The sequence below is a fragment of the Tahibacter sp. genome (genome assembly GCF_032229445.1).
GTDB lineage: Bacteria > Pseudomonadota > Gammaproteobacteria > Xanthomonadales > Rhodanobacteraceae > Tahibacter.
In genome coordinates, this window is record NZ_JAVTWC010000122.1 from 1 (window position 1) to 115,343 (window position 115,343).

Genomic DNA, 115,343 nt, shown 5'->3' on the forward strand with positions numbered 1-115,343 from the left:
ATCGCCGAACGCGTCGGGTACGGATCCACGAGCGCGTTCAGCGTGGCGTTCAGCAGGCACGTGCGGAAATCGCCATCGCAGTACAGGGTGGCCTGAACGCACATGACCGTTGAAACCAAGGACCCCGTTTCAAGCGTGAAACGCGTCGGCAAAGTCGGAGCGTCCAGACGCAGCCTGGGACGACCATCGAAGCGGCCGGATCGCCGGGAGCGCGGCTCAGTTCTCGCTCAGCGCGGACCCAACTCGCGCCAGCGCTGCCGCAATCCAATCGCATGGACGATGCCGATCGCGAGACAAATGCCCGAGCTGACCAGCCAGAACGTCAGGCTGTTGCCGGGAAACAGCGGCTGTATCGCCACGAACGCGACGCCGCGGAGCAGATAGACGGCTGTGATCGCGCACAGGACCGTGCGCAGCAGCGGCAGGCGCCGCACCACGCCGGCACCCGACAGCGCATACAGGGCCCAGATCAGCAGCACGGCGCCGATACCTGCGGCCATCAGCGTCGGATGGCTTTCGCCCCGCTCGGCCATGAGCGCCATGCCCTCGCCCGCACCGAGAAACCGATACCACGGCGCGCCGAAGACGATGCAGCCGAAGTGGACGAGCGCCGCGGCGGCACTCGCGGCAGCGCCGGCGAGCAGGAAGCGATTGCGTGTGGTATTCATGGACGCTCCTGGTGTCGGCAATCAGAAAGTGTGAACTGCCCGCATCGATCCATCCATGCATGGAATCTCTGCAGAAAGTTCGTGTACGTCGGTGCTGCACGTCTTGGTGGCTTGAAGGTACAGCGCACGTATCGGCCAGGACTTCTCGCCTGTTCAAGAGCGCGTTCGAGTTCCAGCTGACTTCGTTCCCGAAATTCAGCCAGTAGAGGCCCCGCAGCGGTCTTGGGCTCAATAAGGCGGCAGAACCCGGCGGAGTCCGTGCACTGCAACCGCCGCGATGAACGCCGGACTCCGCAACAACAAGGCGGGTGAGAAGTGCGTGCTGCACGGCGACCGCGGATCATCCAGCGCATTGGCAAGGTCCTGCAGGTACCGCCTGCCATGCGGCCAGTCCTTGTATCCGTTTATCAGGACGGGAGGAATACAGGCCTCACCGCAGACCATCGCCGCCAGCGCGCCGGCCATGGCGCCATGCGTGTCCGCATCGCCCCCGGCATCGACGCACAGTCTCAGCGTGCGCGCATAGTCGCCATGCCCTTCGTACCAGGCCAAGAGCGCGAACGGCACGGAACACATGACGAAGCCCGGCACCGCCTGTTGTACTCGCAAGCGTTCGCGCAACAGCAGTGTCGGGTTTTCACTTCCACATGCTTCGGCGAGCAGCGGCTGCAGCGCGCGCCATCGCTCGTCATCGCTGACCTCGGTCACCGCTTGCGCAAACGCCAAGGGTTTCGGCCGTTCTCGCCATTCACCGCGGGCGATGCGCGCGGCGGTCTCCGCGATGGCCAACGCGCCTGCCAACGCGCGCGGATCGGAATGGGTCAACGCAGTCGAGGCAGCCACGTGCGCCCGGCGTGCCGATGTGTCGTCTGCGAAATAGCAGCCTAGCAGCGAACTGCGCATGGCCGGTGCATTGCCGGCCGAGACCACACCGCTGGGCTTCAGCCCGAGCCAGAGCTTCAGAATTCCCCGCAATGTTCCGAAGCCTATTCCCGCCGGCAGGGACAGCAGCCAGCAGCGAAGGCGCCAAGCAAGGACTGCGCGAAACCTGTCGACATTCCCACCGCTGCGCAGCAAAGCCTGGGCGATAAATATCGTGTGGTCCGTATCATCGCTGACCATTCCGTGACCAAAAAAGAAGCGGTGACGCAATGGCCCTTGCGACCATCGCTGCGCGCGTCGTGCCGACAAGGCTTCGTAAGGCAAGCCAAGGCTGTCGCCTATCGCGCCGCCGAGCAGGCAAGCATGCAAATCCGCCGCACGATCCATGACCACTCTCTTCGTCAACGCACGAGCGCTTCAGACCGCACCTTGTGTTCTTGGTTCGTGCTCGCTACGGAAGTTCTGAACGACCCCCGACGCTGTCGCTGCAATACCTGCGCACCTTCATCCTGCCGCGTTCGGACTGCGCCGGACTTGCCTGCCGGAGAAACGCTTCATTGCAGCGACTAAAGATGCCAAACCCACACCTAGGATCACCAAAGCATACGCGCCGGTGGCAGGCATTTCCGTCGGTCGCGCGACACCGCGAACGACCAGCGGAACCGTAGCCAGCGGCTCCACTACGGTTCCGAAAAGCGTCGGGTAGCTACGATCGATCTGTAGCGTGTAATCACCCGCCAGAAAGGAAGTGGTCACATACCTTCCGGTACCTGTTCCATAGTTGCAGAACGTAATGCTCGTCTCATGCCGACTTTGCAGCACGACGCGAACACTCGTGCCGTTTTGCGTAACGGGAACGGGAATGTCAGAGCCGAGGAATAGATCGCAACTTCCTGACGTTACGTCGATGGCAAGGACTTGTCCCTCCAGCGGCGAGGAAGGAACCAGAACCGGGGGCGAAACATGCGCAGCCACTGGATACGCTGCCGATAGTGCAGCCGCGATGACCAGTACCCGGAAATGGTGCGAAAGCATTCGAACCTCCCCCTGACGACGACAGGCGTGCAAGCCGTTGTGCGCGGTGGCGCACCCGGCGGTGCTAGCCCGACACCGCCGCGCGAAACTCCGCCAGCGCCCGCGCATGCAGCGCGGCGGGACCGGCCAACACGCTGGTCGTGGCGAGGCCCGGTTCAGCGCCGTCGAGATCGGTGAACACCGCCCCGGCTTCGCGCAGGATGATGACCAAAGGCGCGATGTCGAGAATGTTCACGTCGGACTCGATGACGAGATCGATGCAGCCGCGCGCGAGCAGGTGGTAATGCAGGAAATCGCCGTAGCCGCGCGTGCGGCCGCAGCGCTGCACGATCTGCGCGAGCGTCTGCCAGCGCGCATCGCGCGACAGCGTCTTGACGTTGCCGAAGGAAATCGCGGTCTGCGGCGTGAAATCGGCCGCATCGGACACCTGCAGCCGGGCGCGGTTGAGCCACGCGCCGCCACCGCGCCGCGCCCAGGCGAGTTCGCCGTATTCGGACGCGCTGGATACGCCGAGTACAATCTCGTCGCGGTACATGAGCGCGATCTGGGTGGAGAAAAACGGATAGCCGCGCACGAAGCTCTTGGTGCCGTCGATGGGATCGATTAGCCAGAGAAACTCGCTGTCGCCCTCACGGCCTTCCTCTTCGCCGTAGTAGGCGTGATCCGGGAATGCCTCGCGCAGCACCTGCTTGATCGCCGCCTCGGCGGCGCGATCGGCGATCGTGACCGGCGTCTGGTCGGGCTTGGTCTCGACCTCGACACCGTCGCGGTAGTAGCGCCGGATCACCTGCGTCGCGGCATCGGCCGCAGCGAGCGCGACGTCGAGCGCGCGGTCGAGGAATTCCGGCGTAAGGCTCGTGCTCATGCGGTCGGGTCCGTAATCGACAACGTGATCAGAACAGCTTGAACAGCTGGCCGCTGATCTTGAGCAGGCTGCTGCCGTCGGGCTGCGGCTCGCCGACATAGCGCAATGCCTCGGCGACCTGCATGTCGCCGTTGCGCGCGACCAGCCGCGCGGTCGCGCTGAACTGGCCCGAGCTGATCACGAACTGGCCGGCGACTTCGAGGTTGCTGCTGCCGTCGTCCTTTACCGTGCCGGCGATGCTGCCGTCGGGCTGAGAGGCGAAGTCGGCGAGCAGTTCGCCCAGGCTTGCCTCGGCTTGTCCGCTGACCGCGGCCTCGCGCCAGCGTGCGCTGCCGCGGGCGCCGCTGACCCAGCCGTTGGCCAGCCGCGCCTCGTCGATGCGGCCTTCGATGCGGCCGTGCAGCTTCAGCGCGGGGATATCCAGCGCCGGCGCCGCGATTTCGGCGGGCAGCGCAAACGTCGTGTTCTGCACCAGAACGCTGCCGTCGGCATCGCGCGTCACGTCGCCGTCGAGCACGAGCGCACCGCCGCCGAGACCGACGCGCGCCACGACGCGGCGTAGCAGCAGCGGCGACTTCTGCACCGACCAGTCCAGCGCGCCGAGCGGCGTGCCGAAGGCGACCGCGGACGAGGCACGACCCTGCCACACAGTGCCGGAAACGCCGGACAGCTGCAGCGGACCGAGGTTGGGCTTGAGCCAGCGCAGGGCGAGGTCGGCCGGCAGGGTCCAGGCGACGACGACGCCGATCAGGACCAGCACGAGCAGCAGCAGGAACAGGCTACGCAGCAGTTTCATGCGGTTATGGATTCAATGTGGACAAGGATAGAAAGGAACGATCCGGCAACCGGACCGGAACTGCGTACCGCGAGACAGGATCGCGCAAGCATCAAGGCTCTTCCAGCGTGACGCGCGCGTTGACGCGGCCGGTGCCTTCGGCGCGATCGGCGGAGAAATCGGTGGCCACGACGCCGAAGTCGCGCGCCAGGCCCTCCAGCCAGTCGGCGATCGCATCGAAGGACGCGCCTTCGAAGCTGACCCGAACGCTCTTGGGTCCGACCGGTTCGACGCGGCGAAGTTCGTTGGCGAGCTGAGCGCCGCGCGCGGTCGCGTCGGCCAGCGCGAGCAGCGACTTGCCCTGGCGCTCGACCTTGGCGCGCGCGCCGAGGCCGTGCAGTTGGGCGACTCGCGCGGAATCGCTGCGCATCTGCTGCAGCGCGACCTGCTGCGCCTGCACGCGCACGCGCAGATCGTTGCGCGAACGCTGCAGCGGATACCAGATCAGCGCCCAGGCCAGCAGCACCGCGGTCACGATGCCGCCGACCAGCAGCACCTGTCGCTCGCGCGGCTCGCGCGCCTTCCACCAGGCCTGCATCATGGCGCGGCAACCGTCAGGCGCATGCGTCCGTCGACGCCGTTCTGGCCCGGGTTCGCCGCGGTCAGTTCGACCTTGAGGCCGGGCAGCGTCGCCAGACGTTCGCGCAGCGAGTCGAGCGTCGGCACATCAGGTGCAGTCACGGCGAGCTCCAGCGTGCCGTTGCGGAATTCGATGCCGCGCGTGGTCAGGCGCGTCGTCGAGCCCAGGATCGGGGCAATCTGGCGCAGCGTGCGCAGCAGGCCGCCGCTGGACTCGCCACCACCCAGGCGCGTGAGCGCGCTCTTCATCAGCGCCGGCGGATCGCCGGCAACTTTTTCCATTTCGGGAAAACTCTGCACCAATACGTTGCGCATCGCCGTGTCGAGACGGTCGGACTCGCGCGCCAGCGCGTGGCGTTCGAGCACGAGCTGGGCGAAGGCCAGGACCAGCAGCAGCGCTGCCGCCGCCGCCGCGCGGCGCCACCAGCGCGCCGCCGGAGCGCTGCGATGGCGCAGCGCATGCGCGCCTTGCAGCAGATTGAGCACCGGCTCGGCGCCAATGCCGCGCGCGAGCAGGGCCAGCGCGTCGCCCTGGCGCTCGTGATACGCGCGTACGGCCAACGGCAGGTTCTGGCGCGCCTGGAAGCGTGTGTCGAAGACCTCGATGTCGGGCAGGCTGCCGTCGTCGGCGAACTCCAGCCATTCGGCCAACAGTTCCGGCTCCATCGTCGCGGCGCGCCACGGCCCCAGGCGCAGCTGCGCACCACCGCTTTCGATCAGCAGGTGGCCGACCGGCAGCGCCAGCGAATCGGGCAGCAGCGCATCGGGACGTATGCCGGCGGCGGACAGCTCGTCCAGCCACTGCCGCAGCCGCGCATGCGATACGGCGGCCACGCCGACGGTGGCGCCGTCGATCTTGCCGGCCAGCGCGAAATGCAGTTCCTCCACCGGCTGGGCGAGCTGGTCTTCGAGGGCGTACGGCACGGCCTTGGCCAGCTGGCTGCGGTTCCTGCTGACGGCGGGCGCTTCCAGCAGCAGCACTTCGGTGCCCGGTACGAGCACGATGATGTCCTGGGCACGCGCCACGACGTCGGCCGGCGGCAGGCCCGCGGTCGACTCGGCCGCGGCACCGGGCACGAGCCAGGCGTGACGGCCAGAGGATTGCAGACGGATCAGCAGACGTGGCGACATGACAGCCGGGCAGGACGGGACCGCGGGATTGTAGCAGCAGGCTCACCGGCTCCCGCCGCGCGCATCGTGTTGCGGCGTGACTTGCGTCGCAACGCCGTCAGTCGCTGCCGCGCGAACGCTGTAGCACGCGCACGCCGCGTTCGCGGTCGAGCAGGCTCGTCGGATGGAACAGCAGCCCGTCGAGTTCGATGTCGCCGCGCGCGAGGAAATAGCGGCTCGTCGTACTGAGGCCGCGTTCCTGGCTCGCGTCGAACGGAATCGCGAGGCCCAGCAGTTCCTGGCGGAAACCGCTGACACCGTCCCAATCGGCCTTGCCGTCGCGCCAGAGCCGCCGCGCAACCTCCTCGGTGATGCGTGTGTTGAGCGACTGCAGTACCGGGATGCTGGCGGTGTTGAGATTCAGCAGGCTGCCGCGCGGCAGCGCGCAGACGTGCGGCGCGAGCGTCGCATAGACGTTGCCGCCGAAGCCCTGCAGCAGACGCAATTCGGACGCATGCACGAAGGCGCGATTGGCCGCGCGGTACGGCGGCTGCACCGAACCGTAGACGCTGTCCTCGGCGCCGCTGCCTTGACCGCCGCCGCCAGGCTCGCCGTCGGCGTCCAACCAGTCGATCACGGTTTCGGTCAGGGTCGGATCCAGCCGCAACGCGGTCAGCAGGCGACGGAAGCGTTCGCGCCATTCCGACTCGTTGCCGTCGCCTGACAGCAGATTGTTGAGATTGAAGCAGCCGTTCATGTCGCGCATCTGTGCCGCGATGCGCCCGCCGGGCACATCGGTCGGCGGCAGCGGCATCGCCCACAGGTCGCCACCGGAGTCCACGCTGTTCTGTTCGAGGTCTTTTTCCAGCACGCGTGCGGCATAGAGTTCCAGCCCACGCGCGTAGGCATCGGCCTGTTCGGTGCGTAGCAGGTTGCGCGTGCGCGCAGCGGCCAGCTCGCCGCGGTCGAGCAGGCCCGCGATCAGCACCGTGGCCAGCGCGACCACGAGCAGCGCGATGATCAGCGCGACGCCGGTCTGCGCCTGGCGCATCAGCGCGGGCCTCCCGGGTTCGACGACGGCAGCTCGATCAGCCGGCTGATCTCGCCGACGCCGTCGATATCGAGGCGGAACTCGATCGCCTGCGGCAAGGCCTCGGGCTTGTCGTTGCGGCGCGGCCAGGCATCGAGCCAGCGCCCCTGGGCATCCAGATAGCGCAACTGCAGCCGGCGCACGCGATCGCGGACGGTCGTGAATTCCGGCAGGCTGCCGGCGGCGCGGTCGAGCACGGCGAAGCGGCCGCGCCTGAGCGTGTTGCCGTCCTGTTCGTAGACGACGCGCTCGAGATTGGAGCGCGCATCGACCAGCGAGCTGGCAAAGCCGAGCCGGGTCAGTTCGAGATGATCGCCATCACCGCGCAATGCCGGTAGCGGCTCGCCGTAGTTGCCCCGCACGGGACGCGCGACGACGGCGAGGAGATCGCGTTCCAGCGCGGCAACCGCACGCAGCGTGCGGGTGAAGTCCTGTTGCTCGGCGACCAGTGCCTCGCGCGTGCGGATCACCGCGTTGAGCCCGCCCCACGCCATCGCGGACATGATCGCGAACACGGCGGTGGCGACCAGCACTTCGACCAGGGTGAAGCCTGCGGACGCACGCGGCAGGCGGAGTCCGTTCACGGCTGCACGCTGTCGCCGGCAAAGCCGGTCAGCTGCGCGACCGGATCGGTGCGTGCCATGTCGGCGAAGACCTGCACGTCGAGACGGCGGATGCGGGTGTCCTGTGTGCCGGCGATGTCGAGACGCCAATACCACTCGCGTCCGGCAAGGCGCTGCTGGCCGTCGCGACGCCCCGGGGCCGGCAGCCGCTCCTTCAGGCGCGCCTCGGTCACGACGTTCGCCGCGACCCAGCCCGCGTAGCTGCGTTCGCGCAGTCCGCCGAAATCGCGCACGCTGACCCCGGCCGCATGCACGAGCGCGGTCAGCGCGAGTCCCAGCACGACCAGCGCGATGAGCACTTCGAGCAAAGTGAAGCCGCGCGCCGCGGGGCGCCGGAAATCGAACCCGCGCGCCGCAGGGCGGCGCACGTCGAAGTTGCCTGCCGCGGAGCGGCGCTCAGCGCGACACATCGCGACGCTCGCGCTGCACGTTGCCGTCGATGGTGCCGTCCAGGCGCCAGCGCAAGGCCAGGTCGGGCATGGACAGTTCCAGCCGGAACGGCGTGAGTTCACCCGAGGCGAAACAGACGACCGGAGGAATTTCCGGCGGCTGCAGCGGAATCTCGATACGCGTACCGTCGCGGCTGAGCTCCGCACGCAGGTTGCCGGGCCACTCGCGCATGCGCAGTTCGCCCTGATCGAACGTCTTCCAGGTTTCGCCGTTGCGCTGGCTGAACAGGAATCCGCCTGGGACGAAGCTGAGCCCCACCGGACGGCCGCCGATCTCGGCGTGTTCGCAGGCATAGCCGATCAGCGCCTGCAGCCGCTCGGCCTCACGCTCCGCCTGGCGCTCGCCGCCTGCACCTGACAGCGCGATGCTGACCGCTGCGGCCAGCACGGCAAGGATCACGACGACGACGAGGATTTCGATCAGGGTGAAGCCGTGTGAGCTGTCGACGTGTGCGCGCGAATGACGGGCGCCGCGTTTCTGAGATGGTTCGAAAGCCGGGACAGCCATCGCGTCGCTGCTATCAGCTGGCTGCATGCGCAAGGACGACACCATCCCCTCCCAACCCTCCCCTTGAAGGGGAGGGCTAGAACGCGTAGCGGCATCGTCCCCCTCCCCTTCAAGGGGAGGGTTGGGGTGGGGATGGTGGGCGACGCTACCGTCAAAACGGCGGCAATCGGTAGCGCACTGCACTGCAGCGCGCCTCGAATTCACGCCCTCTGCAAACACCGCTGCGTCCACGTGATCGATCAATTCTTCCAGTTGCCAATATCGGCCGTCTCGCCCTCGCCGCCGGTCTTGCCGTCGGCGCCGAGCGTATAGACGTCCATATCGCCGTGCGCGCCCGGGTGCAGATAAAGATAGTTGCGGCCCCAGGGATCCTTGGGCACGCCATCGAGATAACCGCCCTTGCGCCAGTTCGGCGCCTCCGGCGCGCCGCTGGGCTTGCTCACCAGCGCTTCGAGGCCCTGCTCGGTCGCGGGATAGGCGAAGTTGTCGAGCTTGTAGGTATTCAGCGACGTCACGATGGCCTGGATGTCGGCCTTGGCGCGCGCGACACGCGCTTCGCCGGGGTGCTCCATGACGCGCGGAACGACGACGGCGGCGAGGATCGCGAGGATCACCACGACGACGAGCACTTCGATCAGGGTGAAACCGCGCGGCAGGGAACGGGCGGAACGGAAAGCGGAAACGCCGGTCATGCGAGGCCTTCTTGCGGGCGGGGGAAAACGTCGCCGATCATAGCAAAGCCATGCTCCCCTCCCTGCCCCGTTCCAACGCCGCGCTCGCCGCGCGCGACCTCGCCGTGCTCTGGCATCCCTGTACCCAGATGCACGACCACGAAACCCTGCCCCTGCTGCCCATCGTGCGGGCCGAAGGCGTCTGGCTCCACGACGCCGACGGCGGACGCTATCTCGACGCGGTCAGTTCCTGGTGGACCAATGTCTTTGGCCACCGGCATCCGCGCCTGGTCGCCGCACTGAAGGACCAGCTCGACGTGCTCGATCACGTCATGCTCGCCGGCTTCACGCACGAGCCGGCGCTGGAACTGGCCGAGGAGCTCGTGCGCGTGACGCCGACAGGCCTGTCGCGCGTGTTCTACGCGGACAACGGCTCCAGCGCGATCGAGGTCGCGCTGAAGATGAGCTTTCACTACTGGCGCAACCTCGGCCGCGGCACCAAGCAGCGCTTCATCGCGCTGAGCGGCAGCTACCACGGCGAAACCCTCGGCGCGCTGTCGGTCACGGATGTCGCGCTGTACCGCGACACCTACGCGCCGCTGCTGCTGCAGCCGCTGTTCACGCCGTCGCCCGATACCTACCTCGCCGAACCCGGCGAAACTGCGCGCGATGTCGCCGCGCGGCGCCTCGCCGAATTGCGCGTGCTGCTCGAGCAGCATGCGGCACAGACCTGCGCCGTCCTGATCGAGCCGCTGGTGCAGTGCGCCGGCGGCATGCGCATGCATGACGCGAGCTATCTGACTGGCCTGCGCGCGCTCTGCGACGAGTTCGAGGTGCACCTGATCGCCGACGAGATCGCGGTCGGCTTCGGCCGCACCGGCACCTTGTTCGCTTGTGAACAAGGCCATATCGCGCCCGATTTCCTGTGCCTGTCGAAAGGACTCACCGGCGGCATGCTGCCGCTGTCAGCCGTGCTGACGACGGAGGCGGTCTACGCCGCGTTCTACGCCGAATACGCCAGCGGCAAGGCCTTCCTGCATTCGCACAGCTATACCGGCAACGCGCTGGCCTGCCGTGCAGCGCTGGCGACGCTGCAACTGTTCCGCGACGAACCCGTGCTCGCGCGCAACCGCGAACTCGCCGCGCGGCTGGCGCGCGAGCTGGACCCGCTGCGCGACCATCCGAATGTCGCCGACGTGCGCCAGACGGGCCTGATCGCCGCCGTCGAACTCGTGCGCGACCGGGCCACGCGCGAGCCGTTCCCGGCGCAGGAGCGCCGCGGCCTGCGCGTCTATCGACATGGCCTCGCGCACGGCATGCTGCTGCGGCCGCTCGGCAACGTGGTGTATTTCATGCCGCCGTACGTGATCGAGCCCGAGCAGATCGACATGATGGTGCGGGTCGCACGCGACGGCATTGCCGAAGCGGTGCGCTGAACGCGCACCTAGCGGGGACAGCACGCGCGCAGACACCGCGGGATCGCTGTCCGTAAACCTGCGCGCCGTTGAAGCGTGACGACGGATTTCAGCCGGCACCCGATGTCCGCTTTCGTTGGCGTCCACCGGCGGCGGCAGCGCAATGCATCACGGCGATGATCCGCGCAGCGGGTTGCCTGCGTATGTACCCCCGACATCAACCTGGGGAGTACGCCATCATGTTTGCCCGCCGCACCGCTTGGACGACCGCCGTCGCCACCGTGTTTTCGCTCGCCAGCCACGCGGCGTTCGCCGCCGACGGCGACCCGTACAGTGGCTGGGGCTTCCTCGGCAGCGGCCGCACCATCGTGCAGCACGACGACGGCCCGAGCCTCACCGACATCGCCGCCGACGCCGTCGTAGGCCCCGATGGTTCGCTGTATACCGCAGCGACCGTGCAGGACGCCCAGGGAAAGCAGCGCATTGGCGTCAGCAAGCTCACGCCGCAAGGCGCACTCGACACCAACTTCAGCGGCGACGGCAAGAACCTGTCGATCGAAACCGACGTGGTCGCAACCGCCATCGCGTTGACCAGCGACAACAGCGTGCTCGTCGCCGGTTACAAGACCGGCAATGGCACGGACACCGACATGATTGTCTGTCGCTTCTTCGCGAGCAACGGCGCGAACCGCAACTTTCCGTCGCCGATCAGCGATCCGTGCGTGAAACTCACGTCGTTCCCGGGTACGCAGGACTATGCACGCGACATCGTCGTGCAGCCCGACGGCAAGTTCGTGATCGCCGGCACCATCGCCGTGAACACGACCTCCGACCGCTACGCCGCGTTCGCGCGCTTCCAGGCCAACGGCCAGCCCGACACCGGGTTCGGCACGCTGCAGGGCTCCAACATCGCGCTGATCCGCAATAGCGCGATCTTCACAGCGCACGATATCCGCTCGGTGGCGCTGGCCAGCAACGGCAAGATAGTCGGCGCCGGCACCACCAAGGTCGTCAATTCGCCCGACAGCTCGGGCCTGCTCGTCCGGCTCAACACCGATGGCACGCAGGATCCGCTCGCCCCGACGCAGGAATACACCTTCGCCGCCGACGGATCGGAAAATCTCGACACGATCGTGCGCGACGTCGTGCTCGTCGACACAGCCGATGCGGAAGACGATGCCTATGTCGCCGGCTACATCGACATCAGCGGCGGCCGCAAGGCCGGCATCGTCGCGAAGCTGCGCCGCAGCAATAATCTCAACAACGATTTCGGCCCGGGCAACGAGGGCTTCGCGATCAGTTCGGTCGCCAACGCCAACATCGAATACGTCAAGCTCATGCGGCGTGCGGGCGACGGCTTCTTCGTCCTCGGCCTGCGCAACGACACCGACATCGGCGATTTCGATGTGCGTTCGCTGAGCGCCGACGGCCGCGCCAGCCTGAGCTTCGGCAGCGGCGGTTTCGCCCGCGTCGATTTCGGCCTCGCCGGCCAGATCGACATACCAGTCGCCATCGGCTTCGGCGCCGGCGGCCTCATCGTCAGCGGCTACTCCTACCTCAGCGGCACGAACTACGACGTGGTCGCGGCCAAGCTGCAGTACGACCGCATCTTCGCGCACGACTTCGGCGATTTCTGATCATCCGCCGGGCCTGATCCGCAACGGCCGCGCTCGGCGCGGCCGTTCTGCGTTCGGAAACGGCAAAGGCGCTGTTTTTTCTCGTCGTGATTGCTCCGCGTTGCCGATGATTCCGGCTTGACAGCTTATTAAGAATGATTATCATTAGCGTGGACTAACCTCTTTCACGTATCGCCAGCCGTGTTCGCCGTCGAACGCCGCCAGCCGCGTCCACCGCACGTACAGGCTGACCCCGTTCCATGTCACTGACCCGTCTCTCCCTGGCGATCGCCTGCGCGATCGCCGCGCCGGCCCTGCGCGCCGAAACCGCGGCCGAAGCCGCTCCCGATACCTACGATCAGCTGGAACGCATCATCGTTTCAGCCACCTTCACCGCCCAGGCGGTCAAGGACGTCGCCGCCGAAACGACGGTACTGCTGCGTGAGGACATGGACCGTCGCCTCAACCAGGACCTGCGCGACCTCGTGCGCTACGAGCCCGGCGTCAGCGTGACTGGCGGCGGCCGCTTCGGCCTCACCGGCTTTTCGATCCGCGGCCTCGACGGCAATCGCGTACGCATCGAGGTCGACGGCGTCAGCGCGCCGGACGCGTTCGCAATCGGCAGCTTCTCCAGCGCCGGCCGCGACTTCGTCGATCTCGACTCGCTCAAGCGCGTGGAAATCGTACGCGGCGCGGCATCGGCACTGCAGGGCTCCGATGCACTCGGCGGCGTCGTCAGCTTCGTGACCAAGGATCCGGTCGACTACATCGTCGGCGGCACGGCCGGCCATTTCCTGAGTCTCAAGGGCCTCTACGACAGCGCTGACCGCCAGTCGACCGAAAGCGTCACCGGCGCGGTGCAGAACGGTCGCCACGGCTTCGTCGCGGTCGTCACGCATCGCGACGGCCACCAGCTCAACAACCGCGGCGAGCGTGACGCTTTTGGCAGCACGCGCACGCGCCCGAACCCACAGGAAACCGACAGCGATTCGCTGCTGGCAAAATATGTGTTCGGTGATACGCGGAACTTCTCGCGCGTGACCCTCGACGCCGCGCGCAACAACTCCGACACCAACGCGCTCGACCAGCTCGGCCTGCGCAGTGTCGGCGGCGCGCAGACGCTGTATACGCGCCTGGACGCCGACGACCGCAGAGAGCGCGCGCGCCTGTCGTTTGACCAGACCTACACCCTTGGCGCCGGCTTCGCCGACCGCTTCGAATGGCGCGCCTATACGCAGACCAGCGACACGCGCCAGGACACGTTCGAGGACCGCTCGGGCTTCGTCAACGGCGCGCCAGTCAATCCGATCTCGCGCTACCGCCGTTTCGAATACGAGCAGCGCGAGCACGGCGTCGAGGCAATCGCGCACAAAGGCGTGAGTAGCGGCGCGGTAACGCACGATTTTGCATACGGCCTCGAATATGCGGTCGGCCGCATCCGCGAACAGCGCGACGGCTTCCAGCGCAACCTCACGACCGGAGCGGTCAGCAACGTGGTCTCGCCCGACGTGTTCCCGGTACGCGACTTCCCGCTGACCGATACCTCGCGCATGGCCGTGTTCGCGCAGGACGACATCGGTCTGCTCGACGGCCGCCTGCACCTCGTGCCGGCGATCCGCTACGACCGCTTCGAGGTCGACCCACGCCGTGACGCGGTCTTCGAGGCCGACAATCCCGGCGTGGAACCTGTGCAGCTCGACAGCGACCGCTTCTCGCCGAAGTTCGCCGCGATCTATACCTTCGCCGACGCCTGGCGCCTCTACGGCCAGCTGACCACGGGCTTCCGCGCGCCACCCTACAGCGACGTCAATGTCGGCTTCACCAACCTGCAGTTCGGCTACACCGCGCTGCCGAATCCGGACCTCAAGCCCGAGACCAGCCGCGGCGCCGAAGTCGGCCTGCGCGTCGGCGGCGATGCGGGCTACGCCAGCGTCACGGTCTATCGCAACCGCTACAAGGACTTCATCGAGTCGCTGATCAATATCGGCACGGATCCGGAAACCGGCCTGCTGCTGTTCCAGTCGCAGAACATCGGCCGCGTCGACATCCGCGGCGCCGAGGCCAGCGCCGCGCTGCGCCTGGGCCACTTCAGCGAGGCGCTGCAGGGCTTCGAGATCCGCACCGCCATCGCGAGCGCCAAGGGTGACGACCGCGTGCGCAACGTGCCGCTGACCAGCGTGGAGCCGGCCAAGGCCGTTCTCGGCCTCGCCTACGAGGGCACGGTCTGGGGCGCCGAACTCGTCGGCACCTTCGTGCGCGAAAAGAGCCGTCTGGCGCCAGCCGCGAGCGGCACCGCATTTGCCGCGCCGGGCTACGGCATCGTCGACGCCTACGTGCACTACGAGCCGCTGCCGCAGCTGACGCTGTACGCCGGCCTCAACAACATCGGCGACAAGCGCTATTGGGAATGGAACAGCGTGCGCGGCATGGCGCTGGGCCCGGCCATCGATCGCTATAGCGCGCCGGGACGCGCCGTCAGCGCCGGCTTCAAGCTCAGCTTCGACTGAGCAGCACCTTTGGAGAATGACCTTATGCGTCTATTTATACTTCTTTCTGCCCTTGCCCTGACCAGCGCCTGTGCCAGCAGCGGCGGCGCCAGACGTGCGCCGGCGCTGTCGGGCCTCGCCCCGGCGACGGCCGCGCCGGCCGACTACCAGCGCCCGTGCAGTGGACCGCCAGCCACGCCCGAGCTCGCATTCGAGTGCGACCGGCGCAGCATCCTCGGCATGACCGGCGAGTTCCGCGTGAAATTCGCCTTCGACGAAACGCTCGCACTCAAGCCCGGCTACAAGCCCAGGGCGGCGCAGCGCTCGGGCGGCGACGAATTCGTGTTCGTGGTCGAGGACCGCGGCGAATTCATCGCCCTGCAGCACATCCTCGTCGCCGGCAGCGGCGACGACCGCATGGTCATCAAGCACTGGCGCCAGGACTGGCAGTACCAGCCCAGGCAAGTGCTCGCGTTCCGCGGCAACAACCATTTCGAACTGCAGCCCGTCGCCGCCGAGCACGCGCGCGGCGCGTGGTCGCAGTCGGTCTACGAAGTGGACGATGCGCCGCGCTACGCCGGCGTCGGCCGCTGGAGTCACGCCAACGGCATCGATGCCTGGACCTCGGAATTCACCTGGCGCCCGCTGCCACGGCGCGAATACACCAAGCGCAACGACTATCAGGTGCTCGGCGCGGTCAACCGCCATACCCTGACGCCCGGCGGCTGGATGCACGAGCAGGACAACGAGAAGCTGGAACTCGACGCGGGAGGCAAGACCACCGCGCTCGTGCGCGAAGTCGGCATCAACAGCTACGAGCGCACGACGGAGATCGACTTCTCCGCCGGCCGCGACTACTGGAAAAGGACCGAGGCCTTCTGGCGCGACGTGCGCGCGGCCTGGGCGGACGCGGCGCAGAAGCGCCGGGCCTACGACCTCGCCCACATGCTCGACGAGCGCCCACGCTTCGAAGCGCTGTTCGCGCTGGCCGACCAGGCCGGCAAGGGCGAGGCGGTCACGCGCGCGGCGATCGACGCGGTGCTGGGGCGTGCGCTGGCGGGAAATGCGACGCAGAACTAGAAACGCGTGAAGAGGAGTGAGAAACGAGTGGCCGCGCGCTACGGCCCTACTCGTTTCTCACTCCTCCCGCCTCATTCCTGCTTCGACGATTGCCACCACCCCGCACCTTACCGACAATGCGGCGCCTTCCTCCGCGAGCCGCCATGCGCATCCCCCGCATCCATGTCGCCACGCCGCTACCGCCCGGCGAACTGCTGCAACTGCCCGAACAGGCCGGCGAACATCTTGTCCGCGTGCTGCGCCTGGAAACGGGCCATCCACTGATCCTGTTCAACGGCGATGGCCATGAAGTCGACGCCCGCCTCGCCACCGTCGCGAGGCGCGCAGTCACGGCGGAACTCCTCGCACGGCGTGAGTGCTCGCGGGAATCGCCATTGAGCCTGACCCTCGCGCAAAGCATCGCCCGCGGCGAGAAGATGGACTGGATACTGCAGAAGGCGACCGAACTCGGTGTCGCGCGTATCGTGCCGGTCGTGACCGAACGCACCGAGGTACGCCTCGACGAGGACCGCGCCGGCAAGCGGCTCGCGCACTGGCAGCAGGTCGTCGCGTCAGCCTGCGAACAATGCGGCCGCACCGAGCTGCCCGAGATCGCCACGCCGCAGAAGCTCATGCACTGGTGCGCCAGCCTCGGCGCGGCGGACACCGCGGCACGCTTCGCGCTGCTGCCGGACGCTGATGTCGGACTGCGCGAGATTGGCCCCCTGAATCAGGGCGCACTGCTGCTGATCGGACCCGAGGGTGGCCTGTCGGAGCAGGACATCGCGATCGCGCGCAACGCGGGTTTCCGCGGCCTGCGCCTGGGGCCGCGCATCCTGCGTACCGAAACCGCGGGGCTGGCGGCGCTCGCGGCATTGCAGGCGGTGGCCGGCGACTTCACCTAGGGTGCGGGTGATCTGCAGCCGGACATCGCATCACGATCACCCCGCCGCAGGTTGCGGGTGAAACGCGGGCGTATACGATGATCCAGGTATCGCCGCAGCGAAAACCCGCAACTTGAAGAAGAAAGCAGCAGGCTGCCAATTGCCGGCCACAACGGCGGCAGGCGCGTCAGCGTGGGTCGTTTGTCGGCGGATACCGCATGTTGGAGTTGGGATCGGCTGGGGCTGACCCGCGACCAGCCTTCGACCGCCATCCGAGCGGGAGACATCCGCGACTTGTCGCGGATGCGATGCCGCAGCTTCTACGCCGCCAGCGCCTCGGCCATCAGCGTCTCGATCTGGTGCAGATCGGGAATCACAGCCTGGTCGTCACGCACGAGCACCTGCGCGCGCACGCCGTGCGGGTGATGATGCTCGTCGCCGGTCGGGATCAGCAGGTCCTGGCTGACCGTGGTCAGGCGCGGGAAGCCCTGCGTCAGCATGGCGATGAAAGGCATCTTGGCGTGGCCGCCGATCGCCTTCAGCACCGCGACGCGCGCGCCGGTGGAGCCTTCCTCATGGGTCAGGCCCGAAAGGATCGCGAACGAGAACAGCGGAAGGCGCCAGCCGCGCCAGGACAGCCGCCCAAGAATCCACTCGGGTGCATTCGGGATTTTTTCGACATTGGCGAACGTGATGACCTCGGCCACGGTCGCGTTGGGCAGCAGCACGCGACCGTTGGTGATCGGGATCAGTACGCCGCGGATTTCTCGGGGAGTGTCCATTTGCGCTCTCAGGCCTTGCCGATGGCGGCGACGGTTTGTTTGGCGAGTTCGGCCGGCGAACCGGTATAGGTCACGACGCCCGCATCGCGCGCGCCGTCGACCATGGAACTGATCACGCAGGTATCCGGATCCTGCACCCAGACCTGGCCGCCCTTGGCGGCGAGGTGCTTGGCGCCCTCGACCGCATCATGCGCCATGCCGGAGAAGATGATCAGGGTCGCGTCCTTGCCGAAGCGGTCAGCGACGTCGCGTACGATCAGATCGATCGATGGCGAATACGGCGACGCCCCAGGCAGGTGGGCCAGTTGCACCACGCCATCGGCGTCGAAGAGCAGACGGTGCGTGGTCGGCACGACGATGACCTCGCCGTGACTGATGCGTTCGCCGTGACCCGGCGCGCGCACCGTCAGCGGCGTGGCCTTGGCCAGCTGCGCGGCCATGAGTTCGAGGAATTCCGCACCCATATGCTGGGCCAGCACAAACAGCGCGGGGAAGCGCGCCGGCAGTGCAGCGAGGTATTCGCGCACGGCTTCGGGGCCGCCGATAGAGGCACCGAGCACGACGACGCGGCGGATCGGCTTGACCGCGACGGAACCGTCCAGGCGATGCTCGACGACGAAGTCCGGGCGCGGCCCGTCCGGCGAAATCGCTTCTTCCATCGGCATCAGGTCGAGCTTGAGCGACGTGTCGAAATCGAACTTGCTCGGATCGCCGCCCTGGGGCGCCAGATAGTCCTGCGCATCGACCTTCTCGACGCTGACCGGCGGCGTTGCCGGCTTCGCGGCCGCGTCGTCGCTGTCGGATTCGACGACTTCCTCCAGCGACCAGTTGCCGCCGGACAGGAAACTCTCCGTCGACATCTTCTGCACACCGAAGTCTTCGGCTTTGGGTGCCGCAGCCGGTGGCGACGGCGCTGCAGCGTCATCCTCTTCGCCTAGCGGCTCCAGCGACCATTTCGACAAGTCGGCCGGCAGACCGACCGTGCGGGCGGCCGGCGCGGCCGGGCGCGCGCTGGGCACGCTGGCGACGAGATCGGCATCCGCGGCCGGCGCGGCTGCGCCACCGCTGAAGGCCGCGTCGAAGTCCACGAGTTCGGCTCTAAGCGTCGAGACTGCCGGTGCCGCCGGCGTATCGAACAGCGCATCGAGTTCCGCACCGAAACTGAAGTCCGGCTCCGCGTCGACACTCGCGGCGCCCGTGCCGGACGGCGTTTCGCCGAATGGGTCGGCGCCGAAATCGCCATCGGAAAAGCCGAAGTCCGAAGCCATGTCCCGCGCCTCGCCAGCTGCGCGCGGCGGTGGCACGGACGGCTCGGGCAGGTCGAGTGCGCCAAGGTCGAAATCCAGATCGAAATCCTGTCGGCTCGCCGCGGCCGGCGGGGCCGGCGCCGCATCGAGATCGAAGTCGAGATCGAAGCGACCGTCGACGGCGGGCGGTGGCGAAGTCGCAGCCGCGGGCAGATCGAAATCGAAGTCCAGCGCAGGTTTGGCCGACGGCACTCGCGGGGCCGCCGGAAGGTCGAACTGGAAATCGGTGGAAGCCTGGGCCGCGGCCGCGAGGGAAGGCGGCTGCGGCAGTTCCAGCGTGATTGCCGCCGGACTGGCCGGCGATGGCGCGGCGTTACCGCTGCCGAGCAGTTCGTCGAAATCGAAACCGAAATCGGCGGCCGGCGGCGGGGCGACCGCAGCAGGCGCAGCAGGCGCAGCGGCAATCCGCGCAGCCGCCGCAGGCGGCGCGGCTGCAGCCGGAGCCGGTGACTGGCTGAACAATGCATCGAGCGCGTCAGACAGACCGCTGTCATTGGAGAACATGGCCGTGGCCGCCGCGTCGGGCGCAAAGGTATGGCCGGGCGGCGACTGCTGCGGCGCATCGGGTATGCCGCGCGCGATCTTCTGCGCCGGCGATGGCGGCGCCTGGGAACCGGGCGGACGCGGCGGATCGGAGACTTCCGGCCGGCCCATGATTTTGGCCGCGAGATGGCGCGACCAGCGCGCCTGTTCCCAGCCGGACAGTTCCGAGGACACCTGCGCATCGTTGAACACGACGTTGTAGCGCGCGTCGTCCAGGAGGTCATAGACCTCGTCCAGATGCGATTCGATTTCCGGATCGAGGTTGACGATCACGACATGCGCGCCGGACCCCTCCAGCGCATCGCGATCCATCTGCGCGGTCAACGCCTCGTAGACGACCGCCGCACCCAGTTCCTTCAGCGCGTCCTTCAGATGCCCTTCGAGCTGGCTGGTCTGATAGAGCAGCGCAACACTCACCGTCTCATCGCGATCGAATGAATTAGGCACGGCTCAACCTCAAGATTTCAAGCACATTGCGGAGCAGATCGACTTCCTGGTACGGCTTGCCGAGATAACGCTCGACGCCGATTTCCAGTGCGCGCTGCCGATGCTTCTCGCCTGTACGCGAGGTGATCATGATGATGGGCACGAGTTTGAGACGCGAGTCGTTCTTCATGTACGTCGCAAGCTCGTAGCCGTCCATGCGCGGCATCTCGATATCGAGCAGCATGAGGTCGGGTACCTTGTCCTGCAGCTTCTCGACCGCGTCCAGGCCGTCCTTCGCAGTGATCACGTCCATGTCGTTGCGTTCGAGCACGCGCGTCGTGACTTTGCGCATGGTGATGGAGTCGTCCACCACCATGACCAGCGGCTGACGGCGCTCGTCCACCGGCGGTGCGACCGGTACCGGCGCCAGCGTGGCAATGTCGACACCGGCTTCGACGCTCGCCGCACGCAACGCGACGTAGCGACGCACCAGCGGCGCGAAATCGAGAATCATGACGACCGAACCGTCGCCCATGATGGTCGCACCGAAGATGCCGGCGACCGAGCTGATCTGCGGACCGACCGACTTGACGACGACTTCGCGCGAACCTACCACGCCATCGATGCGCACCGCGGCACGCTGGTCGCCGGTACGTGTCATCAGCAGCGGCACCTGCGTCTCGTCGGCCAGACGCGGCACGGCCACATTCAGCAGCTGCGCCAGTTCGTAGATGTGGAATTCTTCACCGGCATAGGCGTAGACCGGGTTCGGTGTGGCCAGGCGCCGCTCGAGATCTTCGCGGCCGATGCGCACGACGCCCTGCACCGAGGACATCGGGATCGCGTAGGTCGCTTCGCCGAGCCGCACCAGGATGGCCTGGGTGACCGCGAGTGTGAACGGCAGGCGGATCGTGAAAACCGACCCCTTGGTGCGCTCCGAGTCGATGGTCAGGCTGCCGCCGAGCTGCTTGATCTCGTTGTGCACCACGTCCATGCCGACGCCGCGGCCGGCGAGCTGGGTGACCTGTTCGGCAGTGGAGAAGCCGGTTTCGAGGATGAACGCGTAGAGGTCACGATCGGACAGCTGTGCCTCAGGATTGAGCAGGCCGCGTTCGATGGCCTTGCGCCGGATCGCGTCGCGGTCCATGCCGCGACCGTCGTCGGAGACGCGCAGCACGACTTCCGTCGCCTCACGGCTGACCTGGATCGTGACCGTGCCTTCGGGATTCTTGCCGACCTTGCTGCGGTCTTCCGGCGATTCGATGCCATGCGCGAGCGCGTTGCGCAGCATGTGCTCGAACGGCGCCTTCATGCGCTCGAGCAGGTTGCGATCCATTTCGCCCTGCGCGCCTTCCACCTTGAGCTGGGCGCGCTTGCCGATTTCCTGCGCCGCCTGGCGCACGGTACGGCGCAGCGACGGCACCAGCGAGTCGAACGGCACCATGCGCGTGCGCATGAGGCCTTCCTGCAGGTCCGAACTGACGCGCGACTGCTGCAGCAGCAGGGTTTCCGACTGGCGCGTCAGGTCGTCGAGCAGGTTCTGAATGGACACCAGATCCGAGACCGACTCGCCGAGCGCACGCGACAGCTGCTGCAGCTGCGAGAAACGGTCGAGTTCGAGCGGATCGAACGTCGTTTCGCCGGGCTCGTGATGTTCGCGCTGGTAGCGCGCGATGATCTGCGCTTCGGTTTCCATTTCCAGCTTGCGTAGCTGCTCGCGCAGACGGGCGACGGTCTGCTCGAATTCGACGAGGTTGAAGCGGAACGTGGTGACCTGCTGTTCCAGGCGCGAGCGGTAGATCGACACTTCGCCGGCGTAGTTCACGAGCGAGTCGAGCAGATCCGAACGCACGCGGATCATTTCCTGCGCCGGACGCGGCTCGTCGTCCTCGATCGGCGGCAACGCGCCGGGACGCGCAACCGGACGGATCGGCACCAGTTTGGGCACGTCAGGTGCGGCCGGTGCGGCTACAAGCGCGCGCTCTTTAGGCGCGAAGTCCGCAGCGGCGGCGTCGGCCGTCGTGGCGAACTGGCTGGAAAGATCGCCCGACACCAGCGCGTCGAAGCGCGCGATCGCGTTCTCCGGCATCGCGATCGCCTGGCGCTTGGCGATGCGCTGTACCAGCGCGTGCAGGCGGTCATAGGCGCGCTCGAAGGATTCGACCGTCGCGCGGTCCATGCTGCGGCGGCCTTCACTGATCGCCTCGAGCAGCGATTCCATCGCATGCGAAAGATCGCCGATCGGTGCGAGGCCGGCCATGCGCGCGCCGCCCTTGAGCGTATGCAGGTCGCGCTGCATGCCAGTGACGATGTCGCGATCCTGCGGCGCCTCGCGCAGGCGCGCGATCAGACCGTCGGAGTGATCGAGGATGTCGCTGCCTTCCTGCACGAAGATCTCGAGCAGGTCTTCGTCCATGTCGGGCAGGTCGAGCTTGCCGTCAGGCTGCGGATCATCGGCAATCGGCGGCAGCACGACCGCTTCGTGCGCGACCGCGCGGGCGCGCGCTTCGGCGCGATCACGCTCGGCAAGCTCGTCGGCGCGGATACGCTCGGCGGCCGCGGCTGCGGCCTGCGCCGCCTCTTGCTCGGCGTGCAGTTCGGCATCGAGGCGGGCCTGCTCAGCGGCCTCCTCGGCCAGGCGCTCGGCCTCGAGGCGCGCCGCTTCGGCGGCTTCCTCGTCGGCACGGGCCTGGGCCGCGGCATCGGCCTGGGCCTGCGCGGCGGCGCGTTCGGCGGCCTCGGCGCGGACGCGCGCGGCTGCTTCGAGTTCGACCCGCGCGGCTGCTTCGGCTTCGGCGCGAGCCTGCTCGGCTTCCTGCGCGGCGTGCGCGGCAGCTTCCGCTTCGGCTTCGGCGACGCCAGCCAGCAGCGCGTCGAGTTCAGCCGCGTCGTAGCTGATCGCGTCACCAGGCGCGCTGCCTGTTTCGGCGGAGCGGATGTCAGCCGCGGGGATGACAGCGAATGCGTTGCCGCTCGTGACCGGCGTGACCGAGGCGAGCATGGCGTCGAATTCGGCCTGCTCGTCGGTGGAGAACAAGCTGTCGAGGGCGACGGCGTCGCCGCTGCTGTCGCCGCTGTCGAACGGCAGCGAATCGTTGTCGGCGTCCGGGTCGGCATCCGACTGCCGTTCCGGGAAATCCAGCTTGGCCAGGTCTTCCAGAGACAGCTCCCCGATCTGCAGCGAGGGCGACATGTCCCCGTTGCCCGCATCGAGAGCAGCCGACGGGATCTCATCGGCGAAGCTGTCCTCGAGCGCGAAGTTCAGCTCGGCGGCGGAAATCTGCTGTGCGTCCGCGATCGCGGCCTTGCCGGCGGGCTGGCCGAAATCGAACGTGGACTCGGCTTCTTCGGCGCTCACCGCAACGGGCTCGTTGTCGGCGACAGTCGCGGCGGTAAACGCGACAACGTCCTCGACCGGAGTCGCAACCGGGTCGAACGGCGCATCGGACTGCGTTTCGAGTTCGATCGTTTCCTCGCCCTCGTCGTCCAGGCTGTCGTCGTCGTGCGGCACGTAGAGCGTGTGGGCGAGTTCGGGTTCGGGCAGGTCGTCGCGCAGCGCGACGATGCGATCGATCAGCGCATCGGATTGAGGCAGATCGATCTGGCCGCGCTCGAGCGACAGCATCACGTGGCGCACGAGATCGCTGGCGTCGCGCAGCGCGGAGAGACCGGACGGCTCGGGCGCGGCTTCGCGCGCGCGCAGGCGTTTGACGTAGCCTTCCAGCGGCGCCAGCACATGGCTGATGACCGGAATGTCGACCATCGCGATGGCGCCGTGCAGGGTGTGCACGGAACGCAGCAATGTATCGGTTGCCACTTGTGGCGATTGCGCCGAACTGTCGACGAAGCCGTCGATCACCGCCAGGTGCTGGCTGACTTCGCTGCGCAGGATATCGAACAGGACCGGATCGATGTTCGGCAGCGGACCGAAGCTCGGCAGCGCATCGCCGGGCGTTTCGTCCACGGCGGGCTCGAGCACGACCTCGCGCTCGATGTCCAGCGTCCGGGTCAGCTCGACGGTCGGCAGTTCGATGGAAACGGCAGTCACTTCGGGTTCGACCGGCACTTCGATCAGGCGCTTGATCTTGCGCTTGACGATCTTGGTGCGCTTGCGCGCCGGCGCGAGCCAGGCTTCTTCGCCGGCGATGAGCTTGTCGGCCACCGCCATGATGCCGGTGATGTCGGCCACTGGCGCGCCTTCGCCACGCAGCGCGGCGAGTAGCTCGGGCAGCGCCGCGACGGCTTGGTCGACCAGCGTGATGACCGGCGCATTCGGCTGGATGGTCTTGTCGAGCACGCGATTGAGCAGGTTCTCGACTTTCCAGCTGAACTCGCCCAGCGCCATCGCGCCGACGAGCCGGCCTGAACCCTTGAGGGTGTGGAACGAGCGGCGCACGGGCTTGAGGCGCTCGAAGTCGTGCAGATCGGACTTCCACAGCGGCATGTGCCGGTTGAGGTTGTCGATTTCCTCCTGCACTTCCTCGACGAATACTTCGCGGATCTCCTCGTCGATGTCGTCGGAAGCGACGGCTTGGAAACTCGCGTCGGAGGCGGCCGTGTCGGCAGCGTCCTCCTCGACTTCCTCTTCGATTTCCTCTTCGATCTCGATCGTGCGGAAGCGCGGCGCCGGCGGTTCCTGCGTGACCGGCGGCTGGGTCGGTTCGGTTTCGATGAAGCGCAGGCCCGTCAGATCCTGCGCCGGCTTCTCGTACGGCGGCTGTTCGCCGACGACGAGGGCGTCGAGGTTTTCGCCGGGCGCGATCTCGACGGCGAATTCGAGTTCATGCGACGGTTCCGGCGCAGTGGCGACAGTTTCGGACACGGCCGGCTCGACATCGGGCAGGCCCAGGCGCGCGACGTAGTCGTCGACGTCGTTGCCCAGGCCCATCTCGACGCTGGGCATGTTCACATCATCCGAGGCGAATTCGAGCTCGCCGCGCATGGAGCGCTGGCGCGAATTCGGCAGGGTCTCGGCGAACGAGACGAACTCGCCGATGGACAGCTCGGCCGCGCGTGCTTCGGGCGCGCTGACCGGTTCCAACTCCAGCGGCGCCGCAGCGCGCGGCGCTTGCGTCTCGTCCGCCGCGCGTGGCGCATCGGGCGATGCGGACACATCGGTCGCGAACGACGGCGTGGCCGACGGCTCTGCTCCTTCGCCAGGCAGCGGAGCGCGCGACGGCGGGGGCGGTTCGGGCGCATCGCCGTCGTCTTCCGGCACCGGCCAGTAGCCCAGCGCTTCGAGGCTTTCGGCGGTGACGTCGAGAATTTTCTCACGGCCGGCGCGCTGGTCGCGCGTGGCTTCGAGGTAGTACTCGATGGAGGCGATGGTGTCGGCCAGCTTGTCCATCTGCTCGGCCGTCGGCACACGGCGCCAGCGCAGCAGCTCGACTTCGATGAAGCGCACCAGTCCGTGCATGAGTTCGGCCGGCCGGTGCAGGTCGAGCATGCGCAGCGCGCCCGACACTTCGTCCAGCAGGCGCGGAATCTGTTCGACCTTGGCGTGATCCCAGGGCGACTCGATGAACGCGACGATGTCGTTCTTGGCCTGGCCCAGATTCGTCGTCGCTTCCTTCATCAGCGCATCGAGGATCTTGCGCACTTCGGCCTTCGGCAGCTCCATGCCGCCGCTGCCGGTGTCTTCCGGCGTGTCGGCACCGAGGCGTTCGATGTGATCGTCGAGCGAGGCCTCGACATAGAGCAGCGCGCCGGCGACGTCGAGCAGCGTGCTCTCGTCGGGCGTGCGAGTCTTGTTGGCCATCTCCTCGACGATGCCGCGCTGTTCGATCACGACCCGGCGCGGAACGCCGAGGCCGAGCATCCCAAGCGTGTCGCCGACGCGGTCGAGCACGTCGACCTGGGCCATGAGCTCGGCCGGGTCGTTGCCCTGGGCACGCAGGAAGATATCCAGCGCTTCCTTCACGCGCAGCAGGTCGTCCTTGATCGCGAGCGACACGGTGTCGAGCAGCGCGCGATTGTGGCCCGAGATCGAACCCTTGGCGTGTTCGAGTTCCTTCTCGCTCGGCAGCAGGGACTGCAGCCGGAAGGCCTGGCGCACCTCGGTCAGGCGCGGCGATTCGCCGCTGGCGTGGGCGACGTAGTACAGCAGGTTCTTCAGCAGCTCACGCGGCGGGGCCGACTGGAACGCGATTTCGCCGATCTCGACGAGGCGCTTTATCTCGCGGTCGACCTTGCCGAACAGCAGCTTCACCGCCGGACTGGGTTCGATCGCGGCGGCACCGACGCCCTCGAGCACGGACTGCGCGATCCACCAGACCCGGCGCGGTTCTACGGCATGGCTGATCGACAGGATGCGTGACAGCAGCTCGCCGAGCTTGCCGGTTTCGGCACGCGGATCGCTCGCGCGCAGGAACTTGAGCAGCGCGACCTGATAGGCGGTACGCAGGCGGCCGAGGCTGAGCTTGAGCTCGCCTTCGTTGAGCGGCTGCGCCGCGCCGGCAGCGGTTGCGGGCAGCGGCAGGTTCAGGTCCGGCGAAAACAGCACGCTTTCGGAGAACAGTTCCTCGCCGCGCACGGCGCGTAGGTCGTTGAGCAGCGGCAGCAGGACGATCGGAATGTCCTTGTGCCCGCTCTGCAGCCGTTCCAGATAGTCGGGCAGTTGCACGATGCCGCGCATCAGCACGGAATAGGCTTCTTCCTTCTGGCGGATCTCGCCGTCGAGCAGGGTCTGCGCGAGGCGTTCCATTTCCTCGACGACCATGGACGCGCCGTACAGCTCGACCATGCGCAAGGTGCCCTGCACCTGATGCAGATAGGTCGCGCAGAAGCGCATGAGGCTGGAGTCGGCGGGATCGTCGACATAGGCCTCGAGCGCCTGGCGCGCCTGCTTCAGGGTCTCGTCCAGCTCCTGCTTGACCCAGTTGAGCGTGGTGAAGTCGATGTCGTCTTGCAGTCTCATGCGCTTTTCTCTCAACGGTTGCGCAGGAAGGCGAGCGCTTGCCGATGCGGCACGCGGCTCAAGGTAGGATGGGCGAAGCTGGTGACCTCGCCGGCGCCCAGCACCAGCAGACCGCCGGGCTTGAGCAATCCCGCCAGCGCCGTGAGCAGCTCACGCCGGCGATCCCGTGCAAAGTAAATCAATACATTTTGGCAAAAAATCAGATCAAGCCGCTTCAACGGCGCACGCGCGACGTCGAGCAGGTTGAACTGGGCGAAGCCGACGCGCTTGCGCAGCGCCTCGCGCACCTGGAACGAATCGGCGTCGATCTCGTCGACATAGCGTTCGCGGTAGTCCGGCGGAATTTCGGAAAACTTGCCGCGCGGGTACAGGCCGGCGCGACCGACCGACAGCGCCGGCTGGCTCACGTCGGTGGCGGTCACGCCGAAGTACACGCGCGCGTCACTGAGCGCACTGATGTGGCGGTCCAGCACCATCGCCAGCGTATAGGCCTCCTCACCGGTCGCGCAGCCCACACTCCAGGCGTGCAGCGCGTCCTGGCCGCCGCTCCCGACCAGGCCCGGCAGCCACTCGCTCGCGATCAGGTCGAACGATGGCGGATGCCGGAAGAAATGGGTTTCGTGCACGGTGAGGCGATCGACCAGCGTGGTCCACTCGATCGCTCCTTCCGGCACCTTGTGCAGGTCGCGGTAATAGTCGTCGAAACGCGCATGTCCGGTCTCCCGCATGCGTCCGCGCACCGCGGTGACGAGGAACGGCTTCCTGGCCGGTGGTACGACGACGCCCGTGCGCCGTTCGAGCAGATCCGCCCAGCGCGCGAACTCGGCATCGTCCATGCCCGGCAGGGCAGAGAACGCCGACCAATTGCCGATCGCGAGGGCCATGCGCGCCTGTTCACCTCGTCACGCACGAAACTGCAAAGGCCTCTGGCGAGGCCCGCGGCTTCATGCTGTTGGAGCCCCCTTGCGTCAAGGGGGCGGGCGGCCGCCTGCAACGCAGTCGGCCAGCAGGGTTGGTGGAGGAGCATGCCGGCATGATGCGAAGCCCGGCATCCATGGCGGAGGCGAGGTTCATCAGGTCGGCAGCTTGAAGTCCGCGACCGAACGGCGCAGGTCCGCGGCAAGCTGGGCCAGGTTGCCGATCGATTCGGCGGTCTGGCTCGCACCGAGCGATGTCTGCGTCGTGATTTCCTGAATCACGTTCATGGTCGCCGAGATGTTCGTCGCCGCAGCGGACTGCTGGCGCGCGGCCTCGGAGATGTTCTGAATCAGGTCGGCCAGATCGTTCGAGACCTTTTCGATCTCGCCCAGCGCAAGGCCCGCGTCCTCGGCCAGTCGTGCACCGGCCACCACTTCCGCGGTGGTCTGCTCCATCGAGCTGACCGCTTCGTTGGTATCGGACTGAATCGTCTGCACCAGCGTTTCGATTCGCTTCGTCGCGTTCGACGCACGTTCCGCCAGTCGCTGCACTTCGTCGGCCACGACCGCGAAACCGCGTCCCGCTTCACCGGCCGAGGCGGCCTGGATGGCGGCGTTCAAGGCGAGAATGTTGGTCTGTTCGGCGATGTCGTTGATCAGTTCCACGATCGAGCCGATTTCCTGCGACGATTCGCCGAGACGCTTGATTCGCTTGGACGTCTCCTGGATCTGGTCGCGGATCGAGTCCATGCCTTGAATCGTCTGGCGCACGATGGCCGCGCCCTTCGACGCGATCTGCACCGAGCGCTGCGCCACGTCGGCCGATTCGGCCGAGTTCTTGGACACTTCGTCGATCGAGACGGCGATTTCATTGATCGCGGCGGACGCGGACGTGATCTGCTGCGCCTGGTGTTCGGCGGCTTCGGCAAGGTGCATGGCGGTTGCCTGCGTTTCCTGCGCCGCGGCGGAGACCTGCACCGCCGTCTCGTTGATCGTCGTCACCAGTGAGCGCAGTGCTTCGACCGCGAAGTTCACCGAGTCGGCGATCGCGCCGGTGATGTCTTCGGTCACCGTTGCCTTCACCGTGAGATCGCCTTCGGCGAGCGAGCCCATTTCGTCGAGCAGACGCAGAATGGCTTCCTGGTTGCGCTGGTTCAGTTCGGCCGTGACCGAGTAGCGGCGGCGCTGGTCGCGTGCCTGGGCAATCAGCAGCAGCACGAGCAGGCTGGCCGCGACGGCGGCGGCGGCGAGACCCCACCAGACGTTCGGGAACAGGCGCTTGGTGCCAAGCTCGCCGATCTTGGTCGCCACGTCGTTGGCGCGCAGCAGCACGGTCTGCGAGTCGCCGAAGATATTGTCGGCGGCCTCTTTGACTTCCTGCAGACCCGAGGCGGAATCGAGGATCTTCTGCACCGGCTCGGCCATGCCAGTCCACTTGGCATAGATGTCGGTGAGGATTTCCTTGCCGTTGGGATTGTCCAGCGCCTTGATGTTGAAATCCGGGCTGCCGTTGATCAGGCCGTTCAGCACCGCGCCGTAAAGGCGCGCGTCGCGTGAGAAACCGTCGGCGGCGGACTGGGCGCCCTGGCCGCCGAGCAGGATTTCCTGCACGCGGCGGATCATGCGGTCGGCCAGCAGCATCTGGCGCGTGGAGATCAGTACCTGCTGGGTCGAGCCGCCGCGGTTGGTCAGGATATTGACCACCTCGTCCATGCGCGAATTCAGGATCGGGATCTGGCCGGAAAAGTCGGTCGCCGTCGCGGCGGAGCTGAGCACGAGCTCCTTGTTGCCGAGAATCTTCGTTGCGTTCGTATTGAGCGAGGCCCAGGCGCGGCCCAGTTCCTGCAACTGCTTCTCGACGATGGCTTCGCTGGCATAGCCGGGCATGCCTTCTTTCTCGTCGCCGCGGTTGAGCGCCTGGATGTAGCGGTCGATGTTATTGCGCGTCGCTTCCAGTTCCTTGAAGGCGTCGATGTTGCCGCCCGCGGATTCCGAAGCGTATTTCGCGATGGACTGCGACAACACCTGGATCTGCGTGGTCAGCGCTACGGCCGCGCGGTCGTCGTTGTTCTTCTTGTTGAGCAGGAAGAAGTCGACTGCCGCCACGGCGAGTGCCAGCAGCAGAAGAATGATCAGCCAAGTATTCGTGCCCGACGCACGTTCCTTGACGGCCCCCGATGTTGTGCTCATGCCTTCACCTCAACAGCCAATGAGTTCGCCCCGCGTCTTTGTGGCTGGACGCGCGCGGGATCACGCCGATGCTTGCAGGAACTCAGGGGTGCGCACCAGCGATGACATGCTGAACAGCCCCCAGAGAACATCCCCCAGCTGATAGCGCTCGGGCACGAAACGGCCATAGCGCAAATCGGCTTCTGCTTCTGCTTCAGCTCGTTGTTCGTCGGAAAAATTGCGTTGCCCCAGCACTTCATCGACGAGCAGCCCGACACTGCCGCCGTGCTGGCGAATGATGAGTACGCGACTGGAATCCATCAGCTGGCTGCGCTCGCCTTCGACGAAGTTGCGCAGATCCACGATGGGTACCAGGTTGCCGCGCACGTTGGCTACGCCGAGCAGCCAGGATCGCGTGCCCGGCACCACGGTCAACTGCGGAAAAGTCAGGATTTCGTTGACTTCCGCGATGCTCGATACCAGATAGCGCGACCCGACGCGGAAACCGATGCCGCGCCAGAGTCCGGTGGCCTCTGCCTCTTCCGGCATGCCGGCGATGTGCGCAAGGCTACGCCGCTCGTAATCGGCGAGCACCTCGAACGGAGTCAGTTGCAGCGTGTCGGTCATTGCAGACATGTGATGGACGCTCAACTCGGCAACAGGGTCTGGATGCGGACGAGCAGTTCCTTCTCGCTCACCGGCTTTGTCACGAAGTCCTTCGCCCCCTGGCGCAGGCCCCATACGCGGTCCGTCTCCATCGATTTCGTGGTCACGATGAGGATTGGAATATGCGCCGTCGCTTCGTCGCGACTCAAGGTGCGGGTCGCCTGGAAGCCATTCATGCCCGGCATGATCACGTCCATGATGACGAGATCCGGCCGTTCGCGCTTGACCGCGACGATACCGTCCTCGGCGTTGGCTGCGCTGCTGACGCGATGACCCGCCTTTTCCAGCAGCGTCGTGAAGACGCGGATGTCGGTAGGCGAGTCGTCAATGATCAAAATGTGAGCCATCGCTTCCCCCTCTGAGCGCCATGGCATTACTTACAGGAACGTTCTCGACAACTGTCAGCACCACGGCTCCCATGCCCTGCTGCCCATCTGCACAACCCCAGCCAAACGCTTGCCGCAAACATCTGGCCGCCCGGTCCGTTGGGCGTTCAGAGTGATCAGCACCTGCGGTACCGAGCGATCATTCTTCACACCCTTGCCTTGTCCGATGGCTCCACCGTCAAGAACCAGAATCCCGGCGCGCCCAGACGTTCCGAACCATCACCACCACATCACGCTTTCAGGTCGACGTGACGCCGGATGGCGCCGAGGAGCTCTTCTCGCGTGAACGGTTTGGTCAAATACTGTTCCGAGCCGACGATGCGGCCACGGGCCTTGTCGAACAGCCCGTCCTTGGACGACAGCATGATCACCGGCGTCCCCTTGAACATCTGGTTGTTCTTGATCAGCGCGCAGGTCTGATAACCATCCAGACGCGGCATCATGATGTCGACAAAGATGATGTGAGGCTGCTGATCGGAGATCTTCGCCAGCGCCTCGAAGCCGTCGGTCGCGGTCACGACGTCGGCGCCTTCCTTTTTCAGCAGGGTCTCGGCCGTGCGGCGAATGGTCTTCGAGTCGTCGATGACCATGACCTTCATGCCGGTGAGACTGCCCGATTTCGTCGCCTCTTCCACGTACCCTCCAAGCCACCTGAGTCTGTGGCACAGGGGAATCCCCATGCACGAGTCTTGCCATTTACCACTGCGACGTTGATCTGCAGCCTTGCCGCAGCGCTGCACGGGGCGCCGTAGCCGGGCTTTACCGATGTTTAACCGCTAGTCAGCAAACCTGTCAAGTTAATCGCGTAAGTTGCTGCCGTCGCTTAGGAACATTGTTCCCGCAGCGTCTCCCGTGCGGTCCGGCGAGTCTAGCGCGATGCTAGTACAGATGGCACCTTGCCGGGCATGATCCGCTTTCTTCCCTCCTGACCAGGACCTGCGCGCATGGCCCGCACCCTTGCCGTGCTGATGGATCCCATCGCCACGATCGCGCCCAAGAAGGACTCGACCCTGGCCATGCTGCTGGAAGCCCAGCGCCGTGGCTGGCGGCTGCGCTACTGCAACCAGGGCGATCTGGCGATCCGCGCCGGCGAGGCCTGGGCCCGGCTGGCCGCGCTGACGGTAAAGGACGATCCGTACCGGTGGTTTGAACTCGAACCGGCGCAATGGACGCCGCTCGGGCAGATGGATGCGGTGCTGGCGCGCAAGGACCCGCCGTTCGACAGCCAGTTCCTGTACGACACGATGGTGCTCGATCTTGCCCAGCGCGACGGCGCGCTGATCGTGAACGATCCGCGCGGACTGCGCGACGCCAACGAGAAACTGTTCACCCAGCACTTCCCGCAGTGCTGCGCGCCGACGCTGGTTGCGCGCGACCGCGCCGAGCTGCGTCGTTTCGTGGCCGAGCACGGCCAGGTCGTGCTCAAGCCGCTGGACGGCATGGGTGGACGCGGCATCTTCCGCTCGCATCACAACGACCCGAACCTCAATTCCATCCTCGAAACCCTGACCCAGAACGGCCACGCCTTCGCCCTGGCGCAGAAATACCTGCCGGAAATCGTCAGCGGAGACAAACGCATCCTGCTGATCGACGGCGAACCCGTACCCTATGCGCTGGCGCGCATCCCGCAAGGCGACGATTTCCGCGGCAACCTGGCCGCCGGCGGCCGCGGCGAAGGCCGCCCGCTGAGCGAACGCGATCGCTGGATCGCGGCGCAGGTCGGGCCGGAACTCAAGCGCCGCGGCATGATCTTCGTGGGCCTGGACGTGATCGGCGACTGGCTGACCGAGATCAACGTCACATCTCCGACCTGCATCCGCGAGCTCGACGCGCAGTTCGGACTTACCATCGCCGGCTCCCTGTTCGACTGCATCGAAAGCAAACTCGCGTGAGCACGACCCGTCCCACATCCGGCGCCGACCGCTTCGGCGTCACCCTGCTGTTCTCGCTGATCGCGCACGCCGTGGTGATCCTTGGCGTCACCTTTACCTATGTCACGCCGGCCTCGCACCTGCCGGCGCTGGACGTGATCATTATCCAGGCCACGAACAAGGAAAAGGCCGACAAGGCGGATTTCCTCGCCCAGACCAACAACGCCGGCGGCGGCGACCGCGACGAAGCCCTGCGTCCGGCCGATCCGCTGTCCAGCCCACTACCCAAGCCCACACCCGGCACCGCGCCGCGACCGCTGGAAGCCGGGGCGCCGCGGCCCACGCCCGCCACGCCGGCCGAGGTGCTGACCCAGCGCGAAGCCGACTTCGCTGTGACCACCGCGCGCGATGCACCGGAATCGCCGAGCCTGCCCAAACCCACGGCGCAGGAACTCGTCGAGAAGAACGCCGAGATGGCCCAGCTCGCGCAGGAATACCAGCGCCAGCGCGAGTCCTATGCCAAGCGACCGAAGAAGAAATTCCTCTCGGCCAATACCAAGGAATACGCCTACGCCTCGTATCTCGCCGGCTGGGCCGCCCGCATCGAGCGCATCGGCAACCTGAACTATCCCGACGAGGCACGTCGCCAGCAGCTGCACGGCGACGTGCTACTGACCGTGACCCTGAACAGGGATGGCAGCGTCAATCGCATGGACGTGATCCAGAGTTCCGGGCACAAGATCCTCGACGACGCTGTGCAGCGCATCGTGCAGCTTTCGGCGCCATTCCCGCCGATCCCCAGGACCAGCGAGGAGATCGACGAGTTGTACATCACGCGGACGTGGCAGTTCTTGCCGGGCGACGTGCTGCGGAACCGCTAGGAGCGAGATCGAGAGGTCAGAGAAGTGAGGAACAAGAGGACATGAGGCGGCAATCCTGCCCTGCTGGCGAGCGCATGAGCCGCAAGTGGCGCAAGAGACCAGCCCGAACCTCGACCACTCACTTTTTCCCTCTCCTCACCGCTCGCTCCTGCCCTCCGCGGCGCTGGCGCGAATGCCGCTACGAAATGTCGCTACGAAATGCCGTTACAATCGGCCGCATGAGCTCCTTCGCTTCGCTCTCCAATCAGCTGCTCATCGCCATGCCGGCGATGCGTGATCCGAACTTCGCCCGCGGCGTCACCTTCGTTTGTCAACATAACGAGGACGGGGCGATGGGACTGCTGGTCAACCGCCTGTCCGAATACCGCCTCGGCGACGTGCTCGCGCAGATGAACCTGTCCTCGGACATCGTCGAAGTGAACGACGCGCCGGTGCTGATCGGCGGACCGGTGCAACCCGAGCGCGGCTTCGTCCTGCACGCGCCCAGCGGCAACTGGGAATCCTCGTTCCACATCTCCGACCGGATTTCGGTCACGACGTCCCGCGACATCCTCATCGCCATGGCCGCCGGCGAAGGTCCGCAGCATGCGGTCGTCGCGCTGGGTTATGCGGGCTGGAGCCCGGGCCAGCTCGAACAGGAACTGCTCGACAACGCCTGGCTGACCGCGTCCGTGGAAGAACACCTGCTGTTCGACACCCCGCTCGACGCGCGCTGGGACGCCGCCGCGGCCTTGCTCGGCGTCACCAGCATGGCGCAGCTGACCGACTACGCCGGTCATGCATAGAGCGCGTCACGGCGCGCCGGATCTGCGGACGTGAACGTACTGGGCTTCGATTACGGCAGCCGCCTCATCGGGGTGGCGCTCGGCAACCGCCTGACCGGGAGCGCGCGCCCGCTGGGCGTGGTCGCGAACAGCGGTAGCGGACCCGACTGGGAACGTATCGACACCTGGATACGCGAATGGCAGCCCGAGGCGCTGCTGGTCGGGTTGCCGCTGACGCTGGACGGTGAGGAACAGCCCGCCAGTCGCGGTGCCCGCGCGTTCGCCGGCGCACTGGTCAAGCGCAGCGCATTGCCGCTGCACCTGGTCGACGAACGACGCAGCTCGATCGAGGCCGCGCGGCGCTTTGCGCAGCGCCGCGCCGCCGGGCTGGCGAAGAAGAAACATGCGGCCGAGATCGACGCGGTAGCCGCCGAAGTGATCACCGAAACCTGGCTTGCCAATCCCTCATGACGCCTTCCGACCTGTCCGACACGCCGCGCCGCCTGCGCCACCTGATCAGCCTGGAACATATGCCCGCCGCGCAGATCCTGCGCCTGCTCGACCGCGCCGAGGCGCTGCAGCAGCAATGGCTGCGCGACCGCCGCAAGCTCGATCTGCTGCACGGACGGACCGTTGTCAACCTGTTCTTCGAAAACTCCACGCGCACGCGCACGTCGTTCGACCTGGCCGCCAAGCGCCTGGGTGCCGACGTCATCAACTTCGACATCGCCAACTCCTCGACGAGCAAGGGCGAAAGCCTGATCGACACGCTGCACACGCTCGAAGCGATGCATTGCGACGCGTTCGTCGTGCGGCACAAGGAAAACGGCACCGCCGAATTCCTCGCCCGCCATGTGCGCAGCGCCGCCTGCGTCATCAACGCCGGCGACGGCAACAACGCGCATCCGACGCAAGGGCTGCTGGACGCCTACACGATCCGCCGTCACCGCCCGGACTTCTCGACCCTGCGCGTGCTGATCTGTGGCGACATCCTGCACTCGCGCGTCGCGCGCTCCGACATCCACGCCCTGCGCACCCTCGGCGTCGGCAACCTGCGCGTCTGCGCACCGGCCAACCTGTTGCCGGCCGAAACCGAATTGCCCGGCTGCCAGATCATCGAGGACTTCGACAGCGCGCTGGACGGTGCCGACGTGATCATCATGCTGCGCCTGCAGAAAGAGCGCATGCAGCAAGCCCAGGTGCCGTCGGAACAGGCGTATTACGCGCGCTACGGCCTGGATGCACGTCGCCTGCGCCTGGCCCGGCCGGACTGTCTGGTGATGCACCCGGGTCCGCTCAACCGTGAAGTGGAAATCGCCTCGGCCGTGGCCGATAGCGCACAATCGTGCATTCTGGAACAGGTCGGTAACGGTGTGTTCGTGCGCATGGCCGTACTGACCGAATTGCTCGGCGTCTGACGGCGGGGGTACATCCGCCCCGGGGCCAGCGGCAACCTTGCCGGTCTGGTGCCGACGGGGGACCTGTCGCGATATCGCCAGAGCCGGCTTCACACGTTTCAATCCTGGGGAGTTCTCATGTCCGTCTTCGCTCGCCGCGTCGTTCCCATCGCCTTGCTGCTGGCCCTCGCCGGCTGCGGCAAGAAACCCGACGCCAATTCGCCGCTCGCCTTCGTGCCGGCGGATACGCCGTACGTCTTCGCCAATCTCGAACCGGTGCCGCAGCCGGTGGTCGACAACTGGTCGCAGATGACGCGTGAGGCCTGGCCGCTGTCGTCGAGCATGTACCAGCGCATGCTGGACAAGGCCGAGGCCCAGGATGCGACCGCGGTCAAGGCGGCACGCGCGCTGCTCGAGGAAGTCTCGCAGCACATGACTGCCGGCACGACCGAGCAGCTTGGCATCAAGGGCAGCGCGCATGCCGCGATCTATGGCATCGGCATACTGCCAGTCGTGCGCCTGGAACTGGCCAACGCCGATGCGCTGCGCGCGGCGATTGCGCGCGTCGAAGCCAAGGCCGGTTCGAAGCTGCCCGTGGCCCGGCTCGGCGAGCTCGACTACTGGACGCTTTCAGTCGACAAGGTGCAGATGCTGCTAGCGATCGTCGACAAGCAGCTCGTCATGGCATTCGCGCCGGCCACCGCCAGCGAGGACCTGCGCAAGCAGTTGCTCGGCCTGACCCGGCCGGCCAAGCCCTTCGATGCGAAAACCCTGGTCACGCTGAACAAGCGCTACGGCTACACGCCGTACAGTTCGGGCTATGTGGACTTCGTGCGTCTGGTCGAATTTCTCGGCGACGACGCCAATCCGGTGCGGCGCGAGCTCGCGGGCGCGGTCTTTGGCGAGAAGTTGCCGACGATGGATCCGACCTGCAAGGCCGAGGTGCGCACCATCGCCGGCAAGTTCCCGCGCGTCGTGATGGGTTACACCGCACTGGCGCCCAAGCGCATGACCGTCCATGCGCAGCTGGAAATGGATCCGGCACTGGCCAAGGATTTCGCCGCCAGCCTCGTCGGCGCGCCGGGCACGGCAGGCAAGGCCGAAGGCCTCGTCGACTTCGCCCTGGCCATGCCGGTGCTGAAACAGAAAAACTTCTGGCTCAAGCAGGCCAAGGCCGTGGTCGACCAGCCCTACGCCTGCGCCGACCTCGCCGAGATCAACGAGAGCTTTGCCAAGCTCAGGCAGAGCCTGGACACGACGATCCCGCCGCCGGCCAGCGATCTGAGCGGCTTCCGTATGGTCCTGAACAAGCTCGATTTCGCCGCCGGCGTCGATAAACCCGACATGGCCGGCAAGCTGGTCGTCGCACTGACCAACCCGGCCGGCGCTGTCGCGATGGCACAGCTCGCGCTGCCCAGCCTAAAGGACGTCAAGCTGCTGCCGGACGGCAAGCCCGTCGCGCTACCCGCCGACATGGCGCCGGCACCGGTTCCTCCGATGTCCATCGCCATGAACGACCAGGCCATTGCGCTCTCCGCCGGCAGCGGCGAGGAAGCGACGCTGAGCGCGTTTCTCGCCGCGCCAGCGGCAGCAGAGCCGGTATTCCTGCGCATGCATTTCAGCGGCGCGATGTACGCCCGCCTCGGCGGCGTGTTCGACGCGATGGGCCCGCTGATCCCGCAGGAGCAGCGCGCCGACATCGAAACGCAGAAGCAGTTGTTCGCGCTGTACGAGAAGTGGATCGATCATGCCGAGTTCACGCTGACGGCCAAGAACGACGGCGTCTCGCTGCTGGAAACGGTGGAGACGCGCTGAGAACGACGAGCCCGGCGGCGGCGCTGTGCCGCTGCCGGGCGTCGCGCGAGAGTCTGGCGGTTGGCGACGCCGCGACGGTCACTCGGTTTCGGCGCCGTCGAGGGTGATGAGCGATGCACCGCAGCGCGGCCAATCCACAGGCTGCCGATATGGCATCACCCGCCCTGGAAGAAATTCGTGAGTTCTGGCCGCCAGACCGCTGCGTATCACGCGGTTTCCCCGTCGAACTCCACGTCCTGGCGCATGCCCACAACCTGACGCAGCGCGGACAGCAACGGGGCCTCGGCGCCGCGCTGCGCGAGACCGTCCAGCGTGTCGCAGTCGACGTGGTAGTCGCAGACGGTGCTCGATGCAGCTTCGGGCACGTCGCTCAGGAAATCGGGACCCGCACGCCCGACGCGCGCGCGTTCGCGTGTGTCGGCACCATCGATCAGGCGGATGGCGCTCGTGCGTCAGCCCTCAGCTTTCCATCAGTTCGACACCATCGAGACCCTGGCTCAGGGTATGCGCGTCGCCGCCCTGGGCGAGCTTGATGCGCAGGCGCACTTCGTTGGCGGAGTCGGCGTGGCGCAGCGCATCTTCGTAGCTGATTTCGCCGGACTGGTAGAGCTCGAACAGGCTCTGGTCGAAGGTGCGCATGCCGAGGTTGGTGGATTCCTTCATCACTTCCTTGAGCTTGTGCACCTCGCCCTTGCGGATGTAGTCCTGCACCAGCGGCGTGCCAAGCATGACTTCCATCGCGACGCGGCGCGCCTTGCCGTCCGGGGTCGGGATCAGCTGCTGCGCAACGATGCCCTTGAGGTTCAGCGACAGATCCATGAACAGCTGTTCGCGGCGGTCTTCATTGAAGAAGTGGACGATACGGTCGAGCGCCTGGTTCGCGTTGTTCGCATGCAACGTGCACAGGCACAGGTGACCCGTCTCGGAAAAGTTGATCGCGTGCTCCATGGTCTCGCGCGTACGCACTTCGCCGATCAGGATCACATCGGGCGCCTGGCGCAGCGTGTTCTTAAGCGCGTTTTCCCACGAATCGGTGTCGATGCCGAGCTCGCGCTGCGTGATGATGCAGCCCTCGTGCTTGTGCACATATTCGATCGGGTCCTCGATCGTGATGATGTGGCCGGTCGAATTCTGGTTGCGATAGCCGACCATGGCCGCGAGCGACGTCGACTTGCCGGTACCCGTCGCACCGACGAACAGGATGATGCCGCGCTTGGTCATGGCCAGCGTCTTGATGATCGCCGGCAGCGAAAGCTCGTCGATGGTCGGGATCTTGGTCTCGATGCGGCGCAGGACCATGCCGACGCAGTTGCGCTGGTAGAAGCAGGACACGCGGAAGCGGCCGACACCGGTCACGCTGATGGCGAACTGGCACTCGTGCGTCTTTTCGAACTCTTCACGCTGCGACGGCGTCATCACGTTGAGCACCATGTCGCGCGACTGCTGCGGCGTGAGCGGGCTCTGCGTGATCGGGCTGATGCGACCGTGCACCTTCATGGACGGCGCGACGCCGGCGGTAATGAAAAGGTCGGATGCCTTCTTGTGCACCATCAGCTTCAGAAACGAGGTGAAATCTACGGTGCTCATTGCCTGCTCCAGAAGCGGTGCGGTGGCAGGACGTGGGCGGCCGTTCGCCGGCCGTCCCGCACTACCCGTATCGCCCGCGAAAACGCGTTTCGGGAAAACCTTCGCTACCGGCGGACCCGTCCGCCGTTCCGTGCGGGAACGGCAGGCGGATCGCTGCGCCGGCTACTTGAACATTTCCTTACTCTTCGCATAACTCATGGCCTGCGGTCGCGTAACCAGTCCACGTTTCACGAGATCGAGCAGGCACTGGTCCAGCGTCTGCATGCCGTACTGCGCACCGGTCTGGATCGACGAGTACATCTGCGCGACCTTGTCCTCACGGATCAGATTGCGGATGGCCGGTATGCCGACCATGATCTCGTGCGCCGCAATGCGGCCGCCTCCGACCTTTTTCAGCAGCGACTGAGAGATCACCGCGCGCAGCGATTCCGACAGCATCGAGCGCACCATCGGCTTTTCACCGGCCGGGAACACGTCGATGATGCGGTCGACGGTCTTGGCCGCCGAGGAGGTATGCAGGGTCGCGAACACGAGATGACCGGTTTCCGCGGCGGTCAGCGCCAGGCGGATGGTTTCCAGGTCGCGCAACTCGCCGACGAGGATGTAGTCCGGGTCTTCGCGCAGTGCCGAGCGCAGCGCCTCGTTGAAGCCGTGCGTGTCGCGATGCACCTCGCGCTGGTTGATCAGGCACTTCTGCGAGGTGTGAACGAATTCGATTGGATCTTCCACCGACAGGATGTGCGCGTATTCGTTCTTGTTGACGTGGTCGACCATCGCCGCAAGCGTGGTCGACTTGCCCGAACCGGTCGGGCCGGTCACGAGAATCAGGCCCTGCGGCTGCTGGATCAGCTCCTTGAATATCTTGGGGCAGCCCAGGTCTTCCAGCGACAGCACTTCGGACGGAATGGTACGGAACACGGCGCCGGCGCCGCGGTTCTGGTTGAACGCATTGACACGGAAGCGTGCCAGACCAGGGATTTCGAACGAAAAGTCGACCTCGAGAAATTCTTCGTAGTCGCGCCGCTGCTTGTCCGACATGATGTCGTAGACCAGCGAGTGGATCTGCTTGTGGTCCAGCGCCGGGATATTGATGCGGCGCACATCCCCGTCGACGCGGATCATCGGCGGCAGCCCTGCGGACAAGTGCAGGTCCGAGGCCTTATTCTTGACTGAGAACGCCAGCAGCTCGGCAATATCCATGCGCAATCCCCCAAGGCAATTGACGCCGCTGTCCGGCGTGGTCACGGCCGAGTATAGCTCGGCAATTTTCCGTCGGCGCACGCGGTTGAGATGAGTTCTTCCGAAACTGCCTTTACTGGGATCTGCGCCCGGATTGCGCGCGCTGCAGCGCAGCATTCCGCCCCGGTCCACCTGCTCGCGGTCAGCAAGACCAAGCCTGCAGCGGCCGTGCGCGCGCTGGCCGCGCTGGGCCAGCGCCGCTTTGGCGAGAACTACGTACAGGAAGCGCTGGCCAAGCAGCGCGAGTTGTCCGACCTGGCACTGGAATGGCATCTGATCGGTCCGCTGCAATCGAACAAGTGCCGCGAGGCGGCCGAGCATTTCGACTGGTTGCACACGCTGGATCGGCCCAAGCTGATCGCGCCGTTGGCGCGCTGGCGCCCGCCCGCACGCGGTCCGCTGCAGGTGCTGATCCAGGTCAACATCGATGACGAGGCCGCCAAGTCCGGCTGCAGCCCCGGAGAGATCGACGCACTCGCCGCGGCCGTGGCGGATCAACCGGCCCTGCACCTGCGCGGCCTGATGGCGATACCCGCACCGCATGAGGACATGGCGCTGCGCCGCGCGGCGTTTGCGCGCATGCGCGGCCTGTACGACGCGCTGCGCCGCGACCATCCCGCCGTGGACACACTGTCGATGGGCATGAGCGAGGATTTCGAGCTGGCGATCGCCGAGGGCGCCACGCTGGTCCGTATCGGCTCGGCGCTGTTCGGGGCGCGCGCCTCCGCAGCCTGAGTCAGCACGCGCCACGCCACGACCGCTGCAACACACCCGCGATTCCAGTCCGGCGCAGGCCGCGGCTATGCTCGCTCCTCCCCTCGCTCCCTATGGACGCTCATGTCTGACGCACCGGATACCCGCACGCCGCGCATCGCCTTCGTCGGCGGCGGCAACATGGCCCGCAGCCTGATTGGCGGACTGGTGCGACAGGGCACCGCACCTGGGCGCATCGCCGTGGCCGAGCCGAACGCCGCGCTGCGCAGCGCGCTCGCGGCGGACTTCGGCATCGCCGTGCACGCCGACGGCGCCGCCGCGGCGAGCGATGCCGAGGTCATCCTGCTCGCGGTCAAGCCGCAGGTCATGCGTCCGGTCTGCGAGGCACTGCGGCCCGCCGTGCAGGCGAACCGCCCGCTGCTGATCTCGATCGCCGCCGGCATCCGTCTCGACCAGCTCGATGCCTGGTGCGGGGGCGGCGTCGCCGTCGTGCGCAGCATGCCGAACACGCCGGCGCTGATCGGCGCGGGCGCGAGCGGACTCTGCGCGAACGAGCGCGTCAGCGAGACACAACGCCGCGCGGCCGAAACCGTGCTCGGCGCAGCCGGCGTTACCGTATGGATCGACGACGAGCGGAACATGGACGTGGTCACCGCGCTGTCCGGTTCCGGCCCGGCCTATTTCTTCCTGCTCGTCGAAGCGCTGGAAGCCGCTGCCGTCGCCGAAGGCCTACCGCCCGAGGCAGCGCATCTGCTCGCCACGCAGACCGCGCTGGGCGCCGGCCGCATGCTGCGCGAAGACGGCGAGGCGCCAGCCCGACTGCGCGAGCGGGTAACCTCGCCCGGAGGCACGACCCAGGCCGCGCTGGATCGCTTCGCCGCGCGCGGCCTGCGCGAAATCGTCGCCGATGCCGTATCCGCCGCGACGCAACGCGGCCGCGAACTTGCCGCCAGTTCGGGAGACTGAATCATGGGTTTCTTCAGTGACGCGGGGCAGTTGCTCGTGCGGCTGGTATTCGGCATCGCGTTGTTCATCCTGCTGCTGCGCCTGACACTGCCGCTGACGCGGATACGTTTCAACAACCCGATCTGTCAATTTATCTACAAGTTCACGAATCCCGTCGTCGGCCCGCTGGCGCAGATCATTCCGCCGCGCAAGCAGTTCAGCTTCGCCACGGCCGTGCTGCTGGTGCTGGTTGCCGCGATCGAGGTCGTGCTGCTCCTGCTGCTGGCCCGGCTGCCACTGGCGCCGGGACTGCTGCTGCCGGGGATTTTCGGCGGGCTGCTGTATTACGTGCTCGGCACCGCGTTCTGGGCCATCGTGCTGCGCGCGATCATGAGCTTCTTTGCCCCCGACCCGCGAAATCCGGCGATCGAAGTGCTGTACAACCTGACCGACCCGTTGCTGCGCCCGTTCCGCAAGCTGCCGCCGCACTCGGCCGCGCTCGATCTGTCGCCGCTCTATGCGGGCGTGGTGCTGCGCCTGGGCATGCTCGCCGTCTTTCATCTGTTCGGCCCGATCGGCACGGTGATGCTGCCGCTGTAGGCTGTCGCACGCGGTGTAACATCGCCGCGTCGTCTGCGCTGGAGCCATTTCATGAAACTCGCCTACAAGATCAGTCTCTTCGTTGCGACCGCCGTGCTGCTGGCGCTGTTCCCGGCACGCGGCCGCAGCGAGCAGGTGCAGCGGTTCGACCAGTTCCAGGTGCACTACAACGCGTTGTCGGCCGACATGCTGCCGGCGGAAGTCGCGCGCCAGTACCAGTTCGCGCGAACGAGCAAGCAAGGCCTCGTCAACATCGCCGTGCAGAAACTCGACGGCACTCCGGTGGCGGCCCGCATCCGCGGCACAGCGGCGACGCTGGCCGGCCAGCGCACCGACCTGATCATGCGCGAGATCCGTGAAGCCGACGCGGTTTACTACCTCGGCGAATTTCCGGTACGGGGCCGCGACACACTGAGCTTCACGCTCGACATCACTCCCGAAGGCAGCACGCGCAGCTATACGCTGACCTTCCGCAAGAACTACGTGACCGACTGATGCCTGTCCGTGAAACGACTCGCCTGTTGCTGATCCGCCATGCGCAGGCCAGCTTCGGCACCGAGGACTACGATCGTTTGTCTGAGCGCGGACTGCGCCAGGCCGAACTGCTAGCGCAGTGGCTCGCCGCGCAGCCCGAACTCGAGTTCGCCCACGTCGTCAGCGGCGCGCAGCGGCGCCATGCGCAGACCCTGCACGCCCTGCAGGCCGCCGCACACGCGATCGACCGGCCGCTGCCAACCGCCGTCGTCGATGCGGACTGGAACGAGTTCGATCATGAAAGCCTGCTGCGCGGCTACGCCGCCTGGGCAACCGACGATCCTGACCTGCCGGCGCTGCGCGACGGACTCGAGCCCTCGCGCGTGCAGGCATTGCTCGGCCGCGCCTTCCACGCCTGGGGCACCGGTGCGCTCGACCACGCCATGCCCGAGACCTTGCAGACCTTTCGCGACCGCGTGCGGCGCGCGCGTGACCGCGCCGAGACGCATGCCGCGTCGGGTACCGCGCTCGTGGTCAGCTCCGGCGGCGTCATCGCGCGCTGCGCGCAGGCGCTGCTGTCGCTGGACGAAGCCGCGACGATCCGACACAACCTGAGCCTGGCCAATTCCGGCATCGTCGAGTTCGTACGCGAAGACGGCACCTGGCACCTGCGCCGCTGGAGCCATCTGCCGCACCTGGACACCGAGCAGCACCGCGCGTTGCGCAGTTTCTATTGATGGTCGGCCGCGGCAGTCGCCGCGGGCGGTCCGTGTCCTGTTGCGCGCCGGCACCGCCGGCCCTGCCCCCGTCAGCGAGAGCGATGCCATGACGCAAGCGCCCCATCCCGGCTTCGACACCGACGCACTGGCGGTCTATCTGCAGCAACACGTCGACGGTTTCCGCGGGCCGCTGGATGCGCTCAAGTTCAAGGGCGGCCAGTCCAATCCGACCTATCGCATCGATGCGGCGTCCGGCTGCTACGTCCTGAGGAGAAAGCCGCCTGGCAAGCTGCTCGCCTCGGCGCATGCGGTCGATCGCGAATATCGCGTGCTGCGCGCGCTGCGGCACAGTGCCGTGCCGGTCGCCCACCCGCTGCACCTGTGCGAGGACGACAGCGTCATCGGCAGCGCGTTCTACCTCATGAGTTACGTGCCGGGCCGCGTGCACTGGGATCCGTCGTTGCCCGACTTCGCGCCGGCGCAGCGCAAAGCGGTCTATCACGCAGCCGTCGATACGCTGGTCGAACTCGTGCGGCTCGATCCAACCGCCGTGGGCCTCGGCGACTACGGCAGGCCCGGCAACTACTTCGCGCGCCAGATCGCCCGCTGGAGCGAGCAGTACCGTGCCAGCGAAACAGAAACGATTCCTGCGATGGACAGGCTCATCGCCACGCTGCCCAGCACCGCACCCGCCGACGACGGCCGCGTTGCGCTGGTGCACGGCGACTTCCGGCTGGACAACCTGATGTGGTCGGAGCAGCAGGAACTGCTCGCTGTGGTCGACTGGGAATTGTCCACCTTGGGACATCCGCTCGCCGACCTGGGCTATTTCTGCATGGCCCTGCGCCTGCCGCGCAATCCGGTCCTGCCGGGCCTCGCCGGTCTCGACCGCGCGACGCTGGGCATACCCGAGGAAGCCGCGCTGCTGAGCCGATTCGGTGACGCGACCGGCCTCGACCCAGGCAGCGCCTGGCCGTTTCATCTGGCGTTCCATTTCTTCCGCCTCGCCGCGATCGCGCAAGGCGTCATGAAGCGTGCGCTGCAAGGCAATGCGTCGAGCGAGCAGGCGCTTGCCGCGGGTCGCATGGCCGGCACGATCGCGCAGATGGGCTGGGACGTGCTCGACGCGCCAGCCTGAGCGGCGCAAAGCCAGGCGCTGGCGGCAGTTTCAGCGCGGCAGCAGTCCTTCCTCGGCCAGGGTCAGCACGCGACGCCGCTCCGCTTCGCTGAAATCGCCGAGCAAGCGCGCCAGGCGGATCTCGCGCTGCTGCGGCGAGAGGCCGCGATCGGCGAACAATTGCTCGCGCGCCTGCGCATAGGCACGAAGACGCAGCTGCCAGCTCGCTTCCTGCTGGTCCAGTTCCGCCAGACGCACGGCCGCCTCGTCACCCCAGAGTTCGCGCCGCTGCTGCGCGCGCTGCTGCGCCGATGCATCGATCGACGCCAGTTGCCTGCTCTGCGTAACGGCCAGCTGGAAATCCGTGCTCGCCTCGCGTGCCGCCCGCTGCTGTGGATCCTGCTGCACGTCGAGTTCCGCCAGTAGCCGGGCACGTGTCTGCGTATCGAGCGAGGCATTGCGCGCAAGCGCGAGCCGAGCGAGCGTCTGCTCGGCGTAATCCTGTTCCTCGCCGAACCAGGCGCGCGCGAGTTCTACGCCGAATTCGCGTTCGCGCAGCTCCCGCAGCTGCTGCAGATCGGCGCGCAGATCGGCGCTCCGCCCGAGCGCGGCACTCGCACGCTGCAGCTCGACATAGCGATCGAACAGACGCACGACCTCCGCGCGCGCGCTCGCGTCGAGCTGCGGCCGTGTCTGCAGCCAGGCCAGCAGATCGGCGCGGATCTGTTCGGGACTGCGCTCGCCGAGGCGCGCGAGGAAATAGTCGAACAACCGGCGCAACTCGCGATCAGCGACCAGTCGTCCGGCGGCATCGAGGCGCACGCCGCCGTCGACATCGGTGCCGCGCAGCGAATCCTCGCGTGCGGCGGTGCCCGACTGCGGCGGCCGCTGCGCCGCACTGCTCGCGACGACGTCGTGCGGTCGCGGCGCCGTCGCGCGCGGCGTCGCATCCACCCGCGCACCGCCAGCGCGCAGCTCGGCCGGCGGCGGTGCGGACCTGATCCACCACAGGAACAGCAGCAACCCACACAGGGCTGCCGCTGTCGCAATGACGCGCCTGTTCACAACCCGGCGGACTTCAACCGGTTGGCCTGGGCACGCAGCACACTGACCGGATCCGACGCGAACAGGCCGCGCAATGCGAGCACCTGGTTGACCTCGTCCAGATGATTCCAGGCGTAGTCGTCGCGCAGCACGACGCCGAGATGGCTGGAACAGCGCCCGACCAGGCCGTCGTTCGCCTCGAAGCCGTAGAACAGACCACCGGCACCCAGCAATGCGTCGGACGCATCGAAGATGTTGGTCAGCACCGAGGTGCCGCCGATCGAGTAATAGCGCACGCCGTTGACGACGGACGCGCCCTGGCCGCAGCTGCTGGTCGGAATGCCTTGCGGATGCAGCGCATTGAACGCGTTCGATCCGGCGGTGTTGAGTGAAGCCAGCGCGCCGAGCGCGTGCTGCGGATCGCTGTTGCCCGACAGAAACCCGAGGAATCCGCCGAGCGCGTCGACGAAGCCGGCAACCAGCGGCCGCAGCGGCGAACCCGGCGGCAGGGCTGTGTTGAGCGCGTCGGCGACCTTGCTGCCCTTGTGCGGCGCGCCGACCGACGTGATCGACGCGACCAGATCCGGGCGCACCGAGGCGACGTAGCGAATGGTCGGCCCGCCATGGCTATGGCCGATCAGGTTGAACTTGCCGTGGCCGTACAGCGCACGCAGATGATCGAGATCGCGGATCAGCTGCTCGCCGCGCACCGCACTGGAATTGGCCGCCGCGACGCTCGCGACATAGACGGTCGCCCCGCCGGAACGCAGCTGCGATGGAATGCCGTACCAGTAGTCGTAGACGCCGAGCAGACTGTCGAAACCGAGCAGGCCGTGCACGAGCACGATCGGATGGCGGGTCTGGGTATAACCGGACTGCGCCGCGACCGGAGCCACGACGCCAAGACACAACAGGACGCCGAGCAGGCGTCCGCACAGGTGGCGCATCATACTTCCCTCTCCCAAGGGAAGCCGCGGACTCGACCGGTAGTGCCGGCATCAATCCCGAAATCAAGCTCCTGCCGCGCGGATGATTTCCGTCTTCGGCGGGCCGCGAGCGGCCACTTCTGTCAACCGGCGCACACCGCGAGAGTCAGGGCTCTCCCAGCATGACGAACGATGGTTGGATTGCCGGCGCAAGACGCGGCGGCCGGGCGACTCTACACCGCTCAAACGCTGATTTCAAACGTGCGTTTTATAGCGGCCCGGAGAGCGATGCCGAAACGCACAGGCCACGGCCCGTTCGCTTATAGCTGGCGATCCTCGACCACGAACTTCCCGTCGGTCACGAGATGGGCCGTGCCCGTCGCATCAACCAGCCGGAAATTGAAACGTCCCGTGTAGCGCTTGCCCGCCGCACTCTCGACCTCGAACACGTTGCCCGCATGGTCCTTGTCGAGCGTGTATTCGGCGTCGGGATCGCCACCCATCATCTTTACACCCTTGACGAAACGGACATCGCACTCGGCGCGCGAGAACCACTTGCTGTCGAGCTTCATCGGCTTGCCCGCCGCCATGCCGCTGCAGATGATCGACAGCCGATCCACCGGCGTCTTCGGCGGTGGATACGCACTCGCGCCTTGCGTCGTCGCGCTCAACGAGAAGCTGCCGCTTGCATTGCCGACTGGCACGAGCGTGATGCCGTCGTCGTCGCTGACGAAGATGGTGTCGCCGATCCGGGCGCTCAGCGACTGGGGTTCGCTGGCGCTGGCAGCAAAAGAACAGGCAAGCGCAAGAAACAGAATCGTGCCGGGCAGGATTCGCATCGTCGTCTCCAGGTTGTTCGTTCTGAATTACGCAAATCGGCCAAGGAGCATGACACGCCGTCTACGGCGGAGCCGATACGCAGTCCGTGAACGCCAGCTCGTGTCACGCGGGCAGTCAGTCCCGGAAAGATCCATGGCGCCCGCGATCAGCTTTTCGCCTACATTTGAATAATTATTGATTTATAGATTGATCGCCGTTCAGCCTCAACGCCGCGCACACGCCGCAATCCGCGCATGCAACGCATCGAGCCCGTCGAACAGCGCCGCGGGGCCGGGCTGCAGGATGATCGGCGACTTGATCTCGTGGAGTTCGCCGTTGCGTACGGCGGGGATCGCGTCCCAGCCGGGGCGTGCGGCGACGGTTTCGGGGCGGAAGCGTTTGCCGCACCAGGAGCCAAGGATCAGGTCCGGTGCGCGGCGCACGACTTCCTGTCGGTCCGCGATGATGCGGTCGCGTGCGAGCGAGTTGTCGGTGAGCTCGGGGAACGCGTCGTCACCGCCGGCGATGCGGATCAATTCGCCGACCCAGCGGATGCCGCTGATCAGCGAGTCGTCCCATTCCTCGAAATACACGCAGGGGCGTCGAGGCAGTGCGGCGGCCGCGGCGCTGATCGCGTCGATGTGCGCCTGCGCACGCAGCGCGAGGGCTTCGCCGGCGTCGGCGCGGCCGACCATGCCGGCAAGGCGGCGGATGTAGCCGAGTATTCCGGCCACCGAGCGATGGTTGCTGATCCAGACTTCGATACCAGCCTTGATCAGGTCGCGCGCGATATCCGCCTGGATGTCCGAGAAACCGATGACGAGATCGGGCTCGAGCTTGAGGATCTCGCCAATCTTCGCGCTCGTGAACGCCGAGACCTTCGGCTTCTCCTTGCGCGCGCGCGGCGGCCGCACGGTGAAGCCCGAAATGCCGACGATGCGGTCTTCCTCGCCGATCGCGTAGAGGACTTCGGTCGGCTCTTCGGTCAGGCAGACGATGCGCGAGGGGTACATCACGGATACAGCATGCGCTGGCGCCAGCTACCGTCGACGAGTTCGAAGCGCTGGCGTTCGTGCAGGCGGAACGTGGCGCCGTACCAGAATTCGATCAGGTCGGGCCGGACGAGATAGCCGCCCCAGTGCGGCGGCCGCGGCACGTCACGGCCCTCGAACTCGGCGTCATAGGCGGCGATGCGCGCCTCGAAGTCGCCGCGCGCCGGCAGGGTCTGCGACTGCAGCGAAGCCCAGGCGCCGATCTGGCTACCGCGCGGACGGCTCGCGAAATAGGCGTCGGAGTCGGCCGCGGACAATTCCTCGACCGCGCCTTCGACGCGCACCTGGACGCCGTCGCGCAGATGCTTCCAGTGCAGGCACAGCGCGACCAGCGAATTGGCGGCGAGCTCCTGGCCTTTCGCGCTCGTGTAGTTGGTGAAGAAACGCAGGCCGTCCGGCCCCGTGCCCTTGAGCAGCACGATGCGCGAATGCGGCCGGCCACGCGCGTCGACGCTGCTGAGGGTCATCGCGTGGGGCTCCGGATCGCCGCCGGCGGCGGCTTCGGCCAGCAGGGCATCGAGTTCGTTGAGCGCTTCAGGACAGAGGTTCACGGCGTCTCTCCGGCGAAAACGACGATGCTATCACGCAGAATTCAAGGTGCTGTGCCGGTGCTCTGGATCACGCGCGCGAACTGGGCGAAGTCCAGCGGCTTGGTCAGGTAGTGATCGGCGCCCGCGGTCAGCGCAGCCGTCCGCGCCGACTCCGTAGCGCTGGCCGAAAGCGTCACTATGCGGCCTTTGTATCCTTGTGAACGCAACTGGAAGACCGCCGCATTGCCCGACAGCCCGGGCAGCTCCACGTCGACCAGAATGAGATCAGGCACCTGTTGCGCGACCGCGGCGAGCGCCTCCGCGACGCTGCCGGCCTGGCGCGTGCTGACCCCCATGTCGCCGAGCAGCACCTCCAGCAATGCGGCGATGTCCGGATCGTCGTCGACGATCAGCGCAGTCAGGCCGCGCTTGCGCTGCGCCGGCGCGAACTGCGGCAGGCCCGCACCACCCAGCGGCGTCAACGCCACGCGGAACGTGCTGCCCTGGCCCGGTGTGGAGTCGAGTTCCAGCACGCCATTCATGCGCTCGACCAGGCGCTTGACGATGGACAGGCCCAGACCCGCGCCGCGCGAACCGTGCTGCGCACCGCGGTTGAACGGCCTGAAAATCTTTTCCCGCGACGCCGCATCGATGCCCAGGCCGGTATCACTGACCTCGAGCCGCAGCGTGTCGCCGCTCCAGCCCAGGTGCGCGCGCACGTAACCGCGCGCGGTATAGCGCAACGCGTTGGACAGCAGGTTGATCGCGACCTGGCGCAGCTTCACCGCATCGAACAGCGCCTCGGCGGGCGGCGCGACACCGGCGTCGACGACCAGCGCAAGACCCTTCTCCGCCGCGAGCGGACGGAACATCGCATCGAGATCGGCCACGAGTGCAGGCAGATCCAGCATGGCCGGATCGAGCAGGCTTTCACCCGCTTCGCCGCGACCGTATTCGAGCAGGTTCTCGGCCAGCGCGAACAGATAGCTCGCGTTGCGGCGCAGCGCCGACAGCGCCTGCGCGCGCACGGCTCCGCCGTCGCGCTCGAGCAGGTGCAGATAACCGAATATCGACGTCAGCGGCGTGCGGAATTCGTGGCTCAGCGTCGCGAACAGCGCGTTCTTCAGCGCGTTGGCTTCCTCCAGCTGCGCACGCTGCTGTTCCAGTTCGCTCTTGATCTGGCGCAGCCGCGCGAGCGTGCGTGACTTCTCGATGCCGGCCAGCACGGCTTCGTTGCCGAGTTGCTGCTGCCCCTGGGTACGGCCGTGTTCCTCGCGAGCATCGAGCAGCAACAGATGAAATTGTTCGCCATCCGGCACCAGGTGCACATGCATGTGGCGGCCACCGGCGAGTTCAACGAACGGCAGTTCCTGGACCTCGTCCAGCGGCAGGCCCAGGAGCAGGTCCTGCAGCTGCAGCACGAGCCCATCCGTCGCGTCCGCGGCGAGGCCGTGATACGCCACGTCGCCCTGAATGTCCACGAGTCGCCACTGCGCATCGAAAGTCAGCAGCAGGGGGCGCGAGCGGGCGCGCAGCCATTCGTCGAGATACGTTTCGACCGCGGCCGGAAGCGTGCTCATGGCGCGAGCTTCCGCGCGAGTTCGGCGAAGCCGGCCTCGACGCCGTCGCCACTCAGCGCACTGGTCTCGAACACGGCGAGACTGCGGCGGATCTCAACCAGTACCGCCGGCGACGCTTCCCAGCGATCGACGAGATCGAGCTTGTTGACGAACAGTACGCAGGCCGGATCGGCGATGACGTCGCGCGCCTGCATGGCCAGATTCAGCGCCGCGCGCAGGCTGGCCTCGCGCGTGCCGTCGGCGACGAGGATCAGACCGCTCGCGCCGCGCAGGTAATTCTGGTTGAGGTTGTCGAGCACGGCCTTGCCGGCAATGTCCCAGATCACGAGCTTGATGTCGGTCCCGGGTGCCGGACTGACGAGGCGGCTGTCGACCTTGACACCGACCGTGGTCAGGTATTTGTCGGAAAACGTGTTGCGCACAAAGCGCGCGACGAGACTGGTCTTGCCGACGCCGAAGTCGCCGAGCATGCATACCTTGCGTGCGATCTCACTCATTCGTCCTCCGGCGACGCGTCGAGCCACAGACTGACGGCCCGCTCACCGATTGTAGGCGGGTTCGCCGCGGCATCGTCGGTCTCTGTCCGCAGGTCGGCGGCGGGTACCCCAGCGTTGCGCAGTTCGGCGCACAGCCAGCGTGCGCGGCGCCCGCGCAGTTCGCTGTTGGTCGCGCTGGTGCCGGGTTCGTCGTTGTGACCGCGGCACTGCAAGCGCAACGGCTCCTGCAACTGCGGCGAGAGTTCGCGCAGACGCTGCACGCTGGCCAGCAACGCCGACAGTTCGGCCGGATCGCGCTGCTCGGTTTCACGCACGAAATGCACGCGCTGAGTGGGCAGCGCCTGCACCCGGCGATCCCATTCCGCGCGCAGGCCGGCCTGCGCATCGCTCGCAATGTGCAGCAGCGAAGTATCGACGCCCGTCACGCCCACGACGCGCTCGGCCTGCTCGCGTGCGCGTGCCGCCCACGCGGCATCTGCCTCGCCGCTCAGGTTCAGCACACCCGCCTGTACGACGCTCCTGACACCGGCAGGAGGATCCAGCAGCCGGCGCGCGCGTCGCAGGACAATCGCGTCGTCGGTGGAGACGTAGCCACGCAGATCCAGCTGCAGCTCGATGCCCGGTGGCAACAAGGCGCGGATATCCGTGTGCGGCGGCTGTGCGGAGGCGTCGATCAGGCCGCGCACGCGTATGCGTTTGCCGATATCGCCATCGACACGATCCAGATGCAGGCCGGGCCAGTCAGACAAGAGCTGCGTAACAGCGTCGAGACGACCCTGCCACTGCCGCTGGCGCCACTCCCAGCCGAGCAGCAGCGCGAGCACCAACAGGGCGAGCAGCAGCAGCGGCCAGCGGCGCGGCGCCGAAGCACCTTGCGCCGAGGCTTGCGCCACCGCGTCGACGTCGATGCGGTCCAGGCGCAGGCTCTCATGCAGGTGCACCTGCGTCGCCGGCGTCAATTCCTGCAGCGACTGCGGGTAATCGTCGAGCGAGGCATGGATCTGCTCCAGTCGCTCGCGCAGCAAGGTGCGCAGTTCCGCCGGCGGTGCGCCGCGCACGAACGCCGCAAGATTCGCGCGCGGTCCGGTCAATACCCAGACCAGGTGTTCGCCGACGCTGGCCGAGTCCAGGCTGCCGCGATCCTCGCCGTTGCCGACCGAATCGCGCACGAAGTCGCCAATCGCCGTGAGCATGCCGGCGATCGCGTCGGCGTCGAGATCCGGCAGGTCCGGCGCGGACACGCGTGCGATCACGAGACCGCTGTGCCGGTCGATCAGAAACAGGTGATCGAGCCGATAAGGCAGCGCATGGCGCATTGCCACCTGCGCGTACGGCAGGCCCGTGCGCCAGGATTCGATGCGCCAGCGCAGGCCACGCGGCGTGAAACTCGATTCCAGCACGCGATTGAAGTTGTCGTTGAAATCGCGCATCGCCTCTGCGATGGCCTTGCGGATCGCCGGACCTATGACCGGGAACAGCGCTTCCACGATGGTGTGGCGCTGCGACTGCACGGCGGCGCCGAGCGCATCGGCAACGGGGGCGGTAAGCGCCTGGGCGAGTCTGTGGCGACCCTGACCCTGCTGCGCCTCGCGCAGCAGCCGCGGCAGTTGCTGCGGCAGATCGGCGTGGCTTGACTCAAGCGTCGCCACGCGCCGCGCATGCGCGTCCAGCGCGGCAAGCTCGTCACCGACGATCAGCTGCTTGAGGCGTTCATGATCGCCCACGGCGCGCCGGCCGCGCGGTCAGACCGGACCGGGGAGATCGAAATCGCCCTTGAGCCGCAGCGCAACCTCGGTCAGCAGCGCGGCCAGGTCGTCGCGACCGACCTTCTCGCCACGCAGTTCGTCGCGCGAACGCGTCAGCGACTGGGTCAGGCGTCCGGCCTGTTCCTTCAACGCCGCGTCGAGTTCGGCCAATGCCGCGCGCAGGCGTTCCTCGCCGGAAGACAATTCGTGGTTCAGCGCATCGATCGCGGCGGTGAGTTCGCTGCGCTGTGTACGTGCGCTTTGCAGCAGGCGCGTCTCCAGATCGTCCGTCGCCGCGGCGCGGTCGGAAACTTCCTGGCGCAGCGCGCGGCCGATTTTCTCGACCTGTTCGTCGAGACGCTTGTCGAGCTGCGCGAAGCGGCGCTCCTGGTCCTGGCGCAGTCCTTCGAAATCGGCTTCGATGCGCTGGTTGAGTTCCTGGAAGCGACGCTCGTAATCGCGCATCTGGCCGCCGAACAGGATGTCACGGATCTGGTCGACGTTGCGGTCCGCGCCGGCGGGATCGGACGCGGGGGCTTTCTTGTCACTCACTGAATTCTCCATCGCGCCTGCGATAGTCGCCGCGCGATCGCCTGGTGCGGTCGACGTCGCTGCGGCGCTGCGCGTGTTGTCGGCAACCTGCTGACGCTTGCTGGACATGATCGTGCTCTCCACGAAGCGCTGCACCCGACCGCCGTCGTATCACGACTGTTCGAGGCGGTATCCGTGCTGGTAGACCGCGGTCAGGCGCCAGCCGTGTTCGCCGCCGAGCTCGAGCTTCTTGCGCAACCGGCTGACGTGCGTGTCGACGGTGCGCGTAGAGACCTGTGCGCTCATGTTCCAGACATTCTCGAGCAGCGCATCGCGGCTGACGATGCGGCCCTGGCGGCGGAACAGATACGTCGCGAGGTCGAACTCGCGCTGGGTCAGCTCGATGTCGCGCCCTTCGATCGCTACGCGGCGGCGCATCAGGTCGATGTGATACGGCGGGATCGTCAGGTCGGTGCTGGCCTCCGTGTCCACGCCGCGCCGGCGCAGTACGGCGGCCACGCGCGCGAGCAACTCGGCCTGCTTGGGCGGCTTGACGACATAATCGTCACCGCCGCTTTCCAGTCCCTTGACGATGTCCTCGTCGAGCGAACGCGCAGTCAGGAAGATCACCGGCAGTTCCGCGTTGGTGGAGCCGCGAATCCAGGCCAGCACATCCAGTCCCGTCGCGTCCGGCAACATCCAGTCCAGCAGCAGCAGATCCACCGCCTCGATACCCAGGCGACGCCGGAATTCGTTCGCGCTGCGGAATACGCGCGGCGTGTAGCCGGCGCGTTCAAGCCACAGGGAAATCAGCTCGGCCTGATCAGCATCATCCTCGAGAAAGCCGATGACAATTTCATGCTTGCTCATGCAGCGGCTTCCCGCGCAAGCCTCCGGCCCATTCCCCGCTCCTTATTCGACAACGAAGTTCACGCGCATGTTGACCCGCCATTCCGTGACCCGCCCCTCGTCGTCGGTGACCACCTTGATCTCGTTGACCCAGGCGCCCTTCAGGTTCTTGACCGTGGTAGCGACCTTGAGCAGTCCCGACTGGACCGCATCGTCGATGCTCTTGGGGGAAGACGAACTGACTTCAATGACCTTGGCAATGGACATGACGGCTCCCTATCTGGGCCAGGCACTGGCGGTGAATGAGTTTCCGTGTTTGTGCGGCGGGGAGTGTAGCAGTATGCAACGGCACTGCCACCGCGGCCGCCGCGGTCATGATTTGCGCAATGCAGCATTGGGTTTCGGCAGCCATCGCCACCATCGCATTCAGATGGGCGAAGCCGGAAGCTCCCTCAGCAGCGGGGCGTAGCCGGCGCGGAAATCCGGGAAGCGCAGCGTGTAGCCGGACGCACGTAGACGGCCGTTGCGCAGCCGCTTGTTGCCAACGGCTCGCTCGCCGGCGGTCTTTTCTGGCGCAGGCGGCGGCACGCCGAGCTGCCGCGCGATCCATTCCTGCACTTCGGCCACGGGCGCCGGGTGATCGTCGCTGATCACATAGCACGCTGCCGGCTCCGGCAGCACGAGCAGATGCACCAGCGCGCCGGCTACATCCTCCACATGAATACGATTGGAAAATTCGGACGCGCCCGCCGGCCGGCGCGCATTGCCGTTGGCGATCTGCGCGACGAGGCGGGTGCGGCCAGGACCGTAGATGCCGGAACAGCGCGCGACCGTCGCCTGGGTCATGTCCGCCAGACGCTGCTCAGCCTGCAGCAACAGCCGGCCGTTGAAAGCGAGCGGCCGGCACGGGCTGTCTTCGTCGACCCAGGCGCCGCCGTGCTCGCCATAGACCGCACTGGAGGACACGAACAGCAGCCGGTTGATCCGGACACGGCGTTGTAGCGCATCGACGAGGTGGGTCAGGCCGTCGAGGAAAAGGCCGCGGTAGGCCGCCTCGTCGCGCTGTCCCGGCGCAGGCAGGAACACGATGTCGGCGATATCTTCCGGCAGGTTGCGCAAGGAAGCCGGATCGGCGAGATCGGCCTGTAGCGGTAGCAGCGGCGACGGCAACGCGGCGGTACTGCGGCGCAGGCCGTAGACCCGGCGCCCGGCCGCCGCCAGTTGCAGGCCGGTGCGGATGCCGACGTCGCCGCAACCGGCCAGCAGCACGGCACCAGCGGGATTCACGCGGGAGCCTGTGCGGCCGAGGGTTCGTCGGGCGGCGGCGACTGATCCGGCGCCCCTGGCGGACGCGGCAGGTAACGCAGCCATAGCAGGAACATGATCAGCGCGTCGAGCACGATCAGGGCCTGCCAGATATAGCTGTGGAACCACTCGAACCAGACCGAGTTCCACTGGTGCAGATAGTAAAGGCTGATGATGCGCACGAGGTTGAGGCTCTGGATCGCGAGCGTGCCGAGCACGATACCGACCAGCTTGTGCGACCAGCGCGACGGGAACGCGATCATGGCCGAGACCAGGATGATGACCGCCTCGATGCCGTTGCAGACGCGCTCGATGGAAACCGCGAGCCCCGTACCGATGCTGATGATGACCTTGCCCTGCGAGATCGCATCGCCACCGAACAGCGCGATGAGCTTGGCCGAAATCGTCGCCAGCAAGGCGTTGAACGGGTCGATCACGTGCACTTCGACCACGGTGAGCACGTCGAGCGTGAACAGCACCAGCAATGAGGTTACGAAGATCGCGAGAAATCGGAGCATGGCGGGAGCGGCGCGCGGAGAGGTCGTTAGCTTAAAGCAGAAACCGTGGGAAGTAGGTGGAAAGCAGCGGCGTTGAGGAAAACAGGGTAAAGAAGTGAGAAAAGAGCAGGCGCAATGCAAGCCCGGCACCTACTCATTTCTCACTTCCCGCCCCTCTTTGCTGCTGCCATATGCGCTGAGCGCCCCAGAATCCGCGTGCTAGCATCGGACGCATGAATCCCGCACCCAACCTGTTCCTGATCGGCCCGATGGGTGCCGGCAAGACGACCATAGGCAAGCGCGTCGCCGATCAGCTGCAGCTGCCGTTCCACGACCTCGATCACGTCATCGAAGCGCATACGGGCGCGACCATTCCGCTGATCTTCGAACTTGAAGGCGAAGCGGGATTCCGCCGCCGCGAATGCGCGTCGCTGGCGGAGATGACGGCACTGCGGGGCATCGTCCTCGCGACCGGCGGTGGCGCGGTGCTCGATGCGCACAATCGCGAACTGCTCGCCACGCGCGGATTCATCGTCTATCTCGAAACTGCCGTCGACGTCCAGCTCGCGCGCCTCGCGCGCGACCGCAAGCGTCCGCTGCTCGCCGCTCCGGACCGGCACGAGCGCCTGGAACAGATGGCGGCCCTGCGCAACCCGCTCTATCGCAGCATCGCCGACATGACCATCGTCTCCGAACACGAACACGCCGGCCACGTTGCCGCCGACCTGTACCAGCGCCTGCAGCAGGAATGGCGCCGCACGTCCGCATCGGCTGCCGCATGAGCGCGGTGCGGCAGCTCGACGTCGCGCTGGGGCAGCGCAGCTATCCCATCTGGATCGGTGCCGGCGTGCTGCACGACGCGGCGCGCTGGCGCGCGGCGATCCGCGGCCGCCATGTGCTGGTCGTCAGCAATACGACTGTGGCGCCGCTGTATCTCGACACGGTGCTCGCCGGCCTCGACGGACTGCACAGCGCGCATCTGCTGCTACCCGACGGCGAACAGCACAAGTCGCTCGCGCGCTGCGGCGAAGTGCTCGAAGCGCTCGCGGCGCTGAAGGCCAATCGCGACGCCTGCGTGATCGCGCTCGGCGGGGGCGTCATCGGCGATCTCGCCGGCTTTGCCGCCGCGTGCTGGATGCGTGGCATCGATTTCCTGCAGGTACCGACGACGCTGCTGGCCCAGGTCGATTCTTCCGTCGGCGGCAAGACCGGCGTGAACCTGCCGGCGGGCAAGAATCTCGTCGGCGCGTTCCACCAGCCACGCGCCGTCGTCATCGATACCGACACGCTGAATACCTTGCCTGAGCGCGAATACGGCTCGGGCCTGGCGGAAGTGGTCAAGTACGGCGCGATCGGCGATGCGGCGTTCTTCGCCTGGCTGGAGGCGCATGCCGAGGCGCTGTCGGCGCGCGACGGCGCCGCGGTTGCCGAAGCGATCGCACGCAGCTGCCTGCACAAGGCCGGTGTGGTCGCGCGCGACGAGCGCGAGGACGGCGAGCGCGCACTGCTGAACTTCGGCCACACCTTCGGCCACGCGCTGGAAACGGCGTCAGGCTATGGCCAGCTGCTGCATGGTGAGGCCGTCGCGATCGGCATGCTGCTCGCGGCCCGCCTCTCGGCCGACCTGGGTCGCGCGCCGGCAGCGGATGCGGACCGCCTCGAACAGCTGTTGCGGCGCGTCGGCCTGCCGGTCGCGCTGCCGCCCGGCAGCGATGCCGAGGCGCTGCTGCCGCTGATGTACCTGGACAAGAAGAACCTCAGTGGCCAGTTGCGCCTGATTCTCTGGCGCGGCCTGGGAGCGGCGGAAATCGTGCCGGACGTGGCCGACCGCGCGATCCGTCACCGCCTGCGCGAGGGCTGAACCGCGCCGACACCGGCGCGCCTTACGCCGCTACAATCCCGCCCATGCGTATCTACATGCAAACCCAGCCGGCCGCTGCCGAATCGCCGCGCTACTACGAAATCGTCCTGCAACAGGATCTGCTCGGTGGCTGGACCCTGTATCGCGAATGGGGCCAGCAGGGCGGTCGCAGCAGCAGCAAGCGCGAGGTCTATCTCGAACGCGACGACGCCCTCAACGCGTTCGCCCAGGCGCGCGACGCCCAGGTCAAGCGCGGCTTCCGAGTCGTATTCAGTCAGGGCCTGGAGGCTCCGCATGTGCGCTGAACGCCCGCGCAGCACTGCTGTCCTGCTCGTACGGGGCATGCTCGTATGGGGCCCGCTCGTATTGGGCGTGTCTGGCCTGTGTGCGCTGAGCGCCGCGGCCGTGCACGCTGCGGAGCAGGTGTTCGAGCCCGGTACCAAGCACGTCTGCGTACCGGCCGCCAGCGGCGAGGGCTGGGACTGCAACTCCGGTGAAAACCCGCCGAGCGCACCAAAGGCTCCGCGCGAGCCGCGCTTGCGCAGTAGCAGCGAAGTCCCGGCCGAAATCATCGCGGAACCGGTGTCGACATCGCCGGCGGCGGCCGAGCCCGCGAGTGCCGCGGCTCCCGGTGAGCCGGCCGTTGCACCGGCGTCGGACAGTTCACCGGGGCGTCCGGCACAGACCGGCACCGCCAGCCGGTCGTCGCGCAACGTACCGAACTACCTGCTCGCGCCAGAGGCGCGCGAAACCGCACCCGGCACGCTGGCGCAGCCGGCGAGCGTTGCGACGGAAACGTCTCGCAATGCGGCCGCAGCGGACGCCGCACCTGCCGCAAAACCAGGACCGACGGCGCGCGAGACAGCGCAGAGCCGCCTGGCCGAGGCGGCCGACCGCGACACGATGTCCACCGAGGCATCGCCTGCACCCGCGGCCGTGGCCGAAGATTCGCCGCGCGCCACGGCACTGGCGCCGGCCTCTTCGGCGGTCGTCGCTGCACCGCCAACCGTCTCAGCACCATCGAGCGCCGATTCAACCGCGCGCACGGCCAGGTCGGCGTCCGCAACCATGACGACCGCCACCGCGACACCGGCGACTGCACCGATGCCTGCGACAACGAGCGCGCCGGCCGCACCTGCCCTGACGGCCGCAACTGCGACCGCGTCCGACTCCGCAGCCGCGGAATCACGCCCGGTTCCCACCTCGCGCACCCTGCTCGGCACCGCCGAGTTCCGCCGCCTCGCCGACAGCCGCTACGTGATCGAACTGGGCAGCGGCCGCAGCCGCGACGCGACGGAGCGCAGCGCCATCGCGAACGCACCTGTCGACGGCCCGATCCATGTGCTTGCGCTGCAGCGCGACGGCGAATCCTGGTACCTCGCCGTGTGGGGTGATTTCGACTCGGTCGACGCCGCGCGCCGCGCGCGGACCGAACTGCTGGCCAGCGGCGCCACCGGCGTTGGCTGGCCGCGCCGTGCGGGACCGCTGAAGCAGGAACTCGGACGCTGAGGTTCCGTCGCAGCCGAACGTGCCGCGTGCCAGCCGCCAATCCACCGAAAATCTGAAAAATCCCTTTCTATTCTTGTTCCAGGCCATCTCATGAGCAACGACCGTTTCCTGCGCGCACTGCGCTGCGAACCCGTGGACTGCACGCCCGTCTGGCTGATGCGCCAGGCCGGACGCTATCTGCCGGAATACCGTGCCACGCGCGCCCAGGCCGGCAGCTTCATGGCGCTGTGCACGAACCCGGAGCTGGCCTGCGAAGTCACGCTGCAGCCGCTGCGCCGCTTCCCGCTCGACGCGGCGATCCTGTTCTCCGACATCCTGACCATTCCCGACGCGATGGGTCTGGGCCTGCATTTCGCCGACGGCGAAGGCCCGAAGTTCCGTACGCCGGTACGTACTGCCGCCGACGTGGCGCGCATCGGTGTGCCCGATCCGGAGGGCGAGCTGCGCTATGTCATGGACGCGGTGCGCACGATACGGCGCGAGCTTGCCGGGAGCGTGCCGCTGATCGGTTTCGCCGGCAGCCCGTGGACGCTGGCCTGCTACATGATCCAGGGCGAAGGTTCGTCCAATTTCCCCTTGCCCAAGGCCATGTTGTGGAACGAGCCGGCGCTGATGCACCAGCTGCTCGACACGGTCGCGCGGTCGGTCGCCGTCTATCTCGCGGCGCAGGCCGCGGCCGGCGCGCAGGCGCTGATGGTGTTCGATACCTGGGGCGGCATGCTCGCGCCGGCGCAGTACCAGGAATTCTCGCTGCGCTACCTCACGCAGATCGCCGCCGCGCTGAAGACCGACGCGGCGACGCGCGACGTTCCGCTGATCCTGTTCTCCAAGGGCGCGAATGGACACCTTCCGGCCCTGGCCGCGACGGGCTGCGACGGCCTCGGCGTGGACTGGACCATCGACCTGTCCAGCGCGCGCGCGCTGGTCGGCGATCGCATTGCGCTGCAGGGCAATCTGGATCCAGCCGCGCTGCACGCCTCCCCCGAGGCGATACGGCGCGAAGTTGGCCGCGTGCTCGCGAGCCATGGGCCGGGACCGGGCCATATCTTCAACCTCGGCCACGGCATCACCCCCGATGTGAAACCGGACCACGTCGGTGCGCTCGTGGCTGCGGTGCACGAGTTGTCGCAGCGCTGAGGTTCTGCGAACACGCTGCGGTCCGCGTTGAACGGAACGCGGCGCTTTCAGCGCCGGCGCGATGGGCTAGGGCGCCACCGGCTCCCACAGCACGTTGATGATGCGCCATTCCCGGTCGTCGCCGCGCACCAGATGCAAGTAGTCGATCCAGCCATCCATGCGCAGCTTCACCGTAGCGACGTTGCCGAAGGCGTCGAGGATTTCCACGTCCGCACGCCGGGGCGCCTTGGCGTAGCGCTGCGCGTTCTCCGGCACGTTGCCGGCAAGCAGCGCTGCCTTGTCCAGTTCGCTCAGGCGTCGCTCGCGGCTGCCCTTGTCGCGCAGGTAGGCGCGCTTGGCGAGGCTGTCGTGCAGCGCGCGCGCCATGCGCTCGCGGTCCCCGCTGTACCAGCCCTCGGCATAGTCGGTCGCGGCAACCTGGATCGCAGCCTGGTCGGATTCGCCAAGCTCGATCTCGCCGGCGGACAGCACTGGCACGGCGCACAGCAGAAGGACAGCGGCGAAGAGTCGTCTGATCATTGTGGGTTTCCTGGCAGGGATGCGGTGACAACCGGGCGAGCGTAGAACGACGCGCGCGATGCGGGAACCGCGATCCGCAACATTGATGCGACGCTGCGCCCGAACGTTCCAGCGGCGCGCCGTGGCGATGCGCAGACGCTCACGGTGCCGGCGCACCCGCGCTGGCGTCGCCGAACTCCTTGGCGAGCGTCGCGCGCGTGACCGGCTTGCGCAGGAATGCGTCCATGCCTGCTTCGCGCGCCTCGCGTTCGGCCTCAGCGTCGCTGCGCGCGGTCAACGCGATCAGGCGCAGCGGCGGCAGCGTGCCGTCCACTTCCTGCGCGCGCAGCAGGCGCGCGAGCTGCGGGCCACTGACGTCGGGCAGATCCAGATCGAGCAGCACGCGCTGTGGCCGCCGCGTAGCGATTTCGGCCAGCGCAGCCAGCGCCTGTGAGGCATGCCGTACGGTGTGGCCGAGGGACTGCAGCAGTTCGCCGACCACACGCGCGATGTTCGCCTCGTCCTCGACGAACAGGATGTCGAGCGGCGGCGCGGCAAGGTCCACAGCCGGATCGACCGCGACGGGCTGCGCCGCCGGCAGATGCAGTCGCAACGTGAATACACTGCCGCGCCCCGGCGCGCTTTCCACGCTGATCTCGCCGCCCATGAGCTGGGCCAGTTCCTGCGAGATCGCCAGACCCAGGCCGCTGCCGCCGGCGCGGCGGCCGGCCTCGTCCTGGCTGTAGCTCTGGAACAGGCGTGCCTGCATGGCCGCGTCGATGCCCGGGCCGGTGTCGCGGACGCGGAAGCATTGGTCGCCCGCGTCGGCGGCGGCCAGTTCCAGCGTCACGCCGCCCACGTCGGTGAACTTTACCGCGTTGTTCACAAGGTTGAGAAGGATCTGGCGCAGGCGCTGCGCGTCGCCGCACACGGTGGTAGGCGTCCGCACCGGCAGGCGCACGATAAACCCTATGCCCTTTCGCGCCGCCAGCGCGTGGCCGACGTCGGCGACGTCGCGCAATACGGACTGCGGATCGAAGACGTCCTGTTCCAGCTGGAGGCGGCCGGCTTCCACGCGGGCGAGATCGAGCGCGTCGTTGACGAGGTGCAGCATGTGCTCGCCGGACGTGCGGATCCCGCTCACGTAACTGAGCTGGCGCGGTTCCAGTGGTGTGCGCTCCAGCAGTTCCGCCATGCCGAGCAGGCCGGTCATGGGCGTACGGATCTCGTGCCCCATGTGGGTGAGGAACTGCGACTTGGCCAAGCTGGCCTGCTCCGCCAGCTCACGCCGCTGCGAGGCCAGCGCCAGCGCGTGCGCGCGCGCAATGCGGCCGCGCCAGATGCGCGCCGCGAAAGCGACCAGCGCGGCGAGCAGCAGCAGGTACGACGCGTAGGCCCAGGGCCGCGCCCACGGTGGCGCCTGCACGCTGACGCGCAGCGGCGTCATCAGCTCGACGATGTCGTCCAGACCCGTATGCGCGCGCACATGCAGCTGGTAGTCGCCGGGGCGCAGCTGGGCAAGTTCGCGCTGCCCGATATCGCTGCCCGGACTCCAGCCAGTATCCAGCCCCTGCAGCAGGAAGTCGTAGCGGTTGCCCGCGACGAACGACAGGGCGCGCGCGTCGACGCGCAGATCGCGGTCGTTCCAGGCGAGCAGCGCGGGCTGCGCCGGATCGAACACGTGCTCCTGCGCGCCGCGGCGCACGCGCACGCCGGTCAGTAGCAGCGGCGCCGGGGGCAGGCGCAGGTCGGCGGCCTGGGTATCGAAGGCGACGAGGCCACCCGTCGTCGCCGCGAGCGCGATGCCGTCGCCGCGCAAGGCCAGGCTGCGGTCGATGAACTCCGAATCGATAAGGCTCACGGCCGCGCCGTAGCGGCGGATCGAGTCGTTGCGCGTGTCGACGCGATACAGACCACGCGGCGTGCTGATCCAGAGCCGCTGCGCCGCATCCAGCTCCATCGCGCTGGCATCGAGCGCGGGCCAGCCGGCCGCGGTGTCGATCTGCCGGACGCGCTCGAAGCGCGGGCCATTCGCGACATAGTGTTCGAGCGCGCCGAAACGGTGCAGCCAGACGCTGCCGTCGGCCGCGAACGCGAACGCATGGATGCGGGTTTCGGGCAATCCGTCGATCGCATCGAAGTGCCGGCCGTCACGTGCGAGCCGGTCGATGCCGTGCACGTGCGCGGCCCACAGCGCGCCGTCCGGCGCGATGCGCATCTGCTCCACGTCCGCGTTGCGCAGACCGCTGGCCTGCGGCAGGAAGCGCGTGACCTGCAACGTATCCGCGTCGATGCGCGCGATGCCGGCGCCGCGCGCGCTGACCCAGACGGCGTCGTCTTGCGCCAGCATCAGGTCGATGGGTCCGGCCGGTAGCGTGTCGTCGCGCGCGGCATCGGCGGCGATCTCCTGCGCCGTGCCGGCAGCCAGGTCGGCCACGCGCACGCCGCGATGCTGCCCCAGCCAGAGGCGGCCTCGCTCGTCTTCGAGCACGGCGCGTCGGCGCAACTCGGTTCCGCCGACTCGCTCGCCCCAGCGCTCCACCGCGCCGCGGTGGAGGTCAATGCGGTCGACGCCGCCGGCCATGTTCACCGACCACGCCGTGCCGTCGCGGCCGTGGCTGATGCCCTGGATGCGTCCGGGCGACAGACTGTGCGTGTCGCCAGGCTGCTCGCGCCATTGCGAGAACAGGCGCCAGGTCGGCGGCAGATACGCCACACCGCCGTCGATCGCCGCAAACCAGACACCACCCTCGCGATCGGTCAGCAGGTCGAAGATGGCTTCACCCGGCAGGCCGCCGGGCACGCGCGGCTGGGCCCGGTAGACCGTTTCGAAATGGTCGGCGTCGTGGCGCACGGCGCCCAGGCGCGTGGCCAGCCACAGTTCACCCTGCGCGTCGCGCACACTCGCGTAGAGCATGCGCGGGGCGGCGTTCGGATCCAGTCGCTCGACGCGCCCGCCCGCATCGATGCGGTACAGGCCGGCCGATGTCGTCGCAAGCACACCGTCGCCGTCGGCGCACAGCGCCAGCACCTGGGGAGGTTCAGCGCCCGGACGCAGGCTCACCGCGTCGACCTTTCCGTCCGGCGCACGGCGTGCCAGTCCCTTGTGAGTGCCGATCCAGAGACTGCCGTCGGCCGCGCCGTGGAGGCTGAGCACAATGTCCGACGGCAGACCCGATCCGTCGGCGACGCGATGATGGTCGAAACCCGTGCCGTCGGCGCGCAGTCGGTCCAGGCCACCGGAATAGGTGCCGACCCAGATCGCCCCGGCGGCATCCTGGCTGACCGCCCAGACATCATCCGCGGCGAGGCTGCTCGCATCGTCCGGATCATGTCGATAGCGGCGGAAGCGCTGGCGGCCTTCGTCGAGCAGGTTCAGTCCGCTGCCTTCGCCGCCGGCCCAGACGCGATTGGCTCGATCGACGTACAACGCCGAAACCTCGTTGCCTGCAATCGACGTGTCGTCGCCGGGAATCGCGCGCCAGACACGGAAATCCACACCGTCATACCGCGCGAGGCCGTCGTGGGTGCCGATCCAGACGAAGCCGTCGCGATCCTCGGCCAGCTTGTAGACGATGGACGAAGGCAGGCCGTCGTCGACACCGAAGTGGCGGAACACCGGCGTCGCCGCCATGGGCGCGGCTTGCGCGCCCATACAGAAAAGCAACGACAGCGCGACCCGTGCGCCCACGCAGAACAGCAACGGCAGCCGCCAGCGCAATACCATGCTCGTCCCCCTGCGCAAGCCCGGGCGCGCCATCCGTGGGCGTGCGGAACGGGTCTCAAGATACGGGCGCGCGATTCGTCACGTCGCCAGGCCGGCGGCGGACTTCCCTTTGCGACGCGTCGAGCCGGGATCATGCCAGAACTGCGGCCGCACTGGCGCAAAGTGCACAAGTTGCGCCCCGCGCGGGCTGTCGTGAGATCCGGCCCGCTGCGCGCCGCCTGCACCGGTCCCTGCTGATTTCGGGGAATCCGTCGACTACCATCGACGCATGAATGCTCCGGATACGCGTCAACTGCGACTGCTGCTGGCGCTGGCGGTGGGACTCGCCGCGCTGGCACTGCTTTGGCTGCTGCTCGGCGCGACGCGCAGCGCGCTGGAGCTCTGGCGCGAGCTGGCCGGGCTGCCGCTGCTGCTGCGCATCGGACTCGTGGGCCTGCTGACCGGCTTCGCGGCCGCCAGCGCCTGGCTGGTGTGGCGGCTGGCGCATCCGCGCCCGCGCGTGCCGCGCTCCGTTCCTGTGCCCGATCGCGGCAATGTCGAGAAACGCATCCAGCAGCTGCAGTCGCGCCAGGCCGAGACCGCACGTTTCGAAGCCGAGCTGCACGAACTCGACCGCCGCGCGGCCAGCGGACAGCGCTATGTCGCGGTCTTCGGCGAAATCAGCGCCGGCAAGTCCAGCCTGGTCCGGGCCCTCGCGCCGCAGGCCCAGGTCGAGGTCGACGTGCTCGGCGGCACGACCACGCTGGTCAGCCATCATCGCGGTGAACTCGACGGCCAGGAACTGGTGCTGGCCGACGTGCCGGGCATGCAGGAAGTCGGCGCGAGCGAGCGCGAGGCGCTGGCCCGCGACGAAGCCTTGCGTGCGCACGCGGTGGTCTATGTCACCGCCGGCGATCTGACCCGCGCGCAGGACCAGGAACTGCGCTGGCTGCGCGGCTACGGCAAGCCACTGCTTCTGGCGCTGAACAAGATCGATCAGTTGGGCAACCTGCAGCGTGACGAACTGCTGACCGCCCTGCGCAAACGCTACGCCGGCGTGGCCGACCGCGTCGTCGCGGTGCAGGCCGGCGGCCGCGAGCAGTTCGTGCGACGTCTATCCGACGGCCGCGAGGAACAGGTCGCGCGCGAGGCAGTACCGCAGCTCGATGCGCTGCGTGGCGCCTTGCAGGAAAGCCTCGACGCCGGCACCGACGTGCTCGAGCAGGCGCGCGCCGGCGCCGTGCTCGGCCGCATCGGCGAACAGTTGGGTACGGCCGAACGCGAGGTGAGGGAACGCGAGTCGCGAGCCATCGTGGACCGGCATACGCGCCGCGCCATCGTCGGCGCGATGGCGGCCGTCGCGCCGGGCACGGACTTGCTGATCCAGGGGGCTCTTGCGACCTCGCTCGTGCGTGACCTGGCTGCGCTGCATCAGATCCCGGTCAAGCAGATCGACCTCGACGCCTTCCTGCGCCAGGCCGCACTGACCCTGCGTACGACGAGTTCGGTCGTGCTCGCGATCGCCGGCAACGCCGCCAAGGCGTTTCCCGGACTGGGCACGCTCGGCGGCGGCGTACTGCACGCGATCGCCTACGGCCTGATCTTCGACAGCCTGGGTCATGCGATCAGCAGGACCCTGATGGACCAGCACCGCTTCGATCAGGAACAGGCGCAGCAGACCTTGCAACGCCTGCTGGGCGAACAGGCGCGCGGCCGGCTTGCGCACGTGGCGCAGCTGGCCCTGAAGTCGCTGGGACGCGACTCCTGATGGGAATCTCGAAAAACCGCCGAACGGCGGTTCTTCGAGTCGGCGAGTCCGGCGCAGGTCCGGACTCGCCTCCGCCGATCAAGCGCTTACGCACCAGATCGCGGGCGGCGCGTGACCGCGCCGCGGGAATCTCGATGTTTTTCGAGGTTCCCGATAGCGCGTGGAAATCCCGGCGATTGTGATTTCGTCCGATCACAAACAATTCAGGAGTCCACGCTTCTGCGCGCTGCGCCAATCTGCCAAGCTAGGCTCGACATGCGCCGCCTTCGTCTCCTGCTGCTCCTGCTAGCCACCACTCCCGCGCTCGCGGAGCCGGATGCGTGGCGCATCGACCCGGTGCATACGCAGATTCTTTTCAGCATCGACCACCAGGGCTTCAACCAGAGCCTGGGACTGTTCAAGGTCAGCGCCGGCAGCCTGGCGTTCGACCCGGACGACTGGAGCGCGGCGCGCGTGGACATCCGCGTCGATGCGGCGTCCGTGGTGCTCGGCGACGCGAAGTGGGAAGAAACCGTGCGCTCGTGGCGCTTTCTCGACACCAAACGCTGGCCGCAGGCGCGCTATCGCAGCCGTTCGGTCGAGCAACTCGGCGCCAATCGCGGCATCGTCCGTGGCGATCTCGAATTGCACGGCCAGATCCGGCCGCTGGATATCGCGTTCCGCCTGAACAAGCTCGCCAGCGATCCCTATACGTTCAAGCGCACGGCCGGCTTCTCCGCGACCGCCACGCTCAAGCGCAGCGACTACGGCATGGACAAGGTGCTCAGCGCCGTCGGCGATGAGGTGCAGTTGCGCCTGGAAGCCGCCTTCGTACGCGATCGCGGCAATGCCAGGGAAATAAGCCCGGAAGCGGCAGCGGCAGCAACGGAGGACGGCGATGGCGTTGAAGAGTGAAGCGAACCGCTGGGGCGTCGGCGCACGCACCCTGCACTGGATCATGGCCGTGCTCATCATCGGCCTGGGCCTGGTCGGGCTGTACATGTCCGACCTGCCCAACTCGCCGCAAAAGATAAAGATATACGCACTGCACAAATCAGTCGGCCTGACCGTGCTGGCCCTGCTCCTGCTGCGGCTGGCCTGGCGCCTGGCCGACCGGCGTCCGGACGAACTGCCGATGCCACGCTGGCAGGCGCTGGCCGCCCGCGCGGTGCATGGCCTGCTGTACGTGCTGATGTTCGCGCTGCCGCTGTCGGGCTGGCTGTACAACTCCGCCTCGGGCTATCCGTTGCAATGGTTTTCGCTGTTCAACCTGCCGAGTCTGACCGGCGGCGCCGACCCGGCCCTCAAGGGCCTCGCCCACAACATCCACGTCTACGGTTTCTATGTGCTCGTGCTGGCGCTGCTTGCTCACGCCGGTGCAGCGCTCAAGCATCATTTCATCGACCGCGACGACACCCTCGTGCGCATGCTGCCGCTGTTGCGGCGGCGCCCGCACGTCCCCATGTCGCGCGAGCCCGCGCTGACGGCTGTCGGAACGCCGGCCCCACTCGACCGCGTGCCCGCACCGCCCGCCGACCCTTCCCCGGAGATTGCAAAGCCATGAAGCGCCTCGCACTGATCGCCCTGCTCGCCCTCGCCGGCAGCGTCCAGGCCAAGGACTGGACGGTGGACCCGTCCAGCACGCTCGGTTTTTCCGGCAGCTATCAGGGTGAGAAATTCAGCGGCAAGTTCCCCCGCTTCAACGCGAAGGTCACGCTCGACAAGGCCGATCTGGCCAACGCCAGGCTCGACGTCGAGATCGACGTGACCAGCGTCACGACCGGCAATGCCGACTACGACGGCGAGCTCAAGGGTTCTGCGTTTTTCGACTTTGCGAAATTTCCCAAGGCGCGCTTCGTCAGCACCACGGTCAAGGAAAGCGGCGGTGCCCTCGTCGCCGACGGCACCCTGACGATCCGCGACAAATCCAGACCCGTGCAGATCACGCTCGATTTCAAGCCCGCCGGCGCTACGGCGACGCTGGACGTGCAGGCCACGCTCAAACGGCTGGACTTCGATGTCGGCACCGGCGACTGGGCGGATACGAGCCTGATCGGCGGCGATATCGCCGTTACCTCGCACCTGGCGCTCAAGTAGACGCGTGGCAACCATCCGGCACCCTCGGCAACCCGTGACCCCATGAGCCCGATCGCCGGCTGGTTCGATTCGGTCGTGCGCTGGTGGCACAGCCACGCGCCAGCTGCGGCGAGCGTCACGCCGTCCGACCAGGCCAGCGACGCGCTGCGCCAGTTGCTGGACGATCCCAGCGTGCCCGAATCGGTGCGGCGCGAACTCAGCGACGAGTTCGCGCGCATCCAGTCGCTGCTGGACAAGCTCGCGCGCAATGAACTGCATGTGGCGGTGTTCGGGCGCGTTTCGGTCGGCAAGTCCGCGCTCGGCAACGCCCTGCTCGGCACGGCCGCGTTCGAAACCGGTGTGCTGCACGGCACGACGACGCGCGCCGAGCAACAGCGCTGGACCGAAGCCGGCGGCTCGGGCCTGCACCTCATCGACACGCCCGGCATCAACGAACTCGACGGCGAGGCGCGCGAGCGCCTCGCGTTCGAGGTCGCCGAGATCAGCGACCTGGTCCTGTTCGTCGTCGACGGTGACATGACTCAGGTGGAACGCGATGCACTGGCTACGCTGGCCCGCACCGAGAGGCCGCTGCTGCTGGTGCTGAACAAGGCCGACCGCTACGACGGCGCGGAACGTGAGCGTCTGCTCGCACGCCTGCGCGAGCATGCGAGCGGCCTGCTGCCGGCCACGAACGTGCTGAGCTGCGCGGCGAGCCCTGCGCCCGTGCGCCTGATCGACGTCGACACCAACGGTACGGAACGCGAACGACGCGAGCCGCGCCCGCCCGACGTGGGCGAACTGCGCGAGCGCCTGCTCGCGATCTGCGCGCGCGAAGGAAAGACCCTTTCAGCGCTCAATGCCGGCCTCTTCGCCGGGCGATTGTCCGACCAGGTCGCGCAGCGCGTCGCCGACGTACGCCGCGAGGTGGCGGAAAAAGTCATCCGCTACTACTGCCTGACCAAAGGCATCGCAGTCGCGCTGAATCCGGTGCCGGTCGCGGACCTGCTCGCCGCAGCGGCGCTGGACGCGGCACTCGTCATGCATCTGGGAAAGGTATACGGCATGCCGCTGACCCGGCGTGAGGCGGGCCAGCTGATCCTGACTATCTGCGCCCAGCTCGCCGCGCTGATGGGCGCAATCTGGGGCGTGCATCTGGTCGCCTCGGCGCTGAAAGTCGCCAGTATCGGCCTGTCGACCGTGCTGACCGCCGGCGCCCAGGGCGCGCTGGCCTGGTATGCGACGCAAGTCGTCGGACGCGCCGCCGAACGCTATCTCGTCGCCGGCAAGTCCTGGGGCGAATCCGGCCCCAAGCGCGCAGTGCGGGACATTGTCGCCCAGCTCGACCGGGATTCCATCCTGCGCGAGGCGCGCGATGAAATCCTCGCCCGGCTGCGCAGCGGCGCGGCCCGCTGATCAACGCATTTCCGCGTCTGACGTAGGGCTTTGCCACGGTCCGGCGAAGAGGACTTCGCTCCACCGGCGTGCCGGTCCGCCGCTATCCGATCAGCCGGAGGCCAGCCAGGCGATCACGCGCTGTGCATCGAAAGGCCAGTCCAGTTCGCGCCGGCGATCGTCGTCCCGCAGCACCGGCACGCGCTCGCCGTAGAACGCTTCCAACGTGTTGTCGTGGTCGATGAACACGCTCGAGAAATCCGGCACGCGCGCCTGCGCCAGCACATCCAGGGCGAGATCGCAGAGATGGCAGTCGTCGCGCTGGAATAGCACAAGTCGCATCGTCATGAGGCCGGCTCCGTCGGGGCCGGATAGAATAAACAACCCAGCCCGCCGGAATCACCGCCTCATGGCCGTCAGCGTGTTCGACCTCTTCAAGATCGGCATAGGCCCGTCGTCCTCGCATACCGTCGGTCCCATGCGCGCGGCCGCACGCTTCACCAGCCACTGGCTGGAGGAGCGCGGCCTGCTCGAGCGCGTGATCCGCATACGCGGCGAGCTGTTCGGCTCGCTGGCGCATACGGGCCGCGGCCACGGCACCGACAAGGCCGTACTCTGCGGCTTCGAGGGCGAATGGCCCGACCGCATCGATCCCGACATCATCGAGAGCACGCTCGCGCGCATCCGTCATGACGGGCGCATCCGCCTGCTCGGCCGGCACGAGGTCGCCTTCGACGAAAAACGCGACCTGATCTTCAACAAGCGGCAGAAGCTGCCATACCACTCCAACGGCATGCGCTTCACGGCGTACGGCGACCACGACGAGGTACTCGCCACGCGCGACTACTACTCCGTCGGCGGCGGCTTCGTGGTCAATCACGACGAGGCAGCCGAAGACCGCATCGTGCCCGATACCACGCCGCTGCCCTACCCGTTCCACAGTGGCGACGAACTGCTGCGGCAGTGCCAGGAAGCCGGCAAGACGATCGCCGAGGTCATCCTGGCCAATGAACTGGCCTGGCGCAGCGAGGCGGAAATTCGCGGCGGCCTGCTGACGATCTGGAAAGCCATGCAGGCGTGCGTCGCGCGCGGCATCCGCAACGCGGGCGTGCTGCCCGGCGGTCTCAAAGTCGAGCGGCGCGCACCGAACATGCAGGCCGAACTGTTGGCGCGGCCGGAAGCCGCGCTCAAGGATCCGCTGACGATCCTCGACTGGGTCAACCTCTACGCCCTGGCCGTGAACGAGGAAAATGCGGCCGGCGGCCGCGTCGTGACCGCGCCGACCAACGGTGCTGCCGGGATAGTGCCGGCCGTGCTGCACTACTTCGATCGCTTCTGCCCGAGCGCGAGCGACGATCGCATCGTGGATTTCCTGCTCACCGCGGGCGCCATCGGCATTCTCTACAAGGAAAACGCATCGATATCGGGTGCCGAGGTCGGCTGCCAGGGCGAAGTCGGCGTGGCCTGCTCGATGGCCGCCGGCGGCCTCACGGCCGCACTCGGCGGCACGATCTACCAGGTCGAGAATGCGGCCGAGATCGGCATGGAACACAACCTCGGCCTGACCTGCGATCCGATCGGCGGCCTGGTGCAGATTCCGTGCATCGAGCGCAACGCCATGGGCGCGGTCAAGGCGATCAACGCCTCGCGCATGGCCCTGCGCGGCGACGGCAAGCACCGCGTGTCGTTGGACAAGGTCATCAGGACCATGCGCGACACGGGCAAGGACATGCAGGACAAATACAAGGAAACCAGCCGCGGCGGGCTGGCCGTCAACGTCATCGAGTGCTGAACCGGCGCGCTGGTGTGGCAGCTACGAAACCCCCGAAGCGTCAGTGCCAGGACCCGCCAGAACGTTCTTAGCCTTCCCAGTCGCAATCGCCGCGCGCGTCGGCCGCGCGTTTGGCCGCCTTCTGCGCCGTCGCCGGGTTGTACAGGCCGACGTAGGCGCCGTACTTGCGCGCGGCGCGATCGCCGAGGCTCTCGTCTGGCGTATAGGCGCCGGCAAAACGCGTGCGCTTGCAGCGCACGATGTTGTGACCGCGCTGAGCCAGTTCCTCGGCGGCGAGCTTGCCCCGTGTCATCGGATCGCGCGCCTCCGGTTCCGGCGCCATGGGAGCGAGGCGCAGACTGCCGTCGGCGCTGTAGAGACTGGGCGCGGCCGGTGTCGCGACGATGCCTTCAGCATCGCCATTGGCGGCGGCAGGCGCCTCGACCTGACGCAGGCCGCGTTCGCGCCGCGCCGGCGCGGGCGAATTGCGTGCGCTGCCGGTGGGTGGGGCACTGACCGACAGAGGCGGTAGTTCGCGGATGAGTGCAGTCGGTTCGGGCAGCGGCGGCAGTTCGATCAGGCTGACCTGGATCACGTCGCGCCGGTCGTCGACGAAGGGCTTGGGACGCATCGCTTCACGCACCAGCAGAACCAGTGCAAGGTGCGAAAGCACGACCACGCCGACGGCAACCGCGATGCGGCGCCAGCTGACATGCGGCTCACGCCAGCGCAGTTCGTGCAGCAGGGCACGCCGCAGCGGCAGCACCCGTGCCGCTATCTGGGCCGGGTCCGTGCTGGGAGGGCGCGGCCGCTCGGGCCGGTACGGCTGCGCTTCGGCGCTCATGCAATCCGACGGATGTGAAGGCGCGCAGTGTAGCCAGCACGCGCATTAGAAAACGGTTAGCCGGCGGGCTCCGCGGAGCCGCCGTACAGGTTTCGCTCACGTCACCGACATAAAAACAACGGACACCAGAAGGTGCCCGTCGTCCCGATCCGGCACCATCCTGGCGCCGGTGTGGCCGTGCTTGCGTTGGGAATGATGGTGGCCGGTCCGGCCGGAATTTCAACCGTTGCGGCACCTGTCGTTGCCGCTCACTCGGCCGGTGTCACGCCGCGGTCGACCCGCACGCGCAGGCGATTGCCCGGATGGTGATCCATCGTGGTGTGATAGGTGTCCCCACGATAGCGGTAGGTCACCTGATAACCGACGACATCTGCGTCGCGGCGCCAACCGGTCTCCTCGCGGCAGCGGGTTTCATAGTCGCTGACGTAACCGCCGCTGGTCTCGTAATAGTCGCCGCGGCGGCGAGAGGTGTTGTTGCCGACCGCGCCGCCGATCACCGCGCCGGCAATCGTCGCGGCCTTGCGGCCGTCGCCCTTGCCCACCTGATTGCCCAACGCGCCGCCGATCACCGCGCCCAGGACGGTGGCACCGGTGTGGTTGCGCTGCGCGGTATAGCCCGGTTCGTAGCGCTCGACCGGCTGGTCATAGCAAACCTCGCGGCTAACCGGACGGCGCGAGCGCTCGACGATCGGATCGACGTCGACGACGGTCGCCCAGTCGTAGCGCGTGTCGTAGCGACCGTAGTCGGGGCGGGCAAGAGCCGGAGTGGAGAGCGCCACGCCGGCCGCCAGGGCCATGCTGATGAATGCAACGTTCTTCATATCGCCTCCTCAATCCGGACGCCATGCCCGGCTCTCAACTGGCTACCAAGGTAGGGACGCCTCAGTGAAATGCCAGTTAATTCCAGTAGTTACGTGGCGTTCATTCAGTTTCCAGGGGGACTTGTGACGGCGTTGCATAGTGTGTTTCGGCGTGTATCCAGGCCAGTGCGCGAGCGGCGATGGCGGCGGCGCCGCGGCCCAGCAGCGGTCCGACGTGGCTGCTGCCGCAGCGCCAGAATTCCGCTCCCAACTGGTAGGACAGCTCGCGGCTCGCGGCGGTGGGCACGACCTCGTCGCCGTCACAGGCGATGACGAGCACCGGGCAGCGCGGCACAGCGACCTCGATGCCCGCCGCCGCCTCGCGCAAGACCGCCGCCGACTCGTCGCGCCAGCGCCGGAAGGCGTACAGGCGGGTAGCCTCGTCCGCATCGGGCAGGGCACGCTGCGTACTCGAGAACCGGCGCCGGCTGCCCCAGGGGACGATGTCTTGTGGCAACGCGCGAACCGCAGGCCGGGGCACGATCCCGCGCGGTGGCAACGGATCGACGAGGACCAGCGCCGAGGCTTCGACATCGGCCGCGATCGCCAGCGCGATCAGGCCGCCGAGGCTCGCTCCGACCAGCACGGGCCGCTGCAGGGCGATCGCCGCATTGCGCATCTGCGCGAGATAGTGCGCCAGGCGCGTCTGCGCGAGCCCGCCGTGCGCCGGCATGAGGTCCGGCGCCTGCACTGTGCTTGCGTGCACACGCCAGACGCGCTGCCACAGCGCCCATTCCCAGCCGCCGCCACCGGCGCCGTGGATCGCGAGGGCTGCGCTCGCCTTGTCGCCGAATCGCTGCATGCGGACGATTATCGCCGCGCCAGTGTCCCGGTCCACAAGCTCTCGAACGAGAAATTCCGGATGGTCAAGACACCGGAATGTTCGGAAGCTTGTGGGTTGGCACACTCTGGATGCCGATGGCGCGTACGGCCGGGCACACGCTACGCTGCCGCCGATGCCAGCCGTTTTCTATCGCTTCGCCGACTTCCGCCTCAACCCCGCCACGCGCGAATTGCAGCGCGGCGCCGCGCTCGTGGCATTGCCGCCCCGCGCATTCGATTGCCTGGCGTATCTGGTCGAGCGGCGCGAGCGAGCGGTCGGCCGCGACGAGCTGATCGCGGCGGTCTGGGGCAAGGCCGAGGTGTCCGACACGCTGCTCGCGCAGACGATATTGCGCGTGCGCCGCGCCGTCGGCGACACCGGCAACGAACAGCATGCCGTACGCACCGTGCCGCGCTTCGGCTATCGCTGGGTATTGCCGACGGACACCGTGGCCACGGCCGGAGCGGACGATCCGACGGCGACAGCGCCCGTCGGAACCCATTGCGTGGTTGCAGCGGACCCCGCGCCTCGCCCGGAACTGTCCACGACAGTTCCTGAGAACCGATCGCGGCGCCAGCCGGTCTGGCTGTGGGCCATCCTCGGGGCCGCGGCCATCGTGCTGGCACCGCCGCTGTGGCGCAGCCTGGGGCCTACGGCAGCACCTGCCGGCAGCCTCCTTCCGACGACGACGACGGCAGGCTCCACCGCCGCGATCGTGCTGCCGGTGGCGATCAACGAAGGCGCCGAATGGTCGTGGATACGCCTGGGCGGCATGGATTTCCTGGCCTCGCACCTGCGCGCCGCGGGCTACGCCACCCTGCCGAGCGATACCGCGCTCGTGCTGTTGTCGCGCGACGCCGCCACGCGCACGCCGGAAAGCGATCTGCAGGTCGCGCGCGCCAGCGGTGCGCGCCTGGTACTCGCGCCGCGCGCGCAGCGCGAGAACGGCCGCTGGCGCGTCCGTATCGACGTCTTCGCCGCCGACGGCAGCAAGCGCCAGGGCGAAGGTGTCGCGACGGACGTGCTCGAGGCCGGCCAGCAGGCCATGACGGCGCTGCTCGGCCGCGGTCCGATCGCAGCGGGGCTCGTCGGTCAGCGCGCGGAACACCTGCAGCGGGCCGAGGCCGCCCTGCTCGGCGACGATCTGGATCTCGCACGGCGCGAACTCGATGCGGTCGGCGCGCAGGGCAACGACGCGGAACTGATCTATCGGCGCTCGCAGATCGACTTTCGCGCCGGCGACTACGAAGCGCTGGACCGTCGCCTGCTGCCGCTGCTGCAGACTCTCGACCCGCAGCGCGACGCCGGGCTGCGTGGGCAGGTGCTCAGCGGCCTGGGCTCGGCCGCCGTCCGACGCAACGCGATGGTCGCGGCCGAACGCCATTTCAGCGAAAGCGTGAACCTGCTCCGGTCCGGCAGCGAGACACGCGCACTCGGCCAGGCCTATACCGGCCTGGGCATCACGCAGGCAGCCCAGCACCGCTTCGACGAGGCGCTGGACACTTTCGCCAACGCCCGCGTGCAACTGGAAAAAGCCGGCGACGAAATGGCCGTGGCGAGGGTCGACGCCAACCTCGGCATTCTCGACATCGAACGGGGCCGCTATGCGGAAGCCGTCGCTGGCCTGCGCCGCGCCGCCGCCCGGTTCGCCGCGTTCGGCGCGATCAACGAACAGCTGACCACCCTGATCGGCCTGGCCCGCGCGCAGTCGGAAATGCTCGACTCCGCTGGTGCCACGCAGACCGCCGACACGCTCTGGAGCCTGTCCTCGCGCAGTGCCAGCCCGCGCCTGCGCCACCAGATGGCGGTGGTGCGCGCCGACGTGCTGGCACAGTCCGGCCGCCTGCAGGAAGCACGAAACCTGCTGGCCGGCCTCAAGCGCGAACTGGAACTGCCCATCGAGAACGACACCCTGGCCCGTGCCGATTCCGTGCTGGCGCGCCTGGCGTTGGCCGATGGGGATGCGGAGCAGGCGCTGCGCCTGGCTACCGCCGGCATCGAAGGACTGCCCGAGGAACAGTTCGACCGCGAGCGCGCCCAGCTCTGGCTGCTGCGTCTGCGTGCACTGCGCGCGCTGGAGCGCACTGCCGACGCGCAGGCGTTACGGGCGCCGTTGCTGGCCTGGGCGCAGCAGACACGCGACCCCGCCGCGTCGCTGTATGCGGGTCTGGCCGCCGCGGAACTGGACTGGAGCCAGAACCGGCGCGAGGGCGCGCGCGAGCGCTACGCCGTTCTGCTCAACAAGGCCGACCGTGCCGGCATCGCGATCGACCTGGCGGTGGTCGCACAGAGCTACGCCGGCGCACTGCTCGAAGCCGGCGACAACCAGTCCGCCGCACCGGTTATCGCGCGCGTCGCGCGCTGGGCCGACGCCGACTTCGGCTGTGCCCTGCTGCAGGTCTGGGGCTACTGGTCACAGGGAGACCTCGGCGCCTGGCAACAGGCGCTGGAAAAGGCCCGTCGCCTGGCCGGCGAACGTCCGATTGCGCCGCTGCTGACCCAGCCGCCGCGGCCCGTGCAGATCCACTGATCCGGGGCCTGTGACGGCGGTCACAGGTTCCGACGAACACGCCGTCGAAAAATTGGCAGCAAATTCAATGCGGTGATGGAAAAGTAAGCGAACGCGAAGGGTCGTTGCATCAAGCGCGAAAGCGTTGCCGGCCACGCCGCCAATACTGCAGCGGTCTGCCGGGCGGACCTGCCCCCCCGCCTCCCCTCGCCGGTCCCCCGGCGGACCTTCCTCCCGCTTTGCCGAGGATTCATCCATGCGCGTTTCCGTTATTGCGGTCCTGATCGGCCTGAGTCTGTCCGGTACGACGTTGGCAGGCAGCTTCACGTCGATCGGGCAGCCTGGCAGTCAGCTGGTCAGCCTGTCCGAACACGGCCGCGTCGCGACGGGCAGCTTCTTCGGCGAAGGGGCGTTCCGCTGGACCCGCGACCTCGGCGCAAGCCCGATCGAGCACTACAACGGCATGCAGGGCATGAACAGCTGGGGCCAGCCGCTGGTCGGCCAGGCGCGCGACGCCGCGCAGAGCTGGGTCGCAGCGATCGCCTACAGCAATGCCGAGTTCTTCGATCCCATCCTCGTCGGTGGATTGCCCGGCGCCACCGGCCTCGATGGCACGATCAGCGCGGGCTACGATGCCGCCGATGACGGCAGCGTGGTCGGCCTTGCCTACACCGCCGACAACAACGCCGTCGCCTTCCGCTGGCATGCGGCCACCGGCATCAGCGAACTGCCCCGCCTGAATCCCGCCAACTATGCCCGCGCCAATGCGATCAGCCGCGACGGCCATGTGGTCATCGGCTGGAACGACAGGGACGACGGCTACCGCCGCGCGGTCAAGTGGGTCGACGGCCAGGTCAGCGAGTTCCTCGACGCGAAAGGCATGCAGGTCGGCGAAGCGCTCGGCATCAATCGCGACGGCAGCGTCATCGTCGGCACCGGCGCCGGTGCGGAAGGCAACGAGGCCTGGCGCTGGACGTCCGCGACCGGCCTGCAACCGATCGGGCTCATCAGCACCGGCAGCTTCTTCGACCGCGGCTACGCCTTCGGCGTCAGCGACGACGGCAATCTGGTTGGCGGCGCCAGCGGTGCCGGGCCGCAACGGCAGGCCGTGGTCTGGACGCCACAGAGCGGCATGGTGCTGCTGAGCGACTTCCTCGCCCAGCGTGGCATCGCCGTTCCCGCGGGCTGGTCGCTGAATTCCATCACCGCGGTCTCGGGCGACGGCCGCGTGCTCGGCGGCTGGGGCATCGATCCGAGTTCCGCCGTCAATTCGTTCGTCGTCGAGCTCGACCGGGTACCCGCGCAGGACGCGATCGTCGAGGCCCACGGCACCATCGCCTTCAACGACCTGACCACGGGTCCGTTCGCCGGTGTCGCCGCCGAAACACCCGTGACGATGAGCTTCCGTACCCGTCCTGATGGCATCGAGATCGATCCCGGCAAGTTCTGGCGCTACCCGATCGACGTCGCCAGCTTCAGGCTCCAGGCCGGCACTGCGAGCGACGTGCTGGTCACACTGCCGGCGGGCCCGTACAACGGCATCGCGAACGACTATCCGCGCTCCGACGGCATCCACATCGTCGAGTCCCCGCTGGCCACGGCCGGCACGAGCATGGAATTCGAACTGTTCAATCCGGGCGGCGACCTGTTCGACTCGACGGATCTCAACAACATCAACCGCACGTTCACGCCGGCCATGTTCGAAAAAGCCTCCTGGGCCGTCTCCGAAAACGGCGGCGAGCACGCGATGGTGATCCAGCTCGACTCGGTCACGATCGAGGACGAATGCTCCATCTTCTGCGGACGTTTCGAAGCACCGTGATTTCCTGCGGGTTCTGATGAGAGGAAGCGCGAAAGCAGGGTCTGCAACACCGGGCCGACGATGCCGGAGTCGGATACGCCCGAACATGCAGGGTCAACACCGCCCCGATCGTGCGCACATGAGTGGATTTTTGCACTCGGCGGTGCGGATCGCAGCGAGCGCACATTCCTGCGGCCTGGCGCTCCTGCTCCGGCAACAGGCGTTGCCGCGCAACGCATGGCGCATCGCAGCTTGACGCTTGCATGACAAGGGGCAAGGCTACGTCCACGCCGCTGCCCGTCGTGGTGGCGTACCCGCCATGACCGCCCGCCCCGCGCCCGACCGCCGGGGTCAAAGCGCATTTCGCGGACGACCATGACGGCCCTGCATCCACGTCCAGCTGGGAGGGTTACGTCATGTCCTATACCACCGATGGCATCCGAAACATCGCGCTCGTGGGCCACGCGAGCGCGGGCAAAACGACCTTGTTCGAAGCACTGCTGCAAGCCGGCGGCACGATCCAGACCCAGGGCAGCGTCGAACGCGGCTCCACGGTCTCGGACTTCGATCCGATGGAAAAAGAACGCCAGCATTCGATCGCCGACACGATCGCCTCAATCGATCGCGGCGAATGCCACATCAACCTCATCGACACCCCCGGACATCCGGAATTCCGCGGCCCGACGCTGTCGGCACTTGCCGCCGTCGAAACCTGCGCCATTGTGGTCAACGCGCACAATGGCATCGAATTCTCCACGCACCGCCTCATGGAATACGCCAGGCAGCGCAACCTGTGCCGCGTGCTCGTCGTCAACAAGATCGACGGCGGCAACTGCCGCGCGCTCGTGGAAAGCCTGCGCGAAACCTTTGGCCCTGAATGCCTGCCGATCAACCTGCCCGCGCAGGGCGGCAAGTCCGTGGTGGACTGCTTCTTCAAGCCCGACGGCGTCGCCGATTTCGACAGCGTCGCCGCCGCGCACCAGCGCATCATCGATCAGGTCGTCGAGATCAACGAAACCGTCATGGGCCACTACCTCGACGAAGGCGAACAGGGCCTGTCGGGCCAGGAACTCCACGACGCGTTCGAGCAGTGCCTGCGCGAAGGCCATCTCGTTCCGATCTGCTTCGTCTCGGCGCGCACGGGCGCCGGCGTCAAGGAGTTGCTGGACCTGATCGAACGGCTCGCGCCGAATCCAAAGGAAGGCAACCCGCCGCCCTTCGTCAAGGGCAGCGGTGCCGACGCCGCGCCGATCGAGGCGAAGCCCGATCCGAACGCGCATGTCATCGCCGACGTGTGGAAGATCGTCAACGATCCGTTCGTCGGCAAGCTCAGCGTCTTCCGCGTGTACCAGGGCACGGTGAAGAAGGACACCCAACTGTTCATCGACGACGGCAAGAAGCCGTTCAAGGTCGGCCATCTGTTCAAGCTGAAGGGCAAGGACCACGTCGAGATCGACCACGCCATCCCCGGCGACATCGCAGCCGTGGCCAAGATCGACGAGATCCATTTCGACGCGGTGCTGCACGACTCGCACGACGAAGACCATATCCATCTCAAGCCGCAGGAATTCCCAGTACCGATGTTCGGCCTGGCGGTCGAGCCGGCACACAAGGGCCAGGAGCAGAAGCTCGCGACCGCGCTCGCAAAACTCGGCGAGGAGGACCCCTGCTTCCGCGTCGAGCACAACAAGGAACTCAACGAAACCGTGGTGCGCGGGCTTTCCGACCTGCACCTGAAACTCATGCTCGAACGCATGAAGGAACGCTACGGTGTCGAAGTGAAATCACGCCCGCCGCGCATCGCCTATCGCGAAACCGTCAGCGGCCTCGCCGAAGGCCACCATCGCCACAAGAAGCAGACCGGCGGCGCCGGCCAGTTCGGCGAAGTGTTCCTGCGCATCGAACCGCTGGAGCGCGGCGCGGGCTTCGAGTTCGTCGACGCGGTCAAGGGCGGCACGATTCCGGGCCAGTTCCTGCCCGCGGTGGAAAAAGGCGTGCGCCAGGTGCTCGAACACGGCGCGGTCGCCGGGTACCAGATGCAGGACGTGCGCGTCATCGTCTACGACGGCAAGTACCACCCGGTCGATTCCAAGGAAGTCGCCTTCATCTCGGCTGGCAAGAAGGCCTTCCTCGACGCGATCGCCAAGGCCCGGCCGACGCTGCTCGAGCCGGTCGTCAATCTCGAAGTGTTCGTGCCCGACAACCACATGGGCGACGTGACCGGCGGGCTGGCGAGCAAGCGCGCGCGCATCAGCGGCACCGATTCGCTGCGCGGCGGCGAGATCATCATCAAGGCACAGGTGCCGCTGGCCGAAGTGACCGACTACCAGACCGACCTGAAATCCCTGACCGGCGGGCGTGGCCGCTACACGATCGAGTTCAGCCACTACGAAGTGGTGCCGCCGCAGGTGCAGAAGCACCTGACGGATTCGTACAAGCCGCGCCACGAGGAAGACTGACCGGCGACGCCGCCCGTGCGGTCCCGCACCGTGCGGGCGGGCGCTGCTCGAACCAGCCGGCCCAGCCCGTCTGATCCTGCCGCCACCCGGGCAAGCCCGGGCCGCCGCTCCGTTGCCGTTCGCCGGCAACTTCTTCTCGCCGCCTGATAGGCCGCGCAGTGCCTGCGCGCTTGGCATGCCCGCAACAAGTAGTCTCTTATACATCCACACATTCGATGCAAGGGGCGGTCATGAGCGAAGACGACGCGCCGGTCACCCGGCGAAGGTTCCTGGAAATGGTCGGCACCGCGGGCGGCGCCGCGGCGGTATACGAAACCATGGTGGCCATGGGCATGCTGGCCATACCCACGGCCTATGCGGGGCCGCCGGATGTTTCGGGTTCGCCCGGCAAAGGCAAGACCGTGGCCGTGCTCGGCGCCGGCGTCGCCGGGCTGACCGCGGCGCTGCGTCTGGCCAAGGCCGGCGCCAAGGTAACCGTGTACGAAGCGTCCGACCGCATCGGTGGACGCAATTTCACCGTCAGCAGCGAGGGCAGCGATCACCGCAACGTGATCCGCCAGACCAGTCGCGCGGACCAGATCTGCACGTTCAGCGACGACCCGCGCAGCCAGTATTTCGAAGCCGGCTGCGGGCGCATTCCCTATCACCATGTCGCCCTGCTGGAGCTGTGCCAGGAACTGAACGTGCCTTTGCAGCCCTACATCATGGAAACGCGCGCCAACCATTTTCAGGCCGACGGCGCATTCGACAGCAAGGCGGTCAAGAACCGCCAGGTGGCGAACGACACGCGAGGCTATATCGCCGAACTGCTGGCCAAGGCAATCAACAAGAGCGGCCTGGACGACACCCTCAGCGAAAAGGACCGCGTCGCGCTTCTCAGCCTCCTGTCCACTTTCGGCAACATCAGCAAAGACAGCAAGCCGCCGTACAAGTACTTCGGTTCCACGCGCAGCGGTTATGTGAGCGACCCCGGCGTCGCCCACCCGGGCGAGCCGGTCGAGCCGCTCGAATTCGACCAGTTGCTGAAGTCCCGCTTCTGGGACCACCGCTTCTACCAGGCCGAGGACTATCTGTGGCAGACCACCCTGTTCCATCCGGTCGGCGGCATGCGCAAGATCGTCGATGCCCTGCGCGATGCGTTCGGCAAGGACTCGGTGCTCACCAACAGGGGCGTCACGCGCGTGACCCTGGCCGGCGGCCAGGTGCGCATCGGTTTCGAAAAGCATCCCGTCGAAACCGCCGACTACTGCATCAGCACCATCCCCCTGCCGCTGCTTGCCAAGCGGCTGGATGCCAGCTTCAGCGCCGAATACCGCCAGGCCGTGGGCACGGTGAAATTCGCGAAAACCTGCAAGGTCGGCTGGCAGGCGAACTCGCGATTCTGGGAAGCGCTGCGTGGGCCCGGCAAGACCAACGGCCCGCAGATCTTCGGCGGCATCAGCTGGATAGCCCACCCGATCACGCAGGTGTGGTATCCGTCGGGCGACTATTTCGCCCCCGGCCCGGCGGTACTGACCGGCGCCTACAACTACGACGCCAGGGACAATCCCGTCGCCACCGAGTTCGGCAAGCTGGAACTCAAGCCGCGTCTTGAGCTGGCGCTGCAGGGTGGCGAGCGCTTGCACGCCGAATTCCGCCGCCAGGTACCGATAGAAAAGGGCCTGTCCATCGCCTGGCAGGAAGTGCCGCATATCGAAGGCGGCTGGGCCGAATGGAACCATGCCGACAAAGGCCATGCCGCCGCCTATCAGCGCCTGCTGCGGCCGGAGCAGCAATTCATCGTGGCCGGAGACCAGGTCTCCTATCTGCCCGGCTGGATGGAAGGCGCGGTGCTGTCCGCCTACCACGCCGTGAACTACGCGCTGGGCCTTCCGATTCCGAAATCCACCGAGAGCCAGCGTGATCTGCCGGCACCGGATTCGCGTTCGGTCACGGGCGCAGGCTGAAGCATGGCCGGCTCGCTGCGCCGACACGCAGCGGGCCTGTTCCCACCGCGCCCCGGAAATCAGCCCAGGGAACTAGGAGCGCTCTGTCCATTGACCGAGGCGATAGCCGATTTCGCCATGCCATAGTTGGATTTCCCTTCGCCGTGGAAGTCCGCCGTGCGCGCCGGATACCTCAATCGCAAGATTCACTACTGGCTGTCCATCTGGCTCGCGCTGCCCATGGCGCTGATCGCCGTCACTGGATTGCTGCTGCAGTTCAAGAAATCGCTGGCCTGGGTGCAGCCGCCGGAGTTGCGCCGCGAGCTGACCCTGCCAGTCGCCGCATGGCCGGCGCTGCTGGAGTCCGCGAAAGCGCACACCACGCTGGGCGTGAGCAGTTGGGACGATGTCGACCGCGTCGAACTGCGTCCGGGCCGGGGCCTCATCAAGCTGATGGCGAAGTCGGGCCAGGAAGCCCAGTTCGACGCGCATACCGGCGCGCTGCTGCAGGTCATGGTGCGGCGCTCGGAAACGATCGAGGCGCTGCACGACGGTTCCTTCTTCGGCGATAGCGTGAAATTCGGCTGGTTCGCGACCAGCGCGCTCGGCCTGCTGCTGGCGACACTCAGCGGCCTCTGGCTGTTCGTCGAGCCCTACGTCGCCAAGGCGCGCCGGCGGCGGCGTATCGCACGGGAAGCGGCACTGATGGCGGGCTGAAATCTGGCGGGCTGCCGCCGATGAGTGACGAAGCTCCGCGTCGACACGGTTACGAAACGGCAGGCGCTTCGTCAGCGGCATGGGTCGGTTCGACACGGACGCGCATCGGTGCGGATGTTTGTCGCTGGCCGCTCGCGCGGCGGTCCCCGAAATAGCATCAACCTATCGCTTCAATCCGGTCTATCGATTTCCTCTATTGCCGCTACCTGCCTAACCTTGCGTCGACTCCCGCCCACGAGCAGACGCCATGAGCACGACCTTCCTCACCACAGCCGCCGGCCGCCCGATCGCCGACAACCAGAACAGTGAGACCGCCGGCCCGCGTGGCCCGGCCACGCTGCAGGACTTCTGGCTGATCGAGAAGCTCGCCCATTTCGACCGCGAACGCATTCCCGAGCGCGTTGTACACGCCAAAGGCTCCGCCGCTTACGGCGCGCTGCGCGTCACCCATGACATCACGCGCTACAGCAAGGCCAACCTGTTCGCCGCAGTGGGCAAGGAAACGCCGGTATTCCTGCGTTTTTCCACCGTCGCCGGCGAACGCGGCGCGGCGGACGCGGAACGCGACGTGCGCGGCTTCGCGCTGAAGTTCTACACCGAAGAAGGCAATTGGGACCTCGTCGGCAACAACACGCCGGTGTTCTTCGTGCGCGATCCGTTGAAATTTCCCGACTTCATTCACACGCAGAAGCGCGATCCGGTGACCAACCTGCGAAATGCGAACGCGGCCTGGGATTTCTGGACGCGGCATCCGGAATCGCTGCACCAGGTGACCATCCTCATGAGCGATCGCGGTCTGCCGCGCAACTACCGCCAGATCCACGGCTTCGGCTCTCACACCTACAGCTTCCTCAATGCGGCGAACGAACGCTTCTGGGTCAAGTTCCACTTCAAATCGCGTCAGGGCATTGCCAACTTCACCGATGCGGAAGCGGCAGCCGTCGTCGGCGGCGACCGCGAAAGCGCGCAGCGCGACCTGTTTGAAGCGATCGAACGCGGTGATTTCCCGAGCTGGAACGTGCGCGTACAGATCATGCCCGAGGCCGACGCGGCGACGTATCGCATCAATCCGTTCGATCTGACCAAGGTCTGGCCGCACGCGGACTACCCGCTGATCGACGTCGGCACGCTCGAACTCAACCGCAATCCCGACAACTATTTCGCCGAAGTCGAGCAATCGGCGTTCAATCCGGCCAACGTCGTGCCGGGCATCGGCTTCTCGCCGGACCGCATGCTGCAGGGGCGCCTGTTTTCCTATGGCGATACGCAGCGCTACCGCCTCGGCGTCAACCACGGACTGTTGCCGGTCAACAAGCCGCGCTGTCCTTTCCACAGCGCGCATCGCGACGGCGCCATGCGCAGTGACGCCAACGGCGGCGCGGAACCCAACTACGAGCCGAACGGCCGCGGCGGCCCGCGCGACAACCCGGCGCTGGCCGAACCACCGTTGCACGAAGCCTTCGGCGGCACGATTGCGCGCTACGACCATCGCGTGGACGATGACTACTACAGCCAGCCCGGCGCGTTGTACCGGCTCATGACCGACGCACAGCGCGAGGCCCTCGTCGGCAATATCGCGCGGCATATCGCCAGCGTCGACGCGGACATCCAGCAGCGTGCGATCGAACTGTTCACGCGGGTCGACGACGAGTACGGCGCGCGTCTCGCCCGCGCGCTGGAACAGCAGCGTCAGTAGGGACCGTCGGTCCGCACATCGCTGCCGGAAGCACGCACTGCTTCCCGTAGCTTCGGCCGATCACCGGCCCGCGCGCCTTCATCCCTTCACGACACGGGACCCGCCACAGTTGGCGGGCCCAACTGAAGGAGTGATGTGCGATGGTCGTGAATATTTCTGCCCTGCTTGCCTTGATCGCCGGCATCCTGATCCTGATCCAGCCGCGCCTGCTCAACTACGTCGTCGCGATCTATCTGATCGTCGTCGGCATCCTCGGCCTGTTCCCGCGTCTGGCCGCGTTCTAGCCGGCGCGCGGATCGACCCATACATCACGCTTCCACGGCGATCGGTCCAGCCGCGATGCTCGACACCCTGCGTCCGCTGACGCTGGCGCGGGATCCTCAGCACCGGTTACGCGACCCCGATGTCCTGCGCCATACCGGTGAGCAGTGGCCCGACACGATACGCCCGCCGGTCATGACCCAGCCGTTGGCGGGACGACCCCGCCCACGGCTCCGGCCGCCTCGCCGACATCACCCGACGACTACCCGCGCTTCATCCGCTGGAGCGGTATCGACTGACGGAAGATATCCACCGCTACGCGATCGATTCGCGACGCCTCCGAGCGTGATCGCTGTCACTGCCTGTAACGCCAGCGGCGGTGACGCATCGTGGCGCTGCGATAGAATTCAGGTCGTTTGCACGGATCGGTCGCATGCCTGACAAGGATTCTCCGACTTCGCCCTTTTGCCGCACGCTGCCGTACCGGACGCGGGCGTTGCGGTATGTCGCACTCGCGGCGCTGCTTGCGCTCGGCGCCACGGCCGAGGCGGCCAGGATCACCACGACGATGGTCGGGATCGACGGTGATCTCAAGATCGCCGCACTCGCCGGCCTCGACCTGACCCAGTACGCCGGCCGCGACGTCAGCGCCGCGCAGGCCCGCCGTCTCTACGAGCGCGCGCCAGCGCAGATCGCCGCCGCACTGGAACCGTACGGCTACTACGACGCCAGCGTCACCGGCGAGCTCAAGGAAACCGCCGAAGGCTGGACCGCCGAACTCAGCGTCAAGCCGGGCGATCCGGTCGAGGTCGCGGAACTCGATCTGAAGCTCGAGGGTCCGGCGCGCGAACTCAAGAGCGTGCGTCTGGCCCTGCGCGCGTTCCAGCCGAAGACCGGCCAGCCGATGAACCACGACGCCTACGAGCGTGGCAAGGGCGCGATACAGGCAGCTCTGTTCGCCGATGGGTTCCTCGATGCAAAGCTGGTGACTCACCGCGTCGAAGTCACCCGCAGCACACGCAAGGCGACGATCCATCTGGCCTGGGAACCCGGCCAGCGCTATCGCATCGGCAAGACCGAGTTCGAAGGCAGCCAGTTCAACGACGCGTTCCTCGTGCGCTATCTGCCGTGGAACGAAGGCGATTTCTACACACAGGAACTCTTGCTGTCACTGCAGCAGCGCCTCAACGAGGCCGACTATTTCGCCGTCGTCGACGTCAATCCCGACGTGGAGAATGCCGCCGACGGCGTGGTTCCGATCAAGGTCGCGCTGGCACCGGCCAAGCGCAGCATCTATACCGGCGGTGTGTTCGTCGGCACCGACACCGGCCTGGGCATACGCGGCGGACTGGACCGGCGCTGGATGAACCGGCGCGGCCACAAGTTCAAGAGTGAACTGATCCTGGCACAGCGCCTGACCTCGGCCTCGGCGCTGTACCAGATTCCCCTGCCCGGCCCGGACAGCCGCACCTTCAACTTCGGCGTGAATTACCGCGACGAGGACACGCAGACCACGCGCTCCAAGACCAGCACGCTGGTCGCGAGCGAAACGCGCCAATGGCTCGGCTTCACGCGTACGCTCGGCCTGCACCTGCAGACCGGCGACTTCGAGATCGGCGACCGCAAGGAAGTCGCCTTCCGCGGCAATTCGACGATTCTCTACCCGCAGTTCACCCTGACCCGCAAGCGCGCCGACGACCCGCTGTTCGTGCGCCGCGGCTATTCGGTCAATGTGCTCGCGCGCGCCGCCGCCGAGGGCGTGCTGTCGGACACCGACTTCGTGCAGTTGCGCGGCGACGTGAAGTGGATACGCGCGCTGAAGCCGCGCCATCGCCTGATCCTGCGCGGCACGGTCGGCACGAGTTGGGTCGACCAGTTCGACAAGCTGCCGCCGGACCTGCGCTTCTTCGCCGGCGGCGACCGCTCGCTGCGCGGCTACGGCTACCAGACGGTAGGCCCTGACCTCATCGTCGATCCCGACAAGAAGCCGGTCGTCATCGGCGGCAGGCATCTGCTGACGGGCAGCGCCGAGTACGAGTATTACTTCAAGCCGAAATGGGGCATCGCAACCTTCGTCGACGCCGGCGATGCGTTCTCGGGCACGAAATTCGAAGCGAAGATCGGCGCCGGCCTCGGGCTGCGCTGGCGCTCGCCCGTCGGCATGGTGCGGTTCGACCTGGGTGTGCCGCTGCGCGAGCCGAGGGACGGCGTGCAGATCCACCTCGTCATAGGACCTGACCTGTGAAGCGCGCGCTGAAATGGCTGGTCGCCCTGCTCGGCGTCCTCGTCCTCGTCGTTGCGGTCGCCGTGTTCTGGCTGCTGCGCACCGAAGCGGGCACGCGATTCGCGCTGGGCCAGGTGATCGAGGCGACGCAGGGCAAGCTGACGATCGGAGCGAGCGAAGGCCGCCTCGCCGGACCACTGGTGCTGCGCAACGTGCACTGGCGCGACACGGGTGTCGATGCGCGCATCGGTACCATCCAGCTGGACATCGCCCCGCTGGCGCTGCTCGGCAAAGTCGCCCACGTCGAGAACCTGCAACTCGCCGATGTGGTCGTGACGACGACGACACAACCGCCGACCCCTCCGTCGGACGAGCCGCTCAGCCTGCAGCCGCCGCTCGACATCCGCATCGACACGCTGCTGGCCGAACGCATTCGCATCAATCATGACGGGGCCGACGTATTCGAAGCCGATCGCTTCGCGACGACCGCGCGCTGGACCATGAGCGGCATCGCCGTCGATACGCTGAGCCTGCGCGCGAAGCAAGGCGAGGTGGATTTCAAGGCCGACCTCAGCACCGCTGGTGACTACCGCGGCAAGGCCGACGGCCGCTTCCGCTGGCAGGTCGACGGCACCGACTACGCCGGTACGCTGAACCTCATGAGCGACGGCAACCTGCCGACGGCGGTCGTGCATCTGGAACAGCCCGTCGTGCTCGACGCGACGATCAGCGCGGAGGCGTCTAACCTGCCGCTTCCGGAGCGCAACTATTTTTTCCAGCTCACGGCTCCGGCGTTCGCCGCGAACAAGCTGCTGAAGGACACGACGCTGAAGACGCTCGGCCTCGACCTCGCCGGCACGATCAGCGCGAAGCGCGGCGAGTTCCGCGGCACGATCGATGTCGACGACTACCGCATCGTGGTCGATCCGGCGCGCTATCGCCTCGAAGAAAAACTCATCGTGATCGAGACACTCGCGGTCACGTCGACGAGCGTGCCGGGCTCGATCGAACTCAAGGGCAACGTGCCGCTCGCCGACGACGCGCAGGCCCAGCTCGAACTGGCCTGGAAGGATGTCGTGCTGCCGGCAACGCTCGCGGGCCAGGAGCTCGCCAGCCGCGGCAACGTCACCGTAAACGGCACACCCAAACAATTCGCGCTCGCGGGCGATCTTACGATCGGTCCGCCGGGCCAACCGGTCGACATCACCCTGGCCGTCAACGGCAACGACGAGCGCATTGCGCTCGAGCGCGTGCAGTTGCAGCAACGGCGCGACGGCAAGCCGTCCGGGTCGCTCATTGCGCGTGGCGACGTCACATTGAAACCTGTCGTCGGCTGGAAACTCGACATCGAGGCGGACCGGCTCGATCCCGGCGCATTCGCGGCGCAATGGCCCGGCGCGATCACTGCCAAGCTCACGACCGAAGGCCACAGCGACGATGCCGGCGTCACCGCGTCGCTGAAGATCGCGCAGCTCGATGGCACCTTGCGCCAGCGACCGATCAAGGGCACGGGAGATCTGCGCATCGCGCCGGGCTTCGTCATCGACGGCACGCTGGCGCTGGCTTCCGGCGACAGCACGCTGACGGTCAAGGGCCGCGGCGGCAAGGACACGACCGACGCGCAGATCGGCTTCACGCTCGTCTCGCTCGGCGACTTCCTGCCGCAGGCCCAGGGCCGCCTGCGCGGCCTGTTCGACGTCAAGGGCCAGTGGCCCGCGCTCGCGATCAGCGGACGCGCCGACGGCAGCGGCCTCGCCGTCGACGGTCATCGCGTGACGTCGCTCGAACTGAGCACGAACATCGCCGACGTCAGTGCGCCACGCGGCTCGCTCGAACTGCTCGCGACCGGCGTGACGACGGGCGGGCAGCAGTTCGACCGCATCAGCCTCGACGGCAAGGGCGATCGCGATGCGCATGAACTCGTGTTCAATGCGCGCGGCGATGCGCTCGCCATTCAGTTGCAGCTGCGCGGCGCGCTCAAGGGCGATGACTGGAACGGCACGCTGTCGCAGCTCAAGCTGGCTCTGAAAGACCAGCCGGAATGGAATCTGGAGCAGCCCGCCGCGCTTGCCTGGATCGGCGGCTCGGCGAAGCTCGGCGAGCTGTGCCTCACCGCGCAGGGGCCACGTCTGTGCGTGTCCGGCAGTCAGGCCGCGGACGGCAGTGCCGAAGGACGCTACCGCATCGAGCGCCTGCCGATCGCCATGCTCGCGAAGGTCGCGTCGCCCGACGCAACCTTCATGCCCAGCGGCGAGATCAACGGCGACGGCAACGTGCGCCGCAGCGCCCAGGGCGCGCTCGACGGCAGCGCGAAGATCACCTCCGCCGAAGGCCGCATCGCCTATCCCGACCGTCCCGACCAGCCGCTGCTCGCCTATACCGGCCTGACGCTCGACGCGACCTTCGCGCCGCAGGCGCAGCGCATCGTCATGCAGGGCCAGCTCTCCGACGGCGGCCGCATCGACGGCACGATTGCGATCGACGGCGCCGAGCGCAACCTGTCGGGCCAGCTCGCGCTCGGCCTCGGCAGTCTTTCCTTTGTGGAACTGTTGACAGCGGAAGTCGCCAACACCAAGGGCAGGCTCGACGGCCGCCTCGCGTTCGCCGGCACGGTGGCGGCGCCGGTCGTCAGCGGCCAGGTGCTGCTGGCCGGGTTCGCGACGGAAGTGCCCGAAGCCGGCCTCAAGCTCGTCGACGGCACGGTACAGATCGATCTCGACGCCAACGGCCGCGTCGCCGTCACCGGCGGCATCAGTTCCGGCAAGGGCCGCATCACGATCGCCGGCAACGGTGGACTCCAAGCCAATGCGCCACTCGAGCTCACGCTCGAAGGCCAGGATTTCCTGGCTGCCGACATTCCGGCCGCGCACATCATCATCTCGCCGAAGCTCATCGTGCGGCGCAACGAACAGGGCCTGGATGTCGACGGCGAAGTCGGCATGCCGAAGGCCAATGTCGACCTGACCAAATTGCCCGGAGGTGGCGCGGCCAGGACCTCGCCCGACGTCGTGATCGTCGATGCCGAAGCGGTCGAGGGCAAGGACGCGCTGCCGATCACGGCCGATGTCACGCTGCGCCTCGGCGACGACGTCAAGCTCAAGGGCTTCGGCCTCGACGGCAGCCTCAACGGCCAGCTCGTCGTCGTCGAACGGCCCGGGCGCCAGACCATCGGCCGCGGCGAGATCCGCGTCGGCGGCACCTACAAGGCCTATGGCCAGGACCTGAAAATCGAAACCGGCCGCCTCCTGTTCGCCGGCACCGCGATCGACAACCCCGGCCTCGACATCAAGGCCGTGCGCGAACTCAAGGACGTCACCGCCGGCCTGCGCGTGCAGGGCACAGCGCAGGTGCCCGTGCTGACCGTGTTTTCCGAACCGGCGCTCGAGCAGTCCGAAGCGCTGTCGTACCTGATCACCGGACGCCCGCTGTCCGGCCTCAAGAGCGGTGAAGGCGACCTCGTCAACGCCGCGGCACAGGCACTGGGTTCCGCGACCGGCGACCTGCTCGCGAAAAGCATCGGCGCACGCCTCGGCGTCGATGCCGCCGTCGGCGACAACTCCGCACTGGGTGGCGCCGCCTTCACTGTCGGAAAGTACCTTTCGCCAAAACTGTACCTGAGCTACGGCGTCGGCATCTTCACCCCCGGCGAAGTCATCACGCTGCGCTACAAGCTGTCGCGGCTGTGGGAGCTGGAGGCGCAGAACGCGACGACGGAGAATCGCGCGGGGTTGAACTACCGCCTCGAGAAGTAACGAGTGGAGCGCAGCGAGAAATCAGTGGTGGAGCGAGCGCTTCCCTCTGTTTTCTCATTCCTCCCCCCTCTCCACTTGCTCAAATGCGCCGCATCGCTACGGCGATGCGGCTCTGCTTTCCGTCACGCAAGGCTGTCGCAATGGACTGGGTACTGGATCACGCCGATATCGACTGGAACGTCCTGTCGAACCTGTATCGCATCGCGCCGCTCGGCGACAAGAAGCCCGAAGACCTCAGGATCTCCTTCGGCAACAGCCGCTACACCTGCCTCGTGTTCGACGGCGCCACCCTGGCCGGTGCGGGCCGGGTCCTCGCCGACGGGGTGGACTGCGCCTACATCTGCGACGTCGCCGTGCATCCGGACTACCAGGGCCTGGGCCTCGGCAAGCAGATCATCGAGCGCCTGCGCGACTGCTCCGCCGGCCATCGCAAGATCATTCTCTATGCCAACCCTGGCAAGGAAGGCTTCTACGCGAAGCTCGGCTTCCGGCGCATGCGCACGGCGATGGCGATCTTTGCGGATCAGGCACGCGCAATGGAGACGGGGCTGGTCGAAGGCGACTGAACGACTCGGTCCGCTGCCGACGCATGGGCAACCTGGCGCCGGCACGTCAGCGGTGCGCAACCGAAGTGAAAAGTGAGAAGTGAGATGGGAGCACGACAGTGCGCTTTCGCTCTCCTCACTCGTTTCTCACTTCTCTTCCCTCATTTCCCGATTCACCGCTCGCTGTCACCGCACGGAATTGTGCCGTCCTGTACCGCCGTCGCGCGCGGGAACCGGATCGACGCGACGGTGCCCTTGCCCAGCACGCTCTTGAGCTCGAGCGGCCAGGCGAAGCGGTCCGACAGGCGCTTGACGATGGTCAGGCCGACACCGTGGCCGCCGCGCGGATTGCGGTCGACGCGGAAGTACGGGGTGAAGACGCGGGCGAGATCGTCGTCGCTCATACCGACGCCGGTGTCCTCCACACGCACGAAATCGCCGCCGATCGTCACGACGATGCGGCCTTCCTCGGTGTAGTGGCAGGCATTGCGCAGCAGGTTGCCGAGCATCACCGACAGCACGCGTGGCGGCGCATGCAGGCAGAAGCTGCCTTCGCGCTCCAGTGACAGCTGCACTGGCTTGTTGTCCAGCAGCGGGCGCACGCGCTCGGTCTCGTCGACGACGAGATCGTCGATCTGGAAATCCTCTTCCGGCAACCCGGTGTCCGATTCGCGCGCGAGGATCAGGAAGGCCTCGATCAGCGCCTCCATGTCGCGCGTCGCAGTGCGGATGCGACCGATGGAACGGCGCGCGAACGCGGTCAGCTGCTCCTCGTCCTCGAGCACGTCGGAGGCGACCTTGATCACGGTCAGCGGACTGCGCAGCTCATGGCTCGCGTCGCGCGTGAAGTTGCGCTCGCGCTCGACGAAATCCTCGATGCGCGTGGCGAAGCCGTACAGGGCTCCGGCCAGCACCTCGACATCGCGATCGACTTCGCCGGGCAGGTTGTCCGGTTCCAGGGCATCGAGGTTCGGCGCCTTGGGATCCCAGTCGCGCACCACGCTGGCCAGCGCGACGACCGGCGACAGCGCGCGTCGCGACGCGCGGTAAGTCAGCCAGGTCGTCAGATAGACGATCAGCAGCACCACGGTCAGCGGCACGAATCCGAACAGGAAGGCCAGCCTGTGCACCTGTTCCTGCTTGAACACGAGCAGCAGCGTACCGCCCTCCGCCTGGGTCACGTAGACCAGCTCGTCGTTGCCGTCGTGCTCGACCCGGTGATAGCCCGGCTCCAGCGCGCGCAGGTTCGCCGGCAGTGCCGCGCGCGGCGCGGCGCCGGCGATCCAGTAACCGCTCATGTTGTAGGTATCGGGCGCTTCGGCCGACGGATCGTTGCGCACGCGCTGGAAGTAGTGTGCTGCCTCTTCCTTCAGTGCACGCCGGATCAGCAGGTCTTCCACGATCATCGCCGCGCCGTAGACGCCGACCAGCGTCGCGAACGTGATGGCCGCGAGCTGCAGGACGAAAACGATCCAGATCTTGCGCCGCACGCCCCCCGCCCGTCGCACTGGCTAGGCCTGGCTGCTGGCAGCGAGTTCCGCGTCGAGATCGGCCAGGCGGTAGCCCGCGCTGTGTATCGTGTGCAGCAACTGCTGCTGGAACGGCTTGTCGATGATCTTGCGCAGGTTGTACAGGTGCGAGCGCAAGGTGTCCGAGTCCGGCAGGGTGTCGCCCCAGATCTCTCGCTCGATGTCACGCCGGCTGACCACACGCGGCGATTCGCGCATGAGGATGGTCAGAAGCTTGATGCCGATCGGCGAGACGACGAGTTCGTTGCCGCCGCGGGTCAGGCGCAGCGTCGCGGTGTCGAGCACGAGATCGGCGACCTTGAGCACTTCCGCGCTGACCAGGCGGCGGTCGCGGCGGATCAGCGCACGCACGCGTGCCTCGAGTTCGCGGATTTCGAAGGGCTTCACGAGATAGTCGTCGGCGCCGGCATCCAGGCCGACGAGCTTGTCGTCGAGCGTGTCGCGCGCGGTCAGCATCAGCACCGGTGTGGATTTCTTCGCCTCGCTGCGCAGGCGCCGGCACAGGTCGATGCCGTCCATGCCCGGCAGCATGAGATCGAGCACGATCACGTCATAGCTGTTGTTCGTCGCCAGACGCAGGCCGGTGAGGCCGTCAGTGGCGTAGTCGATGCCGTAGCCGCGACGTTCGAGGTACTCGCCGACCATCTCGGCGATGCCGCGGTTGTCTTCGATCAGCAGGATCAGACCTGCCGGTTCCTCGCGCTGCTTCATATCCCCTCCTGGACGGGGAACAGTCGGTCTTCACATTTGTGAAGATTGGCGAGGCGCGGGTGATGGCCGCGTGAATTTGGCGCGCCGGCGAGCGCGCCGACAAGAGGTCAGATTTCGCTCCTGATCACGTTCCAGACCGTTTCCAGCAGCCGCGGCTGGCCCTGCGCGTTGGGATGGAGGCCGTCGTCCTGCATCAGCGCCGGATCGAGCGCGACGCCCTCGAGCAGGAACGGGACCAAGGGCACATTGAATTCGCCGGCCACGTCCCGATACAGCTTGCGCAAGCCGTCGCGGTATTGCGGACCGTAGTTGATCGGCAGTTCGATGCCGATCAGCACTGGCCGAGCCTTGGCGTTACGGATCAGGGTCAGCATCTGCACGAGGTTGGCACGGATCTCGTCCAGCGGCAGGCCGCGCAGGCCGTCGTTGGCGCCGAGTTCGAGCAGCATGAGGTCGGGCTTGTGCTCCGTCAGCAGCAGCGGCAGGCGTGCGAGACCGCCGGACGTGGTTTCGCCGCTGATCGAGGCGTTGACGACGCGGCGCGGCGCGAGGCGCTGCTGCAGCAGGTTGACCCAGCCGGCATCGCGCGCGATGCCGTGGGCGGCGGAAAGCGAATCGCCGAGCACGAGCACCGGGCCGGTGTTCGCGGCCGTGGCGGTTGCGGCACTTGCGCTGCCAATAGATATAAAAGCAACAAATACAAAAAACAAACCAAGGAAACGCCGCATGTCGCCATCCGCCGAAGTCATTCTGAGTGCCAGTGATGTTAGCAAAGCCGTACTGGGGCCCGACGGCAAGCTGCAGATCCTCGATCGCGTCAGCCTGTCCGTGCCCACCGGCGATTCGCTGGCCATCGTCGGCGCATCGGGGTCGGGCAAGACCACGTTGTTGGGGCTGCTGGCCGGCCTGGACAACCCCGACAGCGGCGAGATCGTGCTCGACGGCAATCCGCTGAACCGGCTCGACGAGGAAGCGCGCGCCGCGCTGCGTCGGCGCCGCGTCGGCTTCGTGTTCCAGAGCTTCCACCTGCTACCCGCGCTGACCGCCGAAGAGAACGTCATGCTGCCGCTCGAACTCGAGGACAACGGTGGCGACGCGCGCAAGGCCGCGCAGAAGGCATTGGCCGCGGTCGGACTCGACAAGCGGCTGCATCATTATCCGAGCCAGCTCTCCGGCGGCGAGCAGCAGCGCGTCGCGATTGCGCGCGCCTTCGTGCATGGCCCGCGCCTGCTGTTTGCCGACGAGCCCACCGGCAATCTCGACGCGCGCACCGGGCGCGCGGTTACCGACCTGCTGTTCGATCTGAACCGGGCCAGCGGCACCACGCTGGTGCTCGTCACGCACGACCTCACGCTCGCGCAGCGCTGCCGTCACGTCGTGCGCCTGGACGGCGGCCGCCGCGTGGAAGAGGCCGCATGAATATCGTGCGCTTTGCGGGCCGCGCGCTGCGGCGCGAATTCCGCCATGGCGAACTGCGCACGCTCGCCGCCGCGCTCGTGCTCGCGGTCGCGGCGCTGACCGCCGTCGCGACCCTCGGCCAGCGCGTCGAGCGCGCGATCGTGGCGAGCGCGGCGGAACTCATCGGAGGCGATCTCGGCGTCGCGGCGCGGCGCGAGATTCCCGCCGACTACGCCGTGGAAGCCACGCGCCTGGGCCTGCGCAGCAACCGCAGTGCGGAATTCCCCAGCGTCGTTTTCGCCGCGGGCAAGAGCCAGCTGGCCCAGGTCAACGCGACCGACGAGAACTATCCGCTGCGCGGCGTGCTGCAGGTGCGCGCTGCCGATGGCGCGGAACGCGAGGTGACCGCGCCGGCCGCGGGCGAAGCCTATGCGGACGGACTGCTGCTGTCGGCGCTGGGACTCAAGCCCGGCGACGCGCTGGAACTGGCAGGCAAGCCGCTCGTCGTGAAAGGCGAGATCCTGCGCCAGCCCGACGGCGGGCAGATGTTCTCGCTCGCGCCGCGGCTCGTGGTCGCGCTGGCCGACGCGCAAAGCAGCGGACTGCTCGGTGTGGGCTCGCGCGCGCGCCACAAGCTCATGCTGGCCGGCGATCCGACAGCGCTCGCGAACTATCAGGCCTGGGCCAAGCCGCGCCTGAGCGACGGCGCGCAACTGGTCACAGTCGCCGAAGCGCAGCAGAACCTGCGCAGCGCGTTCGAGCGCGGCGAATCCTTCCTGCGCCTGGCGGCGCTGCTGTCGGCGCTGCTGTCGGGTATCGCCGTCGCGCTCGCCGCGCAGCGCTATGCGCGGCGCAAGATCGACGAGGTCGCGCTGCTGCGCGCGCTCGGCCTGGGCAAGCACCGCGTGCTGGCCACCTTGAGCCTGACCATCCTGCTGCTCGGCCTGCCCGCCTGCCTCATCGGCGCAGGGCTCGGGCTCGCGCTGCAGCAGGCCGTGCTGAGCTATGCGGGCAACCTGCTGCCGACCGCCGCGCCACCGCCCAGCCTGTGGCCGGCGCTCGCCGCGATCGTGGTCGGTCTGGCCGTACTCGTCGGTTTCGCCCTGCCGCCGCTCGCACGCCTGCGCGACGTTCCGCCGATGCGCGTGTTCCAGCGCGCGATAGCGCTGCGTCCGCGCCGCTTCGATCTGCTGTACCTGCTGCCGCCGCTGGTCGCATTCGGCCTGATCGCGAGCCAGAGCGGCAGCGCCGCGATTGCCTCGGCGATCGGTGGCAGCCTCGCCGGCGTCGCCATCGCGACGCTGGCCATGGGGCTGCTGCTGATTTGGCTGCTACGCCGCGTGGGCCGGCGACTCCCCGGCGCGCTGCGCTTCGGCCTGGCCAATCTCGCGCGCCGGCGCAGCCTTAGCCTGATCCAGGCCACCGCGCTCGCACTGAGCTTCACCGCGCTGCTGCTGCTCGCTGTCGTCGGTCCCGGACTCCTCGCCGCGTGGCGCGCCGACCTGCCGCCGCAGACGCCGAATCATTTCCTGCTGAACCTGCAGCCCGAGCAACGCGACCGCGTCGAGCAGCAACTCGTCGCGCTCGGCGCGAAGAACATGAACCTGCTGCCGCTCGCGGTCGGCAAGCTCGTCGCGATCAACGGCAAGGCACCGCGCGCCGAGGACTACGACGACCGCCGCGCCGCCGGCTGGATCAACGGCGAGACCCGACTGTCGTGGAGCGCGACATTGCCGGACTCCAACGTGCTGAAAGCCGGCGCCTGGTTCGACGGCAAGGCGGCCGAACCGCAAATCTCGGTCGAACGCGTCTGGGTCGACATGCTGCGCCTGAAGCTCGGCGACACGATGACGTTCACCGTCGGCGAGCGCACGATCGAGGCGCGCATCAGCAGCATCCGCGAAGCCGACTGGACCTCGTTCCGCGTCAATTTCTTCGTGCTGCTCGACCCGGCCAGCGCGTCGGCGCTGCCGCACAGCTTCATCGCGAGCTACTGGCTGCCGGCCGAGCGCGCGGTGGACCTGCGGGCGATCTCGCGCGAATTTCCGAACCTGTCGATGATCGACATCAACGCCATCCTCGACCGCGTACGCGACATCATCGACCAGGTCACGAGCGCGGTCATGGCAGTGCTCGGCTTCAGCCTCATCGCGGGCCTGCTCGTACTGATTGCCGCGCTCAACGTCAGCGCCGAGGAACGCCGCTTCGAGACCGCGATGCTGCGCACGCTCGGCGCGCGCCGTGGGCAGCTGCTCGCGACCGTGCTCGGTGAGTTCGCGCTTTTGGGTTTCATCGCCGGCCTGATCGCCGCGGTCGGCGCGATCAGCGCCGGCCTGTCGCTGGGTCGCGGCGTGTTCCGCATCGCCTGGAGTCCGCCGCTGCTGCCGTTCGCGCTCGGCGTGGTCGCGGCCGTCGCGCTCGTGACCTTGGCCGGCTGGCTGGGCACGCGCGGCATTGCGCGCACGTCACCGCTGCTGGTGCTGCGCAAGGAATGACGAGCGCTCCATCGTCCCCGGGCAAGCTCGGGGGTGAGAGGGGCGCCGATCAGAACCGCAGGTTCTGGCGCCCCCAGAACGCGCGACGGGCCGGAGATGCCTTGTAGCCGTCGCGCAAGGACTCCGTGCCAACCCGCTAGACTCGCTGTTTTTCGCAGACCTCCACACCTCTGGAAGAGATGCCCATGTCCCAACCCCGCATCGCCCTGGTCACCGCCCGCGCCGCGCGCGATCTCGACGAGGATCTGCCGCCGCTGGTCGATGCGCTGACGCGCGCCGGCGCGGCGGTCAGCGTGCTGGACTGGGACGATGACGCGGCGGATTGGGCGACGCACGATGTCGCTGTGCTGCGCTCGACCTGGGACTACACCCAACGGCTCGCCGAGTTTCTCGCGTGGGTCGACCGCGCCGCAGCGCAAACGACGCTGCTGAATCCGCCGGATCTCGTGCGCTGGAACGTCGACAAGCACTATCTCGGTGAACTCGCGAACCAGGGCATTGCCACCGTACCGGGCACCTTCGTCGAGCCCGGCGACGACGCGGCCGCGGCGCTCACCGGTTTTCTCGCCACGTACGCCAGCGCCGGCACCTTCGAGTTCGTGGTCAAGCCCTGCGTCGGCGCGGGTTCGCGCGACGCGCAGCGCCACGGCGCGGAACAGAGCGACGCCGCGCTCGCGCACCTGCAGCGCCTGCTCGACGCGGACCGCAGCGCGCTGCTGCAACCTTATCTCGCGCGCGTCGACGAACACGGCGAAACTGCGCTGCTCTGGTTCAACGGCGAGTTCAGCCATGCCATCCGCAAGGGGCCGCTGCTGCGCCGCAATGAGGACGCGACGCGCGCCCTGTTCGCGCCCGAGCACATCACCGCGCGCGCGCCGAGCCCGGCCGAAATGGCGCTGGCACTCGAGACGCTGGCGCGGATTCCCGCCGCGGATGCGCTGCTCTACGCCCGCGTGGACCTGATCCATGACGACGACGGCAGCCCGCGCCTTCTGGAGCTTGAACTCAGCGAACCGTCCCTATTCTTCGGCCACGCCGAGGGCTCGGCCGACCGGTTCGCAGCCGCCATCCTCGCCCGCGTGCAAGCTGTCCGGACTACCCGCCCTGCCGTACCTGCCGCGGCGCGGTAGAATTCACGGCTTTCCGCCTGCGGCCGCGGCCGCTTTCCCTGGTCCTCTACGGAATACGCTGCATGAAGATCCTCGTCGGCTACAAGCGCGTTGTCGATTACAACGTGCGCATCCAGGTCAAACCGGACGGTTCCGGCGTCGTCACCGAAGGCGTCAAGCTATCGGCCAATCCGTTCGACGACATCGCCCTGGAAGAAGCGCTGCGCCTGCGCGAGAAAGGCGTCGCGACCGACGTGATCGTCGCGACCATCGGCCCGGCCGACTGCCAGGCACACCTGCGCAACGGCCTGGCCATGGGCGCGAACCGCGCCATCCACGTCGTCACCACCCAGGCCGTGCAGCCCCTGACCGCCGCACGCACCCTGCTCAAGCTCATCGAGAAGGAACAGCCGGACATCGTCATCCTCGGCAAGCAGGCCATCGACGACGACTGCAACCAGACCGGCCAGATGCTCGCCGCCCTGTGGAACCGCCCGCAGGCGACCTTTGCCTCGAAGGTCGAGATCAACGGCAGCAGCGCGCGCGTGACGCGCGAAGTCGATGCCGGCCTCGAGGTCATCGAGGTCGATCTGCCCGCCGTCATCACCACCGACCTGCGCCTCAACGAGCCGCGCTTCATCAAGCTGCCGGACATCATGAAGGCCAAGTCCAAGCCGATGGAAACCATTGCGCTGGAATCGCTCGGCGTGGAGTCAGGCGATCATCTCAAGACCACGAGCTACGCCGCGCCGGCCAAGCGCAGCAAGGGCATCATGGTCAAGGACGTGGCCGAACTGGTCGCGCTGCTGAAGACCAAGGGTCTGGTGTAACTCCTTCGCGACCGCGCCTGCCGCGAATCCCGCGCAGCGCCGTCCAACCAACGGATGAAGTTCATGAGCAAAGTTCTGATCGTCGCCGAACACCTCAACGGCAAGCTCAATTCAAGCACGGCGCGCTGCGTCACCTGCGCCAAGGCGTTCGACGCGCAAAGTATCGACGTGCTCGTGCTGGCCGACGCGCCCGAGGCCATCGCCGCCGAGGCTGCCGCCATCGACGGCGTCGGCAAGGTGCTGACCGTCACGAATGCCGCCAACGCGCACCCACTCGCTGCGGTCTACGCCCCGCAGGTCGTCGCGGCGGCGCAGGGCTATAGCCACGTGCTAGCGCCCTCGACCACGTTCGGCAAGGATCTCGCGCCGCGTATCGCCGCACTGCTCGGCGTGGCGCAGGTGTCCGATATCGCCGAAGTGCTCGGCGCGCATCAGTTCAAGCGCCCGATCTACGCCGGCAACGCGATCGTCACGGTCGAGGCACCAACCGACACGACGCTCGTCGGCACCGTCCGCACGGCCTCGTTCGCGGCCGCGAGCGGCGGTGGTTCGGCCGCCGTCGAAGCACTGAGCATCAGCACTGAGCTGCCTACGCATACGCGCTTCGTCGAACTGCAGCAGGGCAAGAGCGATCGCCCGGACCTGCAGAGCGCCGGCCGCGTCGTTTCGGGTGGCCGCGGTGTGGGCTCGGCGGAGAACTTCGCCGTGATCTACAAGCTCGCGGACAAGCTCGGTGCCGGCGTCGGCGCCTCGCGCGCGGCGGTCGACGCGGGCTACGTGCCCAGTGACCTGCAGGTCGGTCAGACCGGCAAGATCATCTCGCCGGCGCTGTACATGGCGATCGGCATATCGGGCGCGATCCAGCACCTGACCGGCATCAAGGACGCCGGCACCATCGTCGCGATCAACAAGGATTCGGAAGCGCCGATCTTCGAAATCGCCGACATCGGTCTCGTCGGGGACCTGTTCGTGCTGGTGCCGGAACTCGAGGCTGCACTGGGCTGACACGCTCTACTGTCACGCGAGAGGCCCGCCGCGCGCGGGCCTTTTCGTTTCGGCGAACGCGTGCACCGATTCAGCGCTGCAGGCAACACAGGTCATCGCCAGCACCGTTCTCAGCGCGTAGCATGCACCGCCCTTTTTGTGCGCTCGCCATCACGCCATGTTCGTCCGACCGGTAGTCCTGTCCCTGCTTTGTCTCGTCGGCGCGACCGCCAAGGCCGCGCTGCGCATCGATGGGCAGATCGACGAGCCGCAGTGGCGCGAGGCGCAGGTGTTCCGCGACTTCAAGCGCACCCAGCCCTATACGCTGGACACAGCGAGCGTCGTGACCGAGGCGCGGCTGCTGTCCACGCCCGAGGGCATCGCGTTCGCCTTCCGCTGCGAACAGCCCGCCTCGATCGCGCGCGTCAAGCCGTTCACGCCACGCGACCGCATACGCAATGCCGATCGCGTCAACGTCATGATCGACTTCGACGCCGACGGCAAGACCGGCTACAACTTCACCGTATCGCTGTCCGATTCGATCGAGGACGCGATCATCACCGACGAAAACCAGTTCAGTACCGACTGGGACGCGGACTGGCAACACGCCGTGCAGGAAGACGCCGAGGGCTGGAGCGCGGAGATCCTGCTGCCCTGGACCATTGCCAGCATGCGCGCGAGCGGCACGCCGACGCGCGACGTCGCGGTCTACGTGGACCGCGTGACCGCCGCACGCAACGAGCGCTCGGCCGTGCCGACCGCGTTCTACGGCAACCCGGTGTTCCTGTCCGCGTTCCAGCGAGTGACCATTCCGCAGTACCGCGCACAGATCCTGGATTTCTTTCCCTACGTATCGGCGCTGTACGACCTCAAGCATCCGGGCAGCGAGTTTCGTGCCGGCGCCGATCTGTTCTGGAAGCCCAGCGGTGATTTCCAGCTGACCGCGACGGTGAACCCGGACTTCGGCCAGGTCGAGTCGGACGAACTCGTCGTGAACTTCGACGCGATCGAAACCTACTACTCCGACAAGCGCCCGTTCTTCACCGAGAACCAGGCGCTGTTCGACCTGCGCAGCGCGCCCGACGGCGTGCTGCTGTATACACGCCGCGTCGGCGCGGCCTCCGACGACGGCAGCGGCCGCGCCGCGGATATCACCGCCGCGCTCAAGCTCAACGGCACCGCCGGCAACGTCAAGTACGGCGCATTCCTGGCCGAGGAAGACGACGAGGCCGGACGCCGCTTCGCCGCCGGCCGCCTTTTGTATACCTTTGGCGAATCCAGCATCGGCGCGCTCGTGACCTCGGTCGACCGGCCTGCGCTGGATCGTCAGGCCGATGTGCTGGCCAACGACTGGCGCTGGCAGATCGCGCCGTCCCTGCGCCTGGAAGGTCAGCTGCTGCTGTCGCAGATCGACCAGTCCGGCGCCACGAGCAAGGACAGCGGCGGCGTGCTGCGCCTGACCGCGACGCCGTCGGAAAATCTGCAGCACACGGCGATCCTGACCCACCTCGGCGACGCGCTGGACTTCAACGATGCGGGCTACATGCCGCGCAACAACTTGAACCGCGCCTATTGGGAATCCAGCTACACACGCAATGACCTGCCCGCGGACGCGGCCACCGCCGCCGTGACCTGGCGCGCCCTCGGTATGTACCGCGCGAACGACGACGGCGACCGGTTGAATTCCTACGGCTATCTCACGCGCAACGCCGAGTTCCGCGCCGGTGGCACATATTTCCTCGAGCTGCGCGTGGACAGCGCCGGCTACGACGACCAGATAGCTCGAGGCAACGGCAAGGTCTGGCGCGGCCCGCGCCAGTGGCTGTTCAGCGAGTACGAAAGCGCGCGCCGCGGCAAATGGCAGTACTCGCTGGGTGCCTGGGTGTTCGAGGAAGGCGTGAACGGACGGGCATTCCAGCTCGAATCGGGCATCAGCTACAGCGTTAGCGACCGTCTGTCGATCGACGGCGAATTCAATCCGCGCTGGAGCCGCGACTGGCTGATCTGGCTCGACGGCGATCGCCTCGCGAGTTATCGCCGCACGCAGTGGGCCACGGCGCTGAACATCAACTGGTTTCCGAAAGCACGGCACGAATTGCGTGCCAAACTGCAGTGGTTCGCGGTCGACGCGCATGACGCAACGGCCTATCGCATCACCGATCGGGGTGGCCTTGCGCGCGCCGGCGAGGCGGAGGATTTCAGCGTCAACAACTTCGGCCTGCAGCTGCGCTATCGCTATGAACTTGCGCCGCAGTCGGAGCTCTATCTCGTCTACAGCCGCGGCGGCTATGAAGAGCGCGACCGACGCGACGACAGCGCCGAGCTGTTCGTCGACGCGCTGAGCTTGCGCGATGCGGACCAGTTCCTGGCCAAGTTGCGCTACCGGTTTTAGCATTCGTTCCGCTTTTTTCGTCACATTGATGAACGCGCGCGACGACGACAAGCGGTAGCGCGCAGGCGCGATGGCTCTGGCACACTTCGCCCCGGCGGCACGGCTACCGCGGTATCGCGGCGACACGGAAGACAGGTAAGACACCTCATGAAGAAGCCGATCTGGGTACCGGGCACGGAACGCGTCGAACGCGCCAACCTCAGCCGCTTCGTGCGCTTCGCGCGCGAGCAGACCGGCAACGACGACCTGCGCGACTACGCCGCGATCTACGATTTCTCGATTCATCATCCGGAGCGCTTCTGGCCGCTGGTGTGGGAGTTCTGCGGCATACGCGCCGTCGGCACGTTCCACGACGTCATCACGCCCGCCGCACATATCGCCGATGCGCGCTGGTTTCCCGGCGTACGCCTGAACTTTGCCCAGAACCTGCTGCGCATCCGCGACGAGCGTTGTGCGCTGGTCTCCCGCGATGCGGCCGGCGCGTGGCAGGAGATCAGCTACGCCGAGCTGCATCAGCAGGTAGCGCGGGTCGCCGCGGCGCTGCGTGCGCAGGGCCTCAAGCCCGGCGACATCGTGGCCGGGCTACTGCGCAACGGCAGTGAGGCCGTGGTCGCGATGCTCGCGAGCGTCGCCGTCGGCGCGGTCTGGTCGGCGCTGGCGCCGGACACGGATGCGTCCGCGCTGCGTGCCGCGCTGAAGTCGCTCGCGCCACGCCTCGTCTTCGTCGACGAGGCGCAACTCGAGCGCATCGACGATTTCCTCGATACCGCGCAGACCATCGTCGTCGGCCAGGCGGTCGCCGGCTCGGCAGCCCATGCACGCCGCAGTTGGGGCGAACTGCTCGCCCACGACCTCGTACCGCTGTCCTTCGAGCTTTCGGGCTTCGACCAGCCGCTGTATGCGCTGTACCGCGCCGATGGCGAAACCAGCCTGCATTCGGCCGGCGGTACGTTGATCCAGCACCTCAAGGACCTGCTGCTGCACGTCGATCTCAAACGCGAGGACCGCGTGCTGCATGCGGCCATGCCAGGCAGGCCGGAATGGTACTGGCTTACCTCCGCGCTCGCGGCCGGCTCGACCCTGATACTCGCTGGCGACGCCCTCGATCTGGCCGACAGCGCTACGTGGGACCTCGTCGACGCACAGGCCGTCACCGTGCTGGCAACCGATACCGGACAGCTCGCGGCGCTGGCCGCATCGGCGTTGCAGCCTCGCGATTCGCACAAGCTGCTGTCGCTGCGGACCATCCTCGCGACCGGCGCGGCACCGCCGCCGGCGGTCATCGAGCAGGTGTATGCGCGCAGCAAGGACCGCGTGATGCTGTCGGTCTGCGGCGGCGATGCCGGCGGCCTGTGCCTGCTCGCGCTGGGTTGTCCACTGTTACCCGTGTATACGGATGAACTGCAGTGCCGCAGCCTCGGCATGAACGTCCAGGTGCTCGACGGCGGCGGCAATCCGTTGCAGCAGGAGCCCGGCGACCTGGCGTGCCTGGCGCCGTTCCCGGGCCTGCCTCTGGGATGGCTCGACGACGCGGACGCGCGGCGTTTCCGCGCACGCTACTTCTCGCGCCACGACGGGGCCTGGTGCGGCGGCGAGCAGGCATTGCTGACCGCGCACGATGGGTTGCAGATTGCATCGCCGTTGTCTGAATGCGTTTAACCATGGCGTTCAACCCTTCGTCGGCCCCAAAAAAGCCCTCCCCTTCAGGGGGAGGGTTGGGCGGGGGTGGTGTTGCTCCGACGCGCCGAAAATGCGTTGAGCGTATGGCCATCTTGTCCGTCGTTTTTTCGCGTCCTGCAGTAATCTGGAACTTCGAAGCACCACACCATCCCCACCCAACCATCCGGCCCGTTGGGCGTTCAGGACGATGAGAGCCTTCGGCTCCAAGCCATCGTCCTTCACCCCCTTGAAGGGGAAGGCTTGAAAGGCAACCGCATGAACCACTTCGTCCATCCGCTGGCCTGCTGCGAAAGCAGCGAGATCGGCGAGCGCACGCGGATCTGGGCGTTTGCGCATGTTCTGCCCGGCGCGCGCATCGGCGCCGACTGCAACATCTGCGATCACGTCTTCATCGAGAATGACGTCATCGTCGGCGACCGCGTCACCGTCAAATGCGGCGTGCAGCTGTGGGACGGCCTGCGCGTCGAGGACGCCGTATTTATCGGACCGAACGCCACCTTCACCAACGATCCGTTCCCGCGCAGCAAGCAGTATCCGGAGGCATTCGCGGCGACCACGCTGGGCCGCGGCGCCTCGATCGGCGCGAACGCGACCATCTTGCCCGGTGTCAGCATCGGCCAGCACGCGATGGTCGGCGCGGGCGCCGTGGTCACGCGTTCGGTGCCGCCGCACGCGATCGTCAGGGGCAACCCCGCACGCATCACCGGCTATGTCGCCTCGGCCACGCAGCAGGCCGGCAAGCCCGCCGCCACGACGCCATTCCCGTCGCAGCCCGGCGTTGCCGCCACCGAGGTGCGCGGCGTGACGCTGCATCGGCTGCGTCAGGTCAACGACCCGCGCGGCAACCTGAGCGCCGGCGAATTCCCTCACGACGTGCCCTTCCCGGTACGCCGCTACTTTCTGGTCTATGACGTCCCCAGTACGGAAACCCGCGGCGAACACGCCCACCTGGCCTGCCACCAGTTCCTGATCTGCACCAAGGGCAGCGTCGCCGTCGTCGTCGACGACGGCGTGCACCGGCAGGAGTTCCTGCTCGACCGTCCCGAACTCGGCGTGCACATGCCGCCGATGGTCTGGGGTATCCAGTACAAATATTCCAGCGACGCGGTGCTGCTCGTGTTCGCCTCGCACCACTACGAGGCCGGCGACTACGTGCGCGACTACGACCAATTCATTGCGCTCAAGCAGGCGGCACTGGTGGCGGACTGAACCGCGGCGCGCGACGGCCGAAGGCCCGAAGCCGCCCCTCCTGCGTTGACGAAGACCGGAGGGCTAGCCCCGGCTCCACAACGGCGGTAGCACGCTGCCTTCCTCGTTCGCCGCGGTGCGCGGCGCGCACGCGAATCCTGTCGCGAACGGCGTCGCGAGATCGCGCGGCGTCGCGGCACCGGCGTCACCGCCGTACAGCGCGGCCTGCAGTTGCGCGATGGCCTCTCTCTGCGCGGGCGAATCAAGCTGCGCGGCCAGTTCGCCGAGATGCGGAGCGCGCAGCCCTTCGCTGCGTGCCCAGGCGAGCAGGCGCTGCGCTGCCGCAGCCGCGTCGCCGGCCACGACAGCCTGTTCGAAGCTGCGCCGCGTCGGGCTGAAGACCACGGCCGCCGGCGCGTTCGGCTTCGCGCGCGCAGTTGCGCGACGCCGAGACACGAACCAGATCGCGAGCGTCAGGAGCCAGAGGGCCAACGTAACAAAAGCGACAAAACGCCAGAATGCAATGAGCAACTCCGCTTCGCCGGGGAGCGCAGCCGTGCCGCTCGTTCCGCTGGCGGCCGGGGCCGTCGTTGTCGGCACCGCGCCGGGCGCGGCTTCGGCGATCTCGATCGTGATCTCGCGGGTCTGCGCCTTTGCTGCCGAATCGGCGGCGGTATCCCACCAGTCCAGCGATGCGGGCGGAATGCGTAGGGTGCCCGCTCGCGTCGGCACGATCGCGAACTTGCGACTGCGTTCGCCGATGATCCAGCCGCCGTTCTCGCGCGAGCGCGTGACCGACTTGTCGGGATAGATCTCCGCGCCGTCGATCGGCGGCAGCTCCAGTTCTGGCAATTGTTCGAACCCCAGGCCCTGGGCGACGATGGTGAGCGTGATCGTCAGCGGCTCGCCGACGCGGCCCTGGGTCGCGCCGTCGGCGCCTTCGGCCTGCAATTGCAGCGACTGCGCCGGCAGCCAGGCGCCGTCGCCAGAGCCGGCCGGCCGCGGGTTGATCGCGACGGACAGCGCTTCCGAACGCGTGGTGACGGCGCGACCGCGGCCGAAGAACATCGCGTTCGGGTCGTTGCCGCTGAGCGCGCGACCGCGAAAATTCAGCGCCGGCAGCTGCAGGGCTCCGCTCTTCTGCGCGGTCACCGCATAGCGCCGCTCCAGCACGCGATAGCGCCGGTTCGAGCGCTCGACGTCATAGCTGCGATCCTGTCCGAGCTTCTGCACCACGGCGTCGGCCACGCTGAGTTCCTCGACGGCGCCATCGGTGAGATTCACCGCGTAGAAGAACTTCACGGTGACGCGGATCTGCTGTTGCACATAGGCGGTCAGGGGCTCGGCCGTGACCTCGATGAAGAAATCGTCGCCGGGACTGGCGGCCGCGATGACCGGCGCCGCACCGACGGTCAGCGCGACCGGTGCAGTCGTGCTCTTGCCGACGGGCAGTGCCGGGACGGTCAGCGTGCCTTCGCGGCGCGGCTTCAGACCTACGGCCCAGAGCATGGTGCTGCTGGCGCTGCCGTTGATGATGCTGACGGAGCTCGAGCTCGAACGGCCGAGCAGTTCGAAATCCGCTTCCAGCACGCTGAAATCCGGCTCGCTGGCCGACTCGGTCGTCTCGACGTTGAGCGTGACGGTTTCGCCGAGCTGCACGCTGTCGCGATCGAACCAGGCCCGCGTCGACTCGGCGGCGCTAACCTGCCCGGCGAAGCCGCAAAGCACGAGCAGCAACAGCAATCGTCGGATCATGGAATGTTCTGCCGGGTGGGTTCGATGAAGCGCGATGACAACGTACGGCAGGCGCCGCGACAACGACCATGGCGGCGTGCGCAGGGGCATACCAGTGCGCCGCGCCACGCCGACGATTCCGCGTGCCATCCGCAGTTGCGCACCTTCGCAGAGGACATCAGCGGTCTCCGCGCTGCGCGCCGCGCTGGCGCCGTTCGTATTCGAGCTGGAACTTGCGCCGCAGCAGGCCGCCGGGATCGTCCGGCACGCGCTGCAGCCACTGCTCCACGGCCTGGCGCTGCTCGCGCTCGGCCTCGGTTTCCGCCGGCACCGCGACAGTCTGGTCGCCGGCCTTGTCGCCCGGCTTGGCATCGGTCTTCTCACCCGAACTCGCGCGCTTTGCCGCGTCGGACTTGTCATCGCCGCCCTGCTTCAGCGCGCGTTCCATCGCCTGGCGAAACGCCTCCTGCTGTTTCGCATCGGCCTTGGCCTGGGCACCCTGCCCCGCTTCGGCCTTGCTGTCGTCCTGTTCGCCGGGTTTGGCCCTACCTTCGCGCGAGGCCTGGTCCTGGCCCTGCTGCGTTTCGCCCGCCGCGCGCGAGGCGTCGTCGGCCTGCGACTGCGCGCCCGGCTGGCCGCTCTGCGCGGCTTCACCCTGCTGGCCGGCCTTGCCGTCCTGTTGCTGCCCCGGCTCGCCGGCGCTGGCGTCCTGCGACTGCTGCGCGGCGTCCGAACCGTCCTGGTTGCCCTGCTCTGGCTGGTCGGGCTTCGCACCGGACGGTGACTGCTGGTCCTTGGAAGAACCGTTCTTGTCCTGCGCCGATTTCTGCTGTTGCTGCTGACGCAGCCATTCCTCGACCGCCTGCTTGTTCGCCGCGGCGTCCGCATGGCCGGGATCGCGCCGCAGCGCCTCGTCCCAGGCCGCGATGGCCTGTTCGTACTGCTGTTGCCGGGCCAACGCGTTACCGAAGTTGTAGGCCGCGTCGGCACTGCGGCCCGGCGCCCAGTCGGCCGCGGCGCCGGCCGCGTCACCGGCGCGGAACTTCGCCGCGCCGCGCAGGTCCGGATCGCGCGCCAGCGCCGCCGCCTGCTCGGCTTGCCCCGCCTGTAGCGACTGCCAGGCCTGCTGGTCGGCGCGCTGCCACAGATCGCTCCATTGCAGTGCCTGGGCCGGACGCGGCGGGGCAAGGCCGGCAGCGAGCAGCAGCGCGAGCAGCCAGCCGCGACGAAAACCCGCAAGCGCCAGCGGCAGCAGCAGCAAGGCCAGCCACGGGCCACGATCACGCCATTGCGCGCTTTCCACGCCTGCCCCATCGCTGCCCGGCGCGGCCGTCGTCGCTGTTGCCAGCAGCGTCGTCAGGTTCGCCGCGGTGCCGCTGTCGATCTGCACGAAGCGGCCGCCGCCCGCGTCGGCGACAGCGCGCAGCCGCTCGGCGTTCAGCCGTGGCACGACGATGTCGCCGTTGGCATCTTTCCAGAAATCCCCTTGTGGCAAACTGACCGGCGCACCGGCGGCGGTACCCACCGCGAGCACCGACACGCGCACGCCCTGCTGTTGCGCCTCGCGCGCCGCGGTCACGGCATCGCCGGAGACCGCGTCGCAGACCAGCAGCAGCTCGCCGCCGCCGCTACCGGACTGGCGGATCAGCTCCACACCGCGGCGGATCGCGATCGCGGTCGCGTTGCCGCCGACCGGCATGACACCGGGGTCCAGTTCCGCCAGCAGGTTGCGCACTGTAGCCGCGTCGTCGGTCATCGGCGCGACCACGAAGGCATCGCCGGCATAGCCCAGCAGTGCGACCTGGCCGTCGCCGAGCGTGTCGAGCAAGTCGCGTATCGCAAAGCGCGCGCGGGTCAGCCGGTTGGGCTTGAGATCCGCCGCGAGCATGCTCGGATTGAGCTCCAGCGCGATCACGCGCGCGGCCTGGTTGCGATACAGCGGTGTCGGCAGACGTTCCCAGGCCGGGCCAGCCAGCGCAACGCAGGCGACCAGCCAGCCGCCGCCCAACAACGCCAGCGGCCAGCGGCGCGACACCTCGCTGCCGGCCAGCAGGTGCTTCAACAGGTGCGCATCGATCGCACGCGCCCAGCTGCGCTGAGCGCCGCCGTCGGCGCGCAGCGCGAACCACAGCAGCGGCAACGCCAGCAGCGCCAGCAGCCACCAGGGCCGCAGCAGGACGAATTCGGCCGTCATGGATCGCTGCGCCCGTTCGGACCGGCAAGGCGGAAGCCCGCATAGCGGCGAGGATCGAGCGCCGGCAGCAGCACCAGCAGCAATGCCAGCCCTAGCGGCAGATGAAACAGTTCGGCAACCGGCCGGTAGCGCTCGCTCTGGTCGGCGGCCGGCTCGAGCTGGTCGATCTCGCGGTAGATGCCGGCCAGCTCCGCCGTATCGCGCGCGCGGAAGAAGCGGCCCCCGGTCTTCTCGGCAATCTCGGTCAGCAGCGGCGCGTCCAGATCGGCCGACGGATTGACCGAGCGGCTACCGAAGAAGTCGTCGACGCGCATCCGCTCGGAGCCGAGTCCAATCGTATAGACCTTGACTTTTTCCGACTGTGCCAGCTCGGCCGCCTTGCGCGGCTCGACCTCCCCGGCGGTGTTGACACCGTCGGTCAGCAGGATCACGACGCGCTGCGCCTCGGGCCGGTCGCGCAGGCGCTTGACCGCAAGGCCCAGCGCATCGCCGATCGCGGTCTCGCGACCAGCCAGGCCGACGGCCGATTCGTCGAGCTGGGTCTTCACGGTTTTCACGTCGAAGGTCAGCGGCGTCAGCAGGTAGGCGTTGGAGCCGAACAGGATCAACCCGACACGATCGCCGGCACGGCGCGCGATGAAGTCGCCGACGATGGCCTGCATGGCCTGGAAACGCGTGACCTGGCTGCCGCTGAGCGTCATGTCGCCGATGTTCATGCTGCCCGACACATCGAGCGCGAGCAGCAGTTCGCGGCCGCTGCGCGGCACGTCGGCGGGCTCGCCTATCCATTGCGGCCGCGCGACCGCGGCGACGAGCAGGACCCAGACCAGCCAGGCCAGGAGGCGCGCGGCCGCGGCGCGGCGCGACCCGCCCGCGATTTCGCCCGGATCGAGTACGCCGGCATACGGCAGATGCAGCGCCGCGCCGTGCTCGTCGGCTGCCGGCAACCAGCGCCGCACCAGCCAGGGCAGCGGCAACAGCAGGAACAGCCATGGCCAGGCCCAGTCAAACATCACGCAGCTCGCGGCGCAGCACGCGCTGCAGATGGCCGCGCGCGAGCGCATGCAGCGCCTTCACGTCGACGCTGGCCTGCTGCCGCCAGGCGGCGTCATTCAGGGCACCCGCGTAGGCGTGGAAACCATCGCCGTGGCGGTCGAGAAACTGGATCCATTCCTCGCCCCGCAGGTTCGCCGCATCGGCACGCACGGCGCGCGCGAGCCGGCGCAGGAACTGCGACAGCGCGGCCAGATAGACCGGCACCGCGGCGGCATCGCACGTCGACGGTTGCAGCCGGTCGAGCTCGGCGATCAGCCGCCGCTGTCGCCGGCGCCGCCGCAGATGCCGCCGCAGCAGCCAGAGCAGTGCCACGACCGCAGCCAGCGAAAGCAGTCCGAGCACCCACCAGCCCGGCGCCGGCGGCCACGCGGACGGCTCCGCCGGCAGGTGGATATCGCGCAATTGTGGAATAGTTTCAGCCATCGGACTGGCGGCCATCAGCCCGCGTTCCTGCGCGTGGCCAGGGCGAGGCCCAGCGACGCCAGACTGCGCGTGAGATCGTCGCGCGTATCCAGTGTCAGTCTGCCAATCCCTAGCCGGCGGGTCTGCCGCAGCAGCAACTCCCGGCGCTCGCGGAACGCATCGGTCCAGCGTGCATCGGTGCGCCCGCCGAATTCGAGCCAGCGGCGCTGGCCGCCGACTTCGACCGCGTAGCGGCCGCGTGGCGGCGCTTGCGTCTCCAGCGCGTCGGTCAGCAGCACCAGACGCACCTCGCCGTGCGTCGCCAGACGCGCCAGCGGTGCTTCAGCCGCCGCGTCACTGGAAAAACCATCGCTGAGCAGCACGACGAGGCAGCCCGGCCGTGCCAGGCGCCGCGTGCGTTCCAGCGCCTGCGACAAGGTCGCCGGCGCGGCGGCGCGATCGGTGCGCGCGAGCAGATCCCAGTCGGCCAGTGCGCGCAGGCAATGCAGCACGCCGCGCGGGCCGCCGGCGGGTCGTACCTCGCCGGTGACGCCGCAGCCGAAGCCCAAAGCGCCCACGCGGTCGCCGCCGCGGATGGCGCTCCAGGCGATCAGCGCGGCCGCGCGCGCGGCCTGCACCGATTTGAAGCAGACCCGCGTGCCGAAATGCATGCTCGGGGAATGGTCGACGACGAGCAGCACGCTGCGCTCGCGTTCTTCCTGGAACACTTTGGTATGCGGCTTGCCGCTGCGCGCGGTGACGCGCCAGTCCATGCTGCGGATGTCGTCGCCGGGCTGGTAGCCGCGCGATTCCACGTAGTCCACGCCACGTCCGCGGAAGCGCGAAGTCTTGATGCCGGCCTGGGAGGTCGCCACCTTGCGCGAAGCCGCGAGCACCAGCGAACGCGCCGCAAGGCGTAGGGCGATCAGGCTGTCGAGGTCGACCTGAACCGCCGACGTGCCTCGTGGTACGGGGCGCGTCGGCGGGTTGCCGGAAGCGGGCGTGGCGGCGGTGCCGGAGACCATGCGCTTCAGGGCAGGCTGATGCGCGACAGCAGTTGCGCGATGACGTGATCGGTGCGCACGCCTTCGGCCTCGGCCTCGTAGGTCAGCAGCACGCGGTGGCGCAGCACGTCGGTGGCGACCGCATGGATGTCCTCGGGCAGCACATAGTCGCGGCCGGCGAGCCAGGCATGCGCGCGTGCGCAGCGGTCCAGCGCGATGGTGCCGCGCGGACTCGCGCCGAAGGAGATCCAGCGCGCGAGATCGTCGCCATGCCGAGCCGCGTTGCGCGTGGCGATCACGAGTTCGACGATGTAGCGCTCCAGCGCCGGCGCGAGGTGCAGATCGAGCACGGCTTCGCGCGCGGCGAAGATCTGCGCCTGGTTCAGACGCTGCGGTGGCGCGGATACGTGCTGCAGTTCGGCGCGGGCGCGAGCGCGCGCGAGCGTGAGGATGGCCGCTTCGGAATCGGCGTCCGGGTAGCCGATCGTGACGTGCATGAGGAAGCGGTCAAGCTGCGCTTCGGGCAGCGGATAGGTGCCTTCCTGTTCGATCGGATTCTGCGTCGCCATGACGAGGAACAGCGGCGGCAGCGGATAGGTCGTGCGACCAATGGTGACCTGGCGCTCGCCCATCGCTTCGAGCAGCGCCGACTGCACCTTGGCCGGCGCGCGGTTGACTTCGTCGGCAAGGATGACGTTGTGGAAAATGGGGCCGCGCTGGAATTCGAAGCGGGCCTCCTGCGGGCGGTAGATCTCGGTGCCGGTGAGGTCCGCGGGCAGGAGATCCGGGGTGAACTGGACGCGGTGGAAGTCGGCCTCGATGCGGCTGGCCAGCTCCTTGATCGCGGTGGTCTTGGCCAGCCCCGGCGCGCCTTCGACGAGCAGATGGCCGTCGGCGAGCAGGGCGATCAGCAGACGGTCGACCAGATGGCTCTGGCCGATGATGCAGCCGGAGAGGTCATCGCGCAGCGCGCGGAACGTGTCGATCAGCGTCGGCACACGCTGCGTTTCGGGTTGATCCATGGAAAGGGTCGCCAGGAAGTCGGGACGGCCGACTTGGACCGCGGCCAGGCCGGAAAGTTTGCCGCAGGGCGCAGGCCCAGCGCTACCCGACCAACGGCACGGCCGGGCCAGGTTCAGACCAGCGCGATTGCATCCTCCAGCAGCATGGGCTTGCCGATGAGGTAACCCTGCGCGTACGTGCAGCCGAGCGCGCCGAGCGCCTGCAGTTGCTCCGGCGTCTCCACGCCTTCGGCGACGATATCGCAGCCCAGCGAATGCGCCATTGCGACGACGGCGCGCACGATCGCCAGGCAGCGCGGTTCGTGCATCTGGCGCACGAAGCCCTGATCCATCTTCAGCGTGTCGAACTCGAGCTTGTGCAGATGACCGAGGTTGGAATAGCCGGTGCCGAAATCGTCGAGCGCGACCTTGAGACCGGCCGCGTGACAGCGAGCGATGATGCCGGCGACCTGCTCGTAGTTCAGCACCAGGCTTTCGGTGATTTCGATCTTCAGCTGCGCCGGCTTCAGGCCGTGGGCGTGCACGACGGTGAGAAAGCGATCCAGCAGCGCGGCATCGTCGAGCTGGCGACCCGACACGTTCAGCGCGACGAAGACCGGCTCACCGTTGACGCGGCCGCGCAGGTGCTGCAGGGCGCCGCAAACCTGGTCGAGCACATAGTCGCCGACCGGCACGATCAGCGAGGTTTCCTCGGCCAGCGCGATGAACTCGGCCGGCGATACCGGACCACGCTCCGGGTGGGTCCAGCGCGTCAGCGCCTCGAAGCCGGCGATGCGGTTGCGTTCGATGTCGAGAATGGGCTGCAGGCGCACTTCGAGATCGCCCTTGTCCAGCGCTTCGCGCAGATGGCTTTCGAGGCGAATCTTGTCCATCGCCAGCAATGCGTCGTTGGTGCGCGGCGTCGGGACTGCGCTGGACAGAGGCTCAGACTGACCGGAGAGCTGCGCCAGCGCCGAGCGATAGCGCGAGATCTGGCTCAACAGCAGCGCGCGCACGACCGGGTCGGCCGAGTCGAGTCGCTCGGCGAACTGCTTGCGGTCTATCGGCATCAGCACGCAGTCGGACAATGCGCGCGCCGTCGCGGTGCGCGGCGAATCGTCGAGTACGGCCATTT

The 115,343-nt window shown here is 67.4% G+C and carries 98 protein-coding genes (1 of these 98 running past the window's edge); 46 read left to right on the forward strand and 52 right to left on the reverse strand.

Annotated features, from left to right (window positions below; translation table 11 throughout):
• Window positions 1–227: 227 nt before the first annotated feature.
• From RUU78_RS22450 to gspG, 12 genes are all read right to left on the reverse strand, one after another.
• Complete coding sequence (locus RUU78_RS22450) at window positions 228–668, reverse strand: hypothetical protein (RefSeq protein ID WP_313919992.1); 441 nt, start codon at window positions 666–668, stop codon at window positions 228–230.
• Window positions 669–896: 228 nt separating this feature from the next.
• Window positions 897–1,937 (reverse strand): ADP-ribosylglycohydrolase family protein, encoded by a 1,041-nt coding sequence (locus RUU78_RS22455; RefSeq protein ID WP_313919993.1) that lies wholly within the window; start codon window positions 1,935–1,937, stop codon window positions 897–899.
• Window positions 1,938–2,054: 117 nt separating this feature from the next.
• Window positions 2,055–2,585: a hypothetical protein gene (locus tag RUU78_RS22460; protein WP_313919994.1), complete on the reverse strand. Its 531-nt coding sequence runs from the start codon at window positions 2,583–2,585 to the stop codon at window positions 2,055–2,057.
• A 64-nt stretch (window positions 2,586–2,649) separates the two neighbouring features.
• Complete coding sequence (locus RUU78_RS22465) at window positions 2,650–3,450, reverse strand: inositol monophosphatase family protein (protein WP_313919995.1); 801 nt, start codon at window positions 3,448–3,450, stop codon at window positions 2,650–2,652.
• Window positions 3,451–3,478: 28 nt separating this feature from the next.
• The gene (gspN, locus tag RUU78_RS22470) at window positions 3,479–4,246 is read right to left on the reverse strand and encodes a type II secretion system protein N (RefSeq protein WP_313919996.1); all 768 of its coding nucleotides are present in this window, start codon (window positions 4,244–4,246) and stop codon (window positions 3,479–3,481) included.
• 91 nt (window positions 4,247–4,337) lie between these two features.
• Entirely contained in the window at window positions 4,338–4,826 is a 489-nt protein-coding gene (locus RUU78_RS22475; protein ID WP_313919997.1) for a type II secretion system protein M, read from the reverse strand.
• Window positions 4,823–5,995, reverse strand: a complete 1,173-nt coding sequence (gene gspL / locus RUU78_RS22480) for a type II secretion system protein GspL (RefSeq protein WP_313919998.1) — start codon at window positions 5,993–5,995, stop codon at window positions 4,823–4,825. The genes RUU78_RS22475 and gspL overlap by 4 nt, the downstream gene beginning before the upstream one ends.
• A gap of 97 nt (window positions 5,996–6,092) precedes the next feature.
• Window positions 6,093–7,025, reverse strand: a complete 933-nt coding sequence (gene gspK / locus RUU78_RS22485) for a type II secretion system minor pseudopilin GspK (protein ID WP_313919999.1) — start codon at window positions 7,023–7,025, stop codon at window positions 6,093–6,095.
• Window positions 7,025–7,648, reverse strand: a complete 624-nt coding sequence (gspJ, locus tag RUU78_RS22490) for a type II secretion system minor pseudopilin GspJ (RefSeq protein ID WP_313920000.1) — start codon at window positions 7,646–7,648, stop codon at window positions 7,025–7,027. The genes gspK and gspJ overlap by 1 nt, the downstream gene beginning before the upstream one ends.
• Window positions 7,645–8,055 carry a type II secretion system minor pseudopilin GspI gene (gene gspI, locus RUU78_RS22495; protein WP_313920001.1) on the reverse strand — a complete coding sequence of 137 codons (411 nt, stop codon included), beginning with the start codon at window positions 8,053–8,055 and terminating at the stop codon, window positions 7,645–7,647. Before gspI ends, gspJ begins: the two co-directional genes overlap by 4 nt.
• 28 nt (window positions 8,056–8,083) lie before the next feature.
• Entirely contained in the window at window positions 8,084–8,671 is a 588-nt protein-coding gene (gene gspH / locus RUU78_RS22500) for a type II secretion system minor pseudopilin GspH (protein WP_313920002.1), read from the reverse strand.
• 212 nt (window positions 8,672–8,883) lie between these two features.
• Window positions 8,884–9,336 (reverse strand): type II secretion system major pseudopilin GspG, encoded by a 453-nt coding sequence (gene gspG / locus RUU78_RS22505; RefSeq protein WP_313920003.1) that lies wholly within the window; start codon window positions 9,334–9,336, stop codon window positions 8,884–8,886.
• Window positions 9,337–9,386: 50 nt separating this feature from the next.
• Here gspG and RUU78_RS22510 point away from each other — a divergent pair, with 50 nt between their 5' ends.
• The 5 genes from RUU78_RS22510 to RUU78_RS22530 all read left to right on the forward strand — a co-directional run bounded on the left by RUU78_RS22510 (window position 9,387) and on the right by RUU78_RS22530 (window position 16,796).
• Window positions 9,387–10,751 carry an adenosylmethionine--8-amino-7-oxononanoate transaminase gene (locus RUU78_RS22510; RefSeq protein ID WP_313920004.1) on the forward strand — a complete coding sequence of 455 codons (1,365 nt, stop codon included), beginning with the start codon at window positions 9,387–9,389 and terminating at the stop codon, window positions 10,749–10,751.
• Window positions 10,752–10,969: 218 nt separating this feature from the next.
• Window positions 10,970–12,367 (forward strand): hypothetical protein, encoded by a 1,398-nt coding sequence (locus RUU78_RS22515; RefSeq protein ID WP_313920005.1) that lies wholly within the window; start codon window positions 10,970–10,972, stop codon window positions 12,365–12,367.
• Window positions 12,368–12,606: 239 nt separating this feature from the next.
• A complete protein-coding gene (locus RUU78_RS22520) occupies window positions 12,607–14,853 on the forward strand; it encodes a TonB-dependent hemoglobin/transferrin/lactoferrin family receptor (protein WP_313920006.1) in 2,247 nt (748 codons plus the stop codon).
• Between the two features lie 24 nt (window positions 14,854–14,877).
• A complete protein-coding gene (locus RUU78_RS22525; RefSeq protein WP_313920007.1) occupies window positions 14,878–15,912 on the forward strand; it encodes a DUF6607 family protein in 1,035 nt (344 codons plus the stop codon).
• A gap of 143 nt (window positions 15,913–16,055) precedes the next feature.
• On the forward strand, window positions 16,056–16,796 hold the full coding sequence (locus tag RUU78_RS22530) for a 16S rRNA (uracil(1498)-N(3))-methyltransferase (RefSeq protein ID WP_313920008.1): 741 nt from the start codon (window positions 16,056–16,058) through the stop codon (window positions 16,794–16,796).
• A 299-nt stretch (window positions 16,797–17,095) separates the two neighbouring features.
• Here RUU78_RS22530 and RUU78_RS22535 read toward each other — a convergent pair whose 3' ends face one another.
• The 8 genes from RUU78_RS22535 to pilG form a co-directional block, all read right to left on the reverse strand.
• Entirely contained in the window at window positions 17,096–17,557 is a 462-nt protein-coding gene (locus RUU78_RS22535) for a chemotaxis protein CheW (protein ID WP_313920009.1), read from the reverse strand.
• Between the two features lie 8 nt (window positions 17,558–17,565).
• Window positions 17,566–19,854: a chemotaxis protein CheB gene (locus RUU78_RS22540; RefSeq protein ID WP_313920010.1), complete on the reverse strand. Its 2,289-nt coding sequence runs from the start codon at window positions 19,852–19,854 to the stop codon at window positions 17,566–17,568.
• Window positions 19,847–26,749 (reverse strand): Hpt domain-containing protein, encoded by a 6,903-nt coding sequence (locus RUU78_RS22545; RefSeq protein WP_313920011.1) that lies wholly within the window; start codon window positions 26,747–26,749, stop codon window positions 19,847–19,849. The genes RUU78_RS22540 and RUU78_RS22545 overlap by 8 nt, the downstream gene beginning before the upstream one ends.
• Window positions 26,750–26,760: 11 nt before the next feature.
• Window positions 26,761–27,633: a protein-glutamate O-methyltransferase CheR gene (locus tag RUU78_RS22550; protein ID WP_313920012.1), complete on the reverse strand. Its 873-nt coding sequence runs from the start codon at window positions 27,631–27,633 to the stop codon at window positions 26,761–26,763.
• A 189-nt stretch (window positions 27,634–27,822) separates the two neighbouring features.
• Window positions 27,823–29,856 carry a methyl-accepting chemotaxis protein gene (locus tag RUU78_RS22555; protein WP_313920013.1) on the reverse strand — a complete coding sequence of 678 codons (2,034 nt, stop codon included), beginning with the start codon at window positions 29,854–29,856 and terminating at the stop codon, window positions 27,823–27,825.
• A 60-nt stretch (window positions 29,857–29,916) separates the two neighbouring features.
• Window positions 29,917–30,462, reverse strand: a complete 546-nt coding sequence (locus tag RUU78_RS22560; protein ID WP_313920014.1) for a chemotaxis protein CheW — start codon at window positions 30,460–30,462, stop codon at window positions 29,917–29,919.
• A gap of 20 nt (window positions 30,463–30,482) precedes the next feature.
• On the reverse strand, window positions 30,483–30,848 hold the full coding sequence (locus tag RUU78_RS22565; RefSeq protein WP_313920015.1) for a response regulator: 366 nt from the start codon (window positions 30,846–30,848) through the stop codon (window positions 30,483–30,485).
• A 269-nt stretch (window positions 30,849–31,117) separates the two neighbouring features.
• A complete protein-coding gene (gene pilG / locus RUU78_RS22570) occupies window positions 31,118–31,486 on the reverse strand; it encodes a twitching motility response regulator PilG (RefSeq protein WP_313920117.1) in 369 nt (122 codons plus the stop codon).
• A 345-nt stretch (window positions 31,487–31,831) separates the two neighbouring features.
• Between pilG and gshB the strand changes: the two genes are divergently transcribed.
• From gshB to RUU78_RS22600, 6 genes are all read left to right on the forward strand, one after another.
• Complete coding sequence (gene gshB / locus RUU78_RS22575) at window positions 31,832–32,779, forward strand: glutathione synthase (protein ID WP_313920016.1); 948 nt, start codon at window positions 31,832–31,834, stop codon at window positions 32,777–32,779.
• Entirely contained in the window at window positions 32,776–33,639 is an 864-nt protein-coding gene (locus RUU78_RS22580; RefSeq protein WP_313920017.1) for an energy transducer TonB, read from the forward strand. The genes gshB and RUU78_RS22580 overlap by 4 nt, the downstream gene beginning before the upstream one ends.
• A 218-nt stretch (window positions 33,640–33,857) precedes the next feature.
• Complete coding sequence (locus tag RUU78_RS22585; protein ID WP_313920018.1) at window positions 33,858–34,424, forward strand: YqgE/AlgH family protein; 567 nt, start codon at window positions 33,858–33,860, stop codon at window positions 34,422–34,424.
• 30 nt (window positions 34,425–34,454) lie between these two features.
• Window positions 34,455–34,874: a Holliday junction resolvase RuvX gene (ruvX, locus tag RUU78_RS22590; protein ID WP_313920019.1), complete on the forward strand. Its 420-nt coding sequence runs from the start codon at window positions 34,455–34,457 to the stop codon at window positions 34,872–34,874.
• The gene (locus RUU78_RS22595; RefSeq protein WP_313920020.1) at window positions 34,871–35,821 is read left to right on the forward strand and encodes an aspartate carbamoyltransferase catalytic subunit; all 951 of its coding nucleotides are present in this window, start codon (window positions 34,871–34,873) and stop codon (window positions 35,819–35,821) included. Before ruvX ends, RUU78_RS22595 begins: the two co-directional genes overlap by 4 nt.
• 117 nt (window positions 35,822–35,938) lie before the next feature.
• Entirely contained in the window at window positions 35,939–37,615 is a 1,677-nt protein-coding gene (locus RUU78_RS22600) for a hypothetical protein (RefSeq protein WP_313920021.1), read from the forward strand.
• Window positions 37,616–37,821: 206 nt separating this feature from the next.
• Here RUU78_RS22600 and RUU78_RS22605 read toward each other — a convergent pair whose 3' ends face one another.
• The 3 genes from RUU78_RS22605 to RUU78_RS22615 form a co-directional block, all read right to left on the reverse strand.
• Entirely contained in the window at window positions 37,822–37,980 is a 159-nt protein-coding gene (locus tag RUU78_RS22605; protein ID WP_313920022.1) for a hypothetical protein, read from the reverse strand.
• A gap of 94 nt (window positions 37,981–38,074) precedes the next feature.
• Window positions 38,075–39,202, reverse strand: coding sequence for a PilT/PilU family type 4a pilus ATPase (locus RUU78_RS22610; RefSeq protein ID WP_313920023.1), 1,128 nt, complete (start codon window positions 39,200–39,202; stop codon window positions 38,075–38,077).
• A 162-nt stretch (window positions 39,203–39,364) separates the two neighbouring features.
• Complete coding sequence (locus tag RUU78_RS22615) at window positions 39,365–40,402, reverse strand: type IV pilus twitching motility protein PilT (protein WP_313920024.1); 1,038 nt, start codon at window positions 40,400–40,402, stop codon at window positions 39,365–39,367.
• 90 nt (window positions 40,403–40,492) lie between these two features.
• On the opposite strand from RUU78_RS22615, the gene RUU78_RS22620 reads away from it, so the two are divergent.
• From RUU78_RS22620 to RUU78_RS22645, 6 genes are all read left to right on the forward strand, one after another.
• Window positions 40,493–41,176 (forward strand): YggS family pyridoxal phosphate-dependent enzyme, encoded by a 684-nt coding sequence (locus RUU78_RS22620; protein ID WP_313920025.1) that lies wholly within the window; start codon window positions 40,493–40,495, stop codon window positions 41,174–41,176.
• Between the two features lie 102 nt (window positions 41,177–41,278).
• Window positions 41,279–42,121 carry a pyrroline-5-carboxylate reductase gene (gene proC, locus RUU78_RS22625; RefSeq protein ID WP_313920026.1) on the forward strand — a complete coding sequence of 281 codons (843 nt, stop codon included), beginning with the start codon at window positions 41,279–41,281 and terminating at the stop codon, window positions 42,119–42,121.
• A 3-nt stretch (window positions 42,122–42,124) separates the two neighbouring features.
• Complete coding sequence (locus RUU78_RS22630) at window positions 42,125–42,700, forward strand: YggT family protein (protein ID WP_313920027.1); 576 nt, start codon at window positions 42,125–42,127, stop codon at window positions 42,698–42,700.
• Window positions 42,701–42,751: 51 nt separating this feature from the next.
• Window positions 42,752–43,195: a DUF4426 domain-containing protein gene (locus RUU78_RS22635; protein ID WP_313920028.1), complete on the forward strand. Its 444-nt coding sequence runs from the start codon at window positions 42,752–42,754 to the stop codon at window positions 43,193–43,195.
• Window positions 43,195–43,911, forward strand: a complete 717-nt coding sequence (locus RUU78_RS22640) for a histidine phosphatase family protein (protein ID WP_313920029.1) — start codon at window positions 43,195–43,197, stop codon at window positions 43,909–43,911. Before RUU78_RS22635 ends, RUU78_RS22640 begins: the two co-directional genes overlap by 1 nt.
• 88 nt (window positions 43,912–43,999) lie before the next feature.
• The gene (locus tag RUU78_RS22645; protein ID WP_313920030.1) at window positions 44,000–45,031 is read left to right on the forward strand and encodes a phosphotransferase family protein; all 1,032 of its coding nucleotides are present in this window, start codon (window positions 44,000–44,002) and stop codon (window positions 45,029–45,031) included.
• Window positions 45,032–45,061: 30 nt separating this feature from the next.
• Here RUU78_RS22645 and RUU78_RS22650 read toward each other — a convergent pair whose 3' ends face one another.
• The 13 genes from RUU78_RS22650 to xrtH form a co-directional block, all read right to left on the reverse strand.
• The gene (locus tag RUU78_RS22650) at window positions 45,062–46,033 is read right to left on the reverse strand and encodes a lipase secretion chaperone (RefSeq protein WP_313920031.1); all 972 of its coding nucleotides are present in this window, start codon (window positions 46,031–46,033) and stop codon (window positions 45,062–45,064) included.
• Window positions 46,034–46,071: 38 nt separating this feature from the next.
• Window positions 46,072–47,004 (reverse strand): triacylglycerol lipase, encoded by a 933-nt coding sequence (locus RUU78_RS22655; protein ID WP_313920032.1) that lies wholly within the window; start codon window positions 47,002–47,004, stop codon window positions 46,072–46,074.
• A gap of 296 nt (window positions 47,005–47,300) precedes the next feature.
• Complete coding sequence (locus tag RUU78_RS22660) at window positions 47,301–47,819, reverse strand: hypothetical protein (protein ID WP_313920033.1); 519 nt, start codon at window positions 47,817–47,819, stop codon at window positions 47,301–47,303.
• A gap of 204 nt (window positions 47,820–48,023) precedes the next feature.
• Window positions 48,024–48,812: an ABC transporter substrate-binding protein gene (locus tag RUU78_RS22665; RefSeq protein ID WP_313920118.1), complete on the reverse strand. Its 789-nt coding sequence runs from the start codon at window positions 48,810–48,812 to the stop codon at window positions 48,024–48,026.
• Complete coding sequence (gene pdxH / locus RUU78_RS22670; protein ID WP_313920034.1) at window positions 48,812–49,402, reverse strand: pyridoxamine 5'-phosphate oxidase; 591 nt, start codon at window positions 49,400–49,402, stop codon at window positions 48,812–48,814. The genes RUU78_RS22665 and pdxH overlap by 1 nt, the downstream gene beginning before the upstream one ends.
• A 41-nt stretch (window positions 49,403–49,443) precedes the next feature.
• Window positions 49,444–50,961 carry an ATP-binding protein gene (locus RUU78_RS22675; protein WP_313920035.1) on the reverse strand — a complete coding sequence of 506 codons (1,518 nt, stop codon included), beginning with the start codon at window positions 50,959–50,961 and terminating at the stop codon, window positions 49,444–49,446.
• Window positions 50,958–51,458, reverse strand: coding sequence for a Rab family GTPase (locus RUU78_RS22680; protein WP_313920036.1), 501 nt, complete (start codon window positions 51,456–51,458; stop codon window positions 50,958–50,960). The genes RUU78_RS22675 and RUU78_RS22680 overlap by 4 nt, the downstream gene beginning before the upstream one ends.
• Window positions 51,455–53,182 carry a hypothetical protein gene (locus tag RUU78_RS22685; protein WP_313920037.1) on the reverse strand — a complete coding sequence of 576 codons (1,728 nt, stop codon included), beginning with the start codon at window positions 53,180–53,182 and terminating at the stop codon, window positions 51,455–51,457. Before RUU78_RS22685 ends, RUU78_RS22680 begins: the two co-directional genes overlap by 4 nt.
• 18 nt (window positions 53,183–53,200) lie before the next feature.
• Entirely contained in the window at window positions 53,201–53,863 is a 663-nt protein-coding gene (locus tag RUU78_RS22690; protein ID WP_313920038.1) for a hypothetical protein, read from the reverse strand.
• A gap of 42 nt (window positions 53,864–53,905) precedes the next feature.
• Entirely contained in the window at window positions 53,906–54,604 is a 699-nt protein-coding gene (locus RUU78_RS22695) for a response regulator transcription factor (RefSeq protein WP_313920039.1), read from the reverse strand.
• 42 nt (window positions 54,605–54,646) lie between these two features.
• On the reverse strand, window positions 54,647–54,850 hold the full coding sequence (locus RUU78_RS22700; RefSeq protein WP_313920040.1) for a dodecin family protein: 204 nt from the start codon (window positions 54,848–54,850) through the stop codon (window positions 54,647–54,649).
• Between the two features lie 159 nt (window positions 54,851–55,009).
• Window positions 55,010–55,870, reverse strand: a complete 861-nt coding sequence (locus RUU78_RS22705; RefSeq protein WP_313920041.1) for an SDR family oxidoreductase — start codon at window positions 55,868–55,870, stop codon at window positions 55,010–55,012.
• Window positions 55,867–56,406 carry an exosortase H gene (gene xrtH / locus RUU78_RS22710; protein WP_313920042.1) on the reverse strand — a complete coding sequence of 180 codons (540 nt, stop codon included), beginning with the start codon at window positions 56,404–56,406 and terminating at the stop codon, window positions 55,867–55,869. The genes RUU78_RS22705 and xrtH overlap by 4 nt, the downstream gene beginning before the upstream one ends.
• Before the next feature lie 212 nt (window positions 56,407–56,618).
• On the opposite strand from xrtH, the gene aroK reads away from it, so the two are divergent.
• From aroK to hemE, 5 genes are all read left to right on the forward strand, one after another.
• Window positions 56,619–57,167, forward strand: coding sequence for a shikimate kinase AroK (aroK, locus tag RUU78_RS22715; RefSeq protein ID WP_313920043.1), 549 nt, complete (start codon window positions 56,619–56,621; stop codon window positions 57,165–57,167).
• Entirely contained in the window at window positions 57,134–58,246 is a 1,113-nt protein-coding gene (gene aroB, locus RUU78_RS22720; protein ID WP_313920044.1) for a 3-dehydroquinate synthase, read from the forward strand. Before aroK ends, aroB begins: the two co-directional genes overlap by 34 nt.
• A gap of 44 nt (window positions 58,247–58,290) precedes the next feature.
• Window positions 58,291–58,551 carry a WGR domain-containing protein gene (locus RUU78_RS22725; protein ID WP_313920045.1) on the forward strand — a complete coding sequence of 87 codons (261 nt, stop codon included), beginning with the start codon at window positions 58,291–58,293 and terminating at the stop codon, window positions 58,549–58,551.
• Window positions 58,541–59,755, forward strand: coding sequence for an SPOR domain-containing protein (locus tag RUU78_RS22730; protein ID WP_313920046.1), 1,215 nt, complete (start codon window positions 58,541–58,543; stop codon window positions 59,753–59,755). Before RUU78_RS22725 ends, RUU78_RS22730 begins: the two co-directional genes overlap by 11 nt.
• A gap of 90 nt (window positions 59,756–59,845) precedes the next feature.
• Entirely contained in the window at window positions 59,846–60,892 is a 1,047-nt protein-coding gene (gene hemE, locus RUU78_RS22735) for a uroporphyrinogen decarboxylase (protein WP_313920047.1), read from the forward strand.
• Between the two features lie 66 nt (window positions 60,893–60,958).
• On the opposite strand, the gene RUU78_RS22740 is transcribed toward hemE, so the two are convergent.
• Together RUU78_RS22740 and RUU78_RS22745 are read right to left on the reverse strand one after the other, a co-directional pair.
• Window positions 60,959–61,411: a nuclear transport factor 2 family protein gene (locus RUU78_RS22740; RefSeq protein ID WP_313920048.1), complete on the reverse strand. Its 453-nt coding sequence runs from the start codon at window positions 61,409–61,411 to the stop codon at window positions 60,959–60,961.
• A gap of 139 nt (window positions 61,412–61,550) precedes the next feature.
• On the reverse strand, window positions 61,551–65,117 hold the full coding sequence (locus RUU78_RS22745; protein ID WP_313920049.1) for a two-component regulator propeller domain-containing protein: 3,567 nt from the start codon (window positions 65,115–65,117) through the stop codon (window positions 61,551–61,553).
• A gap of 268 nt (window positions 65,118–65,385) precedes the next feature.
• Here RUU78_RS22745 and RUU78_RS22750 point away from each other — a divergent pair, with 268 nt between their 5' ends.
• The 5 genes from RUU78_RS22750 (at window position 65,386) to RUU78_RS22770 (ending at window position 70,335) form a co-directional block, all read left to right on the forward strand.
• A complete protein-coding gene (locus RUU78_RS22750) occupies window positions 65,386–66,864 on the forward strand; it encodes an Era-like GTP-binding protein (protein WP_313920050.1) in 1,479 nt (492 codons plus the stop codon).
• Window positions 66,865–67,119: 255 nt separating this feature from the next.
• Window positions 67,120–67,758, forward strand: a complete 639-nt coding sequence (locus RUU78_RS22755; protein WP_313920051.1) for a YceI family protein — start codon at window positions 67,120–67,122, stop codon at window positions 67,756–67,758.
• Complete coding sequence (locus RUU78_RS22760; RefSeq protein WP_313920052.1) at window positions 67,742–68,407, forward strand: cytochrome b; 666 nt, start codon at window positions 67,742–67,744, stop codon at window positions 68,405–68,407. Before RUU78_RS22755 ends, RUU78_RS22760 begins: the two co-directional genes overlap by 17 nt.
• A complete protein-coding gene (locus tag RUU78_RS22765) occupies window positions 68,404–68,940 on the forward strand; it encodes a YceI family protein (protein ID WP_313920053.1) in 537 nt (178 codons plus the stop codon). The genes RUU78_RS22760 and RUU78_RS22765 overlap by 4 nt, the downstream gene beginning before the upstream one ends.
• Before the next feature lie 42 nt (window positions 68,941–68,982).
• Complete coding sequence (locus RUU78_RS22770; protein WP_313920054.1) at window positions 68,983–70,335, forward strand: GTP-binding protein; 1,353 nt, start codon at window positions 68,983–68,985, stop codon at window positions 70,333–70,335.
• Window positions 70,336–70,425: 90 nt separating this feature from the next.
• Here RUU78_RS22770 and RUU78_RS22775 read toward each other — a convergent pair whose 3' ends face one another.
• Entirely contained in the window at window positions 70,426–70,656 is a 231-nt protein-coding gene (locus RUU78_RS22775) for a glutaredoxin family protein (RefSeq protein WP_313920119.1), read from the reverse strand.
• 67 nt (window positions 70,657–70,723) lie between these two features.
• Between RUU78_RS22775 and RUU78_RS22780 the strand changes: the two genes are divergently transcribed.
• Entirely contained in the window at window positions 70,724–72,106 is a 1,383-nt protein-coding gene (locus RUU78_RS22780) for an L-serine ammonia-lyase (RefSeq protein ID WP_313920055.1), read from the forward strand.
• A 67-nt stretch (window positions 72,107–72,173) separates the two neighbouring features.
• Here the strand turns inward: RUU78_RS22780 and RUU78_RS22785 are convergent, their stop codons facing one another.
• From RUU78_RS22785 to RUU78_RS22795, 3 genes are all read right to left on the reverse strand, one after another.
• Complete coding sequence (locus RUU78_RS22785) at window positions 72,174–72,929, reverse strand: hypothetical protein (RefSeq protein ID WP_313920056.1); 756 nt, start codon at window positions 72,927–72,929, stop codon at window positions 72,174–72,176.
• Window positions 72,930–73,177: 248 nt separating this feature from the next.
• On the reverse strand, window positions 73,178–73,750 hold the full coding sequence (locus RUU78_RS22790; RefSeq protein WP_313920057.1) for a glycine zipper 2TM domain-containing protein: 573 nt from the start codon (window positions 73,748–73,750) through the stop codon (window positions 73,178–73,180).
• A 100-nt stretch (window positions 73,751–73,850) separates the two neighbouring features.
• Complete coding sequence (locus RUU78_RS22795) at window positions 73,851–74,591, reverse strand: alpha/beta hydrolase (protein ID WP_313920058.1); 741 nt, start codon at window positions 74,589–74,591, stop codon at window positions 73,851–73,853.
• Window positions 74,592–74,745: 154 nt separating this feature from the next.
• On the opposite strand from RUU78_RS22795, the gene RUU78_RS22800 reads away from it, so the two are divergent.
• From RUU78_RS22800 to RUU78_RS22845, 10 genes are all read left to right on the forward strand, one after another.
• Window positions 74,746–77,142: a transcriptional regulator gene (locus RUU78_RS22800; RefSeq protein WP_313920059.1), complete on the forward strand. Its 2,397-nt coding sequence runs from the start codon at window positions 74,746–74,748 to the stop codon at window positions 77,140–77,142.
• Window positions 77,143–77,377: 235 nt separating this feature from the next.
• On the forward strand, window positions 77,378–78,943 hold the full coding sequence (locus RUU78_RS22805) for a hypothetical protein (RefSeq protein WP_313920060.1): 1,566 nt from the start codon (window positions 77,378–77,380) through the stop codon (window positions 78,941–78,943).
• Between the two features lie 395 nt (window positions 78,944–79,338).
• Entirely contained in the window at window positions 79,339–81,381 is a 2,043-nt protein-coding gene (fusA, locus tag RUU78_RS22810) for an elongation factor G (RefSeq protein WP_313920061.1), read from the forward strand.
• 230 nt (window positions 81,382–81,611) lie between these two features.
• Window positions 81,612–83,327: an FAD-dependent oxidoreductase gene (locus RUU78_RS22815; protein ID WP_313920062.1), complete on the forward strand. Its 1,716-nt coding sequence runs from the start codon at window positions 81,612–81,614 to the stop codon at window positions 83,325–83,327.
• Window positions 83,328–83,483: 156 nt separating this feature from the next.
• On the forward strand, window positions 83,484–84,023 hold the full coding sequence (locus RUU78_RS22820) for a PepSY-associated TM helix domain-containing protein (protein ID WP_313920063.1): 540 nt from the start codon (window positions 83,484–83,486) through the stop codon (window positions 84,021–84,023).
• Window positions 84,024–84,270: 247 nt separating this feature from the next.
• The gene (locus RUU78_RS22825) at window positions 84,271–85,719 is read left to right on the forward strand and encodes a catalase (RefSeq protein WP_313920064.1); all 1,449 of its coding nucleotides are present in this window, start codon (window positions 84,271–84,273) and stop codon (window positions 85,717–85,719) included.
• Window positions 85,720–85,859: 140 nt separating this feature from the next.
• Complete coding sequence (locus RUU78_RS22830; RefSeq protein WP_313920065.1) at window positions 85,860–86,003, forward strand: DUF3096 domain-containing protein; 144 nt, start codon at window positions 85,860–85,862, stop codon at window positions 86,001–86,003.
• Window positions 86,004–86,413: 410 nt separating this feature from the next.
• A complete protein-coding gene (locus RUU78_RS22835; protein ID WP_313920066.1) occupies window positions 86,414–88,225 on the forward strand; it encodes an autotransporter assembly complex family protein in 1,812 nt (603 codons plus the stop codon).
• The gene (locus RUU78_RS22840; protein WP_313920067.1) at window positions 88,222–91,956 is read left to right on the forward strand and encodes a translocation/assembly module TamB domain-containing protein; all 3,735 of its coding nucleotides are present in this window, start codon (window positions 88,222–88,224) and stop codon (window positions 91,954–91,956) included. Before RUU78_RS22835 ends, RUU78_RS22840 begins: the two co-directional genes overlap by 4 nt.
• Before the next feature lie 140 nt (window positions 91,957–92,096).
• Window positions 92,097–92,522 carry a GNAT family N-acetyltransferase gene (locus RUU78_RS22845; protein WP_313920068.1) on the forward strand — a complete coding sequence of 142 codons (426 nt, stop codon included), beginning with the start codon at window positions 92,097–92,099 and terminating at the stop codon, window positions 92,520–92,522.
• 152 nt (window positions 92,523–92,674) lie between these two features.
• Here the strand turns inward: RUU78_RS22845 and RUU78_RS22850 are convergent, their stop codons facing one another.
• The 3 genes from RUU78_RS22850 to RUU78_RS22860 all read right to left on the reverse strand — a co-directional run bounded on the left by RUU78_RS22850 (window position 92,675) and on the right by RUU78_RS22860 (window position 95,469).
• Window positions 92,675–93,991, reverse strand: a complete 1,317-nt coding sequence (locus RUU78_RS22850; protein ID WP_313920069.1) for a HAMP domain-containing sensor histidine kinase — start codon at window positions 93,989–93,991, stop codon at window positions 92,675–92,677.
• A 21-nt stretch (window positions 93,992–94,012) separates the two neighbouring features.
• On the reverse strand, window positions 94,013–94,741 hold the full coding sequence (locus tag RUU78_RS22855) for a response regulator transcription factor (RefSeq protein WP_313920070.1): 729 nt from the start codon (window positions 94,739–94,741) through the stop codon (window positions 94,013–94,015).
• Between the two features lie 107 nt (window positions 94,742–94,848).
• Complete coding sequence (locus tag RUU78_RS22860; RefSeq protein ID WP_313920071.1) at window positions 94,849–95,469, reverse strand: arylesterase; 621 nt, start codon at window positions 95,467–95,469, stop codon at window positions 94,849–94,851.
• On the opposite strand from RUU78_RS22860, the gene RUU78_RS22865 reads away from it, so the two are divergent.
• From RUU78_RS22865 to RUU78_RS22900, 8 genes are all read left to right on the forward strand, one after another.
• Entirely contained in the window at window positions 95,468–96,160 is a 693-nt protein-coding gene (locus RUU78_RS22865; RefSeq protein WP_313920072.1) for an ATP-binding cassette domain-containing protein, read from the forward strand. The two genes, RUU78_RS22860 and RUU78_RS22865, sit on opposite strands and share 2 nt — an antisense overlap.
• The gene (locus RUU78_RS22870; protein ID WP_313920073.1) at window positions 96,157–98,634 is read left to right on the forward strand and encodes an FtsX-like permease family protein; all 2,478 of its coding nucleotides are present in this window, start codon (window positions 96,157–96,159) and stop codon (window positions 98,632–98,634) included. The genes RUU78_RS22865 and RUU78_RS22870 overlap by 4 nt, the downstream gene beginning before the upstream one ends.
• Before the next feature lie 185 nt (window positions 98,635–98,819).
• The gene (locus tag RUU78_RS22875; RefSeq protein ID WP_313920074.1) at window positions 98,820–99,764 is read left to right on the forward strand and encodes a hypothetical protein; all 945 of its coding nucleotides are present in this window, start codon (window positions 98,820–98,822) and stop codon (window positions 99,762–99,764) included.
• A gap of 62 nt (window positions 99,765–99,826) precedes the next feature.
• Window positions 99,827–100,573: an electron transfer flavoprotein subunit beta/FixA family protein gene (locus RUU78_RS22880; RefSeq protein WP_313920075.1), complete on the forward strand. Its 747-nt coding sequence runs from the start codon at window positions 99,827–99,829 to the stop codon at window positions 100,571–100,573.
• A gap of 63 nt (window positions 100,574–100,636) precedes the next feature.
• Window positions 100,637–101,578: an FAD-binding protein gene (locus RUU78_RS22885; RefSeq protein ID WP_313920076.1), complete on the forward strand. Its 942-nt coding sequence runs from the start codon at window positions 100,637–100,639 to the stop codon at window positions 101,576–101,578.
• 157 nt (window positions 101,579–101,735) lie between these two features.
• On the forward strand, window positions 101,736–103,949 hold the full coding sequence (locus tag RUU78_RS22890) for a DUF5916 domain-containing protein (protein ID WP_313920077.1): 2,214 nt from the start codon (window positions 101,736–101,738) through the stop codon (window positions 103,947–103,949).
• 147 nt (window positions 103,950–104,096) lie between these two features.
• On the forward strand, window positions 104,097–105,608 hold the full coding sequence (locus tag RUU78_RS22895) for an AMP-binding protein (RefSeq protein ID WP_313920078.1): 1,512 nt from the start codon (window positions 104,097–104,099) through the stop codon (window positions 105,606–105,608).
• Between the two features lie 276 nt (window positions 105,609–105,884).
• Window positions 105,885–106,838 carry a WxcM-like domain-containing protein gene (locus RUU78_RS22900; RefSeq protein ID WP_313920079.1) on the forward strand — a complete coding sequence of 318 codons (954 nt, stop codon included), beginning with the start codon at window positions 105,885–105,887 and terminating at the stop codon, window positions 106,836–106,838.
• A gap of 63 nt (window positions 106,839–106,901) precedes the next feature.
• Here RUU78_RS22900 and RUU78_RS22905 read toward each other — a convergent pair whose 3' ends face one another.
• From RUU78_RS22905 to RUU78_RS22935, 7 genes are all read right to left on the reverse strand, one after another.
• A complete protein-coding gene (locus RUU78_RS22905) occupies window positions 106,902–108,572 on the reverse strand; it encodes a BatD family protein (RefSeq protein ID WP_313920080.1) in 1,671 nt (556 codons plus the stop codon).
• 157 nt (window positions 108,573–108,729) lie between these two features.
• Window positions 108,730–110,745 (reverse strand): VWA domain-containing protein, encoded by a 2,016-nt coding sequence (locus tag RUU78_RS22910; protein WP_313920081.1) that lies wholly within the window; start codon window positions 110,743–110,745, stop codon window positions 108,730–108,732.
• The gene (locus RUU78_RS22915; RefSeq protein WP_313920082.1) at window positions 110,742–111,758 is read right to left on the reverse strand and encodes a VWA domain-containing protein; all 1,017 of its coding nucleotides are present in this window, start codon (window positions 111,756–111,758) and stop codon (window positions 110,742–110,744) included. Before RUU78_RS22915 ends, RUU78_RS22910 begins: the two co-directional genes overlap by 4 nt.
• On the reverse strand, window positions 111,751–112,239 hold the full coding sequence (locus tag RUU78_RS22920) for a DUF4381 domain-containing protein (RefSeq protein WP_313920083.1): 489 nt from the start codon (window positions 112,237–112,239) through the stop codon (window positions 111,751–111,753). The genes RUU78_RS22915 and RUU78_RS22920 overlap by 8 nt, the downstream gene beginning before the upstream one ends.
• The gene (locus RUU78_RS22925) at window positions 112,239–113,228 is read right to left on the reverse strand and encodes a DUF58 domain-containing protein (RefSeq protein ID WP_313920084.1); all 990 of its coding nucleotides are present in this window, start codon (window positions 113,226–113,228) and stop codon (window positions 112,239–112,241) included. Before RUU78_RS22925 ends, RUU78_RS22920 begins: the two co-directional genes overlap by 1 nt.
• Window positions 113,229–113,233: 5 nt before the next feature.
• Window positions 113,234–114,229 carry a MoxR family ATPase gene (locus tag RUU78_RS22930; RefSeq protein ID WP_313920085.1) on the reverse strand — a complete coding sequence of 332 codons (996 nt, stop codon included), beginning with the start codon at window positions 114,227–114,229 and terminating at the stop codon, window positions 113,234–113,236.
• 113 nt (window positions 114,230–114,342) lie between these two features.
• Window positions 114,343–115,343, reverse strand: the 3' portion of a protein-coding gene (locus tag RUU78_RS22935) for an EAL domain-containing protein (RefSeq protein WP_313920086.1). 172 nt of this gene lie beyond the right edge of the window; only the last 1,001 of its 1,173 coding nucleotides appear in the window; its start codon lies off the right edge, out of view; it ends in the stop codon at window positions 114,343–114,345.

Bases quoted from the DNA above. Each gene is read 5' to 3' on its own strand.
- RUU78_RS22450 (WP_313919992.1), bottom strand. From the start codon at position 668: ATGAATACCACACGCAATCGCTTCCTGCTCGCCGGCGCTGCCGCGAGT.
- RUU78_RS22455 (WP_313919993.1), bottom strand. From the start codon at position 1,937: ATGGATCGTGCGGCGGATTTGCATGCTTGCCTGCTCGGCGGCGCGATA.
- RUU78_RS22460 (WP_313919994.1), bottom strand. From the start codon at position 2,585: ATGCTTTCGCACCATTTCCGGGTACTGGTCATCGCGGCTGCACTATCG.
- RUU78_RS22465 (WP_313919995.1), bottom strand. From the start codon at position 3,450: ATGAGCACGAGCCTTACGCCGGAATTCCTCGACCGCGCGCTCGACGTC.
- gspN (WP_313919996.1), bottom strand. From the start codon at position 4,246: ATGAAACTGCTGCGTAGCCTGTTCCTGCTGCTGCTCGTGCTGGTCCTG.
- RUU78_RS22475 (WP_313919997.1), bottom strand. From the start codon at position 4,826: ATGATGCAGGCCTGGTGGAAGGCGCGCGAGCCGCGCGAGCGACAGGTG.
- gspL (WP_313919998.1), bottom strand. From the start codon at position 5,995: ATGTCGCCACGTCTGCTGATCCGTCTGCAATCCTCTGGCCGTCACGCC.
- gspK (WP_313919999.1), bottom strand. From the start codon at position 7,025: ATGCGCCAGGCGCAGACCGGCGTCGCGCTGATCATCGCGCTGCTCGTG.
- gspH (WP_313920002.1), bottom strand. From the start codon at position 8,671: ATGCAGCCAGCTGATAGCAGCGACGCGATGGCTGTCCCGGCTTTCGAA.
- gspG (WP_313920003.1), bottom strand. From the start codon at position 9,336: ATGACCGGCGTTTCCGCTTTCCGTTCCGCCCGTTCCCTGCCGCGCGGT.
- RUU78_RS22510 (WP_313920004.1), top strand. From the start codon at position 9,387: ATGCTCCCCTCCCTGCCCCGTTCCAACGCCGCGCTCGCCGCGCGCGAC.
- RUU78_RS22515 (WP_313920005.1), top strand. From the start codon at position 10,970: ATGTTTGCCCGCCGCACCGCTTGGACGACCGCCGTCGCCACCGTGTTT.
- RUU78_RS22520 (WP_313920006.1), top strand. From the start codon at position 12,607: ATGTCACTGACCCGTCTCTCCCTGGCGATCGCCTGCGCGATCGCCGCG.
- RUU78_RS22525 (WP_313920007.1), top strand. From the start codon at position 14,878: ATGCGTCTATTTATACTTCTTTCTGCCCTTGCCCTGACCAGCGCCTGT.
- RUU78_RS22530 (WP_313920008.1), top strand. From the start codon at position 16,056: ATGCGCATCCCCCGCATCCATGTCGCCACGCCGCTACCGCCCGGCGAA.
- RUU78_RS22535 (WP_313920009.1), bottom strand. From the start codon at position 17,557: ATGGACACTCCCCGAGAAATCCGCGGCGTACTGATCCCGATCACCAAC.
- RUU78_RS22545 (WP_313920011.1), bottom strand. From the start codon at position 26,749: ATGAGACTGCAAGACGACATCGACTTCACCACGCTCAACTGGGTCAAG.
- RUU78_RS22550 (WP_313920012.1), bottom strand. From the start codon at position 27,633: ATGGCCCTCGCGATCGGCAATTGGTCGGCGTTCTCTGCCCTGCCGGGC.
- RUU78_RS22555 (WP_313920013.1), bottom strand. From the start codon at position 29,856: ATGAGCACAACATCGGGGGCCGTCAAGGAACGTGCGTCGGGCACGAAT.
- RUU78_RS22560 (WP_313920014.1), bottom strand. From the start codon at position 30,462: ATGACCGACACGCTGCAACTGACTCCGTTCGAGGTGCTCGCCGATTAC.
- RUU78_RS22565 (WP_313920015.1), bottom strand. From the start codon at position 30,848: ATGGCTCACATTTTGATCATTGACGACTCGCCTACCGACATCCGCGTC.
- pilG (WP_313920117.1), bottom strand. From the start codon at position 31,486: ATGAAGGTCATGGTCATCGACGACTCGAAGACCATTCGCCGCACGGCC.
- gshB (WP_313920016.1), top strand. From the start codon at position 31,832: ATGGCCCGCACCCTTGCCGTGCTGATGGATCCCATCGCCACGATCGCG.
- RUU78_RS22585 (WP_313920018.1), top strand. From the start codon at position 33,858: ATGAGCTCCTTCGCTTCGCTCTCCAATCAGCTGCTCATCGCCATGCCG.
- RUU78_RS22595 (WP_313920020.1), top strand. From the start codon at position 34,871: ATGACGCCTTCCGACCTGTCCGACACGCCGCGCCGCCTGCGCCACCTG.
- RUU78_RS22600 (WP_313920021.1), top strand. From the start codon at position 35,939: ATGTCCGTCTTCGCTCGCCGCGTCGTTCCCATCGCCTTGCTGCTGGCC.
- RUU78_RS22610 (WP_313920023.1), bottom strand. From the start codon at position 39,202: ATGAGCACCGTAGATTTCACCTCGTTTCTGAAGCTGATGGTGCACAAG.
- RUU78_RS22615 (WP_313920024.1), bottom strand. From the start codon at position 40,402: ATGGATATTGCCGAGCTGCTGGCGTTCTCAGTCAAGAATAAGGCCTCG.
- RUU78_RS22620 (WP_313920025.1), top strand. From the start codon at position 40,493: ATGAGTTCTTCCGAAACTGCCTTTACTGGGATCTGCGCCCGGATTGCG.
- proC (WP_313920026.1), top strand. From the start codon at position 41,279: ATGTCTGACGCACCGGATACCCGCACGCCGCGCATCGCCTTCGTCGGC.
- RUU78_RS22630 (WP_313920027.1), top strand. From the start codon at position 42,125: ATGGGTTTCTTCAGTGACGCGGGGCAGTTGCTCGTGCGGCTGGTATTC.
- RUU78_RS22635 (WP_313920028.1), top strand. From the start codon at position 42,752: ATGAAACTCGCCTACAAGATCAGTCTCTTCGTTGCGACCGCCGTGCTG.
- RUU78_RS22640 (WP_313920029.1), top strand. From the start codon at position 43,195: ATGCCTGTCCGTGAAACGACTCGCCTGTTGCTGATCCGCCATGCGCAG.
- RUU78_RS22645 (WP_313920030.1), top strand. From the start codon at position 44,000: ATGACGCAAGCGCCCCATCCCGGCTTCGACACCGACGCACTGGCGGTC.
- RUU78_RS22655 (WP_313920032.1), bottom strand. From the start codon at position 47,004: ATGATGCGCCACCTGTGCGGACGCCTGCTCGGCGTCCTGTTGTGTCTT.
- RUU78_RS22660 (WP_313920033.1), bottom strand. From the start codon at position 47,819: ATGCGAATCCTGCCCGGCACGATTCTGTTTCTTGCGCTTGCCTGTTCT.
- RUU78_RS22665 (WP_313920118.1), bottom strand. From the start codon at position 48,812: ATGTACCCCTCGCGCATCGTCTGCCTGACCGAAGAGCCGACCGAAGTC.
- RUU78_RS22675 (WP_313920035.1), bottom strand. From the start codon at position 50,961: ATGAGCACGCTTCCGGCCGCGGTCGAAACGTATCTCGACGAATGGCTG.
- RUU78_RS22680 (WP_313920036.1), bottom strand. From the start codon at position 51,458: ATGAGTGAGATCGCACGCAAGGTATGCATGCTCGGCGACTTCGGCGTC.
- RUU78_RS22690 (WP_313920038.1), bottom strand. From the start codon at position 53,863: ATGTCCAGCAAGCGTCAGCAGGTTGCCGACAACACGCGCAGCGCCGCA.
- RUU78_RS22695 (WP_313920039.1), bottom strand. From the start codon at position 54,604: ATGAGCAAGCATGAAATTGTCATCGGCTTTCTCGAGGATGATGCTGAT.
- RUU78_RS22700 (WP_313920040.1), bottom strand. From the start codon at position 54,850: ATGTCCATTGCCAAGGTCATTGAAGTCAGTTCGTCTTCCCCCAAGAGC.
- xrtH (WP_313920042.1), bottom strand. From the start codon at position 56,406: ATGCTCCGATTTCTCGCGATCTTCGTAACCTCATTGCTGGTGCTGTTC.
- aroK (WP_313920043.1), top strand. From the start codon at position 56,619: ATGAATCCCGCACCCAACCTGTTCCTGATCGGCCCGATGGGTGCCGGC.
- aroB (WP_313920044.1), top strand. From the start codon at position 57,134: ATGGCGCCGCACGTCCGCATCGGCTGCCGCATGAGCGCGGTGCGGCAG.
- RUU78_RS22725 (WP_313920045.1), top strand. From the start codon at position 58,291: ATGCGTATCTACATGCAAACCCAGCCGGCCGCTGCCGAATCGCCGCGC.
- RUU78_RS22730 (WP_313920046.1), top strand. From the start codon at position 58,541: ATGTGCGCTGAACGCCCGCGCAGCACTGCTGTCCTGCTCGTACGGGGC.
- hemE (WP_313920047.1), top strand. From the start codon at position 59,846: ATGAGCAACGACCGTTTCCTGCGCGCACTGCGCTGCGAACCCGTGGAC.
- RUU78_RS22740 (WP_313920048.1), bottom strand. From the start codon at position 61,411: ATGATCAGACGACTCTTCGCCGCTGTCCTTCTGCTGTGCGCCGTGCCA.
- RUU78_RS22745 (WP_313920049.1), bottom strand. From the start codon at position 65,117: ATGGTATTGCGCTGGCGGCTGCCGTTGCTGTTCTGCGTGGGCGCACGG.
- RUU78_RS22750 (WP_313920050.1), top strand. From the start codon at position 65,386: ATGAATGCTCCGGATACGCGTCAACTGCGACTGCTGCTGGCGCTGGCG.
- RUU78_RS22755 (WP_313920051.1), top strand. From the start codon at position 67,120: ATGCGCCGCCTTCGTCTCCTGCTGCTCCTGCTAGCCACCACTCCCGCG.
- RUU78_RS22760 (WP_313920052.1), top strand. From the start codon at position 67,742: ATGGCGTTGAAGAGTGAAGCGAACCGCTGGGGCGTCGGCGCACGCACC.
- RUU78_RS22765 (WP_313920053.1), top strand. From the start codon at position 68,404: ATGAAGCGCCTCGCACTGATCGCCCTGCTCGCCCTCGCCGGCAGCGTC.
- RUU78_RS22770 (WP_313920054.1), top strand. From the start codon at position 68,983: ATGAGCCCGATCGCCGGCTGGTTCGATTCGGTCGTGCGCTGGTGGCAC.
- RUU78_RS22775 (WP_313920119.1), bottom strand. From the start codon at position 70,656: ATGCGACTTGTGCTATTCCAGCGCGACGACTGCCATCTCTGCGATCTC.
- RUU78_RS22780 (WP_313920055.1), top strand. From the start codon at position 70,724: ATGGCCGTCAGCGTGTTCGACCTCTTCAAGATCGGCATAGGCCCGTCG.
- RUU78_RS22785 (WP_313920056.1), bottom strand. From the start codon at position 72,929: ATGAGCGCCGAAGCGCAGCCGTACCGGCCCGAGCGGCCGCGCCCTCCC.
- RUU78_RS22790 (WP_313920057.1), bottom strand. From the start codon at position 73,750: ATGAAGAACGTTGCATTCATCAGCATGGCCCTGGCGGCCGGCGTGGCG.
- RUU78_RS22795 (WP_313920058.1), bottom strand. From the start codon at position 74,591: ATGCAGCGATTCGGCGACAAGGCGAGCGCAGCCCTCGCGATCCACGGC.
- RUU78_RS22800 (WP_313920059.1), top strand. From the start codon at position 74,746: ATGCCAGCCGTTTTCTATCGCTTCGCCGACTTCCGCCTCAACCCCGCC.
- RUU78_RS22805 (WP_313920060.1), top strand. From the start codon at position 77,378: ATGCGCGTTTCCGTTATTGCGGTCCTGATCGGCCTGAGTCTGTCCGGT.
- fusA (WP_313920061.1), top strand. From the start codon at position 79,339: ATGTCCTATACCACCGATGGCATCCGAAACATCGCGCTCGTGGGCCAC.
- RUU78_RS22815 (WP_313920062.1), top strand. From the start codon at position 81,612: ATGAGCGAAGACGACGCGCCGGTCACCCGGCGAAGGTTCCTGGAAATG.
- RUU78_RS22825 (WP_313920064.1), top strand. From the start codon at position 84,271: ATGAGCACGACCTTCCTCACCACAGCCGCCGGCCGCCCGATCGCCGAC.
- RUU78_RS22830 (WP_313920065.1), top strand. From the start codon at position 85,860: ATGGTCGTGAATATTTCTGCCCTGCTTGCCTTGATCGCCGGCATCCTG.
- RUU78_RS22835 (WP_313920066.1), top strand. From the start codon at position 86,414: ATGCCTGACAAGGATTCTCCGACTTCGCCCTTTTGCCGCACGCTGCCG.
- RUU78_RS22845 (WP_313920068.1), top strand. From the start codon at position 92,097: ATGGACTGGGTACTGGATCACGCCGATATCGACTGGAACGTCCTGTCG.
- RUU78_RS22855 (WP_313920070.1), bottom strand. From the start codon at position 94,741: ATGAAGCAGCGCGAGGAACCGGCAGGTCTGATCCTGCTGATCGAAGAC.
- RUU78_RS22865 (WP_313920072.1), top strand. From the start codon at position 95,468: ATGTCGCCATCCGCCGAAGTCATTCTGAGTGCCAGTGATGTTAGCAAA.
- RUU78_RS22860 (WP_313920071.1), bottom strand. From the start codon at position 95,469: ATGCGGCGTTTCCTTGGTTTGTTTTTTGTATTTGTTGCTTTTATATCT.
- RUU78_RS22870 (WP_313920073.1), top strand. From the start codon at position 96,157: ATGAATATCGTGCGCTTTGCGGGCCGCGCGCTGCGGCGCGAATTCCGC.
- RUU78_RS22875 (WP_313920074.1), top strand. From the start codon at position 98,820: ATGTCCCAACCCCGCATCGCCCTGGTCACCGCCCGCGCCGCGCGCGAT.
- RUU78_RS22880 (WP_313920075.1), top strand. From the start codon at position 99,827: ATGAAGATCCTCGTCGGCTACAAGCGCGTTGTCGATTACAACGTGCGC.
- RUU78_RS22885 (WP_313920076.1), top strand. From the start codon at position 100,637: ATGAGCAAAGTTCTGATCGTCGCCGAACACCTCAACGGCAAGCTCAAT.
- RUU78_RS22890 (WP_313920077.1), top strand. From the start codon at position 101,736: ATGTTCGTCCGACCGGTAGTCCTGTCCCTGCTTTGTCTCGTCGGCGCG.
- RUU78_RS22895 (WP_313920078.1), top strand. From the start codon at position 104,097: ATGAAGAAGCCGATCTGGGTACCGGGCACGGAACGCGTCGAACGCGCC.
- RUU78_RS22900 (WP_313920079.1), top strand. From the start codon at position 105,885: ATGAACCACTTCGTCCATCCGCTGGCCTGCTGCGAAAGCAGCGAGATC.
- RUU78_RS22905 (WP_313920080.1), bottom strand. From the start codon at position 108,572: ATGATCCGACGATTGCTGTTGCTGCTCGTGCTTTGCGGCTTCGCCGGG.
- RUU78_RS22910 (WP_313920081.1), bottom strand. From the start codon at position 110,745: ATGACGGCCGAATTCGTCCTGCTGCGGCCCTGGTGGCTGCTGGCGCTG.
- RUU78_RS22915 (WP_313920082.1), bottom strand. From the start codon at position 111,758: ATGTTTGACTGGGCCTGGCCATGGCTGTTCCTGCTGTTGCCGCTGCCC.
- RUU78_RS22920 (WP_313920083.1), bottom strand. From the start codon at position 112,239: ATGGCCGCCAGTCCGATGGCTGAAACTATTCCACAATTGCGCGATATC.
- RUU78_RS22925 (WP_313920084.1), bottom strand. From the start codon at position 113,228: ATGGTCTCCGGCACCGCCGCCACGCCCGCTTCCGGCAACCCGCCGACG.
- RUU78_RS22930 (WP_313920085.1), bottom strand. From the start codon at position 114,229: ATGGATCAACCCGAAACGCAGCGTGTGCCGACGCTGATCGACACGTTC.